Consider the following 112,261-nt stretch of genomic DNA (forward strand, 5'->3'; position numbering starts at 1 on the left):
CTACAGGTGCGGCTGGTAACGGCCCACGCTGCCCGCGTTTTCATGCTTGCCGATGGCAGCGGTAATGCCCCGGCGTTGAATAAAAAAAGCAACCGCGCTTGGGCGCGGTCGCACAATAGTCTACCAACGCCCTGGCCCTGGTAGGAGTTATCAGCAAATGCGGTTCAAGGGGAACTCCATCCCCTGAGTGATTTCTACATCTGCCGGGGCCGCAAGTAAACCCGTTTTCGCCGCCAGGGCACCGCATTCACTGCCATGTCAGCCCTGCTTTTTATCCCGGCTGCACAGGCGGTAGTAAAACAGCAGCACATACAGGGGGGCCAGATAGGCGGCGGCCATGATCGCCTCTGTTGCGCTGAAAAATTCCATGCACACGATCATGACCAGCACATTGTTGATAACGCCAAATGAAATCTGAAAGGCCATGCCCACCTGCCTGCTCATGCGGCGGGCCAGGGGGATGGCGGCAAGTGTCATGACGAGGCAGAGCAGGGAGGCCGCGCCCAACGATTTGAGCAGCAAATCGGGTGATTGGCGCAGCAGGTCGCCGTAGTGGCTGAAAATGGCGATGTTGGAAACCACGATGGACACGGTTATGAGCGGGAACTGCCAGCGCAAAAGCAGGTTGCGCAGCCCGTCAAGGTGGATGCGCGTAAGGTGCGCGGCGGCAAAGGGCACAAGAATGGTCACGCAGAGCGACAGGCTCATGTGCCCCAGTTCCAGATGCGCGGGCATGTTGAGCGGCTCAAGCCCCAGCAGGCGCAGCCCGGCATCGGTAGCAGAAAGCACAGCGGGCAGACTTGCGGGCAGCAGCAGGGACGTGGCGATGTTGGCCACAAGAATGAGCGCCGTATTGGCCCCCACCATAAGCGAAAAAACAGCGGCCATGACCCCCACGGGCGCAGCCCCCAGCAGAAAGGCCCCCAACGCAAACTGGGGCATGAGCAGGCGGAAGACCGCAAGGCACAGCAGCGGCAGCACCGCAAGCCGCAAGGCTACCAGAAAGCAGAGCGTGCCCTTCATGTGGCGTATTTCGCGCATCAGGGCTTCCATGCCCACAGCCAGAAAACTCATATAAAGCATGAAAATGAGAATAAGGCGCGGCATTGCGGCAAGCGGTTCTGCCGCCTGGGGCAGAAAAACGCCCGCCGCCATGGAAAGCAGCGAAGAAAGGACCATGATAAGGTCGCGGGAATTCATAAGGCCTCAACTTTTTCGCCACACTGCCCAACATGCCCGCCATTGGCAAGTCCCAAGGGCGGGCATGTTCCGGCATGTTCAGACTCTCTCGGGCATGGTCAGGTTGCAGCGGGCCGGGAGCCGCGCGGCGGTTCAGCCTGCATGCAGCAATCAGTTGGTCTGGCGGATCAGGCGGTCAGGCGGCAAGGCCGTCAGCGGGCTGAATTTTTTGATGTATGCCGCCAGCACGTCCACATCCACCGGGTCAGGGGCTTCCACGGGCGATCCCTTGGCAAGCATGGCGTAGCCATCGCCCCGGCGTTCCAGATAATCTACAAGAACCACCCGGTAGCGGGCGGCAGGGTCAAGGGGGCGCGCGGTTCCGCCTGTGTCCAGCAGTTCTGCGCGTACAATGCGTTTGCCGGAGGGCAGGGCGGGATTATACACGTAGCGCAGGCCCGCCGTGTGCAAGACGGGGGAGCCAACGCCCTTGTTGTCGGCCACGCCGTGTTCCAGGGCGGCCAGCAGTTGTTCTCCTGTGAAATCGCGGATGATGACCTTGTTGCCAAAGGGCAGCACGGCCAGCATGTCGCCAAGGTTCAGCGCGCCTTGCCGCAGGGGGGCGCGTAGGCCTCCGCCGTTGATAATGGCGGCCTGCGCTCCATAGGCGCGGCCATAATCCAGCATGGAGTCTGTGGCGATCAGGCCGGAAAGGCATTCACCTATGCGGCACTGGTGCAGGCCGTCAGGCGCATTCAGGTTGTTTTGCCCCACGGTGACAGAGGTGAAGGCTTCCAGCTTTTGGGCATACTGGGCGATTTTGGCTTCCACAGCCGGGTCGGGCGGAATGGAGGCATCCAGCGGCAGGGCCTCGCCCTGCCAGCGCACCGGGACGCCCTGTGCATCAAAGGTCACGTCAAGCTGGCCCAGATACTTGGCAAGCGCCCCGGCAGTGACCACCAGAACAGGTTTGCCCGAGGGCGAGTGCTCCACAATAGGGTACGGGCCTTTGGATGATTTGGGGCCAAGGTAGTCGTGGGTGTGACCGCCCACAATGACGTCCACGCCGTCCACCTTGCGGGCCAGTTCCAGATCTTTTTGCAGGCCAAGATGCGTCACGGCTATGATGTGCCGCACTCCCTGCTTTTCCAGCTCCGCCACGGCATTTTTCAGCGCGGTTTCGCTCTTGTAGAACCACGTTTCGGGGCAGGCCGCAGAAAGCGTGCGCACGCTGGGGTTGGCAAGCCCCACAATGCCCACCTTGACCCCGCGTACCTCCTTGATGATCCAGGGGCGGAACGGCGTTCCGCGCAGGGGGCAGCCGGGGCGGGCATCCAGATTGGCGGCCAGCACGGGATAAGGCTGCGCCCGCACAAATCCGGCTGTGGCCTCGCAGCCATCGTCAAATTCGTGGTTGCCCAGCGTCATGGCGTCATAGGGCATCAGGCTGTTGATGTCGGCCAGCATGGGCCACTTGTTGGCGGTAAAAAACAGGGTGCCCTGAAACTGGTCGCCCGCGTCCACGGCCAGCACGTTGTCGTGTTCCGCTCGGGCGCGCTTCATGGCTGTGGCAAGGCGGGCAAAGCCGCCCGTGCAGCCCTCGGATTTCAGGCAGGCGTTGCCGTGGGCATCCCTGCCCGCAAGGTAGGAGTGCAGGTCGTTGGTGTGCAGCAAGAGCAGCTCCAGGCCTGCCTTTTCCTGCGCTTGGCAGGGCAGGGAAACCAGCGAAAAAACTGTAAACAGGCTGGTCCACAAAAACAGAGCCAGTGCGGAAAAACGGAATCGCAACAGGAATGACGCCATGATTTGTCCCCCGATGGAGTGTACAGCGCGCAACGGCGTTGATTGGCAGTGTAAATGGAGTACTGCCCGGCTTAGAGTAGTTTATGGATGCAATGACCTAACTGCTCTAGCTGATGGCCGCGCAAAGTTCCTGCGTGCTGCGCACCTGGGCGAAGACCTGTCCAAGGGCAGCCATGTAGGCTGTTTGCACTTGGGCGGCGCATACGGTTTTGCCATCGTGCTCAAGATCGCGGGTGGCGCAGGCATCGTGGGCAAGATGACAGGTGAAGCCAAGGTCAAAGGCGGCGCGGGTGGTGGTGTCCACGCACATGTGGGTCATCATACCCGCTATGGCGATGTCCGTGATGTTCTGCGCCTGGAGCAGGCCGAGCAGGGTAGTGTCGCGGAAGGAATTGGGAAAGTGCTTTTCCACCACTGCTTCGCCCGCAAGCGGGGCAACGCTGCCATGAATGAGCGCCCCTGTGGTGCCGGGCAGAAAAAACGTGGCCGCAGGCGCAAGAGAAATATGTTGCACATGAAAAACGGGTTTTCCTGCCTTGCGAAAGGCCTTGAGCAGCAGTGCGGCATTACTGGCCGCTGCCTCGCTGCCGCAAAGCTCCATCTTGCCGCCGGGGAAGTAATCGTTCTGAATATCTATGATTATAAGAGCCTGCATGTGAGGTGCCTCATGCGGTTATGCCGCCCGAAAGGTTAGCGCGGAATGCTGATGCATGAATCTGACCGTGCTCAACCGATAGCAGTCCGCGCTCTGCCGGGTCAAGCACAGCTGCCGCGCGCACTTGACGCTGGGCGGCAAATGATGCCAAGTGACGGAAGGCATTTTGCCCCTCGGCGCGGTCCCCCTGCCTGCGCATCCCACCTTACCTTCCGCACACGGCGGACAGCACGACGGAATATTCATGAATATCGGCGCGTATACGTTTTCGCAATTCCACGGGATTGCAGAAGAGTTTCACGGTTGCGCGGCTCCCGGCCTGCTTATCGGCGGCTATATGGTCGAGCTTGCCAAGGGTATGCTGCCCGAAGGAACCCTTTTTGAAGCACTGGCGGAAACCAGCAAATGCCTGCCGGACGCGGTGCAGCTGCTCAGCCTTTGCAGCACGGGCAACAAGCGGCTGCATGTGCGCGACCTGGGGCTTTACGCGGTTTCGCTGTACGACAAAAAAACAGGCCGGGGCGTGCGCGTGAGCATAGACCCGGCCAAGTTGTACGCCTATCCTGAAATCCAGGGCTGGTTCATGAAGGAAAAGCCCAAGCATGCGCAGGATATTGTGGAGCTAGAGCGGCAAATTGAAGAAGCCGGACACAGCATCTGCAAGGTGCAGCGTGTGCAGGTGGACAAGATTTTTCTGGGGCATGGTCATATGGGCACCATCGGCATTTGCCCCCGCTGCGGCGAGGCCTATCCGCTGGATCATGGCCCGCAGTGCCTTGGCTGCCAGGGGCAGGCCCCCTACACAACGCTTGACCCTGAAAGTTGAGGCAAAAAGCCGTGTCTGATGCAGTAAACAGGGGGAAATCCCCAGATATTTCTGGCTGTTTCGACAGCAATGCTTTTGGGGTTACCGCGCGCAAGTGCGGCACCGCGCTTTGTCTGCTTGCGCTGGCGCTGATTTTTTGTTTTTCGCCCCTGCTGCGATCCGGGGCCTCGGCTGCGCAGGCCGCGTCCGCCAAGCCTGCCGCGAATGGCGTTCCTGCCAGAACGAGCGCGGGCAGTGCCGCGCCATCACTGGACGTCATGATCGGCTCCATGCTCATGCTGGGCTTTCGCGGGGCGGATCTGCCCCAGGGCGATGCCTTTCTTGCGCAGGTGCGCGTCGGGCATGTGGGGCATATTATCCTGTTTGACCGGGATGTTACCACAGGCGGCGAACGCAATATCATTTCGCCCCAGCAGGTACGGCGGCTCACGGCCACGCTGCGGGCGGCATCCCCCTGCCCCCTGCTCATAGCGGTTGACCAGGAGGGTGGACGAGTGCGGCGGCTCAAGCCGCAACGCGGTTTTGCCGATCTGCCTTCTGCCCAGAGCATGGGCGCGGCCAGCCCGGAGAAAACCCGCGCCATTGCCCGGCAACTGGGCGTGGAACTTGCTTCGCTGGGAATTTCTGTTGATCTGGCCCCGGTGGCGGATGTGAACAGCAACCCCGCCAACCCGGCCATTGGCGCGCTGGAGCGCAGCTTCAGCCCCAATCCGACGCTTGTGGCCGCGCACGCACTGGCCTTTGGGCAGGGGCTGGCGCAAAGCGGCATCATCCCCGCGCTCAAGCATTTTCCCGGTCAGGGCGGCGCGCAGAAGGATTCGCATCTGGGGCTGACGGACATCACCCGCAGCTGGAATGCCAAGGCCGACCTTGCGCCTTACGTGCAGGCCTTTGCACAGGGTTGGCCCGGCATGGTGATGCTTGGGCACCTGTACCACAAGGGGCTTGACCCCCAGTATCCTGCCACGCTTTCCCACGCTGTTGTTGGCGATCTGTTGCGCGGGCGCATGGGCTGGCAGGGCGTGATCATCAGCGACGACATGCAGATGAAGGCCATCACCGACCATTACGGCATGGAGCAGGCAATGCTGCTGGCTGTCAACGCCGGGGTGGACATTCTGCTGTTCGGCAATAACTTGTATTGGGACGAAACCCTGCCCCGCAAGACTTTTGAGACCTTGCGAGGGCTTGTGGAAAGCGGGCGCATTTCGCGCCAGCGGATCATGGAATCATGGCTGCGCATCACTAACCTGTACGCAAGCCGCGCCACTGCCGCCAGGGCGGCCGCCGATGGGTCATCGGCGCTCTACCCCTGGACCAGATAAAGCGGCGGAGGTTTTATGGATACATTGATTCTTCTGCTGGTGTTTGGCGGCATTGCCGCCATATACCTGCTTGCCCTCAAAAAAGGCTGGCTGCCCACAGACCGCCTGAACTGCGGTTGAATACCCTTTGACAAGCAGCGTGCCCTGCTTGATGACGAAGAACGGCGTTTGCGCAGCAAGGCCAGAAAAGCCGCCCGCAAACAGTGCAAGTAACTGATTGAAATCAAAGCCCCCGCTCCTTCATGGAACGGGGGCTTTGTTATGGGATTCTCAGAACCTGGTCAGGCAATTCTGTATGGCAGCAACGAGGCCGGGGCCCAGCCCGCGCCAAGGCTATTTTTCGTTCTTGTTATGCGCGGCGCGGAAGCTGTTGCAGATGATGGCGAGGTCTTCGCGCACAGTCTGAGGCTGGTTCCGGTAGCCGGGCATGCCTGTTCCGGGATAGCCCTCGGTAATGATTTTCAGGGCCTGCTCGTGGGTCAGGCTGCTGCGCGTAAAATCGGGCGGCGGGGGCTGCATGGCCCGTCCTGTGGGGCTGACGCTGCCGTTGGCCGCGTGGCATTTGGCGCAGGTGCCTATCCATACTTCAAGCGAAAGAGGGCTGATATCACGCGGGGGCGGCGGCGTGGCCGCATACATGCCAAAGCGCTTGCCCATGGCGTCCAGCAGGCTCTCCAGCTTTTCGCGGTCGAACATGCGAAAATAGGGCATGCCTGTGCCGGGGATGCCGTCGCGCACCATTTCATACACATAATCCCGGTCGGTACGCATGGTGGTCAGGTCTGTAGCGGGGATGCGCAGGCGTGGGGCTTCCGGCCCGTCTCCGCGCCCGGTGAGGCCGTGGCACGGCTCGCAAGCGCCGTCATAGATGGTGTCGCCATTGTCGTACACGGTACGCAGCTTGACGGCAAAGGCGTCCAGAGCCTTCTGGCTGAAGGGAGCCAGTTCCTGAACGCGCTGTTCGCGCTGAGCCGTAGCCTCGGCCTGCCCGGGGGCCAGCGCCTCGTTCTGCATAAGCTGGCGGGCCAACAGCATGGAGACGAAGATAAGGGGCAGCAGGGCCAGCAAACGGTAATCGGCGGTTGACGATTCCGGCCTCAGAATCCAGACCACCGCGCCAAGGGCCAAGGCCCCCAGGCTTATGAGCGACAGCACCGGGACGGACAGTTGCGGCAGTATGGTTATCAGCAGGGCCAGCCCTATGACGGCCTGAGCCGCCAAAGCGCCAAGCAGCCACTTGCGCAGCAGAGGGGCCTTCTGCTTTTCATTTCTGGCAGAGAAAAACAGGTGAAAGGCCGCGCCAAAGGCCACAGCCGCCCCCAGCACATGCAGGTAACGCAGCACCCAGTGAGGCATCCACTGCGCGTCAAAGCGGAAGCCGTGGGCGGCAAAGTCGGCCCAATCCGCAGGGCGTTCCATGAGGGTCAGCGCCCCGGTAAAGATGGCGGGCACGGTCATGAGGGCCGCAACGCCCACAAGCCCGCAGATGAGGGCCAGCCACGCGCTGGTGGCCAGCTTGTGCGCAAAACCGTCAAATAGCAGAAAGGCAGCGATCAGCAGCGGAATAATCGCAAGCCACGTATACGAAAAAAGCCCCGTAACCGTAAAAAAGGCATGCGGATGGCTTATCTGCATGAGCAGCAGCGGGCCAACGCCCAGAACCACGGCCAGACTTTTGAGACCCATGTGCGAATGGGCCACGTGTTCGTTCCAGTGTTGATCGGGCGTGGGCTGCCGCAACAGATCACGCAGAAAGAACAGCAGGCTCAGAATGGCCGTGCCAAGCATGAGCAGCACAAAGAGCAGATGCAGGCCAAAAGTGATGAAGAGCAGCCCCTGCATCCAGCCTTCGGGCAAGGGTTTGTTGAGAAACAGGTCTGTCCACTGCTGCATGGCTACTTCTCCCTGGCGGCTTGTTGGGCGCGGCGGGAATAGTTGGAGGAAAGCTGGAACAAATATTCCGTGAGCAGTGCGCGTTCCTGCTCCGAACCCACAAAGGGCGTCATGTAGGGGGCCAGCCTCTGCGTGATACCCAGCATGGCGTTGATGCCGTCTGCCGAGCGCCCCGCAAGGCGTTGATCAATGCCGTTGATGCCGCTTTCCGCGTGGCATACGCCGCAGTTGGCCGCAAAAAGCGTTCTGGCGGCCTGGGTTGCCGGGGGCAGATTGCCGCTCGTGTTGACCCAGCGCAGCCGGGGCAACAGGGGGGCATTCTGGGCAGCCAGAGCTTCGCTTTCCACAAGGGTTATCTGGCTGGCATGCATATAGCCCGGCATCAGGTATGGGCCGCGAATAAATTCGCGCACACGCTCAAATTCCATGACAAAGCACAGGCTCATGATCAGGGCCGGAATGCACAGCAACCGGCATGCAAGCCGTGAGCGCCCAAGCGCCGCCAGGGCCGTCAGCAGGAGCACAAGCGCGGCAACCGCGTTGGCCGTTGGCAGAAAGTCCGGCATTTGCGAAAGGTAGGATGTGGCGACCGAGAACTTCCAGTGCGTGAGGTAGGTTTGCGGCACCCGCATAAAATATACGTAGGTGGCCGCTGCCGTCACAGCCAGAGAGAGCAGCAGGGCCGTTCCGCAGACGCGTAAGGCTCTGCCTCGTTCTTCTGCCGTGCCCTTGAAGCGCCAGGCAATCCAGCTCATGAGCAGCAGTATGCCCAGCGCCATGCCGCCGCCGACACGCAAAAAGCACTGCGGCACAAAGGTTGGGTTGAAATAGGCCTCGGTAAAGCTTCTGGCCCACGGCCAGCCCTGCGGGGTAAGCATAAAGCCCAGAATGCCGGTGATAAGAACCGCAGAGATAAAGGACGCCACCACATAACCCCAGCCAATGGCGGCCAGTGTGCCGGGCTTGCGCGTTATCAGCCGATCCCACAGGTAGTAGTAGCAGAGCAGCAAAATCACTTCGGCAGTGAAGGCGAACCATTCAATAAACCAGGGCCAGAAAAACAGGTGGATGAGCGCGCCGATGCCTTCCGGCGCAAGGCTCCCTGTCAGAATCCATATGCCCACGCCCGTGACCGCGCCCACAGAGGTGGTAACAACCACCAGAGGCCCCAGCAACCGGCGGGCAATGTCGGCCCAGAATGCGCCCTTGCCCTTCCATGTGAGGGTTTGAAAGATCACAAGCATGGTCATGAGGCCGATGGCCAGCCCGTGGCTGATGCAGACGTGCAGTACCGCATTGAGGGCAATGGTCATGCCATCGCCCACTACAGGAATATGCAGGATGGGAAAGTTCATGGCCTACTTCCCCTGCGTCGCTTTGGGTGCGCCGGTTGCCGTTGCGGGCTTTGCGGGCGCGTAATGGGGGCGAGGCTGGCCGTCCACATAGGCCGCCACGTCAAGGGCCTGTTCCGGCGTAAGGTTGGCTGCCTCTGGGGGCATGAAGCGATGGGTGAACACGGCAAAGATGTTTATGTCGTGCATGGTGGAGCCGTCAGTGTATGCGCCCTTGCCCCAGAGCGGGGGGGAACCGTCGCCCGCATCGCCGTGGCAGGAGGCGCAATTGTCTGCATATACGTTGGCTCCCTTGGCGGCATCGGGCTTGTGGCTGCTGTCGAGTTTTGCGGGCAGGGCCCACGGCAGCTTGGCGTAGACGGGAATATCTTTTGAAATCCAATGCAGATAGGCGAGCACGGCCTGCATGGTGCGGCTATCGAGGGCCGGGGGCGCGGCATTGAGGTTGCGCGCAAAACAATCCTGCACTTTTTGGGCAAGATCGGCGTTGTAACCGTGGCTGGGCAGAAAGCGAGGATAGGTTGCCGCTACGCCCACAAGGGTGATGCTCGCCTTGCTGGTGCCGCCTTCAAGATGGCAGGTGGCACAGGCGAGTTCGTTGCCCACATGCTCGGGGGCGTACTGCGCCGTATCGTTGATAATATTGTAGCCGAGTATGACGGCTTCGCGGATGTCTTCCGGCGCATCCTGCGGTTTGGGCGGATTGAACTGCGGTTCGGCTGCCGGGCCTGCCTGTAATGTTGCCAGCGCCTGCGGCGCAGGGCTTTGCCGCACGGCTGCCCCGTAATGGAAAAAGGCCAGCGTCCACGCGCCAAATATCAGCAGAATACAGGTGAGCGTCAGGGCGTAAAGCAGAGTGCGGTTGTTCATGGCGGCTCCGGTTAGAGCATTTTCACGTTGAAATGTTTGCGTGACGGTGTGTTACCTTCGCCATGCAAGCACCTCGCAGTGCGGATTTTTACAAAAATCCATGCAGAACAGACAAACATGTTCAATGTTGGCCTGCTCCAGCGGTGACCGTGAGAAACAGGCCAGCTTGAAGCCAAAAAAGGCAGACCGGCCACAGGCTGAGGCCGCGAATTTTCAAGATATATTGTAATGGGTATCAGAACTTCCCGCTATGTCAACAAGGCGGGACAAGCGTTTTTTTTATATCCGACTGAAATCTGAGGCCAAATTGGCAAGGGGCAGCGGATTGGAGGAGGGTAGGGGCTGACTGGCGGGAACCCCCGCCATGGAATAATTGTGGAATTTTGGCTGGCAGGGATTGACCGCGTGTTTCCAGCACGTCCTTGATGTCTATGCCCATGCGCTGCATGCGCGACAGCAGGGTTGTGCGCTTGAGGCCCAGCATGGCGGCCACCCCGCGTGAGCCAGCCATCACGCCATTACAGGCCAGAATGGCGGCCACAATGCGGTCGCGTTCGCTGAGGGTTTCGCCGGGCTGGTGGTGGGCATCCGTTTCCTGCAAGTTGCGGTTGGTGGCGGCCACAAGGCGCACATCCACGGAAATGACCTTGTGCCCGCCCAGGCGTTCATTCTCGCGCGATTGCAGTACGCGCAGCAGTTTAGGCTGCAATTCAAGCGGGATGTCGCCAACTTCGTCCAGCATCAGGGTGCTGCCGTGGGCCAGCTCAAAGCGTCCCTTGCGTTGCGCGCCAGCCCCGGTAAAGGCCCCTTTTTCGTGCCCGAAACGTTCGCTTTCCATAAGCCGCGCTGGCACTGCGGCGCATTGAATACTGAATGGCATATTCAGCTTTCGACAGACAGGTAAGGTAAAGAACTCGATACAGATATCAGGGCATCAGCGAAACAGCTCCGGCGCCCTGTAGAAGGCAATAAAAAAGGCGGAACCCTAAGGTTCCGCCTCAAAAGCACGGTATAAACCGAACTTACTTCACTTCGACGGTGGCGCCGGCTTCGGTCAGCTGCTTCTTGGCGTCTTCAGCTTCTTCCTTGGACACGCCTTCCTTCAGGGTAGCAGGGGCGCCGTCAACCTTTTCTTTGGCTTCTTTGAGGCCCAGGCTGGTCAGAGCGCGCACAACCTTGATGACGCCGATCTTGTTGGCGCCAGCTTCCTTCAGGATAACGTCGAACTCGGTCTTTTCTTCAGCGGCTTCAGCAGCGGCAGCGGGGGCAGCCATCATCATGGCGGCGGCAGGCGCAGCGGCGGAAACGCCGAACTTTTCTTCGAGTTCCTTGATGAACTCAGAAAGTTCGAGAACGGTCATATTGGAGATAAATTCAACAACTTCTTCTTTGGTAACGGCCATGATAAGTCTCCTGATCTTTGGCTTTAGTGCAAATAATTCGATGGTTGCTTGCTATGCGGCGTTGGATTTCTGATCTTCAATGCCCTTGAGGGCATAAAGCAGACCACGCACCACGTTGGCGAACAGCGAAACAAAGTTGGTGGGCACGGCGTTCATGGTGCCGAGCAACTGACCGAGGAGCTGTTCCCTTCCGGGCAGCTTGGCCAGTGCGTCAATCTGGGCGGCATCCATAGCCTTGCCGTCCAGGCTGGCGCAGCGAAGCTCAAAGAGCTTGCTTTGCTTGGCAAAATCGCTGAGCGCCTTGGCCACCGCCACGGGGTCATCGAACCCAAAGGCTACGCCGCAGTTATCATGGAAATTATCCTTGATAGCGTTGTGCGTACCGTCGGTCAGAGCAATACGGGCAAGCGTGTTTTTAACGACGAGATATTCGCCGCCTGCATTACGCAGAGAAACGCGCAGGTTCGTCAGCTCTTCCACCGTCATGCCCTTGAAGTCCGTGATAACCGCAAAAGAAGCCTTGTCGGCGCGGGCCTTAACGGCTTCAATAATTACGGCTTTTCCAGACCTGTTCACGTGATACCTCTCACGTTCGGGGTTGCCAGGTGGAATGCCGAGCCAAAGAAGAAGTGTCTGGACAGGGTATTAAGAGCTTGCGCCCACCTGTCGTCTTCGACTCGAATTCCGTATCCTTAGACAGATTGTGGGCGCACTGACATACAGCGCGCCCACAGCCTTGAGAGCTTAGCCCTCAAGAAATTTTTTAACCTGAGTCATGTCAACCTTGAAGCCAGGGCCCATGGTGGTGGACACTGCCATGGAGAGCATGTAGCTGCCCTTGGCGGCGGAAGGCTTAAGGCGGTTCACAGCGTCAAGCAGGGCCTTGAGGTTGCCCAGAATCTTTTCGGGGCCAAAGGAGACCTTGCCAAGGGGGGCATGCAGCACGCCAGCCTTGTCAACCTTGAAGTCCACGCGACCGGCCTTAAGTTCGGTAACGGCCTTGGTCACATCAAAGGTGACGGAGCCGGTCTTGGCGTTGGGCATAAGACCACGGGGGCCAAGCACGCGACCGATCTGGCCCACAAGAGCCATAACGTCGGGGGTAGCCACGGCGGCGTCAAATTCGAGCCAGCCTTCCTTGACCTTGGCGACCAGGTCTTCGGCACCCACAACATCTGCACCGGCTTCGCGGGCTTCTGCCTGCTTTTCGCCCTTACAGAACACGGCCACGCGAACGGTCTTGCCAAGCCCATGGGGCAGGGTCACAGCGCCGCGAACCATCTGGTCAGAATATTTGGGGTCAACGCCAAGGCGTACGGCCACGTCAACAGTTTCGTCAAATTTGGCAAAGGAAGCGCCAAGCGATTTGCTGATGGCGTCTTCAATGCTGAAGCGGTCCTGAAGGTTGCTACCTTCAAGCGCCTTGCGGAAATTCTTGCCATGTCTGGGCATGAGATAATCCTTTCGTTTTGCATCTCCTGCCGTACTTTGTCTTGCGCAAAGGCGGCAGTACAATTGATTTCAACGATGGCTGCCAAGTATATTTAAGCTTTTGCAGCCGTAAGACCAATGTGCCGTATATGCAACGAGCGCCCTTGGGCGCTCACGGCTTTAAAATGGGCCTTACTTTACGTCAATGCCCATGCTGCGAGCGGTACCAGCGATGGACTTCACCGCAGACTCAATGCTTGCAGCATTCAGATCGGGCAGCTTCAGCTTGGCGATTTCTTCAATCTGCGCCATGCTCAGGCTACCAACCTTGTTACGGTTGGGTTCGCCGGAACCCTTTTCGATCTTGGCGGCTTTCATGATCAGCACCGAGGCCGGGGGGGTCTTGGTAATGAAGGTGAAAGAGCGGTCGGCGTACACGGTGATGACCACAGGAATGATCGTGCCCTTCTGTTCCATGGTGCGGGCATTGAATTCCTTGCAGAAACCCATGATGTTCAGGCCGTGCTGACCGAGGGCAGGACCAACCGGCGGCGAGGGGTTAGCCGCGCCAGCGGGGATCTGCAGTTTAATTTTGGCAACTTCTTTCTTGGCCATTTGAGTTATCCTTCATCGCTGCTCGCGCAGTTCAAGGCAAAGCCCTGTCGCGCGGGGGGCAAGTCATTAACCTTTGGATACCTGCACGAAATCCAGTTCCACAGGGGTCTGACGACCAAAAATGGAAACGGAAACGCGCAGTTTCCCCTTGTCGTAGTTGACGTCTTCCACAACGCCATTGAAGCCGCCAAACGGCCCTTCAATAACGCGTACTTCGTCGCCGCGGTCAAAGTTAAACTTGGGCCTTGGCGTTTCCTGGCGAGACTCCATCAGGGTGAGAATGCGCTGTGCTTCACTCTCACGCATTGGGGTAGGACGGTTTTTGCCGCCCACAAAGCCGGTGACCTTGGGGATGGACTGTACCAGATGCCAGGAAAGATCCGTCATGGTCATACGCACCATGACATACCCGGGATAGAACTTGCGCGTAGAGGTGCGCTGCTGTCCACCCTTGGTAGGTTCAATAACCTTTTCAGTGGGAACAACAACTTCCTCAATAAGCCCTTCATCCTGCCCGGTGCGGCGCAACTCGTTAATGGTCTTCTGCACACGCTGCTCGAAACCCGAGTAGGTGTGCACGATGTACCAGCGAGCCTTTTTGCAGAGCTCGGAAGTTTCGTCGATAACAGGGTCTTTCATATCGGCCTTCAGGACAATAGGGTCTTGATCAGGGAAGACAGACCAAAGTCCACCAGCCCCAGGATGACAGCCATCACGGCTACAAAGCCCAAAACGGCCAAGGTGGCTTTGCGCGTTTCCTGCAACGTAGGCCAGGTGACCTTGCGCAATTCGGCCTTGGCGTCCTCAACGTAGCGAGTAAACCGTACGACTGGATTCGGGCCTTTGTCCGCCTTAAGGTCGGCAGCTTGAGCTTGTTTTTTTGCCATGGTGTAATCCGGAGATAAAAAATGGCAGGGCAGGAGGGATTCGAACCCCCAACATGCGGTTTTGGAGACCGCCGCTCTAGCCGTTAGAGCTACTGCCCTGCACACCGTCCGGGGGGCTTATCGCCCCCCGGCGGAAGTTTATTTACCTGGTTTCGCGATGCAGTGTGTGCTTCTTATCCCAGGGACAATACTTTTTCATTTCCAGCCGACCGGTAGTGTTTTTCTTGTTCTTCCGGGTGCTGTAGTTGCGGCGCTTGCACTCGGTGCAGGCCAGTATGATATTAATTCGCATATGCTACTCGATGATTTCAGTCACCACGCCGGAGCCAACGGTGCGGCCGCCTTCACGAATGGCGAAGCGCAAACCGGATTCCATGGCGATGGGGGCGATGAGTTCAACGATAAACTGGGAGTTATCGCCAGGCATAACCATTTCCACGCCTTCGGGCAGGTTGATGATGCCGGTGATGTCAGTGGTACGGAAGTAGAACTGAGGACGATAGCCAGAGAAGAACGGGGTATGACGGCCACCTTCTTCCTTGGAGAGAACGTACACTTCAGCCTTGAACTTCTTGTGGGGCGTGATGCTCTTGGGAGCGGCAAGAACCTGGCCGCGTTCCACATCGTCACGCTTGGTGCCGCGAAGCAGGGCGCCGATGTTGTCGCCAGCCTGACCCTGGTCAAGCAGCTTGCGGAACATTTCCACGCCGGTGCAGATGGTCTTCTGGGTGGGCTTGATACCCACGATTTCCACTTCGTCGCTGACCTTCAGAATACCGCGTTCCACACGACCGGTAACAACAGTACCACGGCCAGAGATGGAGAACACGTCTTCGATGGGCATCAGGAAGGGCTTGTCGATGTCGCGCTGCGGTTCGGGGATGAAATCGTCGCAAGCCTGCAGAAGGTCAAGAATGCACTTGGCTTCGGGCGCGTCGGGGTTATCGCATTCCAGAGCCTTGAGGGCGGAACCGCGGATAACCGGAACGTCATCGCCGGGGAAGTCGTAGCTGGAGAGCAGTTCGCGAACTTCAAGTTCCACGAGTTCCAGCAGTTCTTCATCGTCAACCAGGTCGCACTTGTTAAGGAACACCACGAGCTGGGGCACGCCGACCTGACGGGCAAGCAGGATGTGCTCACGGGTCTGGGGCATGGGACCGTCGGTGGCGGCCACAACGATGATACCGCCGTCCATCTGAGCAGCGCCGGTGATCATGTTCTTGATGTAGTCGGCGTGGCCGGGGCAGTCAACGTGGGCGTAGTGGCGGTTGGGCGTTTCGTATTCCACGTGGGCGGTCGAAATGGTGATGCCGCGTTCCTTTTCTTCGGGGGCCTTGTCGATTTCGTCATACGAAATGAACTTGCCCGAACCCTTCAGGCCGGCGATCTTGGTGATGGCGGCGGTAAGGGTGGTCTTGCCATGGTCGATGTGGCCGATAGTGCCAATGTTTACATGGGGCTTTTTGCGTTCAAATTTTTCCTTGCCCATTGTACGTCTCCCTGGAGAAAAAAATGTTTGCGTTTTACCTGCGTTACTAAATTCTATTGAATTCGTAGAGCTGTAACGCCTGCTCCTCGCGTAACGGCTGCGGCAGTGGGAAGTTCCGTTGGGCGGCCCGCTATCCGCATTCAGTCCCTGGACACCAGGGAACGTGCATTGGCGGACAAGATGACTGAGGGGAGGCGGATTCAGGCAGGATTTTGGAGCGGGAAACGGGATTCGAACCCGCAACCCTCAGCTTGGAAGGCTGATGCTCTAGCCGTTGAGCTATTCCCGCACGCTACCGTAGTTCCCCGACAGGCTTCCTGTCTCCTACAGCCAAGGCAGTTTATTCAAGCCAGCCACCAACCGTCCAGTATTTGGCGACGGAAAAGTGGTGGTGGAGGGGGGTGGATTTGAACCACCGAAGTCTTACGACGACAGATTTACAGTCTGTTCCCTTTGGCCACTCGGGAACCCCTCCAGACTTGCCGAAAAGTCGGAAAGTCCGACCTTCGTTCAGCTTCTTGTGGAGCTGGCGATGGGACTCGAACCCGCAACCTGCTGATTACAAATCAGCTGCTCTGCCAGTTGAGCTACGCCAGCGGCAACACAGCTTATTAGCGATTTTCACTCTGCTTGGCAAGCAAAAAATTCGCTTTGGCTCAAATTTTTTCAAATTACAGTGAGCCGTGTTGCTTTTTACCGTTTTTTGCGCTTTTGCGCGGAAACGATTTGGCCTTATAGCCCTTTCCTCGCCAATGTGCAACGGTTAAGTTGGGCAATATCCCGTTTATTTTCAATTTTTTTGAAAATTCCTGTGCCAGTCAGTAGATCGCGCACGGCATCCGCCTGATTTGCGCCGTGTTCCAGCAAAACCCAACCGCCATTTTGCAATGCAATTGCGGCTGCATCCACTGCAGCTTTCAGATGGAGCAGGCCGTTGTTTTCAGAAAACAGGGCACTGTGCGGTTCGTTGTGCAGCACCTCATCCATAACCATATGCCGCTCTGCATCAGCTATATATGGCGGATTGCTCACAAGCAGACGCAGCGATTCCGGCTTGAGCGGCGGGGTACGCATGTCTGCCCGCAACGCCGTAATGCGGCTGTCCACACTGTGCCGCTCCGCATTTTGCGCGGCAACGGCAATGGCATTGGGGCAGATATCCAGCAGAATACCACGCCAGCCGGGGCGCTCCGCCGCCAGAGTGATGCCGATGCAGCCCGTGCCAGTGCCCAGATCAGCAAAGCTGAGGCGCTCTTCCGGCAGCAGCTCCAGAGCATTGTCCACAATGAGTTCCGTTTCTGGTCTAGGGATGAGAGTGTGTGGCGTAACCGCAAAGTCGCGGCCATAAAATTCCTTGCGCCCGATGATTTGGGCCAGGGGTTGCCCCGTGGCCCGGCAGGCAACCAGCGCCAGAAATGCATTCTCTTCACTGGCAGTCAGCTCCCGCCCGGCCTCAAGAATGCAAAACAGGCGGGCGGAGCCGGAAGGATCGCCCTTGAACGTTTCGCGCGCCAGCACTTCTGCGCAAAGGCGGGGGCTGTCCACCCCCGCCTTTGTCAGTTGCTCTGTTGCGTTATCTATACATTGCTTGAGGCGCACGAATGTCAGGCTCCGGCTTCTGCGGGGCGCTTGGGCTTTCTGGCGCCAGCGGTTTTGCCTGTTTCCGTGCCCTTGGCAGCTACGCCTGTTGATTCTTCCACCTTGCTTTTGCCGCCCTTGCCCGTTGTGGAACTGCCGCGTCCGCCCTTGGTTTCAAACACTATGGGCAGCAGCTCGTCATAATGGTGCACAGGGTGCACGGTGATGCGCTTGAGCAGCTCCTTGGGCACATCCTCAAGGTCTTTTACGTTCTGGTGCGGTATGACCACATGCTTGAGGCCGCGCGTCACGCCCGCAAGGATTTTTTCCTTGATGCCGCCCACAGGCAGCACCCGGCCTTGCAGGGTGATCTCGCCGGTCATGCACAGGTCTGCGCGCACACGCCGCCCGCTCAGGGCGGAGATGAGGGCTGTGGTCAGCGTAACGCCAGCCGAAGGCCCGTCCTTGGGCGTCGCGCCCGCAGGCACGTGTACGTGCAGGTCGTATTGCGACACGAAGCCGGGGTCAACGCCAAGCTCTTCTGCGCGGCTGCGGATGTAGCTCAAGGCCGCCTGGGCGCTTTCCTTCATCACATCGCCAAGCTGCCCGGTGAGGGTAAGGCCGCCCTTGCCCTTCATGACCGTGGCTTCAACCGTCAGCACTTCACCGCCAGCAGGCGTCCAGGCCAGGCCCAGAGCCATGCCGGGCATGAGCTTCTTTTCCTTTTCGTCTTCAATAAAGCGTGGCGCACCCAGCAGTTTTTCCACGTCGGGCACATCAACCATAAAGGGCGGTTTTTTGCCCTCGGCCTTGCGGCGGGCCAGTTTGCGGCAGATGGAGGAAAGCTCGCGTTCAAGGTTGCGCAACCCGGCTTCGCGTGTGTATTCGCGGATGATCTTTTCCAGGGCTTCTTCCGTCAGTTCCACATCCTTGGGTGCGAGGCCGTTGTCTTCCACCTTCTTGGGCAGCAGATGTTTGCGGGCGATCTGGGCCTTTTCCTGCAAGGTGTAACCGGGCAGAGAAATGACTTCCATACGGTCGCGCAGGGCCGCCGGGATAGTTTCCAGATGGTTGGCCGTGCAGAGGAACATAACCTTTGAAAGATCAAAGGGCACGTTCAGGTAGTGGTCGCTGAAAGTGTAGTTCTGTTCCGGATCAAGCACTTCCAGCAGGGCGGATGAGGGATCGCCCCTGAAATCCGCGCCCAGCTTGTCCACTTCGTCCAGCACGATAACGGGGTTGCGCGTACCGGCCTGCTTGAGAGCCTGAATGATGCGCCCCGGCATGGCACCGATGTAGGTGCGCCGATGCCCGCGTATTTCCGCCTCATCGTGCATGCCGCCCAGCGAAAGCCGCTGGAATTTGCGGCCCAGCGCCCGCGCAATAGAGCGCCCAAGCGATGTTTTGCCCACGCCGGGAGGGCCCGCAAAGCAGAGGATCGGTCCCTTGGACTGCGGATTGAGTTTGCGCACGCTCAAAAATTCAAGGATGCGGTCCTTGATTTTGTCGAGCCCGCAGTGGTCGTCGTCAAGAATTTCCTTGGCGTGGACAATATCCAGCCTGTCGCGCGAGAGTTTTTTCCACGGTAGTTCCACCAGCCAGTCAAGGTAGGTGCGCACCACGTTGGCCTCGGAAGAATCGGCGTGCATGCCCGAAAGGCGGCGCAGCTGCTTGTCGGCTTCCTTGCGCACGTCCTTGGGCAGGCCTGCTTTTTCAAGGGCCTGCTTGAGGTTTTCAAGGTCTTCCTCGCCGTCTTCGCCTTTGTCGCCAAGTTCAGTGCGGATAGCCTTGAGCTGCTCGCGCAAAAAGTAATCCTTCTGCGCCTTGTCCATGCCCTCGCGGGCCGAACTCTGGATGCGAGCCTGCACGGTGGCGACTTCCACCTCGCGCTGCAACTGGGTGTTGACCAGCATGAGGCGGTCAATGGGATTCTCCGCCTCGAGAATGCGCTGTGCATCGGCGGTTTTCATACGCATATTTGCGGCGATAAGGTCGGCCAGGCGGCCCGGATCGTCCACGCCCTGCAAGACAGCAAGCACGTCTGGCGAGGAAAGACCGCGCAATGTCAGCACCTTTTCGCTCTGCTCGCGCACGGAGCGCAACAGGGCCTCCACCGTGGCGTCCACCACTGGGATTTTCTCGGGCAGGGTTTCGATGCGCGCTTCAAGATAGGGCTCCACCTGACGGTAGCCCGTAACCCGTGCTCGGCTGACGCCCTGCACAAGAATTTTCACCCGCGAATCGGGCATCTTGAGCATGCGCATGACCTGCACCACGGTGCCAACCTCGTAGAGGTCTTCCGGCTTGGGATCTTCGGTGGCTTCTTCTTTCTGCGCGCACACAAGCAGATGCCGCCCGTTCTTCAGGGCTGCGTCCACGGCCTGCACGGATTTGTCGCGCCCGATAAAGAGCGGCAGGATCATATAGTTGAAGATAACCACATCGCGCACTGGCAACACGGGCAGCGTGTCGGGAATGCTCTGCGCCGCCGTATTGAGGCTGCCCTCGTGATCCAGTGTTTCGGGCGCGTTCATTTCCGCCTTGTCCGTTTCGCTGTCGATGGCAGGTTCTGCCTCAGCGGGCCCTTCCTGATGCAGCAAAATGTCTTTTTCATTGATGTCAGCCATATATATTCTCCCCGACTGCTTTCGATTCAAATGCGTTGCGATTGCGTTATGCTGTAGCAGTCTCCATCAGTAACGATGACGTGATCCAGAAAGCGCAGCCCCATGCGGGGCGCCAGTCTTTGCAGTTCTTCTGTCAGCAGGCGGTCTTCCTGCGAAGGCCCCGGGTTGCCGCCGGGGTGGTTGTGCACCAGAATTATGCCGCTTGCCTTTCGGAACAGGGCCGCTTCAAGAACGTCCCTTGGGTAGATTGAAACTTCTGCAATGCCGCCCCTTCGCAGACGCTCCCAGGCCATAAGGCGGTTGCGTCTGTCTACCAGCGCCAGCCAGCATTCCTCGTGGGGGCTTGTGCCAAGCCGGGCCTGCGCCATGCGGGCCACGGCCTCCGGGGTTGCCAGAACTTCCTTTTGCAGCAGATCTGCTGCGGCGTAGCGCGCCCGCGTTTCGCTCAAAACCCGCCATAAGGCCAGCAAGCCCGGCCCGAAACCAGGCACCTGCAAGAGTTCTTCGGGCCTTGCGTCCAGCGCCCCGCGAATGCTGCCAAACTTCTGTATCAGTTCCTTGGCGAGGGGCTTTGTGTCCTTGCGGGTCAAACCATAGCCCATCAGCAGCTCCAGCACTTCATAATCCGCCACTGCTGTGGGTTCCAGTTCCAGTCTTTGCCGCAGCCGTTCGCGATGCCCGAGGCTTGTGGGCGGGGTGGATGTTGGCTTTGCTGTCATAAAATAAGCAGTCTTGGAGGTTGCGCAAGGGGGCGGGCGGATAAAGGCGCATGCATCCCGCAAATCCTTTGCCGTTTTTTACGTGAGCGAAAATGATAAATGCAGGCCGCAATGAAATATGGGCAGCAATAAACGCACTTGCGCCGCTCGCGGCTGGCGCGGGAATGTTCTGCCCGGCGGATTGCGTCAGGCGCGGGTGCGGCCTGCGGCAAACAGGTCTGTCATGCGGGCCGCTAGATAGTCCAGGCTCTGGCTTGGCGATCGGCGGCCGCTCTTTACCTGCAACTCCGCATCCATAACAGTGGACATGCACTCCGCAAGCACTGCGGGGCCGAGCCGGGTTGCCAACTGCTTTTTAAAGGATGCCTCGTTGGGATGCACGCGCACCTTTTCCCCTGCCCACAGTTGCCAGAGCAGGCGCAACTCGCGCGCCAGCAGGGCCAGCAAAGAAAACAGCAGGCTGTCGCCGTCCTGACTGCGCGAAAGTTCTTTCCACACGGCGGTGAGGTTGCCCGCCTCCATGTGCCGGATGCAGTCAAAGACGTTGCACTCTGGATTCCACGAAGCCGTGGCGGTCATGGCCAGGGTAATGGTGCCCTGGTCGGGAACCTGATCCGCCCCGTGAGAATCTGCCTGTGATTTCTCCCGGGCAGCATCCTGCGCGGTATTGCGCAGCAGTTGCAGCTTGATCAGCTCATTTTCAATGGCCATGGCATCGGGCGGCACAGAGGCGCAGAACTGCTCCAGGGCGTCCTGTTCAAAGCGCAGTCCCATCTCGTGCGAACGTTGCAGCACGTGCTTTTTGACCGCTCGTTCGTTGAGGCCGTCCTGCCGCCATATCCAGCCCTGCTGATCGGCAAAGGCCATGCAGCGCAACTTGGCAATATGCGCGGGAATTTTGGGCTGACCTTTGTCCCAGGCCACTTCCATACAAAAAAAGGGCCAGCACTGTTCTGAGGGCCGGGCCAGCGCATGCGAAACCTTTTTCCACACCGCTGCGGGCCACAGGTTGGCCTGCCGCACCACCAGCACACGCGGCGCGCCGAACAGGCCTTGCAGCGTAAGCTGCTCCCAGAAGCGCGGCGAGGGTTCCTCGTCGCCCCAGTAGACGTGCCGTTCCCACTGCCCGCTGGCGGGCGGAAAGGAAGAAAGCAGCTGCTCCATGCGCGCGCGCAGCAACTGCCCGTCAGGGCATACAAGAAAACTGAATCCGGGATGTGCCGCGCTCATGATATTCCGTAGTTCTGAAAATTGATAAAAAAAAGACTGCCGTAGCAGCCTTGGGATAAATCCCGCCCGGAATAAAACCCGCCTCGGAATAAATTCCGTAAATTCAGGTTTGTCATCTGGTGAAACTGCCAACGCAGTCAGTATAGGTACAAAAGGGGGAACGGGGAAGGGGTATACAGGCGGAAGGGGCGTTTTTCATCTGCGAAAAACAGCCCCTTCCACCATGATAATCAATTAGTTGGCAACGATGTTGACCAGTTTGCCGGGAACCACCACCACCTTGCGCACGGTCAGGCCGTCAATGTGGCGCTGCACGGAGGAATCAGCCAGTGCGGCCTGTTCCATGGCGGCTTTGTCCGCGGCTGCGGGAATCTGCACCGTGCCGCGCAGCTTGCCGTTGACCTGAAGGGCCACGGTGAGCATGTCCTGAACGGTAGCGGCATCGTCCCACTTGGGCAGAAGCTCGCTGGCAAGCTGGGTGCCGTGCCCCAGGTGCTGCCAGAGTTCTTCGCAAACATGGGGCGTGATGGGCGAAAGCAACGTAAGCACGGAGGCCATGGCCGAAGAGAACACGCGGCGATCGCCTTCTGTGACGCCGAGCTTTTCGCGCGAAAGGTACATGGCGTTGACCAGCTCCATAACGGCGGCAATGGCCGTGTTGAACTGGAAGCGGTCGCCCATGTCTTCGCTGCATTTCTTGACCGTAAGGTGTTCGCGGCGGCGCAGGTCGCGGGCTTCCTCGCTCTGAGCGTCCTCAGCCGTGGACTGGCAGGCCTTGAGGGGCAGCAGACGGTCTTTTTCTTCATCAAAAAGACGCCACACGCGGCCAATAAAGCGCGACGCGCCTTCGATGCCAGAATCCGACCAGTCAAAGTCGCGTTCGGCCGGCGCGGCAAAGAGGCAGAACAAGCGCACCGTATCCGCGCCGTACTTGGCGATCATGTCGGAAGGCGCGACCACGTTGCCCTTGGATTTGGACATTTTGCTGCCGTCTTTCAGCACCATGCCCTGAGTGAGCAGGTTGGCGAAAGGTTCGTTGAGCTCGGCAGGGAAAAAGCCGAGATCGCGCAGCACCTTGGTGAAAAAGCGCGAGTAGAGCAGATGCAGAATGGCGTGCTCCACGCCGCCGATGTACTGGTCAACGGGCAGCCAGTACTTGAGGGCCTCCGCGTCAAAGGGGCCGTCTTCCTTGCGGGCGCTGGTGTAGCGGGCGAAATACCACGAGGACTCCACAAAGGTATCCATGGTATCTGTTTCGCGTCGGGCCGTACCACCGCACTTGGGGCAGGTGCACGAGGCGAATTCCGGCGTTTCCGGCAGGGGAGAGCGCCCGTCTTCGCGGATTTTCACGTCCATGGGCAGCAGCACGGGCAATTTCTCTTCCTTTTCAGGCACCACGCCGCACTTGTCGCAGTAAATGACGGGGATGGGCGCGCCCCAGTAGCGCTGGCGCGAAATATTCCAGTCGCGCAGGCGGAACTGCGTGGTGGCCTTGCCCTTGCATTCCTTTTCCAGCGCCTGCGCCACGGCTTTTTTACCGTCTTCGTTGGCGGTGCCGTCAAAGGGGCCGGAATTAACCATGAAACCTTCAGCGGTGTACGCTTCGGCCATGGTTTCAGGAGCAATCTGCTCATCCTTGGGGCTGATGACCACGCGCACGGGCAGATTGTATTTACGGGCAAATTCAAAATCGCGCTGGTCGTGGGCGGGAACGCCCATAACCGCGCCAGTGCCGTAATCGGCCAGAACAAAATTGCCCAGCCACAGCGGCACACGCTGCCCGGTAAAGGGATGCACGGCGTAGGCACCGGTGAAGATGCCTTCTTTTTCCAGCGAATCAGACTGGCGGTCGATGCGGTCCATATTACGGATGCGCTCAACAAAGGCGCGCACTTCATCGGCTTTTTCGTAGCCTTCAATGAGCTTTTCCACCAGCGGATGCTCGGGGGCCAGCGTCATGAAGGTCACGCCAAAGAGCGTGTCGGGCCGCGTGGTGAACACGTCTATGCCCGTGACGCCTTCTGCCTTGAGGGCCGCGTTTTCCAGACCAAAAGTGATGGCCGCGCCCGTGGATTTGCCAATCCAGTTGCGCTGCATGGCGATAACGCGGTCGGGCCAGTCGCCTTCAAGGCTTTGCAGGTCTTGCAGCAGTTCATCACCGTAAGCCGTGATCTTGAGGAACCACTGGGTCAGATCCTTCTGCTCCACGCGGCTGTCGCAACGCCAGCAAAGGCCATCGACAACCTGTTCGTTGGCGAGAACCGTGTGGCACGAGGGGCACCAGTTCTGCGCCGCCTTTTTGCGGTACACGAGCCCTTTTTCCAGCAGGCGCAAAAAGAACATCTGCTCCCAGCGGTAGTACTCGGGGCGGCAGGTGGCGATTTCGCGATCCCAGTCGTAGGAATAGCCAAGGCGTTTCAACTGCGCCCGCATGTTGTCTATGTTGGCGTATGTCCACTTGGCGGGGTGGGTATTGTTTTTGATGGCCGCGTTTTCCGCAGGCAGACCAAAGGCGTCCCACCCCATGGGATGCAAGACGTTGAAGCCCAGCATGCGCTTGCTGCGCGCCACCACATCGCCGATGGCGTAGTTGCGCACATGGCCCATGTGGATATTGCCCGAAGGATAGGGGAACATTTCAAGCACATAATACTTGGGCTTGTTGCTCTTGTGGGTGCAGGCAAAAGCGTTTTCGGCCTGCCAGCGAGACTGCCACTTTTCTTCGATAGCTTGCGGATTATAGCGTTCGTGCGTCATGGGGCTTTACCGGATTACTCGGATATGGTTGAAGGATCGGCAGCGGGCCGGGAGAGTCCGCCGGTTTCCAGAGCCTTGGCCACGGCATCAAGAATGCCGTTGATAAAGCTTTTGGCGTTGCCTTCGCCAAACTGGCGGCTGAGTTCCAGCGCCTCGTTGATGGCAACCTTGGGCGGCACATCACTACGGTACATGATTTCAAAAACGGCAAGGCGCAGCAGGGTCAGTTCTACACGACCCATGCGGTCAACGCGCCAGTTGCGAGAAAAATTGGTGATGGCTGCGTCCAGCTCGTCGCTCTTGCTCCACACGCCTGCCACCAGTTCCCAGGCAAAGCCAGAGGGATGGCTGGGCGGTTCCTGACCTTCCCAACGGGCAAGATAGTCAGGAGAAATGCGAAAAAAGCGCCGCAGATCGTCAATATCACGGGCCGGGGTGAAGGAAAGGCCGTACAGAACCTGAAAGGCCAGTTCGCGTTCGCCGCGGCGTGTAGCTGATTTGGCTTTTGCCATGGGTTACAACTGCTCCATAACGCGGATGGTTTCCAGCATGGCTGCCGCTGCTTCCACGCCCTTGTTGCCGCCCTTGGAACCTGCGCGTTCAATGGCCTGTTCAATGGTGTCGCAGGTCAGCAGGCCAAAGCCGATGGGAACGCCGGAATGCATCATGGCCTGGGCAATGCCCTTGCTGGCCTCGGCGCACACGTAGTCAAAGTGGGGGGTGCCGCCGCGAATAACCGCGCCAAGCGCCAACACGCCGTCATACTTGCCGGAATTGACCAGCTTTTGGCAGACCAGCGGCATTTCAAATGCGCCGGGAATGCGCACAATGGTGATGTTGGCGGTATCAAGTCCGTGACGTTCCAGATAGTCCTGCGCGCCGCCCACAAGGCGATCTACGATAAAATCGTTGAAACGGGTGGCCACAATGGCGATTTTGAGGCCCTTGGCGTCCAACTGTCCGGCGATGGTGGTAACAGTGCTCATGGCAACTCCTTGGCGCGTTTGCGCAAGTGCCCGCGCGCTAACGCGTTTTTTGTAATATTTCTGTAAGCGGAAATGTTCAGATAAAGCCGTTGCGCAAGAGCATCTCGCGGCTCAACCCGCTGGTCTGGGCGGCGGCAGTATGCTCTGCCGCGCTCTTGCCGCCGGGAGCCCAGGCCCCCAAAAGGCTGCGTACATATTTGCCGATGAGGTCGGTTTCCATATTCACCAGAGTTCCCGGCCGCCAGTTGCGCATGGTGGTGCGCTTCTGCGTATCGGGAATGATGTTGACCTCAAGAAAATCAGGCCCGCAATCATTGATGGTAAGGCTGATGCCGTCAAGGGCCACGGAGCCCTTGGCAATGACCTCCACCCCATATTCCTTGGGAAAGGCAAGGCGGCAGCACAGCGACTGGCCCGCGCCCGTAACGCTGCGTACCGTGGCAAGGCAATCCACATGCCCGCTCACCAGATGCCCGCCAAGCCGGTCGCCCAGGGCCAGCGCCCGCTCCATGTTCACGCTGTCGCCGGTTTTGAGCCTGCCCAGCGTGGTGCGCGAGAGGGTTTCTGTGGAGGCATAGGCTGTGAACACGCCTTCGCCGTGGCTTTCCACCGAAAGGCATGCGCCGTTGACAGCAATGGATTCGCCATCGACTATGGAATGCAGACTGAACAGGGGGCGCAGGGTGAACCTGCGTTCCGTGCCGGTGTCGCGCAGGGCGAGAACTTCGCCCTGGCCCTGAATAATGCCGGTGAACATGCCGCCCGCCTATGCCCTGACGGCTTCAAGAGGCCGCAGATGAATATGGATGTCGCTGCCGCACAGGTGCGTATTGCTCACGCGCATTCGCAGGGCGTCTTCCAGGCTCAGGGGCGCACGGCCGGAAAAGAGCGGCAGGGCGTCTTCGTCGCCCAGGATCATGGGCGCAAGGTGCAGGCGGAAATCGTCCACAAGGCCCGCTTCCAGCAGGCTCAGGGCCAGATGACCGCCGCCCTCGCAAAGCATGTAGGGGCAGTTCAGTTCTTCCCACACTGCGCGCAGCAGATTGGGAAAGTCCGGCCCACCGTGCATGCCGGGGCCAAGCGCCAGAACTCTCACGCCGATGTCGCGCAGGGCCTTGGCAGTGGTGGAGGCCGCTGCAGCGGGCGAAACCATAAAAACGGTCTGTTCCGGGCGGTCTTTCAGCAGGTGAAAATCCGCATCTGGCTGGGGCAGGCGAGAGGTAAGCACACAGGCCAGGGGTTGCGGCCCAGCATTTTCGCCCCGCACGGTCAGCTGTGGGTTATCGGTGCGAAAGGTGCCGCCGCCCACAAGAATTGCGCCGCCGCACAGGCCAATGCCCGCGCGCAGCTCCTGCACTTCTTCTCTGGATTTATCGCAGCTTATCCATTTGGACTGGCCCTTGCGGGTGGCGATGCGTCCGTCAAGGGTGGCGGCCATTTTCAGCATTACATAGGGGCGCTTGTGCTGCTGCCAGATCAGAAAATCGGCCACAAGGTCGCGGCATTCCTGCTCGCAGACGCCTTCAATCACTTCAACGCCGCTTTCGCGCAGTTGGCAAGCGCCGCCGCAGGCAACAGGATTGGGATCAGCAAGGCCCACGACCACCTTTTTGATGCCCGCAGCCTTGATGGCCTCGGTGCAGGGGGGTGTTTTGCCCTGATGGCAGCACGGTTCAAGTGTGACAACCAGGGTGCATTCCGCAGGATTTATGCCGCGCGAGGCCGCATCCTTGATGCAGTCCACTTCTGCATGATCCTCTCCGGCGGCGTGGTGCCAGCCCCGAGCCACAATCTGCCCATCGCGCACCAGCACCGCCCCCACCGTGGGGTTGGGGCAGGCATGCCATCGACCTTTTTCTGCAAGATCAATGGCTTCACGCATAAAGGGAACAAAATCCAGTTCAGACATGGTAGTCTACTCCGGCTTGGGCGCTGATAACAGGCGGTGCAAAATCCAGCTTTTCCGCAATGACCCCGGCTTCCTTGAGCATTTGCTCTGCAAGCTCGTCAGGGTAATATTCCGCATAATAAATGTGGCGTATGCCGCAATTTATCAACATCTTGCTGCACAACACGCAAGGATGCGTCGTGCAATAAATCTCTGCGCCACTGATATTGATGCCGTGCACGGCAGCCTGAATAATGACATTCTGCTCCGCATGCAGCCCCCGGCATATCTCGTGCCTCTGCCCCGAAGGAATGCCCAGTTGCTCGCGCAGGCACCCCACCTCAAGACAGTGCGGAACCCCCGCCGGAGCCCCGTTGTATCCCGTGGCTAAAATGCGCTTGTCCTTAACCGCCACCGCACCCACCTTGCGCCGCGTACACGTGGAACGCCCGCTCACCAGGTACGTGATGTTCATAAAATATTCCGGCCACGGCATTCGCTGCATAACACACCCGTATGTTGATTGGTGGTAGTGTACAGGCGGCTGGTGAAAATGCCAAGTTGCCTGTCGGGCTATTTTGCCGTGATGCTGCGTCAGGCAGCACTTGCGGTTCCGGTCGCGTACCAGAAGAGCAATTTCGTCCTGAAATTGCTCTGACGGCTGCGCCAGCAGACGTCCGCCACGGAAGCGTCAGCGCGGTTTACCCGCGCGGTTAAGCGCCGAAGTGGGCGTCTTGACCGCAAAAAAAGTGCATACGCTCCCATCACCGCGCCCTTGCCTTCCTTGCCTGACGTCAAAATATCCGCGACAGGCTGTGTGGGGCTATTTTGCCGTGATGCCGCGTCAGGCAGCACTTGCGGTTCCGGTCGCCAGCGGCATCGCCGGTGCATTCCTGCTGTGAAACAGCTGTTTTTATCTGCCTGTCTGCGCAAGGCAAAGCCCCTGTTTTTCTCAAAACCGGGGCTTTGTCAAAGGGGGCGCAGCCCCTCGATGATTATATCTGGCGGTTTTTCCGGAACCAGCCCCAAAGTTGCCAGCGGGGCCGAGGCGTCAGAAAAACCGCCCGAAAATCAGCCCGTTACCAGGCGAATAGCGGGAACTGACGCGCAAATTCTTCAACGTTTTTGCTGATCTTTTCAAGAGCGGCAGCGTCCTCGCGCTTTTCAATGGCATCCACGATGAACGCGCCCACGGTGCGCATGTCGTCTTCCTTCATGCCGCGCGTGGTCAGGGCAGCAGTGCCAAGGCGCACACCCGAGGTCACAAAGGGCGAACGGGTTTCAAAGGGCACCGTGTTCTTGTTGACGGTGATGCCCGCCTGATCAAGAGCGTGTTCCGCGTCCTTGCCCGTAACGTCCTTGCTGGTCAGGTCAACCAGCATCAGGTGGTTGTCCGTACCGCCGGAAACAAGATCGTACCCTGCATCCATAAGGTACTTGGCAAGCACGGCGGCATTGGTCACCACACGCTGCTGGTACGTTTTGAAGGCAGGGCGCAGGGCTTCGCCAAAAGCTACAGCCTTGGCCGCAATCACATGCATGAGGGGGCCGCCCTGAATGCCGGGAAAAATTTGGCTATTCAGGGTTTTGCCCATGTCTTCGGTAGAAAGAATCATGCCACCACGGGGGCCGCGCAGTGTTTTGTGCGTGGTCGTGGTGGTGATGTGGGCGTAAGAAAGCGGACTCTGGTGCAGACCGGCGGCCACAAGGCCAGCGATGTGCGCCATATCCACCACCAGCTTGGCGCCGACTTCGTCAGCGATCTCGCGGAAGCGGGCAAAGTCGATGGCGCGGGGGTAGGCGCTTGCACCGGCAACAATGGCGTTGGGCTTGTGCTCGCGCGCCAGGGCGGCGACTTCGTCATAGTCGATGCGGCCCGTTTCGCGTTGCACGCCGTAGGAGACAATGTTGAACAGCCGGCCAGAAAAGTTCACCGGGCTGCCGTGGGTAAGGTGCCCGCCGTGCGAAAGGTTCATGCCAAGAATGGTGTCGCCGGGCTTCATAAAAGCAAGGTAGGCAGCCATGTTGGCCTGCGAGCCGGAGTGCGGCTGCACGTTCACGTATTCGCAATTGAAAAGCTGCTTGGCGCGATCCTGAGCCAGGGTCTCGGCGATATCCACATATTCGCAGCCGCCGTAGTAGCGCTTACCGGGATAGCCTTCGGCGTACTTGTGGGTCAGCACGCTGCCCTGAGCTTCGCGCACGGCGCGGGAAACAAAGTTTTCAGAAGCGATGAGCTCAAGTTTGCTCATCTGACGGTTGGATTCAAGCGTGATGGCTCGCGCCAGTTCCGGGTCTTGCAGCAGGATTTCGTCCATGACGTCGCATCCTTTTGAAATGTTCTGCCCGCCACAACGGCGGGCAGATGATTATCAAACGGGGAGGGCAGAGGCCGAGTAAAAACTGTCGGCTACTGTTGCCACTTCTTGAAGATCACGCTGGCGTTGGTGCCGCCAAAGCCGAAGGAGTTGCACATGGCGTATTCGCAGGCGATGCGCTCGGAACCATCGGCCATGTAATCGAGATCACATGCGGGATCGGGGTTTTCAAGGTTAATGGTGCCAGGCAGTATTTCGTCATGCAGGGCAAGGGCCGTGAAGACGGATTCAATACCGCCAGCCGCGCCGAGCAGATGCCCGGTCATGGATTTGGTGGCCGAAATTTTGACCTTCTTGGCATGCGTGCCAAAAACGATCTTGATAGCCTTGGTTTCCGTGCTGTCGTTCAGCATGGTGGACGTGGCGTGGGCATTGATGTGGCCAATGGCCGAAGCATCAATGCCAGCTTCGCGCAGGGCGTTCTGCATGGCGCGGGCCATGCCTTCGCCATCGTCTCGGGGCGCGGTCATGTGGTAGGCATCGCCAGACGCGCCGTAACCCACCATTTCCGCATAAATTTTGGCACCGCGCGCCTGCGCGGATTCCAGCGTTTCCAGCAGCAGCAGGCCAGCGCCTTCGCCGATGACAAAGCCATCGCGGTTGGCGGCAAAAGGCCGGGATGCGCGGGAAGGCTCATCGTTGAACTGGGTCGAGAGGGCCTTGAGAGCCGTAAATCCGGCCACTCCAAGAGGTGTAACCGTGGCCTCAACACCGCCGGAAATAACAGCGGTCGCGCGGCCCAGAACCATTTCGCTGTAGGCGGTGCCTAGAGCGTGAATGGCAGAGGCGCAGGCCGTTGTGGTGACGATGTTCGAACCCTTGGCGCCGGTGAAGATGGAAATCTGTCCCGGCCCCATGTTGGAAATCAGCATGGGGATCATGAAGGGCGAAATTTTGTGGGGGCCGGATTCCAGCAGCTTGGCGTGGTAGGTTTCGATGGTGTGCAGACCGCCCAGGCCGATACCGAGGATCACGCCCGTATCGTAGGCGTTGGCATCGGTGATCTCGTACTTGGCGTCTTCAAGCAGCATCTTGGCAGAGGCCACAGCAAACTGGGTGAAGCGATCCATACGCCGGGCCTGCTTCATCGGCATATAGTCTTCGGCGACAAAGTTTTTCACTTCACCGGCAATGCGGGAATCGTAGGCGGAGGCGTCAAAAAGCGTGATGGGCGCGATGCCCGACTCGCCTGCGAGCAGTTTTTTCCAGGTGCTCTCAATATCATTGGCGAGGGGCGTAACGCCGCCTATGCCGGTGATTACTACGCGGGGACGGGTCATGCATGCTCCTTTGAGGCGGGGGGGCAGACCCCCCCCGCGCTGCATATACTATAACAAGCTCTGTTACTGCTTGTTTTCGATGTAGCTGATGGCATCCTGAACTTTCAGGATCTTTTGGGCGTCGTCGTCGGCGATTTCGATGTCGAATTCTTCTTCCATGGCCATGATCAGTTCGGTCAGGTCAAGGGAGTCGGCACCGAGGTCTTCCACAAAGGAAGCCGCGGGCTTCACTTCTTCAGCGGTCACGCCGAGCTGGTCAATGATGATTTTTGTAACTTTTTCAGTAACGTCAGACATGGTATCCTCCAGATAAATTAGTGGTCTGCTTAACCCCGGCCCTGGCCGGGTGTCTTCCGTAGTAAATGCCTAGCAGTACATGCCGCCGTTCACCCCCAGCACCTGCCCGGTGATGTAGGCCGCCTTGTCCGAAGCAAGAAAAGCCACGGCCTCTGCCACATCTTCGGCGCTGCCCATGCGTCTGAGCGGGATGCTGTCTGTGTAGCTCGCCCGCACGTCGTCATTGAGTGTTGCGGTCATGTCCGTTTCGATAAAACCCGGCGTTACGGCGTTAACCGTAATCTGGCGGGCGGCCAGTTCTTTGGCGCAGGACTTGGTAAGCCCCAGCAGAGCGGCTTTGGCCGAAGCGTAGTTGGCCTGCCCCGCGTTGCCCATCTGCCCCACCACGGAAGAAATATTAACAATGCGCCCCTTGCGGGACTTGCTCATGATTTTTGCGGCTTCGCGCGTGCAGACGAACGCGCCGCGAAGGTTGACGGCAATTACGCGGTCGAAGTCTTCGTCCTTCATGCGTATAAGAACGCCGTCCTTGGTGATGCCAGCATTATTGACCAGCACCGCCAGATCAACGTTGTCTTTGATCTGGGTTGCGAAAAAGTCGGTCACAGCCTCGCTGTTGCTGACATCAAGTGCAAAGGCCTTGGCCTTGCCGCCAGCGGCGCAGATGTCGGCAGCGACTTTTTCCGCTTCTTCGGGTTTGCTGACGTAGGTGAGAAATACCTGAAAGCCGTCACGGGCAAGGGTCTGGGCAATGGCCCGGCCAATGCCGCGCGAACCGCCGGTAACCAGGGCTGTCGGCAGTCCGGCTGCAGGGGAGGATTGCGCTGTGCTCATGCTTATATCGCCTTTGTCTGAGTCCTGTAAAAAAAAGGAGACCGTATCCCTTGGATCGCCTTTTTGCGTTATTTGGGCAGCGCCGCTGCCCGGCTTACGGCCTGGCCTGACTGAAATTCAGTATACATGACGCTGTGCTGCGGGGCAATCCCGCAGGCGCATTGCCTCAAAAGCGTAACAATGCGGCGCCCCAGGTAAGGCCTGCTCCAAAAGCCGTCATAAGAACGCGGCTGCCGGGGCGAATGCGGCCTTGGGCACGAGCTTCGCTCAGTGCCAGGGGAATGGAGGCGGAAGATGTGTTGCCGTATTTTTCTACATTGGTGAACACGCGATCGCCCGTCAATTCAAGGCGGCTGCCCACGGCTTCAATGATGCGCATGTTTGCCTGATGTGGCACCAGCAGGTCCACATCTGCGCCCGAAAGGCCGTTGCGCGCGAGTACTTCCTCGCACACGTGCACCATGTTGCGCACAGCATGCTTGTATGTTTCGCGGCCCTGCATGGTGATGAAAAAGTCTTCACCAACAGGTTCGCCAAGGCCGTACTGGCAGCGGGTGCCGCCGCCGACCACAATAAGGTCGCGCTGCACGCCGTCGCTGTGGCAAACCACGTCTTCAACACAAGACATGGCATTGTTGGAAGCGCTGCTCACAATGCAGGCCGTGGCCGCATCGCCAAAAAGCACGCACGTGGAGCGGTCTGCCCAGTTTACGCGGCGGGTAAGCGCCTCTGTGCAGACAAAAAGAATTTTGGCGTCAGGATCCTGCGCCAGCAGGGCACGGCAGATGGAAAGCCCGTACAGAAAGCCGGAGCAAGCCGCGCTGATGTCAAAGGCCATGACCTTGCCCGCGCCCAGCTGCCCGGCAATGATGCAGGCCACGGAAGGAGAGAGCACGTCAGGGGTGCAGGTTGCGCCAACTATATGGGTGAGTTCCCCTGCGTCCATTCCGGCTTCCACAAGCGCCTTGCGGGCGGCCTTAAGGCCGAGATCCGAGGCGTTTTGCGCATCGTCCAGCCTGTGGCGCTGCTTGATGCCGGTACGGGAAACAATCCATTCGTCATTGGTGTCCACCACCTTGGCGAGATCGCTATTGGTCAGCACCGTATCCGGCACATAGGCGCTCAAGGCGAGCAGATGACAAAGTGGATTCATAGAAATACCGTATAGTTATATAGCGCGGGAGAAACGTGTGAGTTCCTCGTTGGCAAGAATGGTTTCACCGAGGCGACTGTTGGTTCCCTTGCGCACAAAGGTCCCGCTCATCTTGATGGCGTTTGTCATGGCCTTGGCGCTGGAGCGCCCGTGGCAGACAATGGCCAGGCCCTGAAGGCCCAGCAGGGGAGCGCCGCCGTATTCTGCATAGTCAATGGTGCGGGCAAAGCGTTTGAAAGCACCTTTGGCCAGCATGCCGCCAATAGCGGGCAACACGCCGGACGTAAACACCTTCTTGAGCATGCGCACCAGAGAGGTAGCCAGCCCCTCGCTCATCTTAACGACCACGTTACCGACAAAACCATCGCAGACAACTACGTCGATATTGCCGATAAAGATGTCGCGCCCTTCTGCATTGCCCGCAAAGTTGAGGTTCTGGGCCATTTTAAGCAGGTCGTAGGCTTCCTTGACCTGACTGTTGCCCTTGCCCTCTTCTTCGCCAATGCTGAGGATGCTCACACGCGGGGAGGCATAGCCCAGCAGGTCCCGGGCAAACGCATCGCCCATGAGGCCAAACTGGAACAGATGATAGGGGCGGCAATCCACATTTGCTCCCACATCAAGCACGACCACGGGATTTTTTTCCGTGGGCAGCAAGGTGGCAAGAGCTGGCCGCTCCACCCCAGGCAAACGCCCCATGATGAACATGCCGCAAGCCACCGTAGCGCCGGAATGCCCGGCGCTGACAACAGCATCCGCCGCGCCATCCTTGACCTGACGGCAGGCCACCTGGATGGACGCGTTTTTCTTGCGGCGCAGAATGTCCGAAGGCTTTTCATTCATATGCACCACATCATCGGCCTGAACTATGTCGAAATGCACATTGGTAAGATCGAGCTTTTCGAGCTCGACCTCCAGCTTGGGGGTGTCGCCCACAAGCTGGACATGCAGATCATAAAGCCTTGCAGCTTCTATAGCTCCCGGCACAACCACAGAGGGGCCAAAGTCCCCGCCCATGGCGTCCACGGCAATGATGGGGCGCTCGTTCATTATTCGTTTTCGCTTTTGGCGATCACCTGGCGGCCTTTGTAGGTACCGCAGTTGGGGCACACGCTGTGCGGAACGGTGGGTTCGCCGCAGGAGCAGTAGATAACGGCAGGCACGGCCACACGATCATGGGAGCGGCGCATGCCCTTGCGGGAACGGGATTTCTTGTTTTGCTGAACGGCCATGGTAGTCTCCTTTTCCTGTCTTGCGGAATGTTTGTGCGGGGTTGGGCGGCTTGGCGCACATGCCCGCCCGCAAGACACAGCAGATTAGTAAAAAAAATTGTGATTGTCTAGTTTTTGTGCAGAGCAAGGCCGCGCAATGCCGCCATGCGGGGGTCGCCTTCTTCTTCTGTGCAGGCGCACATGCCTTCATTAAGATTAACCCCGCATCCGGCGCACATGCCCTTGCAATTTTCCCGGCAAAGGGGTGTCGGGGGCAAGGCCAGCATGAATTCTTCCCAGCAAATGGCGGCAAGATCCAGCATGGGAGAGTTGCGTTCAAACACGATGCGGCCTTCGGTCACGCCATCCATATCGGGTATGGGGGCGTAATTTTTTTCTTCGTCTTCATCATCGCTGCCGCCAGGAAGACTCTCAAAATCTTCAAAGCGCGCGGCAATGGTCTCGGTGGAATCTTCCGCGCAACGGCTGCAAGGCAGAACAACTTCTCCCTCAAGCGTGCCGCGCACTAGCCAACCGCCGTCCGTGGGCAAAACCATAATGCGCGCGCACAGTGGTTTGCTCACGTGGCACTCCAGGTGGAATTCCTCCATGGGCTCCTGCCAGATGGCGGGGTCGTCCAGAGTAAATTCCTTGCCCTCGGGGGAAAGGTCATTGAGAGAAATACGATAGTTCTGCATGTGATACCTCGAAAGTCGGACTTCATACCTTTGCTGGTCAATCATGTCAATACATATTGTCAAGCGGCGTCGCAAGCCCTTCTGCGGCGCAGACCAAGCGAGTTGCCTGGGCAAGGATTTTGTCGTTTCCCGGTCCGGTCAGGCGCGATCCCGTGAGGTAGAGGGCCACGGTCAGCGGTTTGTTTTTGCCATTGCGGGACTTGGCTGCTTGCTCGGGATTGCTCGGCGGCAACAGTAAGCCCACATCGTTGGCGGTGCCGTTTTCTCCGCTGCCGCTTTTGTGCGCCGAGCGCCAGCCCTGGGGCGCTCCAGCGGGGATGCGCCCGGCCCCTGTTGCGCAGCCCAGCATCCAGTCTGTCAGCTGTTTTTTGGCTGGCGCTTTCAGCAGATTGCCGCAGAGCAGGCCGTTCAGGGTGCGGCACATGGCAAGGGGCGTTGTGGTGTCGCGCGCATCGCCGGGAATGGCCGTGTTCAGCTCTACTTCCCAGCGGTCAAGGCGAAAAGTAGTGTCGCCAAAACTGCGGGCAATGGAGGTCAGGCCCTCAGGGCCGCCCAACTGGGCAAGCACAATGTTGGCAGCCGTATTGTCGCTGTGTTGGAGCATGGCCGCGCACAGCTCTGTTACAGTCATGCCGTCTTCAAGGTGCTTTTCCGAAACGGGCGACCAGGGCTGGATGTCGCTTTTGGCAAAATGGATTCTCTGTTCAAGAATCCCCGGTTTGTCCCGCAGAACGGCTGCAGCCGCCAGCACTTTGAATGTGCTGCACATGGGGAAGCGTTCGTTCCCACGGTACGACAAAACTTTGCCCCCATCGCTGACGCTGGCTGCCACGCCGAGCCTGCCGCCGCTTGACGCCTCAAGCTCGGCCAGCATTTTTTGCAGGTCTTTTGCGCTGATTTCGGGGCTGGCAGCGGCCAGCGCGCAATTGATGACAGGCGCGCCCATCACGGCCCCAAACATGGCAACCGGCAGGGCGCAAAGACCGGCCAGAACAGCGCGGCGAGAGTAGCGGGAGCGTGAATTCATCAGCGTACCTGTAAAGTTATAAACGAGCGGCCCGCGTTACGCATCAGCGCCCGCTGAGCAGCAGGGCAGAAGCCAGCCCCACAAACACGCAGCCCGCCACGCGCTGCATCATGATCTGCCCGCGCTTTGAACGGTTGAACCATACGGCCAGACGGCCCCCAAGGGCGGCCACAGTCCAGAAAACCACGATGGTAGCCAGCATGAAGAGCCCGGCGAGGCTCAACACCTGCAAGGCCACGCTGCCGCGAGCGGGGTCGCAAAACTGCGGCAAAAAGGCCAGAAAAAAAAGTGAAACCTTGGGGTTGGTGACGTTCATCACTATTCCCCGGCGATAGAGCGTCATGTAGCCGGGGAAGTTGCTGCCAGTGCTGCTGGCGGCTCCATCTGCCACATCGGTTGTGGATGCCCCGGCGCGAAACGAGAGCCAGGCAAGCCACAGCAGATAGCCCGCGCCCGCTACTTTGAGCAGGGTAAAGGCCAGAGCCGAGGTCTGAAAAATGGCGGCAACGCCCAGCGCAACTGCCGTAGTGTGAACACACAGGCCCGTAACAAGCCCTAACGTGGTGATTATGCCAGCGCCAACACCAAAAAGAGCAGACTGGGTGAGCACAAAGATATTGTCCGGCCCAGGCGCAATGCCAAGCAGCAGGGCGGCGGCAAAAAAGGCCATCATTGCATCCGGTGTCAGCATGAAACACTCTCTCCAGCAAGCAGAAATTGTAGTTTTTGGGCGCGCGGGCGTGATTTGACGGCCAGCTCAAGCCGTAACGCATCGCCTTTGCAGCCGCAGGCCCGGCTGGCAATGAGCCGCACGGGCCGCCGCCCCTGCGTGTAGCGCGCCCCGCCTGGAACCTGCCCATTGTGCTGGCCCATGCGGCGCTCCATATTTGTGGTGATGCCGCAATACAGCGTGCCGTCAGCGCACTCCAGCAGGTAGACGAGCCAAGGGCTGTCAGTCATTGCGCGTAACCTCGGCGCGGCTCAGTCAAAGGCTCCGGCAAACCAAGCCGTCAGCAGGAAGGAAACAGCCCAGTTGCCGATGCGCCATGTCCACGGATTGGGCAGGCGGCCCGTGCTGAACTGCCGCAGATCGCGCATAACGCCCATGACCGTGCCTATTATATGGAAGAAGACAAAGCCGATGCCCGCAAGAAAACCAAACTGGGCAAGGCAGACCATAAAAAGGGCAAAGGTCACGCTGGCTGCAAGGCAACCTGTCTGGTCGTTGCCGCCCATCCACACGCGGCCAAGGTTCATGCCGCCTAGGCCTCCGGACTGACCGAAGGTTCCACGGTAGAAAAATCTGCTGCGGTACTCTTGACGCCCCGACTCTGACTGGCCTGAACCTGTGTCTACACCATCCCCATAGGGGCCGAAGCCGGAGGCACTATTCCACCCGTTGCCCTGCGCTCTGGCATTGCCTTGCCCAGTAGCGTTCTGGCTGGCATTGCGGGGGTCTTCGTGATCGTGCAGAATTTCCACATCAACCACACGCGGCGCACCCGCCTTGTCCGCATCGCCCTGGGGCAGGGCAGCCTGTTCAGAGGTGTCGGGTTGGTCGTGCCGCGGGCCGTTTGGGGGAACAGTCATGCAAAATCTCCTCGGAGCGCAACAAAAGGTTGGGCAAGCCCTGCGCCTGCTGTGTTTGTGCCTTCTGCCAGCTACGGCGTCAAGGGGCGGCCTTGTCATCCTCCCTTGCCAGTACTATTATATAGATTGCACCTCCGGCAACATGCTCGGGCGCAAAGGAGACGTTTATGAAAAATTTAGGTTCTGCAATCCTTTTGGCCGCAATGCTGACTGTGGGATATGGAATGATCAGCACGGTTCAGGCGAATCCAGCCAAAAACACCGAACAGACGCTGGATGAAGCATGGACTGCGTATAATATCGGACAATATAATAAAGTTGTGAAGATGGTGCAGCCTCTGGCCAGCGATGGCAATCCCCGCGCTCAGGTACTGATGGGACGCTGTTATGAAAATGGCCTTGGCGTACCTCAGGATATGGAAACCGCCGCCAAGTGGTTCCGTTTGGCTGCGGAGCAGAATTACGCCGAAGCGCAGGTGCAGTTGGGCTATCTGTACGAACTTGGCGCCGGGGTTCCCAAAAACGATACTGCCGTGGTCGATCTTATGAGCCGCGCCGCCAATGCTGGCAATGCGGAAGCCCAGTTCAACCTTGCGCTTTATCGCAGCCAGGGGCGGTATGGCTTTGCCAAGGATCCGGATCAGGCATTTGTCTGGGCCAAGCGTTCTGCCGATCAGGGCTTTGCGCAGGCGCAGCGCTATGTGGGCGCATGCTATGAATTTGGCGTAGGTGTGCCTGTAAATCCCTCAGAAGCCGCTGCGTGGTACAGCAAGGCCGCAGCCCAGGGACTTGAAAAGGAAGGCAATATCTTTAACTCGGAACGCGTGTACACCATGCCGTAACCGGTAACGCTTCTTTATTGCAAGACGATGCCCCCGTGTTATTCTGACCGGGGGCATCTTGTTTTTGTAAGCAATCACTGAACTATTTCTGCCCATTGCCATAAAGGTCAGAATCGTTCATGTTGAGGTATCCGTTAGTCTTGGCTCGTGCAGGCATGAGTGCGTTTTGGCCTATTGCATATCCGAAATATGACGATAAAACTGAAAATTGTTCCTTTTTTCAGAACGGGCGTCAGGTACCGGGAGGCACTATGAAGCTGGGTCTTTTGACGAAGATGTCGCTGTACATCCTTATTCCATCCATGCTTGGCCTGGCCCTTGTGGCTGGCATAAGTCATCGTATGTCTGAAGACGCATTGCGAAAGCAGACCCGCCAGGATATTGCGGCCATTCTGAAAGGGCAGGAAGTAGGCCTGAACGCAGTCTTTGTATCCATGAAGGAAGCGCTTGCCCAGATTGCCGAAAATCGCCGCCTTCGCCTCTTTCTTGAAGCTTATGCCAATGGCGCTCCCATTGACCACAACGATGAGCTTTTTCTCCACGCCCATGACGCCCTCAAAAACTTTACCGATGTGAACAGCAATATTGCCACATGCGGCCTTATTGCTCCTGACGGCAAAGTCATCATGCACAGCAAAAAGGGCGATACGCAGAAGTTCAGCAGCACCATTGGCGAAGATTTTTCAAAGCGCAGCTATTTTATCAACGGCATGAAGGGCGTGGTCAGCTCTGTCGGGTTGGTCAGCGTGGCCACCAAAAAAATGACCACCATCATCGGCATGCCCGTTAAGGACAAAGGCAAGATCGTAGGCGTTATTTACGGGGGCACAGACAACGACAAGCTGGCCAACGCCACCACAAACAAGATTGATCTTGGTGATGTGGGCCTGGCCTTTGTTATCAATACGGAAGGCGTGATTGTACAGCACCCCGACCTGATGCGCATCGGGCAGAAAGAAACAGGCTCGGCCTGGGTCGCGGAAGTTCTTAAAAACAAAAAGGGCCGCCTTGAATTTGTGAATGCCGAAGGGCTTGAAAAGATTCTGTATTATACAGATATGCTCGATGAAGGCTGGATATTGTGTCTGGAACTGGACAAAACCCTTCTTTACGAGCCCATCAGCGACATGCTGGTCAATAATGTGCTGACGGCGGTGGCTTGCGCCCTTGTGGTAGGCATCGTCATCTTTTTGAGTGTGCGCAGCATTGTACACCTGCTGGGCGGGCTTTCCGGCATTGCCGAGGCCATTGCTGGCGGCAGGCTCGAGTGCTCCACGGCGGAGGAGCGGCTGCTGCGAACCTCTGAAAAAAGAGGCGACGAGTTCAGCGTACTTTCATTTGGCATGGAACGCATGATGGCCAACATCAAGCGCCTGCTGGGCGAGAGCGAGGAAAAAACCGCTGCGGCGCATAAGGCCACAGAACAGGCCCGTCAGGCAACGGAGCGCGCAGAGCAGGCTGCCATCGAGGCGGAAAATGCGCGCAAGGAGGGCATGCTTGCTGCTGCGGGGCAGCTTGAAGGCGTGGCGGATATTCTTGCTTCGGCTTCGGCGCGGCTTTCCGAGCAGATAGGGCAGTCAGAGAAGGCTGCCTCCGAATCCGCGCAACGCCTTACCGAAGCGGCCACAGCCATGAATCAGATGAACGCCACGGTGCAGGAAGTGGCACGCAATGCTTCGGCTGCTTCGTCCACCTCCGAGGAGACGCGCAGCAGCGCTGAAAATGGTTCAAGCATTGTGCAGCAGTCCTTGCAAAGCATCGGACAGGTGCGCGAGATTTCGCACGGGCTCAAGAGCGACATGGCGGAACTGAATGACCACGCTCAGGCCATTAACCGCATTATGAACGTGATCTCTGATATTGCCGACCAGACCAACCTTCTGGCCCTCAACGCCGCCATAGAGGCCGCGCGTGCGGGCGATGCCGGGCGTGGTTTTGCCGTGGTGGCAGACGAAGTGCGTAAGCTGGCAGAAAAAACCATGGCCTCGACGCACGATGTGGGCAATGCCATCAAGGCCATCCAGACCAGCACGGCCAAGAGCGTGGATGTTATGGAAGTTGCCCTGCGACAGGTGGAGGTTGCCTCCGATTTCGCCGGGCAGTCTGGCGAAGCGCTCACCCACATTGTCGACAGTGTGGAGCTTGCGGCAGATCAGGTACGCGCCATTGCCACCGCCAGCGAACAGCAGTCTGCCACCAGCGAAGAAATCAACCAGACCATTGTGAAGATCAACGATATCTCCATGCAGACCGCCAGAGCCATGGACGAAGCCGCTCAGGCCGTGACGGATCTTACGCGTCAGGCCAAGGCTCTGAGCGATTTGATTGCAGAAATGAAGCGGGGATAGCGCGCCCGGCATATTGTGAGAAGGGGCAGCCCGGCGGAGTGTTGCCGGGCTGCCCCTTTATGCGTTTATCACAAGAAGGCTGGACGATCAGGCTGGCCGCCAGTCCTTGATGGCGATATCCACCGAAGCGATGCCGTTGTAGGTGTCGATACGCGGGGTGTAGGCCACAAGAATGTGCTTGTTGATGAGGGAGGCGGGCAGTTCGCCAGCCATGCGCCAGGCTTTTGCAGAAAGGGTAATGCCGCTGGCGCTGTCCGTCAGCCGCAAAAGTACGTGTTCCCTGCTGCGCCCAAGAAAAGAGCGTTCCTTGACCAGCAGCGGGGGCGACTGGAATACCGGCTCGGGATTGCCGGGCCCAAAAGGTTGCAACAGTTCAAGTTCCTTGAGAAAGTTGTGATCACCTGCCAGCTTGAAGCCCAGCTCGCATTCCAGCGTGATGCTGGGAAGCAGCGGGTTGGGGCCAAGCACTTCTTCCGCCACAGCATCGAATCGGGCGCGAAATTCCTCCAGCCTTTCCGGCGCAAGGCGCACCCCTGCCGCCTGACGGTGCCCGCCAAAGTTCAGCAGGCAGTCTGCCGTGCGGGTCAGACCGCCGTGCAGATCAAATTCGCGCACGGAGCGGCCCGAGCCTTTGAGGCTGCCCTGATCGTCGCATACGATGATGGTGGGCCGGTAGTAATCTTCCACAATGCGCGAGGCCACAATGCCCACGATGCCGGGGTGCCAGTCCTTGCCGTAGAGCACAAGGCCTGCGCGCGGCCCGCGCGACAGTATGTCTGATGCCTGCGCCTTGGCTTCTGCGTAGATGCGTTCTTCTTCCTGACGGCGGGCCAGATTGAGTTCATCGAGCTCCTGCGCCATGCCTGCGGCGGCAACGTGATCTTTTTCGCGCAGCAGGCGCAGGGCCAGCTCGCCCTTGCCCATGCGCCCAGCGGCGTTGATGCGCGGCGCAAGGCGAAAAACAGCCTGTCCGGCGCTTAACGCCGCCGCGGCGTTCATTCCGCTGGCAACTTTCAAGGCCGCCATGCCGGGCCGTTCCGCCCGCGCAATGCGGGCAAGCCCGCCGCGCACGAGCACGCGGTTTTCTCCGGTGAGGGGCATGACGTCCGCAAGGGTGCCCAGCGCCACCAAATCAAGGCAATCGCCCATGTTGTGCTTTTTGCCCGTATGCGGGGCAAGGGCGGCGTTGACGCCCCCCATAAGGTAAAAGGCCACGCCCACGCCAGCAAGGTGCGGGTAGGGCAGATCTTCTGCGGCGAGGATGCGGGGGTTGCAGATGGCGTGGGCAGGGGGGAGCTCTTCGGGCGGCAGGTGGTGGTCGGAAACCACCACAGTCATGCCAAGCTCCCGAGCGCGCTGCACTGCCTGCACGTCTGAAATGCCGCAGTCCACCGTGAGCAGCACGCCGCAGCCCTGGGCGGCCAGCGCCTCAATATGCGGCACGTTAAGGCCGTAGCCCTCGCTGCGCCTGTCGGGGATATGCCAGTCCGCGTGGATGCCGTGGCTTTCAAGCACATCCAGCACCAAGGTGGCGGCTGTCACGCCGTCCACGTCATAATCGCCCCAGACTGCCAGTTTTTTTCCGGCCAGCAGTTCAGATGCCAGCAGACTGGATGCTTCGGGCAATTGGGGCCAGCGGTCAGGGGGCGTGAGCGTATCAAGCCGGGCGGACAAAAAGGCGTCCATGGCATCCCTTTCGGAAAGGCCACGCCGCCAGAGAATCTCAAGAAGAAGGGGCGAGATGGAGAGAGCATCTGCCCATTGCCGGGGCGGCGTGGGGCAGATGTTTTGCACAGGCTCGCGGATCAGCCAGTTTTTCAAAGCGTTAGCCCGCCGTTTTGGGTTTCTGCGCGGCCCCGTTTTGTGCGGCCTGAAGTGCGGCGCGTACTCCTTCTAAGCGGTCGGCGGGTACGAGCTGTTTCTGAATAAGCCATGCCAGGAATTTGAGCGAGGTTTCGTGCCGTGGGGCCAGCTCAAGCGCTTTCAGCAGATAATCAACGCACTGGCCGATATCCTTGAGTTCAAGCAGCACGCGGGCCATGTTCATGTACAGGTTTTCGTCAGTGGGCGAAAGTTCAAGAGCGCGCTGGTAGTATTCAAACGATTCCTGCAACATCTTGCTTTTGCGAAGATTGATGCCAAATTCATTGAACAGGTGCTTGTGCTCTGGCTCGAATGCGGCTTCGAGTTTTACCAGGCGCTGAAAAATGTCCTGCGCCTTGGCGTTGTCGCCCCGCTCAAGATAGGTCAGCCCAATACCAAAGTTGGCCCGCACGTTTTCTTCATCCACCTTGAGGGCGCGCGTGTATTCAAATTCGGCGGCAAAGTTTTCGCCATTTTCACGATGTTCGTCGCCGTTATCAATGCTGCGCTGGATCTCCTGCATTTTGGGGAAAACGGAATTGAGGTAAAATTCCGGCTCGGGCGAGAATTTGGAAATAAGCTCGTCCAGGGTGATTTTGCGCTTGGGGCCGCTGGGCACATAGTTGGTATTGAGCGGTTGGCAGTCAATTTCCTTGCCGTGCTGCTCTATGAACCAGAAGGTTTTTTGCACGGTCTTGCGCGTGGTCGTGCCAGTACCCACCCTGCGGACTTCCTGAGTGGAGAAGACCCCGCGAACATCGGTTTTGCCGCTGTTGTGGGAATCGCCTTGCGCGCTTTTGGGCGTTTGACCGGCCATGCTCATCCTCAATACTTCTTTATGTGTGCGCGGAGGCCATTTCCTCCGTAATCTGCCGGGCCATTGCCAGCGGGTCCGGCGCAGCCGTGATGGGCCTGCCCACAACCAGATAGTCAGCTCCTGCCGCAATGGCCAGAGCGGGCGTCATAACGCGGCGCTGGTCGCCAGCGGCGGAACCCGCAGGGCGGATCCCGGGGCAAAGGCAGCGCAGGCCGGGGCAACTGGCCTTGATGGCTGTAGCCTCATGCCCTGAGCAGACCACGCCGTCAAGCCCCCACGGCCCCGCCTGACGGGCCAGAGCCAGAGCAAAATCGGCGGGCGAGGCCTCGATGCCGGGCATTTCGCCGGGCGCAAAACTTGTAAGCACTGTCACGCCAAAGAGCAGGGGGCGCGGCCCGGAAACCCCGGCTGCCGCCTCAGCCGCTGCACGGCACATGCGTTCACCGCCCTGGCAGTGCAGGGTCAGCATGTTCACCCCAGCCGCCGCCGCAGCTTTGACAGCCTGCGCCACGGTGTTGGGGATATCGTAGAACTTCAGGTCAAGAAAAACGCTGAAGCCCATTGCGGACAGTTCTTCCAGCAGGCCGGGGCCTGCATGGGTGAACAGCTCCATGCCCACCTTGCACCAGGGAACCGTGCCGCGCAGTTTGCGCGCCAGCGCGAGTGCAATCTGTTTTTCGGGCAAATCCAGAGCTACCGCCAGTTGTGGCCGATGCTGCGGCCTGTGCTGCTGCGTGGGCATGTTGCTTCCTGTGCTGCTGCTCGCGGCCAGAAATCCGGCTGTACGAACAAAATATGCGGTTTCAGGTCTTTTGCCCCAACACGCATGCCGTGCTGCGGCGGGGGCGGATCATTCTTGCTGGCGGTCTGCGGAGCAGCCCACAGCAGAATCTGTCAGTACCGGTCAGCGCGCATCAGCGGTTGAGAATCTCATCCAGCAGGTGCGGATTGCGCGCAGGTGCAAGCCCCGCAGCCACATACACCGCCCGCAGGGTATCGTAGGCCTGATCCAGATTGTCGTTTACAATGACAGAATCATACCATCGGGCCTGAAGAATCTCTGACCTCGCGTTGACAAGGCGGCGCGCAATAGTTGGCTCGTCATCCAGCCCGCGCCCGCGCAAACGGTTTTCAAGCTCGTGCAGGCTGGGGGGCAGGATAAAGGCAAACGTGGCTTCCGAAAGGGAAAGCTTGAGCTGCGCCGCGCCCTGCACGTCAATGTCAAAAAGCACGTCCTGGCCCTGATGCAGCTTTTCCTTCACAGGAGCCAGCGGCGTACCATAAAAATTGCCGTGAACCTCGGCCCATTCTGCAAAATATCCCTGTGCACGCCGCCGCTCGAATTCCTCGTGGCTCAGAAAAATGTAGTCCTTGCCGTCCACTTCGCCCTGACGCGGTTGCCGCGTCGTGCACGAAACCGAGTAGCCAATATGCGGAAATTCCGCCAACAGGCGTTTGACCAGTGTGGTCTTGCCTGCGCCAGACGGTGCGCTCAGCACCAGTGCTATGCCTTCGCGGGGCATCAGTCCCCTTCCTCTTGCGCAAAGCGCTGACTGATTGTTTCCGGCTGGATGGAGGAAAGTATGACGTGGTTTGAATCCGTCACCAGAATGGAGCGCGTTTTGCGCCCCTGGGTGGCGTCAATGAGTCTTCCCTCAGCCCGCGCGTCTTCGCGAAGGCGTTTCATGGGCAAAGATGCAGGGCTGACAATGCCCACAACCCGGCCCGCCAGCACATAGTTGCCAAAACCAATATTGATAAGACGTTCGCGAGGCATGTTTATTCCAGATTCTGAACCTGCTCGCGGCATTTTTCCAGTTCGTTTTTAAAATCAACCACCATGCGCGAAAGCTGCACATCAGGCAGCTTGTTGCCGCATGTATTGATCTCGCGGAAGCACTCCTGCAAGGTAAAGTCGAGCCGCCGTCCGGCATCGCCGCCGGTTTGCAGCAGGTCGTGCAGGCGCGCCAGATGCGTGTTGAGGCGCGTGAGTTCTTCGCTCACATCCAGGCGGTCTGCCAGAATGACGGATTCCTGCAAAAAGCGGCCTTCTTCCAGCTCCTGCCCGTTCTGGGACAGGGCCTCGCTCAGGCGCTCACGCAGGGCATTGGCGCGTTCTTCCTTGATATTGGGAGCGCGGTCGGCAATAAGGCCTGTCCATTCTTCCATGCGCAGTATGCGGGAGTGCATGTCGGTGGCAAGGGAGCGGCCTTCGGCGGAGCGGGCCTCGTTCCAGTCTTCCAGCGCAAGGGCCAGGCCTTCTTCAAGGCAGCGGGCGGTGTCTTCGTCCAGCTCCTCGCCGCTGTCGCCCCAAAGGGAAGGGATCTGCAACAGCGCGTTGAAGTCGGGAACATAGGCCTCGCCGCGAGCATCAGCCAGTGCCTGCAAATTATCAAGCATGGCTGCTGCCTGCACCATGTCAAACCGCATGGCAGGGGTGTTGCCCGGCGCATACTGCAAGACCAGGCTCACATCCACGCGCCCGCGCGAGGCATAGCGCCGCACCACTTTTTCAAGGCGCGGTTCAAGGCTGCGTATAGAGAGAGGCAAACGCCACTTGAGGTCAAGATGGCGACTGTTGACGCTTTTAACCTCCCACTGCTGGGTGGTGTAGTCGTTTTCCACCAGGCAGCGGCCAAAGCCGGTCATGCTGCGGAGCATAGCTTCCTTCCTGCTAAAGATATGCGTCAGTGTAGAGCAAGGGGCTTGCGAATGCAACAAATGCCCTTGGCCCGGCGCTGCGGGTATGCATTTTTTATTTTTAAAATCAGCGTATTATGCCTGCGATCCGCCGGAATTTCCGCTGCAGCCGCCGCAGCCGCCGCCAGCCGCGCAGGAGGGGGGCATGCCTTTGCCCATGGGGCGCACCGGGCCGGGCTTGTAGGGGAAAGCCCCGGTTTTCAGCGGGCTGGGTACGCACATCTGCTTTTCTGTGGCGGGGGAGCTGCACTTGGGGCAGGCGGGAACTTCGTCGCCAAAAACGAGATCTTCAAATTTATTGCCGCAGGCCGTGCAGACAAAATCGTACATGGGCATGATTATTCTCCTGATTCGTTGCCGAAATGAAACCCTTGCGGCGGCATACCGCAACATGGGGGCGCCAGAATAATTACTGTTGAAAATGTTCTGAAGCTTGCGCAGGCCGCTGCGGTCAGAAATCGACCAGCCTCCCAGGCGCGCAATTGTGCGGGCCGGGTGGCGTCAGGGGCTTGCCCACATGCTTTGTGTGCATATATAAGTATATATACGGTCAAGGCAAGGGCGGTGTTTTGCCGCCCGGCCGCCGCGCAACAACCGGTCTTGGCGACCGCGTTAACGGGCCGCTCCCCGTTTGGAGGATCATATGAAAAAAATTCTGGTGCTGGCTGGCGACTATGTTGAGGATTATGAAATCATGGTGCCTTTCCAGATGTTGCAGATGCTGGGCTATGAAGTGCATGCCGTCTGCCCCGGGAAAAAGGCCGGAGAAAGTGTGCGTACGGCCATCCATGACTTTGAGGGCGACCAGACCTATTCTGAAAAACGCGGACACAACTTCGGTATCAACTACGATTTCGACAAGGTAAACACCGCTGACTACGCAGGTCTTGTTATTCCCGGTGGCCGCGCCCCGGAATATCTGCGTCTGAACCCCCGCATTCTGGAAATCGTGCGCGAATTCAACGACGCCAAAAAGCCCATTGCCGCCGTGTGCCACGGCCCGCAGATTCTTGTGACGGCTGGGGTGCTGAAAAACCGCAGTTGCACTGCCTACCCGGCGGTCAAACCCGATGTGGTGGACGCCGGGGCCACCTGGTGCGATTTTAACGAAACACTCACCAGCGCCACTGTGGACGGCAACCTTGTTTCTGCCCCCGCGTGGCCTGCCCATCCCGCCCTGATCGCCGAATTTGTTAAGCTGCTGGGCGCGAAGATCAGCATCTAGCCTGCTTGCGGGGGGCCTGTAAGGGGTTCACCGAAAGAGCAGCACAGGTTTATACAGATAAAAGAAAAGGAGAGCCATGCTCTCCTTTTCTTTTATGAAGTGCACAGCGACACAGCGGCACTGCATTTATTTTTGCTCTATCAGCTCCACCACAAGACCTTTTTCGGTAAGGGCCACGGGCCGTGCGGGCAACAGCCCCGTATCAGCGCCGGGTCTTTTGACTTGTGCGGGCAGGCGTATGGAGCAGGCGGCGTAGTATTCGTTAACGCCTTTCACTGAGTTCTTCTTGTTCTTGCCCGCAGATTCCGGCGTGGGTGCCGCTGGTGCGCCAGTGGATTCCTCTGCGGGTGCCGCATCCGTTGGGGAGTCCGCAAATGCCTGCGGATTGTCCGCAGCCACCAGCATGCGGGGCAGTTTGAGCTGCTCTGCCAGAAATGCCTGATGCTTGCGGGCCACGGCTTCGCGCAGGCGAGCCGCGCGTTCAAGCTTGACGCTGTGGGGAATCTGCCCGTCAAAGCGGTCTGCCGCCGTGCCCGGCCGTCGCGAATAGGGGAACACGTGGGCGTAGCTCATGGGCAGGCGGTCGATCAGCTCCAGCAACTGGCGCATGTCGTCTTCCGTTTCGCCGGGAAAGCCTGCGATAATATCCGCGCCCAGGCCCATGATGGGCCAGTGCGAGGCCAGCGCGCTCACGGCATGCTCCAGCATGGCCGGGGTGTAGTGCCCGCGCCCCATGCGTTTGAGCACCGCCTGACTGCCGTGCTGCAAAGAAATATGCAGGTGGGGGCAGAGCATGCGGCAGGCAAGCAGGGCGTCCAGCCCCTGCTGATCGAGCTGGCCGGGTTCCAGCGAACTGATGCGCAGCCTGGCCTGCCCGGCAAATTCCGGCGCAAGGGCAGCGTCAAGCGTGCGCAGCAGATTCCAGAAGTCGCCCGTATCCGTGCCGCGTCCATACTGGCCCAGATTGATACCTGAGACCATGATTTCCGCATGGCCTGCCTGCAACAGGCGGCGCGCCTCGGAAACGATTTCATCCACCGGGCGGCTGCGCGGTTTGCCGCGCGTAGAGGGAACAATGCAATAGGTGCAGCGGTGGGCGCAGCCATCCTGCACTTTCAGTACCGGGCGGGCGCGCTTGAAGGCGGAAATCTGAAACGGCGGAAAGGCCTGCGGACTTGTCTGTGCAGCGGTCTGCGCAGGGCTTGCTACGGCAACTGTGGCCGCAGGTGCGGTAGCCTCCAGCATCCCTGCGGATTGGATGACTCCCTCGCCGTCAATGTCGGCCCAGGGGCCATGCAGCAGACGGCTTTTTTCTTCCTGCGGCACAAGCAGATCAGGGACGGCCCAAATGGCGCCGGGGCGCGGTTTGTAATCGGCAAACAGACGCGCCGCGCAACCGGTGAGAATCAGGCGCGAGGACGGAGCCTCCCTGCGCAGGCGGAACACGGCATTGCGCGCGTCCCTTTCGCCCTTGGAGGTGATGGCGCAACTGTTGACGCACACCACATCCGCCTCGGCAGGGGCGCTGCATTCCACGCCGCCCTGGACAAGCCAGGCTTCGCGCAGTGATTGGGTTTCGTACTGATTGACCTTGCAGCCGAACGTGACCAGATAAAATTTCCAGGCAGACATGGCGCAGATGTACGCAAAAGCGCTTGCCTTGACAAGCCAGGGGCGGCTAGGGTGCCTTCATGCCAATATTGCTGCTTTTTATTTTTTTGTGCTGTGCCCATGTCGTACATGCCGAGACGGCTACGTCATCCAGTGCGCCCTCCAACGCGCCCGCAACTGCGTCTGCCAATGCAGCCCCTGCAAGCGGAGCCACCGGGGCGGCAGCTGCCAACGGCCTGATTGACGCCGCAGATCTGCCCGCAGGGCTTGATGATGCCGCGCAGGTGGATTTTTATTGTCTGCGGCGGGCCTATCCGCAGATTACAGGCATGACGACGGACGCGCAGGGCCAGTGGCTGGTATTTAACGATGGCCGCCGCGTGCTGTATGACGCTGCGCCGGGTGCGGCCCCCTTGGCTGGTTCGCAGGAATCCGAGTGGGTGGTGAGTGTGCGGGCGAGCATGGCCGAGCCCTATCCACTGGAGCCGCAGCGGCCCGATACTCCACAGGGCGTTTCGCCGGGGCGGCGGCGCTCTTATGATCTGCTGCAAGCCCTCTACGGATCTACGCCCAAGGCTGTTGGGGGGCATCTGGTCCAGGCCCGCCTGCTGGGGCAGCATCTGCATCTTTCATCCGCAGCGGCGCAAGCCATGAACAGGGCAAACGCCAATCTTGCCCCGCAAGCCGCTCAGGAACCTCGTCTGAAAACCCTGCTGAAAATGGACGGCGGGTTCGCCTGGCGGCGTATTGCGGGCGAGAACCGCCTGAGCCCTCACGCGTTTGGCATTGCCTTTGACATCAGCCCCGGCATTGCCACCTATTGGCGCTGGAGCAAACTGCGCCCGCACCCCTTGCAGCAAAGCTATCCCTCCGCCATTGTGGCAGCCTTTGAAAACGAGGGCTTTATCTGGGGCGGTAAATGGCACGAATATGATCTGATGCACTTTGAATACAGGCCGGAAGTCATCTGCAAGGCCCGCGTGTGGCAGGGGCTGGAGCCTTTGCCCAAACAGGATATCCAGCAGGAATCCGTACAGGAGGCAGCCCCGGATATCGCGCGGAAGCCCGCGCACAAGACAGTACGGAAGCCCGTGCAGAAGCCGGAAAAGGCCGAAACGCCGCCTTCAGAGCAGCAATCCGCCAGCCCTGCTGTGGAGGCAAAGCCTGCTGGCGACGATGCTGCCATCGCTCCGTAAAACAGGCAGAAAGAAAATTTTTCCGCTCATACAGCTTGCAGGCTGATAATAAAAAGCTCCTTGAAAAAGGAGCTTTTGCGTTTTTAGTATTGCCGCATTTTATGGAAGGCGCAGGAGCCTGCATCTGCTTGCCGGGGGGATCAAATCAAAACCACCCGATGGCGGGTGGCTTTGATTGAGATATCCGTGAATGGGGTGGCTTACACGCCTCGGGCGGCGGCTTCGTCCACAACCCAGATCAGTTCGCCAAATCCGGGGCGCACCTTTTGTGCGGGCAGGGTGGGTTCGGCCAGCAGGTTGAGCGCGCGCGAAAGCACATCGTGCTTTTCCTTGCCGGTCACGAGGAACATGCAGCAGCGGGCGTTGTTGATGACGGGCAGGGTGAGCGTGAGGCGGTCGGCCTTGCGTTCGGGCACGTACTGGTCAATGACAAGGCGCTTGCGTTCGGCAAGGGCGGGCGAATTGGGGAAAATGGAACCCGTGTGGCCGTCTTCGCCCATGCCCAGCAGCATAAAGTCAAAGCGGGGCAGTTCCTGCGGGCCGAGATTGAATTCGGCGCGGATCTGCTGCTCGTATTTGACGGCGGCTTCAACGGGATCTTCCTCGCCGCGCATGCGGAAAAAGTGCATGGCAGGAACCATGCTCAGCAGTTCGCGGCGCGCAAGCCCGTAGTTGCTGTCAGGATGATCAGGGCCAACGCAGCGTTCATCCACCCAGTAAAAGGTCATTTTGTCCCAGGGAAGACGGTCGGCCCAGTCTTTGCCCGCCAGCAGGCGGAAAAGTGGCGTGGGGGTCTGCCCGCCGGAGAGCGCGATTCTGAAAACACCCCTGTCGGCGATGGCTTCTTCGCAGGCTGCCGCCAGAATGTGGGCGGCGCGTTCGGCCATAGCGGCAGGATCTTTATGGATATGCACCGTAAGGTGTATGGAACGGCTGAGGCCCGACATTTTGCGGCTCCTTGAGTTTATGTAGGCTGGCACGGGCATTGTGCGGCCCGCCAACCGCAACACTATGACACATTCACCTGCGCGAGAAAAGGGCATAGTGGACAGGTGACTGTGAAAACTACTGAAATTCTTCCAGCAGATCAGGCGCTATGGCAAAGTGCAGCATCTCTCCATTGGCGAGGCCCAGAGTTTTCCACGAAGCTTCGCAGGTGAGTTTGCGTGCTGCCACAATGGATTTGCCAAGCGGGCTTGTGCCGTCAACTTCAATTGTCCATCTGCGTTCAAACGTATCACCCGGGAATGTGGGCTGCACGGCATTAAGAAAACGCTGCATCAGCTCCTTGCCGTCCGGCGCAAAAATTTTGACCGAAAGATCCACGTTGTTGACGGGGATAGTGCTGATATTCTTACTTTGCACGTCCACCACAACAAGAAGCGTCTTTCCGTCTGAAATCAAACCTGCGCTGGCTGTGCAGGCTTTGAGAGGAAGTGTCTCTTCCATGCGTTTTTTTATCTTGGCATTTTTGTCAAGAAGCAGTTGCCGTTGCGCGACCATGCGCTCCATCTGGAACTCGCGGTACTGGCGAACCAGCTCCTCGGCATTGACCATGTCGTCCAGCTTCCAGCCTTCTGGGGTTTTGTCCATGCGCAGCAGCACTGAAAACTGTTTGTTCAGCACGGGGTGGCGAATCTGCGCGGCTATCAGCGCTGTATTCTCCGTGGGGTTCTGCAAGGTCATGGTTGTAAAAAACTGGGTAAAAAAGTTTGGCGGCAAAACATACAGGGGGCTTCTAAGGCGCACCAGTTCGTCAGTTTCTTCCTTGACGGGTTCTTCCTTGACGCGTGCCTGCTTGAGCAGACCAACCTGAATCATGTCGCTCAGATCACGCAACTGGTTTGGCCCTTTTTTTAAAAAAGGGTAATGCTCTGCAATGGCTTTGGCCAGGGGCAGGGAAATGGCGTCAAAGTTTATGCGTTGCGCCAGTTCTGTGGGTTTGGCCGGGTGCAGGGCGTCCTTTATCTGCGCAAAGGCAAATTCGGCAGTCTGCCTGTACTGGTAGTACCGCCAGCCGCTGAATCCGCCCACCGCCGCCAGAATCACAAGCAGCACTGCGGCCAGCGCCAGCAAGTGTTGGCGTATGAATGCCACAAAGGGCGCAATAAAGGGCAGGTTCATGGCGCTTTCCTCTCTGTGTCGGCAGCCTTGGCCTGAGATTTGTGGCCGCATTCCAGAACAGGCTCTGCGCGGCGCATGCGCCTGCGTCCGAGCCGTAAAGGCAGCGGCGTGACCGGGCGGGATTTTGCCATGTCGATACGGATAATGCCCCATGCTCCCATGGGCAGCCAGGGCAAGACCCTGTTGCAGCCGGAAAGGGCGCACGATGCATTCCATGTGCCCTGCGGCCCGGCAAGCACGCTTGCCCCGCTGATGCGGCCAGCCGAAATGCTCCTGAGCGTCCGCCATATCTGCCACCAGCAGAATGTCGGGCCGGGCCATGCGGTTTTGCGGCCGCCAAGCAGGTGGAGCATAAAGGGAAGCGAAGCCGAGTTCCAGAATGTGAGGGCAAGGCCTGCGGAGGCCACGCGCAGAGATTCGGCTATGGCCTTGCGCGTGCTTTCGGCGCTGGGTGAAACAAGGTGCAGTACAACCCAGTCAAATTCGTCATCATCAAAGGGCAGGTGATCGTCAGCGGCGGCCAGCACCTCGGCGCGGTCAGCCATACGGCTTGCCTCGGCCCGCAACTCGGGATTGTGCTCCGTGGCGGTCATGTCAAAGCCGTATTCCCACAGCAGGGGCAACAGTTCGCCGCGTCCGCAGTTCACTTCAAGCAGGGTGCGGCCACGGCGAGGCCAGGGGGCAAGGCAGTGCTGCACAAGCTGCTTCTGCATATGCAGGGCATACTGCCCTGTGATATCCGACTGTCGGTCATCCATACCGCGCCTCGCATTTGCCGTTAATCCTCTGCATATTCCACTATTTTACAGCATCTGTAAATCGGCAAAGCGCCCTGATGCGGTGGTGTTGCCGCGTCGCCAGGGCACAAACAAACCGCAACGCGGCTGCTTGCAAACAAGAGCCGCGTTGCGGTTGAAGACCGGGCCGTGCCGACCGTATTGGCGTTAAAAATTACAGCGCGGCAATGGCCTCAATTTCAACCTGCGCGCCAAGCGGCAGCTTGCTGACCTCAACGCAGGAACGCGCGGGGCAGGGGGCCGTGAAATATTTTTTGTACACTTCGTTAACAACCGCAAAGTTGCCCATATCGGTGATGAACACGGTGGTTTTGACCACATTGGCGGCGGTCAGACCCTGTGATTCCAGCAATGCCATAACGTTTTTGCAAGCCTGTTCCGCCTGAGCGCTCACATCACCTTCCACCAGCTTGCCGATGGCGGGGTCAATGGGAATCTGGCCGGAAAAGAAGAACATGTTGCCGGTCTTGATGCCCTGGCTGTAAGGGCCGACTGCCCCGGGGGCCTTGCTCGTGCTGATGACTTCCTTGCTCATGGCGCTTCCTTCTTCAAGATTGCTGATAAGGGTTGAAGGTACTAGGCCGTCGGCCTGCTGCAAGGATAGCCAATGGCATAACCTGCCAGCGGCGGGCGGCTGCGGACAGCTTGGCACAGCCCCGCGCCGGAGTCAAAGCCCGGCGGTTCGTGTGAGGGGCGTTCTGGCTTGGTGAGGCGGTTCTGCTTCGGGATTCGGTTACGGGTTCGGTTTCAGTTTTTTGCCGTGAAAATAGTTTGAAACCAGCGCGCCAGAAATATTCTGCCATACGCTGAACAGTGCGCCAGCAATGGCTGAAACCGGAGAAAAATGCGCCAGCGCGAGGGCCGTAGCCAGGCCGGAGTTTTGTGTGCCGACCTCAAAGCAGAGGGCGCGGCAGCGGGGCTCATCAAATTTCCAGATGCGGCCCACGGCATAGCCAAAGGCCAAACCCAGCAGGTTGTGGCACACGACTACCAGAAATATGTCGGCGCTGGCCTCAAGGATGCTCCGGGCATTGATGGCCATGATGCCAGCCACCACCAGAGTGATGGTAAGCGCCGAGGCCGGGGGCAAAAAGGGGATGGCCCGCTCGGTAAGCCTGCCGCAGTAACGGTGCGCCGTAATGCCCAGAATAACCGGGATCACCACGATCTTGAGAATGGAAACGAACAGGCCTCCCATGTCTACAGGAACCCACACGCCGCCAAGCAACCATGTGAGCACCGGCATGAGCGCCAGTGCAACAACGGTTGTCAGCGAGGTGAGCGCCACGGAATACGGCACGTCACCTCTGGCAATAAAGGTCAGCACATTGGAGGCGGTGCCGCCGGGGGCCGTGCCCACAAGGATGACCCCCATTGCCAGATCAGGCGACAGGGCGAACAGATGGCACAACGCAAAGGCCAGCAGCGGCATGCAGCCGAACTGGGCAAGCAGGCCCAGCAGCAGGGCGCGCGGCTGGGAAAACACCATGCTGAAATCCTTGAGCCTCAGGGTCATGCCCATGCCAAACATGATGCATCCCAGAAGCGGCGTAACATGCGGGGCCACCCAGCGGAACAGCTCCGGCTTCCACAAAGCCAAAGCCGAGCATGCCAGAATAAGCGCTCCCATGTAACGGGTAAGTGCATTGCCAGCGCGTTGTAAGATACTCAACCTTTGTCTCCTGTTGCGCGGTTTTCTGCCGCAATGGTGTGAGGCGCATACTGGCAGAGAGAGTACCCGGTTGCAAGCAAGGGCACTTGCACTTGGCTTGGGCAAAAGGTATCGCTCAGGTACTTTCAGGTGCTGATTCGTCGTGGCGCGCCATGCGTTCTGCATCTTCCGGACAGTTTCATACCCAAGAGCAGCAAGAATGGCAGAACTTTCCAGCCTTATGCAAATTCAGCCTTTTGTGCAGGCCTATGTGCTTGCGGTTGCTTCCATTCTGGACGCGCCCGTTACCGTGGTTGACTGCAATCTGGTGCGCGTGGGCGGCACGGCGGAATATGAGTCGCTTATCAGCCGGAAGATCGCGCACAGTGCTTTTTTCGACAAAGTATTCAAGACCGGCAAGCCAGCCTTTGTCAAAAACGTTCAGAAGGATCAGGCATGCAGCGTGTGCGCCAACCGCGAGAACTGCAATGAACTCGCCGACATGGCCTACCCCATCTTTTTGAACAACAAGGTGGCTGGCGTTATTGGCATTGTTGCGTTTAACGAGGACGAGCGTGGGCGGCTGCTGGGGAATCAGGAAAAGCTTCAGGAATTCCTCAAATATATGAGCATGCTGATTGAAAGCAAACTTGTCACGCAGCAGCATTCGCGCATTCTTGAGCACCAGCTTGATGCGGTCGTAAGCGGTGAACGCAAACAGCTGGAAGAAACCCCCCTGCTGGGCAACAGCGCTGCCATTCGCGATATTCTGGCCCTGGTGCAGAAGATCGCCGCATCGGATTCCACCGTGCTTATCAGCGGGGAAAGCGGCACCGGCAAGGAGGTGCTGGCCCGCACAATCCACAGTATGAGCGGGCGCGGCAAGCGCCTGATGACGGCTGTAAACTGCGGGGCCATCCCTGAAAATCTGGTTGAGAGCGAACTGTTTGGCTACGAAGAGGGCGCATTTACTGGCGCCAGAAAAGGCGGAAGCATGGGCAAGTTTGAACTGTCCCATGAAAGTACCCTGTTTCTGGACGAAGTGGGCGAGATGCCCTTGCCCGTGCAGGCCAAACTGCTGCGCGTGCTTCAGGATAAATGCGTGCAGCGGGTGGGCGGTTCTGCGTCCATCCCGGTGAATGTGCGCATTGTGTGCGCCAGCAACCGCAATTTACAGGAAATGGTCGCCCAGGGGACCTTTCGCAACGATCTGTACTATCGTCTGAATGTCATCCCCATCCATATACCGCCCTTGCGTCAGCGGCGTGAGGATATTCCCGTTTTTATCGAGAGTTTTCTTGCCCGCTACCGGCGTGAGCTGCGCCGCGACATACGCGGGCTTGACCCAGTGGCTTTTGACGCATTCATGGGCCATGACTGGCCGGGGAATGTACGTGAATTGCGCAATATCATTGAGTATCTTGTTAACGTTGTTGAAGGCCCACTGATACGGGCCAATGATTTGCCGCAGCATTTTTTTGCCAGGCGGTCAGGAACATCGTCTGCAACAACGCTCAAGGAAATGCTCGCAACGCACGAAAAACAGCTTTTGGAGCGCCTGATCGGCGTAGCTGCCAGCACTGAGCAGAAAAAACTTCTGGCGCAGCGTCTGGGCATCAGCAGCGCCACATTGTACCGTAAACTGCAGGAATATAATCTGCTGCATTAGTTCCGCGAAATAATACAACAGCCAGCCTCGTCTTTTCAGACCGTTTCTATACGGCTGCGGCAAGTGCTTTCTCGAATTTGAGAAATCTATTCTCATATTTGAGAACACAATAATGCCTTGAAATGCTGACTAATTTAACTATATTTGTTCTAAGTGTTTTCAATTTTGCATCGGGGCAGCTCTCTGCCCCGATGTAGGTGAGGGCATTACATGCTAGAGCCGCAAGGTCTGGGAGTGGGTATATGATTTTGGTATAAAATTTGATAGGGTGCTAACGGTTATGCCCCCCCCCAGAGAATTGCCGAGACCAGCGACGCTGCCGTGCCTGACTAAGGGCCGGAATAAACCGTATACAGGAGTATGCTATGAAAAAGGGTTTGATTTCGCTGTTGGTTGCCGTAGTCATGCTGGCGGCTGGGCTGGCCCAGATGCCCCAGGCGGCGGAGCTGAAAACGTTTACCATTACCTCCGGCCCGCTTGGTGGCGATTTTTACGCCCTTGGCGGTGTTATCGGCGAGGCTGCACGCGGGGTCATGCCCGGCACTACCGTGAGCGTCAACACTGGCGGCTCGGTGGAAAATCTGCTGAAGATTGATGCGGGCAAGGCTGATCTTGGCACAAGCATGATCAAGCTCTATCAGGAAAGCCTCAAGGCCGAAGGCGTGTTTGCCAACCGCAAGCCCGTGCAGAATGTAAAAATCATGATGTATGTGGCGCCCATGCCCATGAGCTTTTTCCTTGTGCGTGAGGATTCCTCCTACACCTCCATTGCGGATATTGCCCGCACCAAGCCCAAAATCCGTCTGCTGACCTCCAAAAAAGGTTCCTCCCCTGCTGTTGCCTCTGAGAACATGCTCAAGCAGTACGGTTTTACGTTTGAAGACATCAAGGAATGGGGCGGCTCTGTGAGCTACGTTTCCTATGCGGAAGCCTCCTCCCTTATTCAGGACGGCCACGCGGACGCCTATGTAGGCCCCATCGTTTCGTCCATCAACGAGCTGATCACCACCGTCAAGATGAAGCTGCTGCCCATTGATCAGGCGGTTCTCGACAAGCTGAGCAGCGATGGCTACATGACCTACACCATCAAGGCCGGGCAGTATTACTTTATCACAAAGGATACGCCGCACATGGCCGAAACCGTGGTTTTGCCCGTAGGTGCGAACCTGCCGGACGATGCCGTGTACGCCCTGACCAAGGTGCTTTGTGAAAAGCCCGAGATGATCCGCAATGTGCACCAGACCTATTCGGTCTTTGACCCCAGCAAAAGCGCTGATCATATTGCCGTGCAATACATTCACCCCGGCGCCCTGCGTTATTACAAGGAAAAGGGCTGGGTGAAGTAATGACTTCTTCCGAGCAAAAGGACGCCACAGGCGCGTCAACCAAGGTCAATCTGGCCCGCAGCGCTGTGGAAAAAGAACTTGCTGGCGAAGCCAGCAATGACTTTGGCGAAGTTGCAGGCCTGCAGGGTTTTGCCAGGCTTGTGCAATACTTCATATTCTTTGGCTGCCTGCTGTTTGCGGGCTACCATTGCGTCACCACCATTTTTGGAATGCCGGTGGCCTATGTGCATCGGCCCATCCACGTTATGTTTGCAGCATCACTGGCCTTTCTGGTGTACCCATCCAGCAAGAAGCGCGGGCCTGCGCCCCTTGATCTCGTGCTGGCGCTGGTGGCTCTGGCGGCTTTTGCGCTGCCAGCCATTCAGGCTGACCAGATTGCGGAACGTCTGGTCATGGTTGACGACCTGACCCTTGGCCAGACCATCAGCGGCATCACTGCCCTGGTGCTGGTTCTGGTGCTTATTCAGCGCGTTGTGGGCATGTCGTTGCTGGTGGTCTGCCTGCTGTTCCTGGCCTATGCGTTGTGGGGGAACCATATCCCCGGCATGCTCGCGCACAAGGGGTTTTCGTGGAACGAAGTGGTGGATTATCTGGGGTTCGGGCTTGAGGGCCTGTATTCTTCAGCCATTGGTGTTTCGGCGACCTATATTGCCGCCTTCATTGTTTTTGGCACCTTTCTTGAGCGCTGCGGCGCGGGCGATGTGCTCATGGATCTTGGCCGCGCGCTGACGGGGCACTATCGCGGCGGCCCTGCAAAAATTGCTGTTATTACAAGCGCCTTTTTTGGCACCATTTCTGGTTCGGCAGCTGCCAATGTTTACGCAACGGGCGCGTTCACCATCCCCATGATGAAGAAGGCCGGGTACAAACCTGTGTTTGCCGGCGCTGTGGAGGCTGCGGCCTCCACTGGCGGGCAGATCATGCCCCCGGTCATGGGCGCAGCCGCATTCCTGATGGCGGATACGCTGGGCATACCCTATCTTGAGGTGTGCAAGGCGGCGGTGATCCCGGCTTTTCTGTATTTTTTCTCCATCCTCATGATGGTGGACTTTGAGGCTGCCAAGCTGGGCCTTTTGGGGGTTCCCAAGGAGGAACTGCCCCGCATGAAAGATGTTGTCAAAAGACTCTATCTTCTTCTGCCCATTGTGGTGCTGCTTGTGATCATGATGATCGGCTACACGCCCTTCAGGGCGGCGATGGCAGCCGCTGCATCTGCCGTGCTGGTTTCGTGGGGCGATAAAAAGTTTGCCATCGGGCCGCGCCGTTTTGTTGAGATACTTTCCACCGCTGGTCGTCGCATGATCCTGATTGCGGTTGCCTGCCTTGGCGCGGGTATTGTTATCGGCGTTGTGTCGCTTACAGGCGTGGGGCTTAACCTCGCCTCGGTGGTTATTTCCATATCCGGCGGCAGCACCATAGTCGCACTGATTCTGATCATGCTTGCCTCGCTCCTTATGGGCATGGGCACGCCCACCACCGTGGCCTATGTGCTTGTGGCGACTCTGGGGGTTCCCGCCCTGCGCGAACTTGGTTTCAGCGTGCTTTCCTCGCATTTCTTCGTATTTTATTTCGGGGTGATCTCAATGGTTACTCCTCCGGTGGCCGTTGCCGCTTACGCTGGCGCGGAAGTGGCGGGCGCCTCCATGATGCGCACGGGCCTGATCGCCTCACGTTTGTGCAGCGTGGCCTTTATTGTGCCGTTCTTCTTCATGTATGACCCGGCTCTGCTCATGCAGGGCGAGTGGCCGAACATCCTCCAGGTTTTTGTTACCGCCACCATTGGCACCATTGCCCTGGCTGGCGGCATGGAACGCTGGTTTTTCCGCCCCATACCGCTGCCGGTGGCCCTGCTGTTGATTGTGGGCGCGTGTCTGCTGATTATCCCCGGTACCATTACAGACATGATTGGCCTTGGCATTGTGTTTGTTACCGGCGCATATTGTAAAATGAGCAGCAAGGCCGTGCAGGCCCGTGCTGTTGCCTGAGGCAGAGCATTAAAGGAGATTGAAGATGGGAAAGTTGATTTATCCTGAAGGTTCCTGGGTAGCGATTGTTACCCCATTTACAGAAAACAACACCATTGACCTTGGTGTAATGCATGATCTTGTGGATTTTCACGCCGCCAACGGCACCAGCACCTTGCTGGTGCTGGGTTCCACCGGTGAACCCACGACCCTGACCATTGAAGAAAAAAAGACCGTCATCAAGGACATGGCCAGCTACTGCAAGGGCAAGATCCATGCGTTTTTTGGCGTGACCCACGGCGACACCGAAAAAACCATCGAGCTTGCGCGCTACGCGCAGGAGCAGGACGCGGACGGCATCGTTGTTGTGGTGCCGCCCTATCTGTGCCCGGATCAGGCATCCGTGCTGGAATACCTCATTGATGTCTGCCTTTCTGTTGATATCAGCGTGGGCCTGTACAACAACCCCGCCAGAGTCGTGGCCAACGTCAATGCGGAAACAGTTATCACCCTGTTCAATTCCGTGCCCAACCTGGTGGCCGACAAGGAAGCCATGCCCAACGTCGGCCAGATTGCCACCATTCAGGAAGGCACCCATGGCGAGCTGCCCATCCTATGCTGCGATTCGCCCGCCTATGCCCTGACCCTGCCCGTGTTGGCCTTTGGCGGCGCGGGAACAGCCAACGTGACGGGCAATATTCACCCCCGCGCCATGGCTGAAATGTCCCGCCCCTGGAAGAACTTTGAAGACGTGCAGCGCACCCGCAGGATTTACAACGAGCTGCTGCCCATCATGGAGGCCTGCTACGCAGCCACCAACCCTGTGGCGGTGAAGACCTTTGTGCGCCTGCTGGGCTTCCCTGTCGGCCACTGCAAGCGCCCCATGCGCGATGTAAGCCCCGAAATTCAGGAAGGCATGAAGTGGCTGATTGAAGAATTTGAGCTCAAAAAAATTTACAACCTCAAGTGATGCCTGGTAGTTGCGGTTTATAACTATCGTGGCAAACATCGAGGATTTCATGCAAGTAACCGAACTGACCCAGCCGAAATGGTACAAATTGCGCCTTGGCCCAGGCTCTGACCTGTTTCAGGGACTGCGGGATTTTTTTGAGCAGCAGAAGCTTGAACGGGCCTTTATTCTTTCAAGCATTGGCTCCCTTGAAAAAATTATCTGCAACTACCCGGTAACCTGCACAACCATGCCGCCGCCGGTGAAATCCAAAACCATTGAAAAGTTTCTGGAAGTCAACGGCATCACGGGCGAAATGTGGCGCGAGAACAATGAGGTGCGCGTTCACCTGCACGGCTCTGTAACCCACGAGGGCGAAACGCTTTTTGGGGGCGGCATGGCCGATGGCGCCAAGGTGCTGGTTCAGGTTGAGATGGTGGTCATGGGACTGCTGGAACAATAAATTTCTGGAGAAAGATCATGCCTTTTCTTACCTTTACCTGCGAACACTGCAACAAGGTATCCCACCGTTTTCTGCGCCCCTCGCAGGTGCGCGGCACGGTTCTTTGCCCCTATTGCAAAAAGCCCATCACTTCGGGCGGCAAATCTGCATCCGGTTCGCCAGCGCCCGCCAGCGGCCAGCAGGTAACCTGCGCCAAACTGTAGGCGCATACACTCTTCATTCAATCTGGGCGCACCCCTTCCGGCGCAATGGATTTGCCGGATATCCGCTGCGGGAAACCGCAGCGGCAGGGGGAGCGCGCCCTGAAAAAACAAAATTTGGCGGATACCATGCAGGAGCATGAACTTGTCATTATAGGTGCTGGCCCTGCCGGAGCCAGCGCAGGCATATATGCCCGCAGGGCGGGCCTCAACGTGCTGCTGCTGGAAAGCGGTAATGGCGGCAGCCAGATATGCAATACGCTTGATGTGGAAAACTGGCCCGGTCTGCCCAATGTGAGCGGGCCGGAACTGGACAAATCCTTTCGCGAGCATGCCGGGCATCTGGGCTGCACCTTTGCCAGGGGCGATGTGCTCGGGCTGGAAGCGCAGGGCGACCGCCAGATTATCCACACCACCAAGGGCGACTATGCGGCGCAAGCCGTCATCATCGCCAGCGGCGCTACCCATCGGCGGCTTGGCTGCCCCGGTGAAGACACGCTGACCGGGGCAGGAGTGAGCTACTGCGCTGTTTGCGATGCGCCCTTTTATGAAGGCGAGGCCGTGGCCGTTGTGGGCGGCGGCAATACAGCCGTGGAAGAAGCCCTCTATCTGACACGCTTTGCCAGCAAGGTGTATATTGTTCACCGGCGGGATGCCTTCAGGGCGGACAGCGTACTGGCAGGCCGCGCCCTCGCCAATGACAGGATCATCCCTGTCTGGAACAGCGCAGTGGCAAGCATCAACGGCAGCGAGATGGTCGCGGGCATGACCGTGCGCAATACGTCCAGCGGTGAATGCACCGAGCTTGAAGTGGCGGGCGTGTTTGTATGCGTGGGCATTGAACCCAATACGGCATTTCTTGATGAGCGATTTCAGCGCGCGGATGGCGGCTGGCTGGCTACGGATGCCCACCTGCGCACATCTGTTCCGGGTGTTTTTGCAGCGGGCGATGTCCGCGACACCCCTTTGCGCCAGATTGTCACGGCGGCGGCAGACGGTGCGTTGGCTGCCATTTCCGCCTATCACTGGCTGCAATCCCGCTAGCGAATTTCCAGCCTTGCGGCCCGCGTGGCCTTGGGCTGTGCAGTAAAAATAATCACCGTCTGCGGTACGGCAGATCGGCAAGGAGATTCCCATGCTTGCAATAGACAGAGACAGTTTTGAACAGGAAGTGCTGCAAAGCAGCGAGCCGGTAGTTGTGGAGTTTTGGGGAGAGCAGTGCTCTGTTTGCGTGGCCATGATGCCGGAAGTGGAAGAACTGGCAAAAAGTTTTGAGGGCCGGGTCAAGTTCTGCAAGATACCCATTGCCGGAAGTCGCAGGCTCTGCATTGAACTCAAAATCATGACCGTGCCTGTGTTCCTGTTCTACAAAAAAGGCGAACTGGTAGACCGCATCGCCAATCAGGATCTGAGCGTGGAAAACATCCGGGCCAAGGCGGAATCCCTGCTGAAATAGCCTTAAAGGGCGGCGCAACGGTACTGGCTGAGTTTTCTCCCTGACCGCAGGCAGACCAAGGACAATACAAACTGACATGGGGCATAGTTGCGTTCGCTTACTGGGCGCATATGACCATGATGGATACTATGGATACCTACGCAAAATATCTCGAAATCCTGCGCGAAGAGCTGATCCCGGCCCAGGGCTGCACCGAACCCATTGCCATTGCCTTTGCCGGAGCGCTGGCGACAAAGGTTCTCGGAACTTTTCCCGACCGCCTGACAGTGGCTTGCAGCGGGAACATGATCAAGAACGCCAAGAGCGTTGTTGTGCCCAATTCCGGCGGGCAAAAGGGTATTGCCGTTGCTGCCGCGCTCGGCGCGGTGGGGGGCAACCCCGACTTGCAGTTGCAGGTGCTCACCCCGGTCACCCCGGCGGATGCGGAGCGCGCCCGTCAGCTTGTGGCGGCGGGATTCTGCACTGTGGAGCTGCTCAAGAGCATTGTTAACCTGCACATTCAGGTGACGGCGGCGGCGGGCGAAAGCAGCGCCGTGGTGGAAATTGCCGAAGAACACACCAACGTGGTGCGCATTGAAAAGAACGGCAAGATTCTTGAGGGCGGGGAATACAAGCCTGATGTGCAGAGTCATGAAGAAAGCCGTGCTTTCATGAGTATCGCCGGAATTCTTGATTTTGCCGAGAACTGCAATATCGACGATGTGCGCGATATTCTGGACAAGCAGATTCTGTGCAACAGCAATATTGCCGTTGAAGGCCTGAGCCACCATTACTCCATGGGTGTTGGCCGCTCCCTGCTTGATTCGCGCGGCAGCGATGTGCGCACCCGGGCCACGGCGGTGGCAGCCGCTGGCTCCGATGCCCGCATGGGCGGCAGCGATCTGCCGGTCATCATCAATTCCGGCAGCGGCAATCAGGGCATTACGGTTTCGCTGCCGGTCATTGAATACGCCCGCGAACTTGGCTTGCCGGACGAAAAGCTTTACCGGGCGCTGCTCATCAGCAATCTTGTGGCCATACACAACAAGTCGGGCATTGGCAGGCTTTCGGCCTACTGCGGGGCGGTCAGTGCAGCCTGCGGCAGCGGGGCGGCCATTACCTGGATGCACGGCGGCAGCTATCAGCAGATCGCCGACACCATCATCAATACGCTGGTCAATGTGTCGGGCATTGTGTGCGATGGTGCCAAAAGCTCGTGCGCTGCCAAAATATCCTCGGCAGTGGATGCCGCCATCACCGCGCACGATCTCTCCATGCAGGGCAAGGTTTTTCCTGCGGGCGAGGGCATTGTGAAAGGCGATGTGGAAGAAACCATCCGCAGTGTCTCCCGTCTGGCCCGCGAGGGTATGCGCGAAACGGATATTGAAGTGCTGCATATCATGATTGATTAGGCGGCGGGCCTGGGCTTGGTCCTGCGCCTGGTACTCATATCTACAGCCATGCTGTGTTTACCTGCGCCATTTTGCCGCGCCTGCCGGGTTTGAGCCTGACAGGCGCGCTTGCTTTTGTGGTGGGGGGCCGCAGATCGCAGTTCTGCACAGGGAGCGTCTTTGCTGGAGCGCAAGGCCACTTGAAAAAGAATCCGCTAACGGATAGGCTCATATATTACACGAGCGCCCAGTGCATTGGCGAGTCTGGCGGGCCTGAGGGCCTCTCTGTTTGACCAAAGGCTTCCTCTGCACGCCGTGCGCGGCAACCCGCATATGTCTGCGGCCTGCCAGCACAGGGCACCCGTTTTATCCGCCTGACGGAGCTGCCGTTTTGGCGGCGCAAACCCTTGGCCTGCATGGCCGGGTTTGTCATCAATCCAGCGCGCCCATTTGGCGCGCGCTTCGCCCCGCGTTATCTCAAACGCCGCAGGGCCGGAAGCGTCACCAAATTTTGAGGAGCATCATGAGTAACGAACCGGACAAGATTATTTATTCCATGATCCGCGTCACCAAGCGCCATGGCCAGAAGGAAGTGCTGAAAGACATTTCTCTTTCGTACTTTTACGGGGCCAAAATCGGCGTGCTTGGTCTGAACGGCGCGGGTAAATCCAGCCTGTTGCGCATTCTGGCGGGCGTGGATCAGGCCTTTGACGGCAAGACCGTGCTGGCCCCGGGCTACACCATCGGCTATCTGGAACAGGAGCCGCTCAAGGGTGAAACCCGCACCGTGCGCGAAGTGGTTGAAGACGGCGTGAGCGACCTCACCGCCATTGCCCGCGAATTTGAAGAAATCAACGCCAAGTTCGCCGAGCCCATGGAAGCGGACGAGATGGACGCCCTTATCGCCCGCCAGGCCGAAGTGCAGGAACTCATGGACGCCAAGAACGTCTGGGATCTGGATTCGCGCCTTGAAATGGCCATGGACGCCCTGCGCTGCCCCCCCGGCGACATGCCCGTTGCCCAGATTTCGGGTGGTGAGCGCCGCCGCGTGGCCCTGTGCCGCCTGTTGCTGGAATCGCCCGACATTCTGCTGCTTGACGAACCCACCAACCACCTTGACGCCGAATCGGTGGCATGGCTGGAACGCTTCCTTTCCACCTTCCCCGGTACTGTCATTGCCGTTACCCATGACCGCTACTTCCTCGACAATGTGGCGGGCTGGATTCTGGAACTGGACCGTGGCCGGGGCATTCCGTGGAAGGGCAACTATTCTTCCTGGCTGGAGCAAAAGCAGAAACGCCTCGCCAACGAAGAAAGAACCGAAGCCGACCGTCAGAAGACCCTGCAACGCGAACTGGAATGGGTGCGTATGTCGGCCAAGGGCCGCCACGCCAAGGGCAAGGCACGTCTTAACGCCTACGAGGCCATGCTCTCGCACGAGAGTGAAAAGCGCGCGCCCGATCTGGAAATCTACATTCCGCCGGGGCAGCGCCTTGGCAAGGTTGTCTTTGAGCTTGAAGGCGTCAGCAAGGGCATGGGCGAAAGGGAACTGATGGAAAACGTCAACGCCATCATCCCCCCCGGCGCTATTGTGGGCATTATCGGCCCCAACGGCGCGGGCAAGACCACCCTGTTCAAGATGCTTGTGGGGCAGGAAAAGCCCGACACCGGCACGCTCAAGGTGGGCGAAACCGTGCAGTTTGCCTATGTGGATCAGGGCCGTGAATCGCTCACGCCCGGCAAGACGGTGTATGAGGTCATCAGCGACGGCGCTGAAGTCATCAAGCTGGGCGGGCGCGAAGTCAACGCACGCGCCTACTGCACGCGCTTCAACTTCCACGGCGCTGACCAGCAGAAGAAGGTGGACGTGCTTTCGGGCGGTGAACGCAACCGTGTACACCTGGCCTGCATGCTCAAGTCCGGCGCAAACGTGCTGCTGCTTGACGAACCCACCAACGATATTGACGTAAACACCATGCGCGCCCTTGAAGACGCACTGGACAACTTTGCCGGTTGCGTGCTGGTCATCAGCCATGACCGCTGGTTCCTCGACCGCGTAGCCACGCACATCATGGCCTTTGAAGGCGATTCCAGCGTGGTGTTTTATGAAGGCAACTATACGGACTACGAAGAAGACCGTAAAAAGCGGCTCGGCAAGGATGCCGACACGCCGCACCGCATCAAGTACCGCAAACTGACGCGTTAGCCGCCCGCCGCCGCGCTGCATCTTGCGGCGCGGCGGCTTTGTATGCGGCGGTTTTCGCCGGAGGGCCAATGTCGTACACCGTCCTTTCTCCCCTGCGTTTTTTTCTTTCCGATCTTGGCATTTGCCGCAAATCTGCCAGCTGGCAGCATGCGCTGCCTGCTCTGGCGCTGTGTTTATTGAGCAGTTTGTTCCCGTTGAGCACGCAGGCCGCAGCCTTGCCCAACACGCCAGCAGCGCCGCAGGCCGCGCGCCTCACGCCTTCCGGCGGGTTGCTTGAGGTGGAGCAGCAGGCACCTGTGGTTTCCGCCGATGGCGCAAGTCAGGTGCGCGTGGTGCTGCCCGCCGGGGCCGAGAATTTTCAGGTCTCCATACCGGGCCATACCATCGTACGCTGGGCATTTTTGCCCCAAACACTCGATCAGGGCGGCAATCTTGCCAAACTGCGCGAAGAGTGCCAGCACGCGTTGATGACCCTTGCGGGCAAGCTTGAGGCCGTAAAGGCCCAGCTGGCATTGTGGGAAGGCGCGCCCGCCGAGGGCAGCTTTCAGGATATGACCCAGCGCGAAAAGCGCATGGCCGAGGTAGTGCCAGCCCTCAGCTACGAAAAAGCTGATCTGGAGCGCCGTCTGGCCCTGCTGAAGCAGGAGTTGCAGCAGTTGCCGCCAAGCCCCGAGCTTGGGCAGACCGTGCTGATCGCCCTGCAAAAGCAGGTATCCGCAGCAACGCTGCCGGTGCGTTACAGTTATACGCTGCGCAATTGCGGCTGGCGGCCCGCCTATGTTTTTGACGTGCAGCCCGACAAGGGCAAGGGCGATGCCGTGGGCGTGCGCTTTATGGCCGAGGTGTGGCAGTTTTCCGGCATGGACTGGACAGATACGCGCCTGACGCTTGTTTCCCGTGGGCAAGGCCCGCGTGAACCCATGCCCCTGCCGCACTGGGTGATTGATTCACAGCCTCAGCCCGTGGCCCAACCCCTTGCCAAGGCGGCCCCGCGCATGCTGATGGCAGCCGATGCCGCCATGCCCGAAGCTGCCCCCGCTCCTGTTGCGCCAGTGGAAGCCGATACCAGCGGTATGTACGCCGCCTGGACGCCTGGAGAAAAGGGCTTGCCCGAAGGCCGCTCGCGCCTGCTGGTGCTGGCGGACGAATGGAAGGCTCCTTTGCAGTGGCTGGCGCGTCCCTCCGTGGGCGACAGCCGCGTGTGGCTCATGGCGCGTCACACCCTGCCCGAGGGGCAGGCCTGGCCTGACGGGCAGGCCGAATTCAGCGTGGACGGGCAGAGCGTGGGCATGGGGCAGTTCCGCCCCAAGGGCAACGAGGTTACGCTCTACTTTGGCGCGGATCCGCGCGTGCAGGTCAATGCCGTTGCCGATCTGCGCCAGCGTGGCGAAAAGGGCTTTATCGGCAAGAGCCGTACCTGGACATGGGGCTGGACGTATACCGTGCGCAATACCCGCGACAGGGGCGTGACGGTGCGCCTTGAGCGGCCCATGCCCATGCTGGTGGATCAGGGAGTTACCGTGACCTACCGCGACAAGCCGCAGGCCCAGCAGGATGCCAAGGAACATCTGCTGTTCTGGAATGTGGATGCGCCAGCGGGCGGCAAGGCCGAGGTCAAGCATGAGCTGACCATCACCTCGCCTGTGGAGATTGAGTTGAATCCCGATGCGCCCTAGTTTTCGGAGGCGGTAAGGTGCGTTACGGGGGCGGATTCCTTCCCCGCAAGCCCGAGTTCGTCGAACCATTATCCTGAGATATATCTGCTGATACAATGAAAGCCCGCGTTGCAATGACGCGGGCTTTCTGCCTTTGTTACGGCATGCTCAGGCAAACAGGGGCCGTAGCGTCAGCCAGAGGGCAATACTGGCAAGCGTCAGCCCTGCCAGCCCTTCAATAAGCGGAATACGTTTTTCCAGCGCCCGCTGCGCGCCGGGCAGCGATATGGCGGCGGCAAGGGCGGCATCCCAGGCAAAGACCAGCAGGGTCATCCACACTCCGGCAAAGGCCTGCTGCGGCAGGGTGGCGGAGGGGCCGAGGATGACAGTCATAAGCGTGAGGTAAAAAACCGCGTTTTTGGGATTGAGCAGGGCAGAGCCAAGCCCCGTGAGCAATTGTCTGCCGGGAGAGAGGGGGCTTGCATGGCCTGTGGCGAGGCTACCTGTCTGGTTATGTGAAGGTTGGCTTGGCGCGTGCTGGTCTAGTGTGGGCTGGTCTGGCGAGGGCTTGCTGTTGGCGGCCTCCCGGCTGGCCCGCAGCAGCAAAAAGCCCAGCCATGCCAGATAGGCCGCGCCCGCAAGCTCCAGCACCCGGTACAGGGCGGGCATCTGCCGCATGACCGACCAGCCGGAAACCGCCAGGCAGATATACAGGGCATTGCCCAGGGCGATGCCAAGGCAGATAAGCAGCGAGCCGCGAAGCCGATGTCGCACGGCATGCCCAATAATAAGGAAAAAATCCGGGCCGGGGCTGAGCAGGGCAAGAAAGTGCGCCAGCGCCAGCGCGGGAAAAGCAGCGGGAATCAGTGTGGAAACAGACATGGGTGGCCTCCTTGCGGACAGCACACCCTATTTTTGTTTGCGCGTATTGTACGAATGTGACCGTCCCCGTTGATAACAGCCGGGCGTGACAGAATAAAACTTAACAAACATGCGGTGAAAGTGGCTTTGATCGGCATAGCCTGCCGCAAGGGCCGCATCGGCAATGCTCTTGCCCTGCCGCAGCATGGCGCGGGCTTTTTCCAGCCGCAGGCAGTGCAGCCACGCCTTGGGCGGCAAGCCCGCGGTGCGGCGGAACGCGCGCGAAAAGCTCTCGCGCCGCAGGCCAGCCCTGCGGGCCAAAGATGTAACGGGCGCATGATCTGTTTCATGCGGGCCGTTTTCATCTGCCACGGGCGCGCTGTCGGCGGCCAGCAGAATGTTTGTGGCGGCAAGGGGATAGTCCATCTTTTTGCCAGCATGTTCAGCGCTGTTGGCGAGGCAGCCGTATCCCCATTGAAGCTGCCTGAAAAGCGTCACAAAACGTATTTCCGCATCGTCCGCACCGTTGCAAAAAGCTTCCATGGCGGCAATTCCCTGCTGAAAAAGCGCAGGGTCGCGCACAACGGGCAGGGTTACTTCATACGCTTCGGCAATGCCCAGGGGGCGGCAGATGCTGCGCGCAAACCATGCCGCGTCAAAATAGGCCATAAGGTAGCTGCGCGCCTTGCCGTGCAGAGGATTGCAACTGTGCGGCAGGCCGGGGGCAATCAGGGCGATGTCGCCCTTGAGCGCTTCATGCGCTTGCCCCATGAGCGTAAAGCAGGTGCCGCCCTCAAGAATCAGGCCAAAAGAAAAAGTTGAATGGAAGTGCTCGGCGTAGGGCTGGGTGCTTTGCAGCGTGGTGCGCACTTCAAGATACGGATACTTGTCCGGAGAAATGAAGGTTTGCTGTGGGGCAGAAGGGCGGGGGGGCATGGCTTTTCACCGTTTGCAGTTGATGTGCCTGCAAGTGTAGCCACAGCCATACGGCATGGCAAGTTGGTGGCGTGCTGGGCAGACGGACGGTGGGTCAGGCAAAGAGGCGCACACGCACGGCTGCGCCACGGCGTAAACCGCCTCTGGACATATCATTGCTGCCGGGCATGGTTATCCAGCCATCCATGTCGCGCAGCACGGCGGTTTTGCCAGTGCCAGCGGCAACGGGCCAGGCCGTCACGCGCCCATGCTCACGCCGCAACATCACGGGGTAGTGGGTTGGAGCGTTTCCCTCCACAGGCAGGGCAAGGCCAAGACGCGCCAGTACGGAGGGTTGCCGGTTCATATGCTGCGGCGAGGCCTGCTGCCCGGCGAGCTTTTGCAGCAGGGGCGCCAGAAAAACCTGCGCAGCCAGTGCAAGGCTGAGTGAATGCCCCGGCAAACCCCATATAGTTGTCTGCCCCATGCGGGCAAGGGTGAGAGGACGGCCACTGCTTACCCGCTGGTCATGCCCGCATATCTCGCAGCCCGGCAGGCCTGCTATGGCCTGGGCGCTGAAATCGCGTTTGCCGCCGGAGGAACCGCCGATAACCACAATAACGTCGCAAGGCGTGGGGCCGCCGGGCAAGGCCGCGTGCAGATGCTGACCCAGAGCCTGCGCATTGTCCGGCGCAATTCCGAGGTGCAGGCAGCCTGCTCCAAGAGAGGTGGCCAGTCCCTCCAGAAGCAGGGCATTGGTATTGCTCTGGCAGGCGGCAAAGCCGTTCTGCGGGTCAGAATCGCAAAACTCGTCACCAGTGGAAAGAACTCCCAGCACCGGCTTGCGGTGCAGCGGCACCTCTTTGAAAAATTGCGCAAGCAGGGCCATATGGTGCGCCCCAAGCCTCGTTCCCGCCTGTGCCAGCAACGCGCCCTGAGGCATGTCCGCACCGGGCGCAAGGATATTTTCCCCCACTGCGCTGGGGGCGGAAACTGCCACCATTGGCGGAGCATCCTTTGAGTCTGCCGGCTGATCCCCCAGCGTTGCAAATTCCTGCATAAGCACGGCGTCAGCGCCTTTGGGCAAGGTACTACCAGTGTAGACGCGCCATGCCTCGCCTTTTTGCAGCGTGCCGCCGCAGGGCCTGCCCATGCGGCTTTCTCCTGTCATGTGGAGCAGCACCGGGGCTGCGGGGCTTGCCCCGGCAATGTCTGCGGCGCACACCGCATAGCCATCGCGTGTGGAGCGGTGCGTGGAAGGGCAGGGAACAGGCGCATGCATATCTGCGGCAAGCACCCTGCCAAGGGCAGCGTTTACGGGTACAGGTTCAGGCTGCAATGGGTTTGCTCCTGCAATAAAGGCGGTAATATCCGCAGTTTCCCGCAGGCAAAAATACAGGGACACGCCGTGACCTTCCTTGTGGATTGCACTCCACTGGCTGAATTTTTATTTTTGTAACTATAGTAATTTACAATGAAATTGTAAATATTGTTATATTTTAGTATGTTAAGAAATATTTAATGTGGTGAAAAATAACACATGAGCTTGACTGCACAAAGCGATTTACCTAAGCTTTGTTCACGCAAACAATAAAAACCATGAAGGTTGTCAGGTAATTGTTGCGCAGAGCCAACCAGTTGCGCGAGTTAATACGTTTTCCCCGCGGTATCCCCCCCCACCGTTTACGGGCAACATTTGGCTCAGGGTTATCCTCTCCACCTGTTACCAGCATACAAAATATCAGCCAGAATTGAAAAGAGCACATTGTTCATTGCGGGAATGATGTGAAAAAAAGAACAAATCTGTATCAGACCACAATCTGATGCCTCGGGCCGACCAGGGCGCAGGTTGCCATGAACTTTGGCACACTCTGGCAGGCGTTGTGGATTGCCGGGAATTGCCGCCTCCGTAAAGACAGCGGCTCTGCATAGTAAAGGAAGGGGTGTTATGGCTTTGCTCAAAAACTTAACCGCAGGCGATGTTCTGCCGCTGGCTTCTCCCCCGGCCACGGTGCGCAGTTACGATATCCTGACCTACAGCAACGGCAAGGTTGCGCCGTCCGTATTCTTGTCGTGCCGTGAGCAGACGCTGACCATGCATGTCAACGGCGTGCCCTTTGTGCGCGTGGCCTGTTCGGGGCAGCATTTGCGCTACCTTGTGCCGGGGTTTCTCTATTCCTGCGGTGTTATTGAAAGTCTGCATGATCTCGCCGGGGTGGACGTAACGCCCCTGCCTGCCGCCGCCTCCGGGGCAACGCCTCCAGATGGGGCGGAAGAAGTACGGGTGGACGTGCTGTTGCGCGGGGCCTGCTGTAGCAAGGCGGCTGGTTCTACGGAGCAGGCCGCCCCCAGGCTCACCATCACTTCGGCCATGGGCTGGAACATTCCCCTGGCTGCCCGAAAACTGCGCTGCATGCCGCGCGCGGAAGTTCCCAGCTGGGAGCCGCGCGTCATTCTGCGGGCCGCGCAAGAGCTGGAAGAACGCTCCGAAGTATTCCACCAGACAGGCGGCTGCCACAACGCAGCTCTGCTCAACAGGCAGGGCATGGTTTTTTATTGCCTTGATATTGGCCGCCATAACGCCATTGATACCCTTGTGGGCTACATGCTTGTGGAAGGGCTGAACCCCGCTGATCATATGATAATCAGCAGTGGGCGCATTGCCTCTGAAATCGCGCAAAAGGCGGTGCGCATCGGCGTGCCTGTTTTTGCCTCTCTTTCTCGTGCCATGTCGCGTGCTGTGGACATGGCGCGCGCAACCGGGTTGACTCTGCTGGGCAATGTAAAGTCCGGCAGCATGCACATATATCATGAAAACGGGCAGCTGGTGCTGCCGTGATGCCGTTGTCGATCATGACAAGGAGCGCTGTATGGCTGATATGCTGAGCAAACTGAAACGTGCCGATGAAGATATGCTGCTCGAAAACCTTTCGCGCCGTGGATTCATCAAGGTAACTTCCTGCGCGGCCCTTGGGCTGGCCACGCTGCAAGCTTCCGAGGCCCTGGCCACCATGAAGGCCTCGCCGCTGGTGATTATGGAAAAAGCAGCCGGCATGATCGTGGGCGACCCCACCCTCTGCGTGTGCTGTCAGCGGTGCGAGCTTGCCTGTACGGAGTTCAACGACGGCAAGGCCGACCCCAAACTTGCGCGCATCAAAATAAGCCGCAATGCCATGTTTGGGCCGGAGGGCGGGCTGGAAAACACCACCAAGGGCATCTACGGCTCAGGTTCGCTGGTGATCCAGGATACCTGCAAGCAGTGTCCGCACCCGGTGCCCTGCGCCACTGCCTGCCCGCAAAATGCCATCATCGCTCAAAAGGGCACGGGCACGCGCATGGTGCTCAAAGACCGCTGCGTGGGCTGCCGCCTGTGCCAGAAGGCCTGCCCCTGGGGCGTGATGACCTTTGATGAAGAGCAGGGCAAGGCCGACAAGTGCTTTTTGTGCAATGGCGCGCCCAAGTGCGTGGATGCCTGCCCGGCAGCCGCACTGCGCTATGTGCCGTGGAGCGACCGCACCCGCGAGGCCACCACGCGCGGTTCGTTCTCGCTTATGGTGCCCGACGACCGCCGCGCCGCCTGCAACGCCTGCCATGTGGAATCGCCCGGCGGGCCGCGTAACCTCAAATACGAGCAGTAGCGCGCACCCCTTGCACCTTGCAGAACGAGGCGCAGCGGGCATTCACAGGAAGTACGCTCCATCAGCGAGCCGGAGGAATTTATGGCAAGGAAATTTGGCGGTTATCAGGGTAAGGGCCTGCGGGTCAATCTGAGTACGGGCCGCATCACTGTTGAAGACACCTATCAGTATCTTGACCTTATTGGCGGCACGGGCCTTGGCTACAAGGTTTTTTGGGACGAAGTCGCGCCCAAGACCAGGGCTTATGACGAAGCCAACAAGATAGTTTTTGCCGTGGGGCCGCTGGCCGGTACGGGCGCTTTGTGCAGCGGACGCACGGCGGTTACAACCATCATGCCTGTTTCGTGGCCGCAGCACCTCATCGGTTCCGGTCACATGGGCGGCAACTTTGCCGAGCACCTGAAATACGCGGGTTACGACTTCCTCATCATTGAGGGTAAGGCCGAGCGCCCCGTGTGGTTGCATGTGCGCGATGGCAAGGCGTGGCTCAAGGATGCCAGCCATGTGTGGGGCCAGGGCACCCGCCGCACCACCCGCGTTATCAGCGAAGAAGTGGGGGCCGACGGTACCGTTGCCGCCATCGGGCCTGCCGGTGAAAATCTGGTTCCGTATTCCGTGGTGGTCAACAGCCGCGCCCACACCGCAGGCTGCGGCATCGGGGCCGTCATGGGCTCCAAGATGCTCAAGGCCATTGCCCTTCAGGGCAGCCAGCCCGTGCATATCGCGGGCGACAAGGCCGACTGGGAAAAGCTCATCAACTACCACCGCACAATCATTGGCGCCAACAACCAGCACGTGGTTCCCAACTTCCCCAGCCCGCTTTTTGAGTACTGGGATGCCGGTTCCCGCTGGGTGGGCGCGCCGGGCAAGCGCTGGGGCGCATCTGAAGCCCCCGTTACCCTTACAAACGATGTGCGCTCGCTCAACCGCATTTCGTACCGCACCAACAATGCCGCCTATTTTCTGGGCGACAACGTGTGGCAGTACACCGTGCGCAACAACGGCTGTTTTTCCTGCCCCATCCGCTGCTATACAGTGATGAAGGACGAAGACACGGCGGCCAAGTTCGGCGTCAGCCCCATTCAGTTCAATACCTGCGTGGGCATGTTTGGCGGGCGCGAGTGGTTCCCCAAGCTTTCGCGCAAAAAGAGCGATCTTGCGCGGCAGGCCGGTTTTGTGGGCATTGAACTCATGGACGATCTTGGCGTGTGGGAAAACTACGGCCAGCTGTTCCGCGATTTCAGCAATATGTACGAAGACGGCATCTGGAAGCAGAAGCTCGGCGCGGACGAATACAAGTCCATTCCCTGGGAAATGGTGGACGCCTGCAATCCCGAATTCATCAAGACAGCCGTGCATCGCATTGCCTACAAGGAAGGCGAGTTCGGCCAGCTTCTGGGCATGGGCACTGGCTACATGCTTGAAAAAATGGGCATCCCCGAAGAAAAGTGGAAGGACGATCACCGCACAGTCTACTGGAAGATGGGGCACCCCAAGCATCACGCCAACGAGGACGACGGCCAGACCGGGTGCGTCATCAACACCCAGTACAACCGCGACCCCATGTGCCACTCCAACTGCAACTTTGTGCGCAGCGGCCTGCCCATTGATGTGCAAAAGCGCCTTGCCGAACACTTCTGGGGTTCTGCCGATGCGGTGGACGCCATCGGCGACTACAAGCCCACCAACAAGTACAAGATGATCCGCGCCAAGTGGTCCATCGAGCGCAAGGAACTGCACGACATGCTTTCGTTCTGCAACTGGATGGGGCCGTGGATTTCCACACCCAACAAGCAGGATGGCTACATGGGCGACAACAGCCTTGAGAGCAAATATTACCGCGTCCTCACCGGGCACAACCTGGACGTCAAGGAACTGGACCGCTGCGCAGAGCGCGCCTTTAACCTGCACCGCGCCTATACCGCGCGCCAGATGCAGACCACGGACATGCGTAAAAAGCACGACCAGTACCCCAACTGGCTGTTTGAAGACAAAAAGAACAAGGCTCCCTTCACCAAGGGCACCATCCGCATGGACAAGGCCGATATCGAAAAGAGCCTCGACCTGTTCTACGAAGTGCAGGGCTGGGATGTGAAATCCGGCCTGCCCAGCGCGAACCACTACCGTTCGCTGGGCCTCAATGACGTGGCCGATACCATGACCAAGGAAAAGCTGGTCCCCGGCGCGTAACCTTGGAGAGCCTATGAACGATCAGAATCAGGCCCAGAATCAGGCCCAGAATCAGGCGCAGGCGGCCGCCCCCCTTGACGGGGGCGGCGGAGCCGCTCCGGAAACGGGGCCAATCGGCACCACCCATCAGGTAGAAGAGGCCGAAGGCCGTCGACTGGTGGATCAGCGCAAGGCCGACAAGGTGCTGCTGGTGGAAACACTGGCCGATTTCAGCAGTGATGAACGCCTTGTGACCGCCGATGAACTGCTGGCCGCTTTTATGGAACGCGCGGCGCTTGCGCCGCCCGTTACCGTTGCCCAGGTGCGTCAGGAGCTGGAAGCTTTGCCCGACCCGCGTTTTGAAGGGCCGGATTCCCAGACCGTGACCGCAGATATGGCCCGCATCAAGGCCATGGAAAAGGCCCAGCCCGGCTCTGCCCCTGACCCGGAAGTGCCGGGCCTGCGCAAAACCCGCCGTCTGCTGAGCCGCAGGCAGTTGCTGAGTTCGCTGTTGCATCCCGCAGAGGCGCTGGCGGAGCCAGGATCTGACCCGGCGCAGGCACAGGAATCTGCACCCGTAGCGGAACCCGCAGAGGCCGCTGCTGCTCCCCGCGTGGTGGAGCGCGAATACGCGGTGGCCCTGCTGGCCGAACTGTTGGCCGAAAGTGAAGACGTGGCGGCTTTTACCGCCTGGGACAGCAAGGAATACTATCATTACAAGCCGCAGATGAGCAGCCTGTATGCGGGTATTCTTTCCACTGCCAACAACCGGATGGTGCAGGTCGCCAGCGTGGTGCGCGACAGCTCGCGCGACTACCCCCGGCCTGTGCCCCTTGAGATATTTGAATACCCGCCTTTTCTTTTTGAGGCCGAAGCCTTGCAGCAGTGCCTGCGCGATATGGCGGAAACTGAGGAATACGCGGACATCAGGTTTACGGAAAGCTCCGTGGGCACGGTGTATCTGTATTCCACCCGCTACCTCGATGAGGATTACGCCGCCTTTCTGGCGGAAAAAGAGGACGTGGGGGCCATTGCCAGCCCATAGGCCGCAGGGGCGTGTTTACGGCGCCGCCTTGGCGGCTTGCCCCACGGCAGACATGGGGCATGAAATGATGCAATGCGCAAGCAGGGGAGGATCGCCATGCGGCGCAGACAGTTTTTGAAAATATTGGGCCTCGGCGGCGTGGCCGGAGCAGCGCTTCCCGGTGCTGCCGGGGCAGCCCCCTTTGTCTATGACGGCAGCCCCGATGCCGTGGGCGTGCTGCATGATTCAGTGCGCTGCATCGGCTGCCGCAAGTGCGAGGAAGGCTGCCAGAAGGTCAATGCTGACGTGCTGCCGCCTCTGGAAAAGCCTGTTGACGACAGCTCGGTATTTGAGCAGACCCGCAGGCCGACCTTCAAGGCCTACACGGTGGTCAACAAATATCAGCCGGAAGGGCATGCCCCCGTGTTCCGCAAGTTGCAGTGCAATCATTGTCAGGAACCGGCCTGCGCTTCGGCCTGTTTTGTCAAAGCCTTTGTAAAAACAGAGGAAGGCCCGGTAGTGTACAACCCCAAGCTCTGCGTGGGGTGCCGCTACTGCATGATGGCCTGTCCTTTCTACGTGCCTGCCTACGACTACAACAACGCCTGGAATCCGCTGGTGTACAAATGCACCATGTGCGCCCCGCGCCTCAAGCAGGGCCTGTTGCCCGGCTGCGTGGAGGCCTGCCCCAAGGAGGCTCTGGTCTTTGGGCGGCGCAGCGACCTTGTCAAACTGGCCCGCCGCCGCATCATGGACAATCCCGGCATGTACGAAGACCACATCTATGGCGAGCACGAGATGGGCGGCACCAACTGGCTGTACCTTTCGCCCGTGCCGCATGCCGATCTGGGGCAGCCGGATGTGCCCGCTGTTTCCGCGCCGGAACTTACGCGCGGCATGCTTGGCTCCATTGCCGTTATTGCCGGTATATGGCCGGTGATCCTGGGCGGTGCGTATTCCATGAGCAAGCATTACAAAAAAATGGTGGAGCAGGCCCGCAGCGAGGGAGCCCAGCAGGCAAAAGGCCAGAGCTGCGCTGACGCCCATGCAGAAAACGATTCACAAGCCTGCGGCTGCAAGCCCGCTGACCATAATCCTGAAAAGGGCCAGGGAGGCGGACAATGCTGAAGCCTTCGGAATTGCTGAAAAATACGCTTGGCCTGCTCAACACGCCGGGCAACATCATCACCGCCGTCATATTGTTCTGCGGAGCTGTAGCCACGGTCATGCGCTTTGGCTGGGGCATCGGCGCAGTCACAAATCTTGATGATTACTACCCTTGGGGCCTGTGGATAGGCTTTGACCTCCTGTGCGGCGTGGCCCTTGCTGCTGGCGGCTTTACGCTGGCGGCGGGCTATTACATCTTCGGCTTCAACAATCTGCGTTCCATGTGGCGGCCCGCACTGACCACGGCTTTTTTCGGCTACGCCTTTGTCATCGCCGACCTGCTGTACGATGTGGGCCAGCCCTGGCGGCTGCCGTATCCCGTCTTTGTTTCGCAGGGCACCACATCGCTCCTGTTTACCGTGGGCGTGTGCGAGTTCTTTTACCTCTGCGTCATGGCTGTGCTGTGGTTTGTGATCCCCTGCGAGTGGCTGGGGTGGAACAAGCTGCGCGCCATGCTCATGAAGCTGATCATGCCGCTGGTGGCGCTGGGCATCATCCTTTCCACCCTGCACCAGTCTTCGCTGGGCGGGCTGTATGTGATGGTTCCCTCCAAGATGCACCCCCTGTGGTACTCGTCATGGCTGCCCGTGTATTTCTTTGTGTCGAGCCTCTACGCCGGGCTTTCCATGGTGATCTTTGAAGGCACGCTGGCCCACGCGGGCATGCACAAGTACATGGACGAAAACCACGCCAAGAGCTTTGACGGCGTGAGCCTGAGCCTTGCGCGGGGCGCTTCGCTGGTGATGATGGGCTATTTTGTCATCAAGATCGGCGGCCTCACGCTCGACAATGGCTGGAAGTACGTGTTCAGCGGTTACGGCCTCTTGTGGTTGCTGGAGATGGCCCTGGTCATCGTGCCTGCCTTCATGCTTGCCGTAGGCGTGCGCGAGCGGCGTTACGGCATGATCCGCCTTGCGGCGGGGCTGGCTGTGTTTGGGGTCATGCTCAACCGCATGGACGTGAGCCTTGTGGCCTACAACTACAATCTGCCCACGCACCTCAAGTATTTTCCCTCGCTGGGCGAGATCACGCTTTCGCTGTTCATGCTGGTGGGGCTTGTGACGGTGTACCGCTTTGTGTGCGCCAAGATGCCCGTATTGCGCGATCACCCTGACTACAAACCCGAAGCCTGACAGGGAGGACGCCATGCAAACGGTATTTTATTCGCTTTACGCATCCCTGATGTCCGGCACGGGCTGGATGTTTATTTTCATCTGCTTTGCCCTGTTCGGCCTGCTGGGCTTTTACCTCTTTCTGAACGGCAAGGATTAGGCTGGAGCACGTTATGACAACGCTGATATCCTTTCTCACTGGCTGGGGGCTGCTCATATCCCTGCTGGGATGTCTGGCCGGGTGCGTGCTGCGCCTGCGCCAGTGCAAGGCCAGCGGCTGCAATCCCGCGGATTTCGCGGTCCGCTGGCGCGCGCGCCTTGTGCCGCTTGATCTGCTGCGCGGGCAGTGGCCTGTGCGCGTGCTGGTCAACGACGCCATTTTCTGGCTGCTGTTCATGGCCTTGGTGGTGCTGCTGTTTGCCCCCGGCCATGCGGTGCTCATCGGGCGCGGCCTGGGCTTTGACTGGCCGGGCATGGCCTTTCGCTGGGCGGACGGCCTTGCTGTGCTGTTGACGCTTGGGGCGCTGGCCCTGCCGTTGCGTCATCTGCTGCTGGCCGATCTGCGCGCTGCCGCCACAAAGGCGGACTGGCGGCTTATGGCCCTGCTGGTGCTGCTGCCGTTTACGGGCCTGCTTGCCCGCTCGGGCATACCGGGGTATGGACTCTGGCTCTTGCTGCACCTTGTTGCCGGGCATGTTTTTTTGTGGTGTGCGCCCCGTTGCCAGTTTGCACGGTTGCTGCGCTGATGGTTTTTCTGATCAAAGTCCCCAAGGGGGAGTTAATGCGAACCATATGTAGTACAGCCCTCGTTTCTGCTTGCGCCATGCGGTTTGTGGCCGCCAGTGCAGTGTTTGCCGTGGCGCTGTGTTTTTCTGCTGTTGGTGTCCAGGCAGCTTCCGCGCCTCTGGCGGGCAACACCATCTACCTTGGCGGTCAGCGCGCCAAGGAGCTTAAAATGCCTGTTGTGGCCTTTGACCATGCGGCCCATGCCAAGGCCAACGCCTGTGCGAGCTGCCACGCGGCTGGCCCCGGCGTGGAGAAGAACAGCGCGGGCCTGCCGGTCAATATTATGCAAACGCCGGTGTTCAGCGCCTTTGCGGGCATGAATTCCAGCGATCCTGCCGCGCGCAAGGAGGCCTTTCATGCGGCCTGCGCCACGTGCCATGCGCAAAAGGGCGCTGGGCCGTCCTTGGCGCAGTGTCGCGATTGTCACACCATCGCCGATGCCGCAGAGCTGCCCGCGCAAAAGCCTTACAAGCCGCAGATGGACGCCTCCCTGCACCAGCGGCATCTGACCTCCGGCGCGTTCCCTGTAAAGGCGCAGCCCGGTCTGGCCCCCGGTGCAATACTGGCAGAGAATGATCCCCAGCGTTGCGTGACCTGTCACCATGCCAAGGATTTTTCACCCACCTTGCCGCCAAATATCGATTCGTGCCGCACCTGTCACGAAAGCGGCCCCGGTTCGGCACTTGCCACCAAAGATGCCGCCTATACGCCGCCGCCCCTGCGCGCCGCCGCGCATGAAGTGTGCATGAAGTGTCACGCTTCGCTGGCGGAGCAGAAGCTGCCGCACGGCCCTGTGGACTGCGCCACCTGTCATGACAAGGCGCGCTTTGAGGCCTTGCCCCGCTTTGAGGCGAGCCCCTCCATCATGACCATGAACAGGCCCACGGGCGTGGTGCTGACCGACAAGGTCACGCCGCCCCAGGTGCCGCTTTCGCCTCTGTATCCGCAGGGGCCCAAATGGCCTACGGTCATGCCTGCCGTGCCTTTTGACCACGGCCTGCACGAAAGGGCGCTCAACTGCGTGGATTGCCACCACACCAGCGTCAAGCAGTCGTGCATCACCTGCCACACGCCCAGCGGCGACCCCAAGGGCAAGAATATTCCGCTGGCGCAGGCCATGCACTCTGTTACGTCCAAAAATTCCTGCGTGAACTGCCACACCAGCCTGACCACCTCCGCGCCGGAATGCGCGGGTTGCCATACGCCAAGGCCCGTGAGCAAGAGCGGCAGCAACTGCGCCTTCTGCCACCGCGCCGCCCCCGGCGTGAAGGGCACTGTGGGGCTGATGCTGCCCAGCAATCTGCCTTCGTCCCAGGCCGCTGAGAAGGCAAACGGAACTGTTGGGCTGGAAGCCCCGGCCCTGCCGCAAAGCCTGCCCGCCCAGAATGCCCAGCAGAACGCCAAGCTTGCGCCCACGGCTATCCTGCTGCCCGTGGAGGCCGCAGTGAAGGCTGCGCAGCAGTCTGCCGATGCCTCGGAAGCAGCGCTTGCGTCTTCTGCCATCCTGTTGCCGCCGCCGGACAAAAATCAGACTGCAAAGCCCGACCCGGCAGCCAACGCTGCTGCGGCCAAGGTGCTGCAACCTGCGGTAACGCCGCCTCCTGCTCAAGGCTCTCAGCTAGCCGCGGAGGTGACTGACGCGCCCAAGCTTGGGCCTGTTTCTGACGGCCTGCCCGAAAAAGTGCGCATAGAGCTCATGAGCAAGGAATTCCGCCCGGTGGACTTTGCCCATGCGCAGCATCTGCAAAAGCTGCGGGCTGGCATTGGCCGCAAGGCCGCAGGCCTGCAAGGCATGCATGCCAAGGATGGTCTGGAGTGCGCCGCCTGCCATCACAACAGCCCGCGCCTTAAAGAGGGCATGACGCCGCCGCGTTGCGTTTCGTGCCATCCCGCAAACTTGCCCGCTGGCGTAACTACCATGCCGGACGGCAGGCCCCTGCTCAAGGCTGCCTATCACCAGCGCTGCATGGACTGCCACACGCGTATGAAGCTTGAAAAGCCCCGTGCAACGGATTGTCAGGCCTGCCACATCAAGCGCGACCCGGCAGAAGCGCCGGTTTGGTAAAAAGGCTACGGCCCAATCATAAATGACAGCATGGCGGCAAAGGAAAAACCTTTGCCGCCATGCTGTTTTTATAAACCCCTGAGGCGAATGACCGTCTATCCGCCAAACTGGATCATGTGGAAGCGCCGCAGCATGGCCGGGGGAATTTCTGAAACCCAGTGCCCGGTGCCCACGGCCCAGAGGTACGCGGCAAAAAGCACCACAAGGCAGCCAACGGCAACTGTCCAGAAGGGCACCCGGCTGCGGGCCGCAGAAAGATGGAGGCAGTCTTTTTGCGGGCAGGCTTCAATACAGGCGGTGCAGCCAAGGCATTCCGGAGAATTGACGCGCGTTTTTTCGTGCACGGCGATGGCCGAAGGGCAGGCGCGCTGGCAGCGGCGGCAGCTTGTACAGGTGGCCGCATTGCGGCGCACCGCCACAGGGCTTGCCAATGCCAGAATTCCCAGAAACGCGCCGTAAGGGCAGAGAAAACGACACCACGCATTGCGCGCCACCAGCGAGGCCGCCACAATCACGCCAACCACAATCAAGGTGGTGGTTGAAGCCCGCAAAAAGAAAAACAGCATGCTTGAATCGGCCACCATATTGAAGGGCGCGCCCATGAAGGCATCAATTTCGTCTACGCTCATGGCAAAAAAACTGAAATAACAGAGCAATACCAGTGGAATATACTTGATGGCCTGGAGCGCCAGCTCCAGCTTGCGCGGCGGGTTGCGGTTCAGGCCCAGGCGCTTGCCAAGGCGGCCCAACAGGTTGGAGGCAAGGCCCACAGGGCAGATATAGCCGCAAAATCCCTTGCGGAACAGCAGGGCCATGAGGGCGATGGCCAAAAAGAGCGTCAGCCCGGCAGGGTGCACAACGTCCCACATGCCGGTTTCAAACAGGCGGCGCGCGGCCATGAGTTCACTGATGGGTAAAAAGCCTTCCACCGAGGGCGGTTTGGGCGTGAACGTCTGGCTTTTTCCCGTGGCCCACTGCACGTAGAGGTAAAAATTCCAGCCCACCCAAACAAGAAAAATGGCGAATGCGCCCTGTATGCAGCGTCGCAGCAGGGTGGGGGTGAGGCGGCGTTTGGGAGGATTGCTTGCGAGGGGGGTATACGCTGGCGCTGTGGGCTGTGCAGCCCTTTGCGCGGAATCGGCAGATTGGTTCATGGGCGGAATATCCTTTCAGACTGTTCAAGTAAACAATTGCGCCACTGGTTGTGTCACCATCTCGTATGGCTGTCCATGACCGGCATCACATGCTGGCTGCCTTCCCTCGGCGCAGGGGCGGCAATGGGGGCGGCAACAGAAATGCGCGGGAGAGAGCGGATACTGCCCGCACGAAGAAATGCATTACGGGCCTTGTTTGCCCCTGCGCGCCGCCGCAGGCGGGGCCTCCGCTGGCAGCTTGATTTTGAACGCCGCCTTGGGGTAGAATGCCGGGTTATTCATGCTGTGCCTGCGTGAATTCTTTACTTTCGCGGACAAATATCGCATTGTCTGGCGACACCGAAAACAGGCTCAGGAACCATCGCATGATTCAGGTAACCAATCTTGGCAAGCTCTACGGAAGTCACCTTGTGCTGCAAGAGATCAATATGCACGTGCACGAGGGGGAGATTTTCGGCATAGTGGGGCATTCCGGCGCGGGCAAGTCTACCTTGCTGCGCTGCCTTAACGGCCTGGAACCCTACCAGATGGGCAGTGTCAAAGTTATGGGCGTTGAAGTTGCCTCCCTTGAAGGCACGGCCCTGCGTATGCTGCAAAGCAAAATGGGCATGATTTTTCAGAATTTCAATCTCATGTCCCGCAAAAACGTGTTCGACAACGTGGCTTTTCCGCTTTCGCTGTGGGGCGTTGCCAAACGCGAAGAGCGCGTTATGGAACTGCTGGAGCTTGTGGGCCTTGCCGACAGGGCCAAACAGCGTGTGCAGAACCTGAGCGGCGGGCAAAAGCAGCGCGTGGGCATTGCCCGTGCGCTGGCGCTCAATCCCCGCGTGCTGCTGTGCGACGAGGCCACCTCCGCCCTTGATCCCAAGACCACTTCGTCCATTCTCGACCTGCTGGAAGACATCAACAGGCGGCTCAACCTCACCATCATCATGGTTACGCACCAGATGGAAGTGGTCAAACGCCTCTGCCACAGCCTGCTCATGCTCGACGGCGGCAAAACCGTGGCCATGGGCAAGACGGAAAATCTCTTTCTGTCGCCCACCAAGGAAATGCACGCCATGGTGGAGGATGAGTACACGCTCATTCCCGGCGGCACCAACATCCGCCTCATGTTCCCGCGCGAAATTTCGCAGCAGAGCGTCATCACGCAGATGGCACGCACCCTGGGCATTGATTTTTCCATCGTTGGCGGCAAGCTTGAACGCTACCTCGACGATGTTTTCGGCTTTCTTATCATCAACGTGCAGGACAAAGACCTGGACGCAGTGCTGCATTATCTGAAAACGCAGAACCTGTTCTGGGAGATTCTGGCCTATTCTGAAAACGCGGGTGAACAAGCATGATTGAGAACATGAGCGGCCTTGCGGCCTACTACCCGCTGTGGGAGCGGTTTCTGGACAAGCTGCCGGAAATTATCACGGCAACGTGGGAAACGCTGGACATGGTGCTGCTCTCCACGCTGTTTTCGCTCATTTCGGGCTTTTTGCTGGCTATCCTCATGATCGTGACCAATCCCATCGGCCTCAAGCCCAACCGTTCGGTGTATCAGGCCGTGGATTTTGTGGTCAATCTGCTGCGTTCCTTCCCCTTTATCATTCTGCTCATTGCGCTCATTCCCTTTACCCGTTTTGTGGTGGGCACCTCCATTGGCAGCGCGGCGGCCATAGTGCCGCTGACCATCGCGGCCGCCCCCTTTGTGGCGCGGCTTATCGAAACCTGCTTTCTTGAGGTGGACAGGGGCGTTATTGAAGCTGCGCGGTCTTTTGGGGCCAGCAACACGCAGATTATCTTTCGCGTGCTGATTCCTGAAGCATTGCCTTCCATTGTGCTGAACGTGGCTGTTATCGCCATTACGCTGCTGGGGTATTCGGCCATGGCCGGAACCGTGGGCGGCGGCGGGCTGGGCGATCTGGCCGTCAAATACGGCTACAACCGCTTTCAGGTCGACATCATGGTGTATTCGGTCATTATTCTCTGCCTTCTCGTGCTGCTCATTCAGGGCGTCTGCAATTTCCTGTACAAGATTTTGCGGTAGCCCTGCGGCGGCGTGTGAACTTTTTTACCCTTTACCCTTGCAGGAGCGCTTATGAAACGTCTGCTTTTGTCTCTGGCCATGGTTCTGGCGCTGGCCGCCCCCTCGTTCGCCGCTGAAGACATTGTTGTCGGCGTGACCCCCTTCCCGCATAAGGACATTATGCTGGCGGCCAAGCCCCTGCTTGCCAAGGAAGGCTACAACCTGGTCATCAAGGAATTTACCGACTACGTGCAGCCCAACATGGCGCTGGCCAGCAAGCAGCTGTTTGCCAACTTCTTTCAGCACGAACCCTACCTTGACAACATGAACAAGGAAAAGAAGCTTGACCTTGTTTCCATCGGCAAGGTGCATATCGAACCCCTGGGCGTGTATTCCAAGAAGATCAAAAAGCTTGCCGATCTCAAGAAGGGCAACAGCGTTTCCGTGCCCAACGACCCCACCAACGAAGCCCGCGCCCTGCGCCTGCTGGAAGCCAACGGCGTTATCACCATCAAGCCCGGCGCGCTCGTTACCGTGGCCGACATCACCAAGAACCCCCTTGGCCTCAAGTTCCACGAGCTTGACGCGGCCCAGCTGCCCCGCACCCTTGACGACGTGACCGCTTCGGTCATCAACACCAACTTTGCTGGCGAAGCCGGTCTGGTGCCCTCGCGTGACGCCCTTGTGATGGAAGGCAGCGAATCTCCCTACGCCAACATCATTGTTGTGCGCAATGAAGACAAGGACAGCCCCAAGGCCAAGGCCCTTATGAAGGCCGTGCAGTCCCCCGAAGTGAAGGAATACATCCAGAAGAATCTGGTTGAACGCGGCATCGTGCCCGTGTTCTAAAATTCATTTTACGGCATAAATTAAGGCAGCCGCCTTACGGTTCCAGATGGAGCTGTAAGGCGGCTGCTCTTTTGCACGCTTGCCGCGCTGGGCGGTCAGGCAAAAAAACGCTAGGGCAGGGGACGAACCTGCTTCAAGTCTTCGCGGGGGATGGTGTGGGTTTTGCCTGTGTCGTCCTCAAAGCTCACGGAATCGTTTTCGGGATTGATAACAGGCTTCTTGGTGCCGATGTAGATAGTGTAATCCTTGGTAACGGCGATGTACTTGGAGCCGCATGCCGTAAGCATGAAGGTGCTTACCAGCAGCAGGGCAAAGATCATGGCGCTCTTTCTCATGGCTAGGTATCCTTGACGGTTACAAAAAATTCGGGCCTGCGAACAGGCCCATACATGATGTGTTAAAGCGCATGCTCCCCTTCTGCCCTCTTGTCAATATGCAATCTGCAAGAGCATTGGGCGCAAGCGTGGTATCTGCAGATGTCACGCGCATCAGGGAACGCCGGATCAATGTTCGGAAAAATTTTATGCCATTTCTACCTGTTTTGCCCTCAACTGCCGCAGATAGGCCGGGTACCACTGGGTGAACACGGCCACACCTATGAGCAGGGTGTAGGAGATCAGCTCGTAGGTAAGTTCTGAAAAAAAGAACTCCTTCATTTTGAGCCACGCCAGCAGGGCATTGCAGGTGAATGCCCCACCCCAGACAGAAGTAATAATCATGTTTGTGCGCAGAAAGATAGGGGAATCCCAGAGCGCCGGATCGGTGTGATCCCTGGCGTAATCGAGGGTAAACGGCTTGCGCATGACGACTCCTGCCCATGTGCCAAGCGCCAACGCACCATTGGCAAGCACGCCCATGTACCGCACTGTCCAGATGTTCTGAAAGCCGATCACAAGTATGGATGCCGCGCTGAAAAAGGCCAGCCCCACCCACAGTATCACCCCACGATGCAGCTTGAGCACACCCATGAGGATGCTGAGGGCCAGAGCGATGCCAAGGCCAAGCTCCAGCCGAAACATGCTGCCGTGCGCGATGATCAGAAACGACAGCCAAGGGGCAAAGGCCAACACCAGCTTCAAGAACCCCATCATGGTATTTCCTCCAGAAAAATCTTGGCGCAGTGCCGCAATACATGCGCGTTAGGAATTATGCTCCTGCACAGGGGGAAACGCCTGATCCTGAATGCTGTTACAGTCTTATGCCCAACTTTTCTTCCAGCTTGCGGCTTGCGGCCACAAGGGCAGTCGTCACCGTTAGGGTAATGGCAATGTTCAGCAGCACAAAGGCAACGGGCGGCAGTTGCAAGGGCTTGTAAAGCCACATGAAGACTAGCAGGGGCGTGGGCAGATGAAAAAGATAAAAGCGAAAGCCGTTGCGCTCAAACCATGCAAAGGGAGCAAAAGACTGCAACAGCGGGTACAGCCCTGCTGTGAGCAAGAACATATGATACACCAGCAGGGCGCAGAGCAGAGACACGCCCCAGCCGCTCACAGGCGCGCCCGCATAGGGCCACAGCAGAACAATCAGCGCCGTGAGTCCAAGCCCAAGTGCCAGCGGGCGGGCGCGGCACAAGGCATTGAGGGCCTCGTGATTTCTGAACGCAACAATGCCCATGTAATAACAAAGAATGAACGAAGGCGCTTCCCACAGGCAATACCACTTGAGCCAGCCGCCATAGTTCTGCAGGCACAGTGCGGCCACCAGGGCCACCATGCCGCCGGTAAGTGCCGTGTCGTGCCCCAGCTTTTGCAGCACCCACAGGGCGATAATCCAGAACAGGGTGATCCAGAACAGCACCAGCAAGAACCACAGGTGGTCTGTAAACAGGCCGAGCGAAACGGATTTCCACGTTTCAAGCAGTGTTGCGTCCGCCGGATGTCCAAACGCGGGGATGGAAAAGAGCGTGTAGAGCGGGGCTACCCAGAGCATGCCCACGCCAAACCAGGGCAGCAGGAGTCTGCGCCCCCTGTGCAGCGCGTGTTGCAGGGGGGTGCGCTTGCCGGCATCCCACGAGGCGGCAAACAGAAAGCCCGATGCAAACATGAAGCACTGGATAAGGGTAGAGCCGGAGATGGCCGTGAACAAATCTGCCCAGGGCTGCGGGGTATCCGCATAGAGCTTCCAGAACGGAAAGGGCGTGGCGTAAAACATGACGCAGTGCATGACCACAACCAGAAAAAGGCACTTGGTTTTCAGCAGGGCAATGTGGGGATAGTGCATTGGGGTCGGCCTTGGTGGAAGTATGCGAAATAGCACTCGGAACAATGCCCGACAATAACGTGACCCGCCGCGCAGGGCAAGCGGGTTGCATCTGCGCGGCGGGCCGAAAACATCTGAGTATGTGTTGGCAATGGCAAGGGAGGGAGCCAGGGATTAAGCCTTGGCCTCCGCAATCCAGCTGGCGACCTCATCCACGGTGGGAACCCTGCCCGTGCATTTGATCTGGCTGTTGACCATTACCGCCGGGGTGGAAATGATGCGCGCCGCCATGATTTCTCTGAAATCAGATACCTTGAGTACCGAAATTTCACCGCCAGCCTGTTCCGCAGCCTGACGCACCACGTTTTCCGCCTCTACGCAACGCGCGCAGCCGGGGCCGAATACCTTGATTTCCATTAATTTTGCTCCTGAAAGTTACGCCAGAAATGATCCGGTCAGATTGAACAGCCAGCCCACCAGGGTGAACATAAGCAAAAGATAACCAACAAAAACAGCCAGCAGTTTGCCTGTCATGACCTGCCGCAGCATGAGCATTTCCGGCAGGCTGACCACAACCGTGCTCATGCAGAAGGCCAGAGTGGTGCCGATGGGCAAGCCCTTGGTCAACAGGCTTTCCATAACCGGGATGATGCCCGTCACGCTGGAATACAGGGGGATGCCCAGCAGGACGGAAAGCGGCACCGACCACCATTCCCCGGCGCCAAGATGCTCGGCAAACCAGTTTTCCGGCACAAAGCCGTGCAGGGCCGCGCCCAGCCCAACGCCGATGATCACCCACTTCCAAACGCGGCGAAAGATGGTGGATGTTTCAGACCAAGCAAAATCGTGCCGATGGCGCAGAGTGATCTGCGGGGAGCAAGCCTGGGCGGCATCCGTGCCGCTGGCTTCTTCCGCCTGCGCGGGCATGTTGGCCATGGCCTCAAGAATAAAGGGGTGCAGCCAGCGCTCGGCCTTGATGGCGTCCATGAGGCAGCCGCCAATGATGCCAGCGATCATGCCCACAACCACATAGGCCACGGTGATCTTCCAGCCCAGCAGGCCCCACAGTAAAACAACGGCCAGCTCGTTGATAAGCGGCGAGGTGATGAGAAAGGACATGGTGATGCCCAGGGGGATGCTGGCCGTGGTGAAGCCAAGAAACAGCGGTATGCTTGAGCAGGAGCAAAATGGCGTAATAGCGCCAAAGGCGGAGCCGAGAAAATAGCCTACACCCTTTGCCTTGCCGCTCAGATAATCGCGCACCCGCTCCACGTTGAGCCCGGCCCGCGTCCATGCAATGGCATAAATGAGCGCCACCAGCAGGAGCAGAATTTTTGCCGTGTCATAGAAGAAGAATTCCACGGATTCAGCAATGGGCGAGCCAGGGGCAAAACCCATGAGGCCCACAGCCAGCCAGTGCGCCGCAGGCTGGATGAAGGAATAGGTCAGCCACCACAGTGCGCCGAGGGCGGTAATAGCCCCAGCGTATCTGAGGTTCCAGGCGCGCGCTTCTGGCGCTTTGTGGGTCTGCACCGCATTGTTTTTGCAGCAGCATTTTTGTTGAAGAGGCGTGTTCATGGCGAATGCCTTTATTTTGATACTTGTTGGATAGTTGACTTGTTGAAGCGAAAAAAAGGGCAGTGCCCTTATATTCATAATTTCGGGAGGATGCCTGGCAATACGCCGCTTGCCGTCCGGAACTTCTGGCATTCGCCGGGGTTGGCGGAGCAGCATTCTGCCGTCAGATAGGCAATCACCTCAAGCATCAATGGGATGCTGGCCTTGTAGCGCATAAAACGCCCCTCCTTTTCAACCGTCACCAAGCCGCTATGCACCACGGCCTTGAGATGAAAGGAGAGGTTGGTGGAGGGAATATCCAGCTGGCGGGCGATTTCGCCCGCCACCAGCCCCTGCGGAGCGTTTTTGACCAGCAGCCTGAAAAGGTCGAGGCGTACCTCGGACGACAGGGCTTCGAAGATGCTGGCGGCAGTTTTGCTTTCCATAAAATGATATTTCAACATTAATTGACCAGTGTCAAGGGGACGAAAAAAGCTGCGGCAAACAAACGTTCGCCGCAGCTTTTAATGAATTGATGTATCTGAGCCTGTGGAGCGCCGATGCGCCACTGGCAGCGTTGTTATGCTCTGCTAGGAACTGCTGTGCCCGTTGCCGTTTCCGTTGCTCATGGAGGCAATGGTTTCGCGCAGATCGGCGGCCATCTGGGCCACCTCGCGGGCAGTGACGCCAAGCTCTGTCATGGCGTTGGAAATATCCAGCGCAATGGAATCAACGGTGCCGATGTTGCCGTTGATTTCTTCAGAAGCGGCAGACTGCTTTTCAGCCGTGTTGGCGATTATGCCGATCATGTCGGCGGTCTGCATGACCTGGGTGACGATTTCCTTCAAGGCTTCCCCGGCCTGCGTCACAAGCTCCACACCCTGCTGCACGCTGGCGTCAGTTTCGTCCATCAGCGCAATATTGCTGTGGGCGCTGTCCTGAATGCCCTTGACGGCGGAGGAGACTTCCATGGTGGCCTGCATGGTTTTTTCCGCCAGTTTGCGTACTTCATCGGCAACCACGGCAAATCCGCGCCCTGCCTCGCCAGCGCGGGCGGCCTCAATGGCAGCGTTGAGCGCCAGCAGGTTTGTCTGGTCGGCAATATCGCTGATGATGCCAAGGATTTTGCCCACGTCCTGCGCCTTGCTGCCAAGATCGTGCAGCCCCGTGCTCATGGTGGTGGTGTGCCTGCGCACATCGGCTATGGCCTCAATGGATTGGTCGGTGATCTTCTGGCCGCTCTGGGCGCGCTGCCGGGCCTGATCAGCGTTGCCGGAGGCATCGCCAGCATTGCGCGCCACATCCACTATGGAGGCGTTCATGGCCTCAATTGCGGTGGCGGTTTCGCGTATTCTGTTTTGCTGGTTGGCTGTACCTTCGCTGGTATGGCCGATGCGTTCCAGCAACTGGTCGGATATATGGGCCAGGTGGGTGGCAATTTCGCCAGCATTTTCCGCCACTCTGGCAACCATGGCGCCGTTCTTTTCAATCTGGCGCTGATTCTTTCTGATCTCGGTAATGTCGTTCCAGAATGTCACCGAACCCATAAGGGTATTATCCATGTCAAAAAAGGGCGTGGCAGTAACCGTAACGTGGCGCAGGTTGCCTTTCTCCGTAGGGAGCTCCCGCTCGGCCACAAACTTTTTGCGGTGCAGCACGGCGCGCACGGCTGTGGTTTCGCGATTTTCGTCATTCCACAAAAATTTGCCCGATGTCAGACCGAGAAAACTCTGCGGCTTTGCGGTTTTTTCCAGCAGATCGCACAGATGCTGGTTAAGCCAGAGAATTTTTTTGTCTGCGCCAATGATCAGGCAGGGGGCGGCAATGCCATTGAGCACGCCTTCTGAAAAGCCAAGCTTGTCTTTGAGCTGCGCCACCATCTTGCCAATGTCGGTGGAGAGCGTGGCAAGCTCGTCTTTGCCCTGCTGGTCAAATTCCACGGCAAGGTTGCCTGCGGCCACCTGCCCGGCATTGGCGACAAGCCGCGAAATCCGGCCAATGAGAAAATGGCGGATCGCCAGCACCGTAAAGGCAATCAGGGCCAGCAGGCCCACAGCCCCCATGATGGACGTGCGCAGCAACTGGTTTTCCATGGCAGTCCAGGCATTGGTGACGTCAAGTTTCATCACCAGCTGTCCAATGATTGGTTCTGATTCGCCGTGGCAGTGATGGCACCTGCGCTGGTTGGCGATGGAAAAAACGCTGCCGAGAATTTTTTTGCCGTTCTGGTCAATAAAAACGGCTTCTTCAATGGGCTGTTTGAGGCCGCGCACATGCAGGCCCGCCAGCTCCTTGTCCGCTTCTACGGTGGCAAAATCCTTGCGCAGGGTGGTGTCGTCCGTGCTGTAGGTGATATTGCCCGTGTATGAGGTCATGTAGGCGGTAATATGCCCGAATTTACTTTTGATCTTGCCGAACTCGTCGGCAGTTCCCTTGTTGTCGCCCACGATCATGGGCTTTTCAATGCCCATGTAGATCAGCCCTGATTCCATGTGCGCGCTGGAGCGGATTTCATCAGTCATAAGTTTTTTAACCCCGGCATATTCCAGGGACATTATGCAGCTTATGACGAGAAACGTAATGGTGACAATAGATACCGTAATTTTGAAATTAAGCGATCTGGATAAAAGCATTGCTACCCCCGAACTAGTGCGCGCCGGAAAAGATCAGTGGCTTGAATTTGAAATCCTGAATCCGCTCGGAATTATGGCATGCCGTGCAGGTTTCCACGGCAGGCTTTCTGCTGATGGATTGAGGGTCCTGATTTTCCGCATGTTCGCTGCCTGGGCCGTGGCATGTCTCGCAACCAACATCGGCCAGTTCAGGCGTTGTTTCTATGCTTTTGAATCCGCCCTTGTTGTAGCCTGTAGTGTGGCATTCGTAGCATTTTTGAAGCTCGTGCTCCTTGAGCTTTGGCTTCATGATGGCTACAGAACCCCAAGAGTGGGCTTTTTTGGAGTGTTTGATAAAAGAATTATACTGCTCTTCATGGCATGGAGCGCAGTTTTTAGAGCCTATGTAAGTTTTTGAGTTGTCGGCATTGCCTGCTTGAACAAAAAATAGCTGAACAAATGTGAAGAGTAGGGCTGAAAGAATACATTTTTTAGATAAATACAGCATCATCACGTTCTCTTTGATGGTTGTTTTTGTAGCCAGCCTGTAGCACCTGTGAGGAGCGGGACTTTGTCACTTCAAAAAACGTAAACCCATGAATCGTGAATCAGTGCGGAAACCCTATATTCTTCGAAGGGCAATGCCGCAGTAACGCAGAGCCTTTCGGCACGTTTTATTAAATGATTATGCCTTGTTTGGAATTTGTGCTGTTTTTCTCATTTCGCGGGTGAGGATCAGGCCAATGCCGCGCCAGTTATGGGATGCAGTACAGACTCTATAATGTTGTTGTCTGACGTTGTTATACGCAAAAAATTTGAAATTGCACTCACTGATCAAGCAATGAATAGATTAAAAAACGATAATAGTATTGTTTACAGGTGGAGCGCCCAAGATTAATTAACCATATCTTTTTAATAAGTATCGGCTGTTTTGCAAAAATTTCCCAAAAACAGGCACAGATTTAAATGGTTAGCACAAAAAAATTTTAAAGTGAATATGCTCACGAAAACAGGAAAGATCATCTCCTGTGCAACAGTATATAGTAGTTGCATTTGAATGGATTTTTTTACTTCAATACATGAGTTTTAGATGTGATTTTTATTGAACACGGATGCTTGTTGTTGATGAATAAGAAAATGATTATCAATTTTGTTCATCTTTTTATGTTGCAGGTATAAATCTCAAATCATGAGTGCAGGAGTGTGCGTGGTCGTGCCAAGCTAATGCTGGAGAAAACAATCTCCTCATGAATATTGACTGGATTAATGCATATCGCGGTGGTCAATAATGCAGGGGAATGGCAGATCGCGCGGGACTTGCGGCGGGCAGTATTTTAAAGGATTCAGGCTTTGAGCGGCAGGGCGGCGCGTAGTTCGTCCACGCCAGCGAGGGTGACGGAGCTCAGCGCAACAATTTGCGCTGTCCCCGCGCTGTGCAGAAAGCGTCGTGCGCGTTCCGTGTTGGCTGCGTCCATGTCTGTCTTGCTGATGACGCCAACGACGGTGCGATTGAATATGCGGGCAAAACCCGGCGGGAAGGCGGAGGTTGGGCGGGTGGCGTCCTGCACAAAAAGAATGGCCGCGCATTCGGTGGCCAGGGTGATGAGGGCGCAGTAAAAGCGGCGGTTTTCCAGAAATTCCGGCGGGGGAAAAACAAATTCTCCGGCGTATTCCACGGCCATGGTACGCCGCAGATCCGGTACGGTGCAGCCCAGCAGGCGGGCAACAGTGCGTCTGCCCACCCCCCGTTCGCCCATAAGCATAATGCGGCGCACGGCAGGCCTATGACCGGGTGCAATCGGTCAGGTCGTAGTGGAGCACATCGCCAAAATAGCGCAGCACTTCACGCAGCCCGGCTTCCACGCTGGCAACATCGCCGGTGAGCAGCAGGGAGCCGCCAAACCTGTCCAGAAAGCCGATCTGCACATCGGCGGCCTTGGTGGCTATATCTGCGGCAATGATCACGCCTTCGCTGGGCGTGATGGTGAGGATGCCGATGGCGTCTGTTGCGCTTTCGTCAAGGCCGAGCTTGAGGGGAATGTCGCGCTGGGGGCTGGCGATAAGGTGCGCCAGAGTGATCTGCCTGCCGGGCACATACTCCTGTATGACGCGCTGTTTCGCTTCTTCCATGGTGCGGCTGCCTGTTTGCTTGAAGGAATGTTGATGGGCGCGCGGGGAGTCTGGCTCCCCGCGCAAGGGGTTGCCCGAGAGTAAACTAGTTAGAGCATTTCAACTTTGAAATGCTTCACATTTCAAAGTTCATCTGCTTCTAGAGCAATTGCTTTTTGAGATCATCGCTGGGCGAGGGGATCACAATCTTGCTGACCACCGGGCCGCCGTCCGTCACGTTGGCAGCGCCAGCGTCCACGGATGACTGCACGGCGCTGACCTCGCCCGTCATGAGCACAAAGGCTTTGCCGCCCAGGCCCGCAGAAAGGCGCAGCTCCACAAGCTGCACATCGCCAGCCTTGGCTGCGGCATCTGCCGCCAGCACGCAGGAAGCTGCGGTGTATGTTTCAATAATGCCGAGAGCGTTGATCTTTTCCCTGATTGCGGTGCCGTTCATGGCAGGGATAACGCTTTCGTGCACGTTGGGGATGATAAAGGAATCCACCACCAGATCCGCGCCCAGGTGCAACCCGGTCTGCACGGAGCTGGTCACGGCTCCGGTATCGCCGGTGATGACCACAAGATAACGGCCAGGGCAGGTGGGGCGGGAGATAACCAGCTCCACATTGGCGGCTTTGACCATTTCGTCCGCCGTCTGAATGCCCACGCCGATGCTGTTCAGTTCCACACAGCCTATAGTGCGTAATTTCATGCCGCTCACCTGTTGCTTCACGCCTTGATGGTTATGATGCCGTTTTCAACGGCAGTGACCACGCCGTCAATGCTGGCGTGTACGCGCGCGCCCATGGCCCCTTCGGGGATTTCACCGATGAGGTCGCCTGTTTTGACGCTGTCGCCCGCATGCACCACGGCAAGGGCGGGCGCGCCTATGTGCTGGCGCAGGGGAATGCGCACTTCCGAAGGCGTATAGTCACCGGCAAAGTGCGGGTGCGCTTCATAACCCGCAAGCCCAAGCCTGCTTACAAGGCGGCTGGTGGGAATCCTGCGCTCGTCGCGGAAACGCGAGGCCACAAGGGGTTCGCCCCTGTTTTCCCACTTGACCCCGGCGGCCATGAGTTCCTTTTTGAGCTGCGCGTTCACTTCCCTGGGCGAAAGGCCCATGGGGCAGGCGAACTTTTCGCAGATGCCGCATTCGGAGCAGAGCAGGGCCTCGCGCGCGATGGGCGAATCCACGGCCTGCCCGTCGAGCACGCGCATAAGCCGGTGCGGGTGCAGGCTGTGACCAAGCAGTTGCCGGGGGCAAAGATCGGTACACTGCGAGCACTGACAGCAGATGGTGTTCGTAAGGCGTTTGACCGTGTGCGGGTCCATGACCTTGCGGCACACCACGTTGTGGTCGGGCGGCAGCACAAGCAGGCCGCTTGTGGTCTTGGTGACAGGCTGATCCGTATCGGGCAGCACGCGGCCCATCATGGGGCCGCCGTCCACCACGCGGTATTCGTCAATAGTCGGCCCGCCCGCAAATTGCAGCACCTCGGCAACCCTGGTACCCACGGGCACGCGCACCACCATGGGCTTGCGCACCTCGCATCCCACGGTGAGGTAGCGGTGGGTTACAGGTTTGCCGTCCAGCGCGTGGGCCACATTGCAGAGCGATTCCACATTGCTTACCACCGCGCCGATCTGCAAAGGAATGCCGCGCTCGGGCACAATGCCGCCCAGCACTTCATACACCATAACCTGCTCGTCGCCGGCGGGGTAGAAGTCGCCCAGTTCAAAGGCCTCGATGCGCCCCTTGCCAAGGCGGGCAACGCCTTCGCGCACACGCTGCATGGCATGGGCGTGTTTGCCCTTGAGGCAGATGACGCCGCGCCCGGCCCCTGTGCAATCCATCATGGCCTCGAGGCCGCGCACCAGAGTGTCCACCTGTGTTTCCATCAGATACGGATCGCTCATCAGCAGCGGTTCGCACGAAGCCCCGTTGACCAGCACCGTCTGCGCGGCGGCATCGGCCTTGACGTGTGTGGGCAGGCCTGCGCCCCCCGCACCTACCACGCCAGCCGCGCGAATGGCGTCAACAATTGGTTTTCCCATGATGTCCTCTCACTGGAATTATCGCAAAGCGGGCCGCCAGAGCACTTCACTCCTGAAATGTTCGCTTACGACAGGCCAAGCCTGCCTGCTCGCATTTCGTGGCAAGGATTTTCAGAAAAATCCCTGCAGAGCAGTTACCCCATTTCCTTCGTAAACTGCCCTAACCGCACCCGCCGCAATCACACTACCCGGCTTCAGGCTTTACTTGCACTTGGGCAGAATCATTTCCACTTCTTCATGGGGGCGGGGGATCACGTGCACGCTCACAAGTTCGCCCACGCGCGAGGCAGCGGCAGCGCCCGCATCGGTGGCAGCCTTAACAGCGCCCACATCGCCACGCACCATCACGGTCACCAGACCGGAACCCACCTGTTCGCGACCGATAAGGGTCACGTTGGCAGCCTTGACCATGGCATCGGCAGCTTCCACAGCGCCAACAAGACCACGGGTTTCAACCATACCGAGAGCGTCAGTCATTATAGCCATTGTAATCTCCTTTTATGTTTGCGTATGCGCGGCAGAGGCTTAAGCGTGAAGGCTCTTGCCGATCACTGCCACGGTTTCAAGCGTCACCTTCCGCAGTTCATCGGGGTCGGTGATGCCATAGTGCTGTTTGATGATGGCGGCCACGCCGATGAGCAGGTCATCGCAGTGTTCGTCATGCCCGTCATGCGCGTGCTGCGAGCATTCGCCATGTGCGCAGTGCGCGGCGGCCTCGTCGTAGCTTAGCTGGACGCCGCGTTTGCAAAGTTCATCGCGCGCTCCGGGGGTCAGAATCTTAGCAGAGTCCATCACAAGCTTGTTGCCGTGGATGAACTGATCAAGATTATCAATGGTTATCAGCGTTTTTCCCATATGTGCCTCGTTCGTTCCGCAGGCGCGGGTTATTGTTGGGCGTCATTGGCGCTGCGCCGCGCCGTGCCCGCCAGCGCGCTGACTACTTCCGGGTCGGGCTGGGGAATGACCACCATACGCATCAGGTTGTTGCCCAGCACTTCAGCGGCTGCGGCTGCGGCTTCACGCACGGCGGCCACATCGCCTGTCAGCACAAAGTATGATTTGCCGCCAATGCCCTGGCCAAGAACCATGCGCATCAGCGACACCGCCGCCTGTTTGACGGCCTTGTCTGCCGCTATGACGCTGTCCGCCGCGTTGCGGCATTCAACAACGCCCAGGGCCGCGCCGCCGATTTCAGCGGGCATGCGTCGCAGAACATTGAGCACCTGGCTGGACACATTGGAAACAACATAGCTGCCCGCAAGGCGCGCTTCCGTTGCTCTGGCGGCATGCACCGAGGCGTCAACCGCCTCTCTGTCTCCCCCCACAAGGATGAGAAAGCGCCCTGCGCACACAACGGAAGCGCGCACCAGCGTGACCGGAGCGGCCTTGAGCATGATATCGGCCAGCTCCGCCCCAGCGGCTATGCTGCGGCTGTCCACAATACCCAGCGTATCCATGAGCTATTCGCTCTCCGGGCTTTTGCCCATCATTTCTTCCTGATCCAGAATGCCCACAATGGCTGCATCAACAGGGGATTCCTGATTGTACAGAGCCTTGCGGGCCGGGCTGCCGGTGGTGATAAGCACGCGCTCGCCAATACCGGCTCCCACGCAGTCCACCGCCACAAAACTTTCGGCCAGCCTGTTGTGGGCGAGGTCAAGGCGCTGTACCACCATGAGCTTGAGCCCGTTGAGGGAATCTTCCTTTCGCGTGGCCCATACGTTACCGACGACAATGCCTATCAGCATGCGACACCTACAGATCTTTCAAAATGGTCATGTTGCGTTCCGCCGCCGCATCCTGCGCCAGCGGTGTTACAACGGCCCCTTGGGGAGCACGCAGGGTGCGCGCGCCCGTTGCGGCGGCCTCGGCCACATGGTTTGCGGTTATAAGACAATCGCGCGTGCGCGACGCTTCCGGCGCGACATCGGTGAGTTCCGTCAGGCCAAAAGCCGCAAGCCGCGCTTCATATTCTTCATACAGGCGCAAAAGCGCGTCCGGGGCAGTGGCGGCGTGTGCGCGGTAGGCAAAGCCAAGGGTGCGCACCTGCTTGCCCTGCAAGAGCAGGTCGAGCACTTCGCGCTGGGCAAGGCTTGAGCCGCGCCCCAGCGCCAGATCCGCCATGTCCGGGCAGGAAAGCTCCGGCAGGATGTAGAGGGCCGGTTCCTGCCCGGCGCTCTGCCCCTGAAAGCACACCTGCATGGCGCTGCCGAGGCGCTTTTCCACCTGACGGGCGAGGGCTTCGTCCCTGGGGGCCAGCACCTGAGCCACGGACGCGGGCCTGGTATCAAGCTGATCCAGCACGGCCCGCACTACGGCGGTAATGAGTGTGTTCAGTTCCACGGGCATAAGCCGCGCTCCTATAATCATTTAAGACTCTGAATTATATTCGTAAAAGCAAAACGTTCTAGTCAGTGCAGTTGAGGGCGATGCCCAGCGGCGTCACCAGAAAAGGATTGGCGGGCTTGAATGTGGGCACGCCGGTGTCCTTCTGGATGATGGATTCCATATCCGCGAGGCAGCAGGTGCCGCCCACAAGGTACAGGGCCGAAACCTTGCGCCCTTGAATGTGCTTCCTGATGATGGCCGCCATCTTTTCAATCACGGGGCGCACCACGGGCAAAAGTTCCTTGTGGCGGCTCGCGTCCTTTTTCAGGTCTTCAGCTTCGTCAAAGGGGATGTCGTAATTGCCCGCCAGCACGAGCGAAACGTGCGTTCCACCCGTGGGTTCGTCAGCCACGTACACAACCTTGCCGTCCTGCAACAGGGCAATGCCGGTGGTGCCGCCGCCGATATCCACGATGGCGCCGTCGCGCACCTGCAAAACACTGTTGGCCGCAGTGGGTTCGTCAAGCAGGGCGGTGACGCGATAGCCAGCGGCCTCCGCCACATGGCGGTGGGTTGCGCAGTCGCGCTCGCTGGTGCCGGGCGGAACGGCAATGGCGGCATTCTCAAGCTTGCGGCCAAGGCGTTCTTCCAGCTCTTCGGTCAGCTCGCGCACAATGCGCGCGCCGCCCGCGTAGTCCACCACCAGACCGTCACGCACCACCTGGGCAAAGCGCATGGCACAGGCCACGGGCTCGCGTTTGGCATTGACCACAACCACCACAATATACGCGGTGCCAAGGTCTACACCCACATAGAGGGGTTCCGTGGGGCTGACCTTGCGGGGATTTTCCCGGCACTGGTCAAGCGTGGCGATCAGTTTATCCGCTGCGGCAAAGTCCATATCAGCCCCTTGAGCGCCGCACGATGACGCCGGTGACGCCGGGCTTCCAGCCTGCGCTGTTGCCTTCGTCCGCATCAATGTGCATGGCAAGTTTAAAGGAGTCGCTCACGCGCACCAGCACGTCTTCAAGAATCATGGGCCGTTCCGTATCAAGACGCACGGCGACCTTGTCCTTGTCCTTGAGGCCGAAACGCTCGGCATCATCGGTGTGCATGTGGATGTGGCGGGCGGCAACAATCACGCCCGATTCCAGGCCCACAATGCCCGTGGTGGATGCAAGCACAATGCCAGGGGTGTCCTTGGTGTCGCCGCTCTGGCGCACCGGAGGATTGATGCCCAGAATGCGGGCATCGGTCTTGGAAAGTTCAATCTGCGAAACGCTGCGGGCGGGGCCGAGAACGGCCACCTTGTCCATGACGCCCTTGGGGCCGATCAGCCGCACACGTTCAACACACAAAAATTGTCCCGGCTGCGAGAGCGGCCTTTCGGGTCGCAGGGCCTCACCGTACAGCGACAGCGCATCTTCGACGCTCAGATGGACGTGACGGGCGGAAATCTCCACCGGGATAGGCCCGGCGTTCATGGTTTCTTCCCTGCCGCTGCTGGCGCACTGCTCTGTCAGCACCTTGCGCACAACATCTGTCACAATGTCCTTGATCGCTTGTTCGTTCATCTTGGCTCCAGCATGCAACGGCTGCGCATTGGGCAACCGCCTTGTAAATACGCGGGAATTGGGCCGCAGGCTCAAATTCCTTTGGCGGGCGTCTTTTCATGGGCAACGCCGCGCCGTTTCCGTAGAAGCGTTCTGCCTGTGGCTCCCCCGGCGCTGCTCACGCGCAGCGCGCTGCCCGTCAGTGTGCGCCGGGGGGCCAGATACGGCAAAGACTAGGCTTCGCGCTTGGGCAGAATCATTTCCACTTCGCTGTGGGGGCGGGGGATCACGTGCACGCTCACGAGTTCGCCCACCTTTTTGGCAGCGGCGGCACCGGCGTCAGTGGCGGCCTTAACAGCGCCCACATCGCCGCGCACCATCACGGTGACAAGGCCGGAACCCACCTGGCTGCGGCCAATAAGGGTTACGTTGGCGGCTTTCACCATGGCATCGGCGGCTTCAATGGCGCCCACAAGACCACGGGTTTCGATCATGCCCAGAGCGTTGGCGGAAGCGGTCATAGCTATTCTCCTTGCGTTATTTGCGTATGTTGTTGTGCCCCTGAGCGGGTCATGCCGTTGGGGGCATTCCGCAATAACGGGCTGTTACGGTTACATTGGGCTGGCGCAGGCCAGCCCGGTGTAGCTGCTGCTAAAGAACCTTCTTCAGCTCGGCCACAATCAGTTCGGTGACGGCGTTGATATCAATGTTGCCAGCGCCCGCAGCCGGAGCAGACGTGCCATGACCGCTGCTGGAGCAGCAGGAGGCGGTAGGGGCAGCATGGCTGGCCGCGCCGTGCCCGTTGCCGGAGCAGCAGCACTGGGAGTTGAGGTCATAGGCCACACGGCGAATGTTGATAAGGTTCATGGGCGTGACGTTGTCGGAAGTCGCGCTGCCGCCAACGGCGCCGCAGCCCAGGGTGAACGAGGGGAACAGCCCGGTGCTGAGGCCCACCGCGCCCTGTGTGGCGGGCGTGTTGACCATGATGCGCGAAACAGGCTTTTTGAGGCCGAATTCGCGGATGATTTCTTCGTTGTTGGAGTGGATGGCAAGGGTGTGCCCAGCGCCGCAGTTGTGCAGCAGGGCGGTGCACAGTTCGCAGGCTTCATGCCAGTCTTCCACCACGTAAAAGCCGAGCAGGGCCGTGAGCTTTTCCTTGGAGAAAGGATACTTGGGGCCAACGCCCTTTTCGTCCGAAACGAGCAGGCGCGTACCCTGGGGCACGTCGATGCCGGCGATGCGGGCGATGGTCTGGGCGTCGCGCCCCACAATGGCGGGGTTCATGCTGCCATTGCCGCGTTCCATGACGTTCTTGACCTTTTCCAGCTTTTCGCCCTGGAGGAAGTAGGCTCCCTGGGCTTCCAACGTGGCGCGCACCTTGGCGGCGATGCAGGATTCGGTGACGATGGACTGCTCGGAGGCGCAGATGGTGCCGTTGTCGAAAGTTTTGCTGCTCATGATCTTGGTCACGGCGCTTTCGATATCAGCGGTGCGTTCGATAAAGGCGGGCGTATTGCCAGCGCCCACGCCCAGAGCAGGCGTGCCGGAGCTGTACGCGGCCTTGACCATGCCGGGGCCGCCCGTGGCAAGGATGAGATCGCAGATCTTCATCAGTTCGTTGGTGCCTTCAATGGTGGGAATGGTGATGCAGCTCACCAGATCAGGCGACACGTTGCAGCTGCGCAGCGCGCCCTGAATGATTTCCACCGTCTTGGCAATGCACTTGCGGGCGCTGGGGTGCGGCGTAAACACAATGGCGTTGCCCGACTTGAGCGAGATGAGCGACTTGTAGATGGTGGTGGACGTGGGGTTGGTGGAGGGCACAATACCCGCAATCACACCCACGGGCACGGCCACTTCCACAACCTTGGTCTGGTTGTTGGTGGAAAGAATGCCCACGGTCTTCATGTCGCGAATGCAGGCATAGACCTTTTCGCTGGCAAGCAGGTTCTTGGTCTTTTTGTCCTGCGGTTTGCCAAAGCCGGTTTCTTCCGCAGCCATTGCGCCCAGCGTTTCAGCCTGGGCAGCTGTGGCTTCGGAAACGGCCTTGATCACGGCGTCCACACGCTCCTGGCTCATCTGTGCGAATTCCGGCTGCGCCTTGCGCGCAGCGCGAACCAGTGCGCGCACCTCCTGAATGGAGAGCAAATCCTTATCGACCATTTCTTACTCCTTTTCCTTCAGAGCCGCCCGGCAAATGGCGTCTATCAGCGTTTTCTTGTCGGAGGAGACAATCTGCCCGCTCGTGAGCGGAACCTGAAGGTCTCTGGCCAACTGCCGAAGTTTGTTTATGCTCATGCCCGAGAGCTTTTCCTTGCTCGGGGGCGCGGCCTGCGTGGCGGGCTTCGCCTTGTCGGCGGGGTCAGTCATGCTTGTCTGGCCTTCCTGTGCGGCCTCTGCCGGGGCCGCCGCCTCAATCTCAATGCTGCGCGGTTGCAACAGCAAAATATGTTCAAGCTCCGCATCGGGGCGGGGGATGACATGCCGCGAAACGCACTCCGCGCCTTCAATGCGCGCAATGGAGGCCGCTGCTGCGTCCACGGAGGACTGCACGGCAGCCACTTCGCCTGCAATGGTGATGGTCACAAGCCCGCCGGAAGCAAGGGACTTTTCGAGCAGGCGCACGTCTGCCGCCTTGAGCATGGCGTCGGCAGCCTCAATGGCTCCTATCAAGCCCCTCGTTTCCACAAGTCCTAATGCCAGCATGCTTTTTCTCCTTCACTGCGCAAGGGCGCGGCGCGGGTTTGTCTGTATCTGACTGCTTTAATGCCTGATAGTCTTCACATCGAGGTCATAGCCACGCAAAATGCTTTCCATTGTCGCCATATCCCGGTCATCAAGCACAGGGTTGTCCTTGATGGGATATTCCATGTCGAGCTGGGCGTACTTGCCGACGCCCATTTTGTGGTAGGGGAGCAGATCAACACCCTTTAAATTTTTCATACCTTTGTAATTATACAGAAATTTTCCTACGGCGTGCAGCTCTTCCGCATCGTTGTTGTATCCCTTCAGCAGGGGCATGCGGATACGCACGTTGCTGCCGTTTTCAAGCAGCCAGCTCAGGTTCGCCAGTATGGTCTCGTTGCGCACGCCTGTGAGGGCATAGTGCTTTTCCGGATTCATGTGCTTGATGTCGAAGAGGAAGAGATCAACCACTTCGGCAAGCTGGCGCACCACTTCAGGCCGGGCATAGCCGCACGTTTCCATGGCGGTGTTGATGCCTTTGTGCTTACAGGCCAGGAGCAGGTTTGCCACGGCTTCCGGCTGGAGCATGGGCTCGCCGCCGCCAACGGTAACGCCCCCGCCGGAGCTCTGGTAAAAGGGCCAGTCCTGTTCCACCACTTCCAGCAGTTCAGAAATGCCCTTGCATTCGCCCGCGATGGCCAGCGCCCCCTGAGGGCAGGCCTTGACGCAGCGCCCGCAGGCAATGCAGTCAAGCTCCCTGTTTACGGTATGCTGGCCTTGCTCTCCTGCGAGCGCGTGAATGCCTGAGGGGCAGACGGGCACGCACGCGCCGCAGGAGATGCAAAGGTCTTTTTTGTACAGCACATCACAGCGCCGACGTTGGCTTTCGGGGTTTGAGCACCATTTGCAGCGAAGGGCGCAGCCCTTGAAGAAAACGATGGTGCGTATGCCCGGACCGTCATACATATTGTATTTCTGTATGTTGAAAACTATGGCTTTTCTTTCGATCACGGTGCTTTTCCCCTGCCGTATGCCGTTACGCTTGTGTTGCCGTAAGTACCGGGCGGCCTAGAAGTGGCGCAGCACGGTTCTGCTGATGATTTCGTCCTGAACGTCCTTGCACAGCTCGATGAAGAAGGCGCTGTAGCCAGCCACGCGCACAACCAGATCGCGGAAGTCCTTGGGGTTCTTCTGCGCATCAAGCAGGGTCTGGTTATCCAGATAGTTGAACTGCATTTCGCCGTTGCCAAGGATGCTGGCCGTGCGGATGAGGGTGATGACGCCCTGTTCGCCTTCGGGGGTATCCAGCAGGCCGGACATGAGCTTGAAGTTGTGCACCATGCCGATGTTCATGTTGTCGTTGGACATCTTGGACACGCTCTTGATGATGGCGGTGGGGCCTTTGACGTCCGCGCCCTGGGTGGGGCTGATGCCGTCGGAAAGGGGCTGCCATGCGCTGCGGCCGTTGGCGGATGCGCCAAGCAGCTGACCGAAGGGCGTGTTGTTGGAGATGGACAGGGTGCCGTGGCTCAGAATGGAGTAGAGCGTGCGGTACTTGCGGTGCTCCTGCTCGGTGAACGACACGAGGTCGGCGGCGATGTCGTCGGCGTAGTCGTCGTCGTTGCCGTACTTGGGCGCGGCAAGGCAGTCGGCCAGCACGGCGTCGTAACCCTTGAAGTCGGCCTTGAGGGCTTCGTTCATGTATTCAAGCGTGTACTTCTTGTCTTCGTACACAAGCTTCTTGATGGCGGCCATGGAGTCCACGTAGGTGGCAAGACCGCTCCAGACCACGCCGGGGCCGAAGTTGTACATGGCGCCGCCAGCGGCCACGTCGCAGCCGTGTTCCATGCAGCCTTCGTACATGATGGACATGAGCGGCTTGGGCGCAAAGTCGCGGTGCACGCGCTGGGAAATGACCGTGGCAACGCTGGACCACTTGGTGATGTAGCAGATCTGCTCCTTCACCGCGGCCTCGAACTTTTCGTAGGTGTCAAACTGGCTCAGGTCGCCGGAGTCGGGGCAGACCTGCTTGCCGTACCACAGCGGCACGCCGTGGTTGAGCACCAGTTCGATGCAGATGGGCCACTGGGTGTAGGCAGTGGAGGTCCACTGGTAGAGGCGGCCCGCTTTCTGCGGTTCCACGCAACCCATGAGGCAGTAGTCGCGGGCGTCTTCAATGCTCACGCCCTTGGCCAGCATCATCTTGATGTGGGTGTCGTCAAAGTGCACGGCGGGGAAGCCCATGCCGGAACGGATGACTGCCACGATCTTTTTGAGGTATTCCTGCGGCGAGGAATTGTGCACGCGGGTTGCAAGCGAGGGCTGGTAAATACGCACGTGGCGCACGGCGTCCATGAGCAGGTAGGTCAGCTCGTTGGTGGCGTCGCGTCCTTCACGGGTAACGCCGCCCACGCACATGTTCACGAAGGGCTGGTATCCGGCAAAGAACTTGGAGCTGCCTTCGCTGGTGAGCCACATCATTTCAGACATCTTGATCAGCATGCAGCCAGCGAGGTCAAAAGCTTCGCAGGGGGTCATGCGGCCAGCTTCGATATCGGCCTTGTAGAGGGGGTACATGTACTGGTCAACGCGGCCAATGGACATGCCGGTCTGGTTTTCTTCAACCACCAGCAGGGATTCCACGGTCCACACAGCCTGAATGGCTTCCCAGAAGGTGGTGGGAGCATGGGCGGGAACGCGGGCGTTGACCTCGGAAATCTTGAGCAGTTCGGCCTTGCGCTTGGGGTCGTGTTCTTTTTCCGCAAGCTGGGCGGCGTATTCCGACATGCGCTTTGCATAGCACATGACGCCTTCGGTGGTTTCAATAACCGACTTGTAGAAGTAGATTTTGTCGATATCTTCGGGATTGGCGTAATCCAGGTGCGTCAGGTGTTCCTGCGCTTCATGCTGAATGTCCAGCATGCCTTTTTTCATCAGGATCACGTCATAGCCGGGGTTGGAGTCGCCGCCGCCGTTGAGGGCGTGGTACGAGCAGTCGGACACGTAGGATTCGCCCGAAAGTTCCCACAGACCGGCTTCGCGGTACTGGGCCTCGCAATATTCGTCAACGGACTTGCCTTCCCAGTAGGGGAAGATTTCTTCGCGCAGAACTTTCTTGTCTTCTTCAGCAAGATGGAAGGGGTCCTGCGGGCGGGAGCCGATGGTGTCCAGCTCGTCGCGCAGCCAGCGCCAGGAAATGTCGGGCGAGAACGCGCCAGCGCGCGGCGCGCCGTTGGGTGCGCCGACGATGAGTTCGTTATCCTGAATGACCAGGGGCGCTGTTTCGCAGCAGTAGCGGAAAGCCTTGGCGCGCAGCAGGATGCGCGGCATGCCGGGGTTTTCGCTGTCAATCTTGGTAATGGCGCGCGCACGGTGAATGGTGATGCGCGGCATCTGCAAAAGATAGTTGGTCTTGAGCTTGAGGTGGCGCTCTGTGGGGCCGTCAGGCACGTTGACGCCGTCAGACACGCCAGCCTTGGGGCCGGAATGCTGCGCGGGGGCAGTGGGCGTGAGGGTAACAGCCGAGCCGGAAGACGTGGCAAATATCTTGCGCAGCGTTTCGCGCTCTTCGGGCGTCAGGCTTTTGGTGACTTCTGCTATCTTTTGAGTAAAATCATGAAGATCCACGTTGATTCCTCCATGGTTTGCGATGGCGGCTCCGGCTGTTGCCGGGGCTTGTTCCGCATCACCTGTTCAATTCATTGAGAGCCTTGCGCAAAACGCGCCGCAGTGCGTCTGAAACGGGGTCGGTCTGGTCGTTCTGCTGTTCCCTGAACGAGAAGCCGCGAACGCCGTAACCCACCTTGCGCCGATAAATGAGATTCATTGGTGAAATGTTGTCGGAGCTGAATCCGTGCCCGGCCAGACCGCTGCCCTGCGTCATTGAAGGGAAAAGGTCGGTGGTGAGGCCCATGCCGCCAAAAGCGGCAGGCGTGTTGACCAGCATGCGGGCCACAGGCTTTTTGAGCGCGAACTGCTGGATGATCTCTTCATCCCGGCTGTGGATGGTCATGGTTTGGGCGTGACCCTCGCGCAGCAGAAGTTCGAGGCATTTTTCGCAGGCATGCCGCCAGTCCGGTTCAACATAATAGGCAAGCACAGGGGCCAGCAGTTCCCTGATAAAGGGGTCGGCGGGGTCCACGTAGCGGCGTTCAACCAGCAGCACACGCGTGCCCTGCGGCACGGCAATGCCCGCCTTTTCGGCCAGCACTGTTGCCGATTGCCCCAGCATGGCGCGGTTGCGGCGGCCATTGGGGTGAAACATGGTTTCGCTCAGGGCCTGGGCCTGCGCCTCGTTGATAAAACAGGCTCCGTTCGCCTCAAATGCCCGGCGCGCCAGCGGCTCGATCTTGCCGTCCACAATGACGCACTGCTCGGCAGATGGGGCCAGCCCGTTGTCAAAGCTCTTGCTGGCAAGAATGTCGTCCACGGCCTTGCAAATGTCGGCAGTGGCTTCAATAAAGGCCGGGCCGTTGCCCATGCCGCCGTAAATGAAGGGCTTGCCGCTGTGGCGCGCCGCCTCAAGCATGCTGTCCCTGCCGGTTACCAGAACCAGAGCCACAAGACGGTGGCGCATGAGTTCTTCAATGCCGCTGTCGGCGACCATGGTCAGGCAGGTCACGGAACCCTCGGGCAGGCCGTGGGCCTGACCGGCGGCAGACATGGCCGCCACCACGCGGCTGGTGCATTCCACGGCGTGCTGGTGGGGGCAAACCACAATGGAATTGCCCGCCTTAACCGCCGCAAGCACATTGCAGATGGTGGTGGAAACCGGGTTGGTGCAGGGGCTGAGGGCGGCTATAACGCCCACGGGCACACCCACTTCAAACACGTGTTGCGCAGCATCGGCGCTCTGGGGCAGTTTGCCCACGCAGCGCATGCCCCGCACGCTCTGGATGACGCGGCGGCAGGCAAAAAGGTTTTTGGCCATTTTGTCCTGCCACACGCCGCATCCGGTTTCTTCGTGGCTCATGACGGCAAGCGACTGGGCCTCAGCGGCAGCGGCTTCAGCCATGGCTTCCACCACCGTGTCCAGTGATTCCTGAGGCATGGCGGAAAGCCGCGTCTGAGCGTCAGCCGCGTTTTCAGCAAGGATGCGAGCCTGCTGGATGGAAATAAGATCCTTGTCGCCGATCATGTTTCCTCCGATGAACCCGGTCAGCTCAGGGCGTAGCGCCTTACAAGCCTGACAAGACGACGGTGGGGCGTGGGGATCACAGCGGAGCTGTAAACGGTAGCGCCCATATTGTTCACGGCCTTGATGCCAGCGGCCACTGCGGCTTGCACAGCGGCCACATCGCCCTGCACCAGGGCGGAGCAGTAACCGGAGGCCACGTTTTCGTAGCCGATCAGTTCCACGTCGGCGGCCTTGATCATGGCGTCCGCGCCTTCCATAAGAAAGACAATGCCGAAGGTTTCAATCATGCCCAGGGCGCGCAGACCGGGGTCGTCTTCTGCCACTTCGTCCAGCGTATGCGCACGGACAATGCCGCTCATGCCGCGCGCGGGGCGGGGCATGACGTTGGTGGCCGTAAGCTTGCCCACAGAGGCGGCAGCAGCGGCGCCAGCGTCAACAGAGGCCTTTACTGCGGCCACATCGCCCCGAACCATAATGGTAACGAGCGTTGAGCCAACGTTTTCGTAGCCGACAAGATCAACATCTGCGGCTTTGAGCATGCTGTCCGCGCCGTAAATGGACGGAACCATGCCAAGAGTTTCAATCAGGCCAAGGGCTTCTTCACCTGTATACTGCATACAACTCACCTCGTGGGGACCCGTGTTCGTGTCCGGGCATAGCCGGGCGGAGCAAATCTCCTAGTTCCTTTCTAGCCGTTCCCCTATAGGGAAAAGTCAAGCCATATCCCGATTTTTTTCGTCTTGTGTGTGAAATTTGTTGCAGCCCTTGCGGTGTGCGGGTTTTGGCCCCTTGCAGGGCTTTTTTTTGATTTTTCCGCCTGCTGTGCGGCAATGCGAGCGCGTGGCGGCTGCGGAGCGCGCAGAGGGGGCAGCGGCATTTTTGCGTTTAATTACGGGCCTGTCGCAAAAATGTCTGCTTTTTGCGGCAATGGGCGGCGACCTTCCCTAAAACTGGAACCTTGGGTCAGATTTGGGGAAGCAGGCGCACACAGATGGTTCAGATTGCATGAGCGCCTTGAGGGTGGGGGGCTGTGAGGGGAAGAGGCCGGAACGACTTTTGCACTATCCAAGGAGGGTACGCCCCAAGCCGGACACCGCACATTCAGGAGAGCTTCATGAATTCTCAGCGCTACACCATAAGCGAGATGAGCGAGACTTCGAATATTTCAAAAAAGGCCCTGCGTTTTTACGACAAACTGGGCCTCATCACGCCACGCTTGCGCGGGGCCAACAATTATCGCTATTACACGCATGAAGATGTGCTCTCCGTGCCGCCTCTCAAATATTACAAGCAGATGGGATTCCGGCTTGAAGAAATCCGCGCGGCCTTTGATGCGGACAGCAACGCCTCGCTGAGGGCACTGCGCGAGATGTTTACTACCAAGATGCAAGACCTGCGGCAGGAGGAAGACGTGCTGCGTTTGCGCTCGGCCTCCATCCATGACTGGCTTGAGCTGCTGCACGAGGCGGAAATGGTGCTGGATAACGATCTGCGGCAGGTATCGGTCAAATATGTTCCGCCGCAGAATCTGCTGTTCCATGACGAGGTGTTCTCTCTGGACATCAAGTCCACCATCATCAATATGGGATTCACCAATTATGTTGAATCACTGGATAATAACATCGCCGGGCCGGTCATTGTTCATTTTTCTTCGGTAGAAGAGAGGTTGAAAAAGGTGGAGCAGCCCATACAGGTTTTGCAGCGCCCCATGCGCCCATGTAAGCCGGAGCTGATGCAGACGCTTGGGGGCGTGCTCATGGCGAGCTGTTATCACATTGGCCCTTATGAAAACATCAACGACACCTACCGCAAGCTGCAACGCTGGTGTGCATCCAGCAGCTATGTGCATGCCCCTGATGCCTTTGAACGGTATGTCACCGATTACTGGACAACCAACAATGAAGCGCTTTTTGTGACCGAGGTCCTGGTGCGGGTGCGCCGCCCCAACGACACATTCGTTTAAGCGGCACGTTGCCGCCGGGCGGTGTTTGGCACAGCCCGGCAAAAGTGAAGGCCGTTGCCTGGAGAGTCCGGGCAACGGCCTTTTTGCGCACTATTTACAGCACTGGGCATAAAAATGGGCCTGCCGCCGACCAGTATGCGTGGTCGGCAGCAGGCCTGTACCGGAGGAAGGAACCGCCGGATCTTTAGAACTTGTACTGGAAGACCACCTGACCCTTCCAGGCGTCCTGCTTGGAGTAGGAGCCGAAGTTCTGGTAGCTCTTGTTCCAGGTGCTGCTGTCCATGTAGTTGGCCACGTAGCCCAGTTCAACGTTCATCTCAAGATTGTCGTAAATCTTGTAGGAAGAAATCACGTTGAATTCCAGCAGACCATCGTTGGTGGTCATGTAAGGGCCGTCAAACATGTTGGACGTGGAATCCCACGCATTGGCATGGTCCATGTACTTGACCATTGCGGGGCTGTTGGTGCCGCCCCAGTAGGCCACGCGGAAGGTGTGGGTGAGTTTGTCGAGGAAGCTGACGTCGCGGATCTGCGCGCCAAAGCCCCAGGTGCCCGCGTAGGACAGGGACTTGTCCATGAAGTTGACGTTGGGGCTCCAGCCGAGGTTGCCATCGCCCATGAAGGACGTGAAGTTGCCGTAAGCACATACGGAAGGCAGGCGCTCGGAACCGTTCTTGACGTTGCCGTCATCGCCGGAAGCGTACCAGCCGAACACGCCGGGCACGCCCCAGTCGAGCTTGTATTCCACAAGGGCCTTGGCCAGCCAGCCCTGGCGCTGGGTGCTGCCGTGCACCACATCATTGGCGTTGTTGCGGCGCATCACGTTGAAGCTGCCCATCTGTTCGACAAAGCCGTAGTTGGTGTCGAATTCAATGTTCCAGGGTTCCAGAGCCGTAATCTTAACAGGCAGGCCAGCCCAGAACACGGTGCCGTATTCCTTGGAGGCATTGGTCACGCCGGTCACGTTAAGGCCGTGGCCTGCGCCGATCTTGTTCAGATAGGGGTACAGGGTGGTGGCGGGGGAACCATCGCCCAGACCGTAGTTGGTGAACGCGCCAAACTTGCCAGTGTTGCGGCCCATCATGCCGGGCATGACCCAGGGGGTGATGCTGATGCCGTCAAAGGTCAGGGGCATGCTCAGGGCAAACAGGTCCATGTTATCAAGATAACTGGCCTTGTCGTTGCTGATCACGTTGTTGTAGGTGCCGCCCTGATAGTTGTCGTTGAAGGGGCGCATCCACAGGGCGGTGAGGCCCACGTTTTTGTTGAAGGCATAGTTGCCAACCACAGCGGCAGCCTGGGTGTCAAACACCGCAGAGCCGCCAGCGGCGTTGGGCAGGGCCAGATACTGCAAGCCCATCTTGAACTTCAGATCGGTCTGCGGAACCGACCACTGCATGTTGGCCTGGGTCACGCGCACCAGGGTGCCGTCCGCACCAAGGGCGGAACCCTGACCGGATCTGCCCCAATCCTGCGGGCCAAGCTTGAACTGCACGCTGCCCATCAGGTTTTCAGAAGCAATGGCGTCAAGGAAGAGCAGAACGCGCTGACGCGAAACAAACTGGTCAGAGTTGTTGGCTTTCTGTTTTGCCCCATTGGTCGTCACGTCCTTGGTCAGGCTGGAATCGCCCACGCCAAAGCCCATCGACCAGATGCCCCGTGCCTTGAAATCCACCGCTTCGGCAGACTGCCCAAACGCCAACCCCAATGTAAGCGCAAGAGCTGCTGCGGAAAGAATGGTTTTCCGTTTCAAAGACATAGTACCTCCCAAGTTAAACGTTATCCATTTGCTACAGCCTGATCCATAAGAGAGCGCGGGCGAAATTGTCCGCGCTCAAGGGAAGCGTATCCGATCCAGTCGGGCGAGGCCTGG

Annotated in this window: 111 protein-coding genes, 4 tRNA genes and 1 riboswitch; of the genes, 30 read left to right on the top strand and 85 right to left on the bottom strand. The window is 58.8% G+C overall.

All coding sequences use genetic code 11. From position 1 onward, the window contains the following. Positions 1–134: 134 nt before the first annotated feature. Positions 135–193, bottom strand: a riboswitch (Fluoride riboswitch). A 65-nt stretch (positions 194–258) separates the two neighbouring features. From ACUZ9P_RS09310 to ACUZ9P_RS09320, 3 genes are all read right to left on the bottom strand, one after another. Continuing rightward, the gene (locus tag ACUZ9P_RS09310; protein WP_449249495.1) at positions 259–1,200 is read right to left on the bottom strand and encodes a symporter; all 942 of its coding nucleotides are present in this window, start codon (positions 1,198–1,200) and stop codon (positions 259–261) included. 150 nt (positions 1,201–1,350) lie between these two features. Then, positions 1,351–2,982 carry a bifunctional metallophosphatase/5'-nucleotidase gene (locus tag ACUZ9P_RS09315; protein ID WP_449249496.1) on the bottom strand — a complete coding sequence of 544 codons (1,632 nt, stop codon included), beginning with the start codon at positions 2,980–2,982 and terminating at the stop codon, positions 1,351–1,353. A 106-nt stretch (positions 2,983–3,088) separates the two neighbouring features. Beyond that, positions 3,089–3,637 carry a cysteine hydrolase family protein gene (locus tag ACUZ9P_RS09320; protein WP_298992950.1) on the bottom strand — a complete coding sequence of 183 codons (549 nt, stop codon included), beginning with the start codon at positions 3,635–3,637 and terminating at the stop codon, positions 3,089–3,091. A 244-nt stretch (positions 3,638–3,881) separates the two neighbouring features. On the opposite strand from ACUZ9P_RS09320, the gene ACUZ9P_RS09325 reads away from it, so the two are divergent. Both ACUZ9P_RS09325 and ACUZ9P_RS09330 read left to right on the top strand, forming a co-directional pair. Continuing rightward, on the top strand, positions 3,882–4,463 hold the full coding sequence (locus ACUZ9P_RS09325) for an FmdE family protein (RefSeq protein ID WP_449249497.1): 582 nt from the start codon (positions 3,882–3,884) through the stop codon (positions 4,461–4,463). A gap of 11 nt (positions 4,464–4,474) precedes the next feature. Then, complete coding sequence (locus tag ACUZ9P_RS09330; RefSeq protein ID WP_449249498.1) at positions 4,475–5,788, top strand: glycoside hydrolase family 3 N-terminal domain-containing protein; 1,314 nt, start codon at positions 4,475–4,477, stop codon at positions 5,786–5,788. 333 nt (positions 5,789–6,121) lie between these two features. On the opposite strand, the gene ACUZ9P_RS09335 is transcribed toward ACUZ9P_RS09330, so the two are convergent. The 38 genes from ACUZ9P_RS09335 to ACUZ9P_RS09520 form a co-directional block, all read right to left on the bottom strand. Then, positions 6,122–7,681 carry a c-type cytochrome gene (locus ACUZ9P_RS09335; RefSeq protein WP_449249499.1) on the bottom strand — a complete coding sequence of 520 codons (1,560 nt, stop codon included), beginning with the start codon at positions 7,679–7,681 and terminating at the stop codon, positions 6,122–6,124. A 2-nt stretch (positions 7,682–7,683) separates the two neighbouring features. Then, positions 7,684–9,036 (bottom strand): cytochrome ubiquinol oxidase subunit I, encoded by a 1,353-nt coding sequence (locus tag ACUZ9P_RS09340; protein ID WP_449249500.1) that lies wholly within the window; start codon positions 9,034–9,036, stop codon positions 7,684–7,686. Positions 9,037–9,039: 3 nt separating this feature from the next. After that, positions 9,040–9,903: a c-type cytochrome gene (locus ACUZ9P_RS09345; protein ID WP_449249501.1), complete on the bottom strand. Its 864-nt coding sequence runs from the start codon at positions 9,901–9,903 to the stop codon at positions 9,040–9,042. A 253-nt stretch (positions 9,904–10,156) separates the two neighbouring features. After that, a complete protein-coding gene (locus tag ACUZ9P_RS09350) occupies positions 10,157–10,783 on the bottom strand; it encodes a sigma 54-interacting transcriptional regulator (RefSeq protein WP_449249502.1) in 627 nt (208 codons plus the stop codon). Between the two features lie 142 nt (positions 10,784–10,925). Continuing rightward, complete coding sequence (gene rplL / locus ACUZ9P_RS09355) at positions 10,926–11,306, bottom strand: 50S ribosomal protein L7/L12 (RefSeq protein WP_298992900.1); 381 nt, start codon at positions 11,304–11,306, stop codon at positions 10,926–10,928. A gap of 51 nt (positions 11,307–11,357) precedes the next feature. Beyond that, positions 11,358–11,882 carry a 50S ribosomal protein L10 gene (gene rplJ / locus ACUZ9P_RS09360; RefSeq protein ID WP_298992898.1) on the bottom strand — a complete coding sequence of 175 codons (525 nt, stop codon included), beginning with the start codon at positions 11,880–11,882 and terminating at the stop codon, positions 11,358–11,360. Between the two features lie 168 nt (positions 11,883–12,050). Further along, positions 12,051–12,758, bottom strand: coding sequence for a 50S ribosomal protein L1 (gene rplA, locus ACUZ9P_RS09365; protein ID WP_298992897.1), 708 nt, complete (start codon positions 12,756–12,758; stop codon positions 12,051–12,053). 171 nt (positions 12,759–12,929) lie between these two features. After that, positions 12,930–13,352 carry a 50S ribosomal protein L11 gene (gene rplK / locus ACUZ9P_RS09370; RefSeq protein WP_022658434.1) on the bottom strand — a complete coding sequence of 141 codons (423 nt, stop codon included), beginning with the start codon at positions 13,350–13,352 and terminating at the stop codon, positions 12,930–12,932. Positions 13,353–13,418: 66 nt separating this feature from the next. Next, positions 13,419–13,991: a transcription termination/antitermination protein NusG gene (gene nusG / locus ACUZ9P_RS09375; RefSeq protein WP_240824745.1), complete on the bottom strand. Its 573-nt coding sequence runs from the start codon at positions 13,989–13,991 to the stop codon at positions 13,419–13,421. 8 nt (positions 13,992–13,999) lie between these two features. Next, on the bottom strand, positions 14,000–14,239 hold the full coding sequence (secE, locus tag ACUZ9P_RS09380) for a preprotein translocase subunit SecE (protein WP_022658436.1): 240 nt from the start codon (positions 14,237–14,239) through the stop codon (positions 14,000–14,002). Positions 14,240–14,261: 22 nt separating this feature from the next. After that, positions 14,262–14,338, bottom strand: a tRNA-Trp gene (locus tag ACUZ9P_RS09385). 43 nt (positions 14,339–14,381) lie between these two features. Then, positions 14,382–14,531: a 50S ribosomal protein L33 gene (gene rpmG / locus ACUZ9P_RS09390; RefSeq protein WP_298992896.1), complete on the bottom strand. Its 150-nt coding sequence runs from the start codon at positions 14,529–14,531 to the stop codon at positions 14,382–14,384. Positions 14,532–14,534: 3 nt separating this feature from the next. Beyond that, positions 14,535–15,728 carry an elongation factor Tu gene (gene tuf, locus ACUZ9P_RS09395; protein WP_449249503.1) on the bottom strand — a complete coding sequence of 398 codons (1,194 nt, stop codon included), beginning with the start codon at positions 15,726–15,728 and terminating at the stop codon, positions 14,535–14,537. Between the two features lie 213 nt (positions 15,729–15,941). Further along, positions 15,942–16,017: transfer RNA gene (locus ACUZ9P_RS09400), tRNA-Gly, on the bottom strand. 100 nt (positions 16,018–16,117) lie between these two features. After that, positions 16,118–16,203: transfer RNA gene (locus ACUZ9P_RS09405), tRNA-Tyr, on the bottom strand. A gap of 46 nt (positions 16,204–16,249) precedes the next feature. Further along, positions 16,250–16,325: transfer RNA gene (locus ACUZ9P_RS09410), tRNA-Thr, on the bottom strand. A gap of 135 nt (positions 16,326–16,460) precedes the next feature. Continuing rightward, entirely contained in the window at positions 16,461–17,327 is an 867-nt protein-coding gene (gene prmC / locus ACUZ9P_RS09415) for a peptide chain release factor N(5)-glutamine methyltransferase (RefSeq protein WP_449249504.1), read from the bottom strand. A 5-nt stretch (positions 17,328–17,332) separates the two neighbouring features. Then, entirely contained in the window at positions 17,333–19,933 is a 2,601-nt protein-coding gene (lon, locus tag ACUZ9P_RS09420; protein ID WP_449249505.1) for an endopeptidase La, read from the bottom strand. Positions 19,934–19,959: 26 nt separating this feature from the next. After that, the gene (locus tag ACUZ9P_RS09425; RefSeq protein WP_449249506.1) at positions 19,960–20,652 is read right to left on the bottom strand and encodes a JAB domain-containing protein; all 693 of its coding nucleotides are present in this window, start codon (positions 20,650–20,652) and stop codon (positions 19,960–19,962) included. A gap of 186 nt (positions 20,653–20,838) precedes the next feature. Further along, positions 20,839–21,882 carry a DNA polymerase III subunit delta gene (locus ACUZ9P_RS09430; protein WP_449249507.1) on the bottom strand — a complete coding sequence of 348 codons (1,044 nt, stop codon included), beginning with the start codon at positions 21,880–21,882 and terminating at the stop codon, positions 20,839–20,841. A 234-nt stretch (positions 21,883–22,116) separates the two neighbouring features. Continuing rightward, on the bottom strand, positions 22,117–24,639 hold the full coding sequence (gene leuS / locus ACUZ9P_RS09435; RefSeq protein WP_449249508.1) for a leucine--tRNA ligase: 2,523 nt from the start codon (positions 24,637–24,639) through the stop codon (positions 22,117–22,119). 14 nt (positions 24,640–24,653) lie between these two features. Then, entirely contained in the window at positions 24,654–25,151 is a 498-nt protein-coding gene (nusB, locus tag ACUZ9P_RS09440) for a transcription antitermination factor NusB (RefSeq protein ID WP_449249509.1), read from the bottom strand. A 3-nt stretch (positions 25,152–25,154) separates the two neighbouring features. Next, a complete protein-coding gene (gene ribH / locus ACUZ9P_RS09445; protein ID WP_022658445.1) occupies positions 25,155–25,625 on the bottom strand; it encodes a 6,7-dimethyl-8-ribityllumazine synthase in 471 nt (156 codons plus the stop codon). Positions 25,626–25,701: 76 nt separating this feature from the next. Next, positions 25,702–26,382, bottom strand: coding sequence for a riboflavin synthase (locus tag ACUZ9P_RS09450; RefSeq protein WP_449249510.1), 681 nt, complete (start codon positions 26,380–26,382; stop codon positions 25,702–25,704). Positions 26,383–26,391: 9 nt separating this feature from the next. Further along, entirely contained in the window at positions 26,392–27,534 is a 1,143-nt protein-coding gene (gene ribD, locus ACUZ9P_RS09455; protein WP_209817720.1) for a bifunctional diaminohydroxyphosphoribosylaminopyrimidine deaminase/5-amino-6-(5-phosphoribosylamino)uracil reductase RibD, read from the bottom strand. Further along, a complete protein-coding gene (locus tag ACUZ9P_RS09460; RefSeq protein WP_022658448.1) occupies positions 27,527–28,018 on the bottom strand; it encodes a deoxycytidylate deaminase in 492 nt (163 codons plus the stop codon). Before ACUZ9P_RS09460 ends, ribD begins: the two co-directional genes overlap by 8 nt. A gap of 574 nt (positions 28,019–28,592) precedes the next feature. Then, positions 28,593–29,831: a serine hydroxymethyltransferase gene (gene glyA / locus ACUZ9P_RS09465; protein WP_449249511.1), complete on the bottom strand. Its 1,239-nt coding sequence runs from the start codon at positions 29,829–29,831 to the stop codon at positions 28,593–28,595. Positions 29,832–29,923: 92 nt separating this feature from the next. Continuing rightward, positions 29,924–31,171 (bottom strand): beta-ketoacyl-ACP synthase II, encoded by a 1,248-nt coding sequence (gene fabF / locus ACUZ9P_RS09470; RefSeq protein ID WP_298992881.1) that lies wholly within the window; start codon positions 31,169–31,171, stop codon positions 29,924–29,926. 63 nt (positions 31,172–31,234) lie between these two features. Then, entirely contained in the window at positions 31,235–31,468 is a 234-nt protein-coding gene (gene acpP / locus ACUZ9P_RS09475) for an acyl carrier protein (protein WP_022658452.1), read from the bottom strand. Positions 31,469–31,537: 69 nt separating this feature from the next. Beyond that, positions 31,538–32,302 carry a 3-oxoacyl-[acyl-carrier-protein] reductase gene (gene fabG, locus ACUZ9P_RS09480; protein WP_298992874.1) on the bottom strand — a complete coding sequence of 255 codons (765 nt, stop codon included), beginning with the start codon at positions 32,300–32,302 and terminating at the stop codon, positions 31,538–31,540. Between the two features lie 166 nt (positions 32,303–32,468). Then, a complete protein-coding gene (locus tag ACUZ9P_RS09485) occupies positions 32,469–33,455 on the bottom strand; it encodes a beta-ketoacyl-ACP synthase III (RefSeq protein WP_449249512.1) in 987 nt (328 codons plus the stop codon). A gap of 15 nt (positions 33,456–33,470) precedes the next feature. Then, positions 33,471–34,505: a phosphate acyltransferase PlsX gene (gene plsX, locus ACUZ9P_RS09490; RefSeq protein WP_449249513.1), complete on the bottom strand. Its 1,035-nt coding sequence runs from the start codon at positions 34,503–34,505 to the stop codon at positions 33,471–33,473. After that, entirely contained in the window at positions 34,505–34,687 is a 183-nt protein-coding gene (gene rpmF / locus ACUZ9P_RS09495; RefSeq protein WP_022658456.1) for a 50S ribosomal protein L32, read from the bottom strand. The genes plsX and rpmF overlap by 1 nt, the downstream gene beginning before the upstream one ends. Before the next feature lie 107 nt (positions 34,688–34,794). After that, entirely contained in the window at positions 34,795–35,364 is a 570-nt protein-coding gene (locus tag ACUZ9P_RS09500) for a YceD family protein (RefSeq protein ID WP_449249514.1), read from the bottom strand. A 46-nt stretch (positions 35,365–35,410) separates the two neighbouring features. Continuing rightward, positions 35,411–36,325 (bottom strand): class A beta-lactamase, encoded by a 915-nt coding sequence (bla, locus tag ACUZ9P_RS09505; protein WP_449250250.1) that lies wholly within the window; start codon positions 36,323–36,325, stop codon positions 35,411–35,413. Between the two features lie 109 nt (positions 36,326–36,434). Beyond that, positions 36,435–37,082 carry a LysE family translocator gene (locus ACUZ9P_RS09510; protein ID WP_449249515.1) on the bottom strand — a complete coding sequence of 216 codons (648 nt, stop codon included), beginning with the start codon at positions 37,080–37,082 and terminating at the stop codon, positions 36,435–36,437. Then, the gene (locus ACUZ9P_RS09515) at positions 37,076–37,351 is read right to left on the bottom strand and encodes a GIY-YIG nuclease family protein (RefSeq protein ID WP_449249516.1); all 276 of its coding nucleotides are present in this window, start codon (positions 37,349–37,351) and stop codon (positions 37,076–37,078) included. The genes ACUZ9P_RS09510 and ACUZ9P_RS09515 overlap by 7 nt, the downstream gene beginning before the upstream one ends. Before the next feature lie 21 nt (positions 37,352–37,372). Beyond that, positions 37,373–37,981: a hypothetical protein gene (locus tag ACUZ9P_RS09520; protein ID WP_449249517.1), complete on the bottom strand. Its 609-nt coding sequence runs from the start codon at positions 37,979–37,981 to the stop codon at positions 37,373–37,375. Between the two features lie 167 nt (positions 37,982–38,148). Between ACUZ9P_RS09520 and ACUZ9P_RS09525 the strand changes: the two genes are divergently transcribed. After that, complete coding sequence (locus ACUZ9P_RS09525; RefSeq protein WP_449249518.1) at positions 38,149–38,823, top strand: tetratricopeptide repeat protein; 675 nt, start codon at positions 38,149–38,151, stop codon at positions 38,821–38,823. Positions 38,824–39,074: 251 nt separating this feature from the next. Beyond that, positions 39,075–41,171: a methyl-accepting chemotaxis protein gene (locus tag ACUZ9P_RS09530; RefSeq protein WP_449249519.1), complete on the top strand. Its 2,097-nt coding sequence runs from the start codon at positions 39,075–39,077 to the stop codon at positions 41,169–41,171. Between the two features lie 87 nt (positions 41,172–41,258). On the opposite strand, the gene recJ is transcribed toward ACUZ9P_RS09530, so the two are convergent. The 7 genes from recJ to ACUZ9P_RS09565 form a co-directional block, all read right to left on the bottom strand. Continuing rightward, positions 41,259–42,992 carry a single-stranded-DNA-specific exonuclease RecJ gene (gene recJ / locus ACUZ9P_RS09535; RefSeq protein ID WP_449249520.1) on the bottom strand — a complete coding sequence of 578 codons (1,734 nt, stop codon included), beginning with the start codon at positions 42,990–42,992 and terminating at the stop codon, positions 41,259–41,261. 4 nt (positions 42,993–42,996) lie between these two features. Then, positions 42,997–43,851: a tetratricopeptide repeat protein gene (locus ACUZ9P_RS09540; protein WP_449249521.1), complete on the bottom strand. Its 855-nt coding sequence runs from the start codon at positions 43,849–43,851 to the stop codon at positions 42,997–42,999. A gap of 19 nt (positions 43,852–43,870) precedes the next feature. Further along, complete coding sequence (pyrF, locus tag ACUZ9P_RS09545) at positions 43,871–44,593, bottom strand: orotidine-5'-phosphate decarboxylase (RefSeq protein ID WP_022658466.1); 723 nt, start codon at positions 44,591–44,593, stop codon at positions 43,871–43,873. A gap of 172 nt (positions 44,594–44,765) precedes the next feature. Then, positions 44,766–45,374, bottom strand: a complete 609-nt coding sequence (gmk, locus tag ACUZ9P_RS09550; protein ID WP_449249522.1) for a guanylate kinase — start codon at positions 45,372–45,374, stop codon at positions 44,766–44,768. Continuing rightward, positions 45,374–45,628 (bottom strand): DUF370 domain-containing protein, encoded by a 255-nt coding sequence (locus ACUZ9P_RS09555; RefSeq protein WP_022658468.1) that lies wholly within the window; start codon positions 45,626–45,628, stop codon positions 45,374–45,376. Before ACUZ9P_RS09555 ends, gmk begins: the two co-directional genes overlap by 1 nt. Positions 45,629–45,630: 2 nt before the next feature. Then, the gene (locus ACUZ9P_RS09560) at positions 45,631–46,512 is read right to left on the bottom strand and encodes a YicC/YloC family endoribonuclease (protein ID WP_022658469.1); all 882 of its coding nucleotides are present in this window, start codon (positions 46,510–46,512) and stop codon (positions 45,631–45,633) included. 114 nt (positions 46,513–46,626) lie between these two features. Then, positions 46,627–46,887, bottom strand: coding sequence for an FmdB family zinc ribbon protein (locus tag ACUZ9P_RS09565; RefSeq protein ID WP_022658470.1), 261 nt, complete (start codon positions 46,885–46,887; stop codon positions 46,627–46,629). Between the two features lie 307 nt (positions 46,888–47,194). Between ACUZ9P_RS09565 and ACUZ9P_RS09570 the strand changes: the two genes are divergently transcribed. Next, on the top strand, positions 47,195–47,776 hold the full coding sequence (locus ACUZ9P_RS09570; RefSeq protein WP_192111406.1) for a DJ-1/PfpI family protein: 582 nt from the start codon (positions 47,195–47,197) through the stop codon (positions 47,774–47,776). A 126-nt stretch (positions 47,777–47,902) separates the two neighbouring features. Here the strand turns inward: ACUZ9P_RS09570 and ACUZ9P_RS09575 are convergent, their stop codons facing one another. Beyond that, positions 47,903–49,408: a MiaB/RimO family radical SAM methylthiotransferase gene (locus tag ACUZ9P_RS09575; protein WP_449249523.1), complete on the bottom strand. Its 1,506-nt coding sequence runs from the start codon at positions 49,406–49,408 to the stop codon at positions 47,903–47,905. A 59-nt stretch (positions 49,409–49,467) separates the two neighbouring features. Between ACUZ9P_RS09575 and ACUZ9P_RS09580 the strand changes: the two genes are divergently transcribed. Beyond that, on the top strand, positions 49,468–50,583 hold the full coding sequence (locus ACUZ9P_RS09580; protein WP_449249524.1) for a M15 family metallopeptidase: 1,116 nt from the start codon (positions 49,468–49,470) through the stop codon (positions 50,581–50,583). Positions 50,584–50,783: 200 nt separating this feature from the next. Here the strand turns inward: ACUZ9P_RS09580 and pgl are convergent, their stop codons facing one another. From pgl to ACUZ9P_RS09605, 5 genes are all read right to left on the bottom strand, one after another. Further along, positions 50,784–51,530 carry a 6-phosphogluconolactonase gene (pgl, locus tag ACUZ9P_RS09585; protein WP_022658474.1) on the bottom strand — a complete coding sequence of 249 codons (747 nt, stop codon included), beginning with the start codon at positions 51,528–51,530 and terminating at the stop codon, positions 50,784–50,786. A 118-nt stretch (positions 51,531–51,648) separates the two neighbouring features. Then, on the bottom strand, positions 51,649–52,707 hold the full coding sequence (locus ACUZ9P_RS09590) for a translation initiation factor IF-2 (protein ID WP_449249525.1): 1,059 nt from the start codon (positions 52,705–52,707) through the stop codon (positions 51,649–51,651). Then, positions 52,704–53,465: a class I SAM-dependent methyltransferase gene (locus ACUZ9P_RS09595; RefSeq protein ID WP_449249526.1), complete on the bottom strand. Its 762-nt coding sequence runs from the start codon at positions 53,463–53,465 to the stop codon at positions 52,704–52,706. Before ACUZ9P_RS09595 ends, ACUZ9P_RS09590 begins: the two co-directional genes overlap by 4 nt. 193 nt (positions 53,466–53,658) lie before the next feature. Continuing rightward, complete coding sequence (locus tag ACUZ9P_RS09600; RefSeq protein ID WP_449249527.1) at positions 53,659–54,039, bottom strand: RidA family protein; 381 nt, start codon at positions 54,037–54,039, stop codon at positions 53,659–53,661. 198 nt (positions 54,040–54,237) lie between these two features. Then, entirely contained in the window at positions 54,238–55,176 is a 939-nt protein-coding gene (locus tag ACUZ9P_RS09605) for a bile acid:sodium symporter family protein (RefSeq protein WP_449249528.1), read from the bottom strand. A 199-nt stretch (positions 55,177–55,375) separates the two neighbouring features. Between ACUZ9P_RS09605 and ACUZ9P_RS09610 the strand changes: the two genes are divergently transcribed. From ACUZ9P_RS09610 to ACUZ9P_RS09660, 11 genes are all read left to right on the top strand, one after another. Next, entirely contained in the window at positions 55,376–56,824 is a 1,449-nt protein-coding gene (locus ACUZ9P_RS09610) for a sigma-54 interaction domain-containing protein (RefSeq protein ID WP_449249529.1), read from the top strand. A gap of 365 nt (positions 56,825–57,189) precedes the next feature. Further along, positions 57,190–58,170 carry a TAXI family TRAP transporter solute-binding subunit gene (locus tag ACUZ9P_RS09615; RefSeq protein WP_449249530.1) on the top strand — a complete coding sequence of 327 codons (981 nt, stop codon included), beginning with the start codon at positions 57,190–57,192 and terminating at the stop codon, positions 58,168–58,170. After that, a complete protein-coding gene (locus ACUZ9P_RS09620; protein WP_449249531.1) occupies positions 58,170–60,155 on the top strand; it encodes a TRAP transporter permease in 1,986 nt (661 codons plus the stop codon). Before ACUZ9P_RS09615 ends, ACUZ9P_RS09620 begins: the two co-directional genes overlap by 1 nt. Positions 60,156–60,180: 25 nt before the next feature. Beyond that, complete coding sequence (locus ACUZ9P_RS09625; protein WP_240824707.1) at positions 60,181–61,104, top strand: dihydrodipicolinate synthase family protein; 924 nt, start codon at positions 60,181–60,183, stop codon at positions 61,102–61,104. Between the two features lie 49 nt (positions 61,105–61,153). Next, positions 61,154–61,546, top strand: a complete 393-nt coding sequence (locus ACUZ9P_RS09630) for a PPC domain-containing DNA-binding protein (protein WP_449249532.1) — start codon at positions 61,154–61,156, stop codon at positions 61,544–61,546. Positions 61,547–61,563: 17 nt separating this feature from the next. After that, the gene (locus ACUZ9P_RS09635; RefSeq protein WP_449249533.1) at positions 61,564–61,749 is read left to right on the top strand and encodes a hypothetical protein; all 186 of its coding nucleotides are present in this window, start codon (positions 61,564–61,566) and stop codon (positions 61,747–61,749) included. Positions 61,750–61,875: 126 nt separating this feature from the next. Next, entirely contained in the window at positions 61,876–62,790 is a 915-nt protein-coding gene (gene trxB, locus ACUZ9P_RS09640; protein ID WP_449249534.1) for a thioredoxin-disulfide reductase, read from the top strand. A 91-nt stretch (positions 62,791–62,881) separates the two neighbouring features. Then, positions 62,882–63,202: a thioredoxin family protein gene (locus ACUZ9P_RS09645; protein WP_449249535.1), complete on the top strand. Its 321-nt coding sequence runs from the start codon at positions 62,882–62,884 to the stop codon at positions 63,200–63,202. Between the two features lie 116 nt (positions 63,203–63,318). Further along, positions 63,319–64,593: an L-cysteine desulfidase family protein gene (locus tag ACUZ9P_RS09650; RefSeq protein WP_449249536.1), complete on the top strand. Its 1,275-nt coding sequence runs from the start codon at positions 63,319–63,321 to the stop codon at positions 64,591–64,593. A gap of 502 nt (positions 64,594–65,095) precedes the next feature. Continuing rightward, positions 65,096–66,778 (top strand): energy-dependent translational throttle protein EttA, encoded by a 1,683-nt coding sequence (ettA, locus tag ACUZ9P_RS09655; RefSeq protein ID WP_449249537.1) that lies wholly within the window; start codon positions 65,096–65,098, stop codon positions 66,776–66,778. Between the two features lie 68 nt (positions 66,779–66,846). Further along, positions 66,847–68,454, top strand: coding sequence for a DUF4139 domain-containing protein (locus tag ACUZ9P_RS09660; RefSeq protein ID WP_449249538.1), 1,608 nt, complete (start codon positions 66,847–66,849; stop codon positions 68,452–68,454). A gap of 147 nt (positions 68,455–68,601) precedes the next feature. On the opposite strand, the gene ACUZ9P_RS09665 is transcribed toward ACUZ9P_RS09660, so the two are convergent. The 3 genes from ACUZ9P_RS09665 to ACUZ9P_RS09675 all read right to left on the bottom strand — a co-directional run bounded on the left by ACUZ9P_RS09665 (position 68,602) and on the right by ACUZ9P_RS09675 (position 71,614). Further along, positions 68,602–69,315: a LysE family translocator gene (locus ACUZ9P_RS09665; RefSeq protein ID WP_449249539.1), complete on the bottom strand. Its 714-nt coding sequence runs from the start codon at positions 69,313–69,315 to the stop codon at positions 68,602–68,604. Positions 69,316–69,342: 27 nt separating this feature from the next. Further along, a complete protein-coding gene (locus tag ACUZ9P_RS09670; protein WP_449249540.1) occupies positions 69,343–70,230 on the bottom strand; it encodes an AraC family transcriptional regulator in 888 nt (295 codons plus the stop codon). A gap of 94 nt (positions 70,231–70,324) precedes the next feature. Continuing rightward, on the bottom strand, positions 70,325–71,614 hold the full coding sequence (locus ACUZ9P_RS09675; protein ID WP_449249541.1) for a molybdopterin molybdotransferase MoeA: 1,290 nt from the start codon (positions 71,612–71,614) through the stop codon (positions 70,325–70,327). A 543-nt stretch (positions 71,615–72,157) separates the two neighbouring features. Between ACUZ9P_RS09675 and ACUZ9P_RS09680 the strand changes: the two genes are divergently transcribed. From ACUZ9P_RS09680 to ACUZ9P_RS09720, 9 genes are all read left to right on the top strand, one after another. Next, a complete protein-coding gene (locus ACUZ9P_RS09680; protein ID WP_449249542.1) occupies positions 72,158–73,048 on the top strand; it encodes a formate dehydrogenase accessory sulfurtransferase FdhD in 891 nt (296 codons plus the stop codon). 31 nt (positions 73,049–73,079) lie between these two features. Then, positions 73,080–73,847, top strand: a complete 768-nt coding sequence (locus tag ACUZ9P_RS09685; RefSeq protein ID WP_240824696.1) for a 4Fe-4S dicluster domain-containing protein — start codon at positions 73,080–73,082, stop codon at positions 73,845–73,847. 81 nt (positions 73,848–73,928) lie between these two features. Further along, on the top strand, positions 73,929–76,037 hold the full coding sequence (locus ACUZ9P_RS09690; RefSeq protein ID WP_449249543.1) for an aldehyde ferredoxin oxidoreductase: 2,109 nt from the start codon (positions 73,929–73,931) through the stop codon (positions 76,035–76,037). Between the two features lie 13 nt (positions 76,038–76,050). After that, a complete protein-coding gene (locus ACUZ9P_RS09695; RefSeq protein WP_449249544.1) occupies positions 76,051–77,061 on the top strand; it encodes a hypothetical protein in 1,011 nt (336 codons plus the stop codon). Between the two features lie 96 nt (positions 77,062–77,157). Next, positions 77,158–78,168: a sulfate respiration complex iron-sulfur protein HmcB gene (gene hmcB, locus ACUZ9P_RS09700; RefSeq protein ID WP_298992732.1), complete on the top strand. Its 1,011-nt coding sequence runs from the start codon at positions 77,158–77,160 to the stop codon at positions 78,166–78,168. Beyond that, positions 78,162–79,340, top strand: a complete 1,179-nt coding sequence (nrfD, locus tag ACUZ9P_RS09705; protein WP_298992730.1) for an NrfD/PsrC family molybdoenzyme membrane anchor subunit — start codon at positions 78,162–78,164, stop codon at positions 79,338–79,340. Before hmcB ends, nrfD begins: the two co-directional genes overlap by 7 nt. 13 nt (positions 79,341–79,353) lie before the next feature. Beyond that, positions 79,354–79,479 (top strand): hypothetical protein, encoded by a 126-nt coding sequence (locus ACUZ9P_RS09710; protein ID WP_022658500.1) that lies wholly within the window; start codon positions 79,354–79,356, stop codon positions 79,477–79,479. A 13-nt stretch (positions 79,480–79,492) separates the two neighbouring features. Beyond that, positions 79,493–80,065, top strand: a complete 573-nt coding sequence (locus ACUZ9P_RS09715; RefSeq protein ID WP_449249545.1) for a hypothetical protein — start codon at positions 79,493–79,495, stop codon at positions 80,063–80,065. Between the two features lie 35 nt (positions 80,066–80,100). Next, positions 80,101–82,170: a cytochrome c3 family protein gene (locus ACUZ9P_RS09720; protein WP_449249546.1), complete on the top strand. Its 2,070-nt coding sequence runs from the start codon at positions 80,101–80,103 to the stop codon at positions 82,168–82,170. Between the two features lie 95 nt (positions 82,171–82,265). On the opposite strand, the gene ACUZ9P_RS09725 is transcribed toward ACUZ9P_RS09720, so the two are convergent. After that, positions 82,266–83,324 (bottom strand): 4Fe-4S binding protein, encoded by a 1,059-nt coding sequence (locus ACUZ9P_RS09725; RefSeq protein ID WP_449249547.1) that lies wholly within the window; start codon positions 83,322–83,324, stop codon positions 82,266–82,268. A gap of 365 nt (positions 83,325–83,689) precedes the next feature. Between ACUZ9P_RS09725 and ACUZ9P_RS09730 the strand changes: the two genes are divergently transcribed. The 3 genes from ACUZ9P_RS09730 to ACUZ9P_RS09740 are packed head-to-tail and all read left to right on the top strand — an operon-like array spanning position 83,690 to position 86,190. Beyond that, positions 83,690–84,670, top strand: coding sequence for a methionine ABC transporter ATP-binding protein (locus tag ACUZ9P_RS09730; RefSeq protein WP_449249548.1), 981 nt, complete (start codon positions 83,690–83,692; stop codon positions 84,668–84,670). Further along, positions 84,667–85,362, top strand: a complete 696-nt coding sequence (locus ACUZ9P_RS09735; protein ID WP_022658505.1) for a methionine ABC transporter permease — start codon at positions 84,667–84,669, stop codon at positions 85,360–85,362. Before ACUZ9P_RS09730 ends, ACUZ9P_RS09735 begins: the two co-directional genes overlap by 4 nt. 51 nt (positions 85,363–85,413) lie before the next feature. Further along, positions 85,414–86,190, top strand: coding sequence for a MetQ/NlpA family ABC transporter substrate-binding protein (locus ACUZ9P_RS09740; protein WP_240824687.1), 777 nt, complete (start codon positions 85,414–85,416; stop codon positions 86,188–86,190). Positions 86,191–86,300: 110 nt separating this feature from the next. Here the strand turns inward: ACUZ9P_RS09740 and ACUZ9P_RS09745 are convergent, their stop codons facing one another. The 26 genes from ACUZ9P_RS09745 to ACUZ9P_RS09870 form a co-directional block, all read right to left on the bottom strand. Continuing rightward, the gene (locus tag ACUZ9P_RS09745; protein WP_298992721.1) at positions 86,301–86,525 is read right to left on the bottom strand and encodes a YgdI/YgdR family lipoprotein; all 225 of its coding nucleotides are present in this window, start codon (positions 86,523–86,525) and stop codon (positions 86,301–86,303) included. A gap of 186 nt (positions 86,526–86,711) precedes the next feature. Beyond that, entirely contained in the window at positions 86,712–87,281 is a 570-nt protein-coding gene (locus ACUZ9P_RS09750) for a hypothetical protein (RefSeq protein ID WP_449249549.1), read from the bottom strand. A gap of 97 nt (positions 87,282–87,378) precedes the next feature. After that, a complete protein-coding gene (locus ACUZ9P_RS09755; RefSeq protein WP_449249550.1) occupies positions 87,379–88,410 on the bottom strand; it encodes an acyltransferase family protein in 1,032 nt (343 codons plus the stop codon). Between the two features lie 153 nt (positions 88,411–88,563). After that, a complete protein-coding gene (locus ACUZ9P_RS09760) occupies positions 88,564–88,806 on the bottom strand; it encodes a thioredoxin family protein (RefSeq protein WP_449249551.1) in 243 nt (80 codons plus the stop codon). Between the two features lie 18 nt (positions 88,807–88,824). Then, the gene (locus tag ACUZ9P_RS09765) at positions 88,825–89,967 is read right to left on the bottom strand and encodes a permease (RefSeq protein WP_449249552.1); all 1,143 of its coding nucleotides are present in this window, start codon (positions 89,965–89,967) and stop codon (positions 88,825–88,827) included. Between the two features lie 74 nt (positions 89,968–90,041). Continuing rightward, entirely contained in the window at positions 90,042–90,392 is a 351-nt protein-coding gene (locus tag ACUZ9P_RS09770; protein ID WP_298992716.1) for an ArsR/SmtB family transcription factor, read from the bottom strand. 144 nt (positions 90,393–90,536) lie between these two features. Beyond that, entirely contained in the window at positions 90,537–92,501 is a 1,965-nt protein-coding gene (locus tag ACUZ9P_RS09775) for a methyl-accepting chemotaxis protein (RefSeq protein ID WP_449249553.1), read from the bottom strand. Positions 92,502–92,592: 91 nt separating this feature from the next. Continuing rightward, a complete protein-coding gene (locus tag ACUZ9P_RS09780; protein ID WP_449249554.1) occupies positions 92,593–93,069 on the bottom strand; it encodes a multiheme c-type cytochrome in 477 nt (158 codons plus the stop codon). Positions 93,070–93,901: 832 nt separating this feature from the next. Further along, positions 93,902–94,333 (bottom strand): EutP/PduV family microcompartment system protein, encoded by a 432-nt coding sequence (locus tag ACUZ9P_RS09785; RefSeq protein ID WP_022658517.1) that lies wholly within the window; start codon positions 94,331–94,333, stop codon positions 93,902–93,904. 7 nt (positions 94,334–94,340) lie between these two features. Continuing rightward, on the bottom strand, positions 94,341–94,688 hold the full coding sequence (locus ACUZ9P_RS09790; RefSeq protein WP_022658518.1) for a BMC domain-containing protein: 348 nt from the start codon (positions 94,686–94,688) through the stop codon (positions 94,341–94,343). 139 nt (positions 94,689–94,827) lie between these two features. Continuing rightward, the gene (locus ACUZ9P_RS09795) at positions 94,828–95,379 is read right to left on the bottom strand and encodes a BMC domain-containing protein (protein WP_298992712.1); all 552 of its coding nucleotides are present in this window, start codon (positions 95,377–95,379) and stop codon (positions 94,828–94,830) included. Positions 95,380–95,396: 17 nt separating this feature from the next. Then, positions 95,397–96,722, bottom strand: coding sequence for a 4Fe-4S dicluster domain-containing protein (locus ACUZ9P_RS09800; RefSeq protein ID WP_449249555.1), 1,326 nt, complete (start codon positions 96,720–96,722; stop codon positions 95,397–95,399). Between the two features lie 201 nt (positions 96,723–96,923). After that, positions 96,924–97,202, bottom strand: a complete 279-nt coding sequence (locus tag ACUZ9P_RS09805) for a BMC domain-containing protein (RefSeq protein ID WP_108702565.1) — start codon at positions 97,200–97,202, stop codon at positions 96,924–96,926. Positions 97,203–97,247: 45 nt separating this feature from the next. After that, positions 97,248–97,577 carry a hypothetical protein gene (locus ACUZ9P_RS09810; protein ID WP_022658522.1) on the bottom strand — a complete coding sequence of 110 codons (330 nt, stop codon included), beginning with the start codon at positions 97,575–97,577 and terminating at the stop codon, positions 97,248–97,250. 29 nt (positions 97,578–97,606) lie between these two features. Beyond that, positions 97,607–98,179, bottom strand: coding sequence for a BMC domain-containing protein (locus ACUZ9P_RS09815; protein ID WP_449249556.1), 573 nt, complete (start codon positions 98,177–98,179; stop codon positions 97,607–97,609). A gap of 3 nt (positions 98,180–98,182) precedes the next feature. Continuing rightward, on the bottom strand, positions 98,183–98,470 hold the full coding sequence (locus ACUZ9P_RS09820) for a EutN/CcmL family microcompartment protein (protein WP_022658524.1): 288 nt from the start codon (positions 98,468–98,470) through the stop codon (positions 98,183–98,185). Positions 98,471–98,477: 7 nt separating this feature from the next. Beyond that, a complete protein-coding gene (locus ACUZ9P_RS09825) occupies positions 98,478–99,071 on the bottom strand; it encodes a hypothetical protein (protein ID WP_449249557.1) in 594 nt (197 codons plus the stop codon). Between the two features lie 58 nt (positions 99,072–99,129). Beyond that, on the bottom strand, positions 99,130–99,951 hold the full coding sequence (gene eutJ, locus ACUZ9P_RS09830; RefSeq protein ID WP_298992697.1) for an ethanolamine utilization protein EutJ: 822 nt from the start codon (positions 99,949–99,951) through the stop codon (positions 99,130–99,132). A gap of 1 nt (position 99,952) precedes the next feature. Continuing rightward, positions 99,953–100,624: a phosphate propanoyltransferase gene (locus tag ACUZ9P_RS09835; RefSeq protein WP_022658527.1), complete on the bottom strand. Its 672-nt coding sequence runs from the start codon at positions 100,622–100,624 to the stop codon at positions 99,953–99,955. Between the two features lie 212 nt (positions 100,625–100,836). Continuing rightward, the gene (locus ACUZ9P_RS09840; RefSeq protein WP_022658528.1) at positions 100,837–101,124 is read right to left on the bottom strand and encodes a BMC domain-containing protein; all 288 of its coding nucleotides are present in this window, start codon (positions 101,122–101,124) and stop codon (positions 100,837–100,839) included. Between the two features lie 130 nt (positions 101,125–101,254). After that, positions 101,255–102,766 carry an acetaldehyde dehydrogenase (acetylating) gene (locus ACUZ9P_RS09845; protein WP_449249558.1) on the bottom strand — a complete coding sequence of 504 codons (1,512 nt, stop codon included), beginning with the start codon at positions 102,764–102,766 and terminating at the stop codon, positions 101,255–101,257. 3 nt (positions 102,767–102,769) lie between these two features. Next, complete coding sequence (locus ACUZ9P_RS09850; protein ID WP_449249559.1) at positions 102,770–103,309, bottom strand: BMC domain-containing protein; 540 nt, start codon at positions 103,307–103,309, stop codon at positions 102,770–102,772. Between the two features lie 57 nt (positions 103,310–103,366). Beyond that, complete coding sequence (gene cutD / locus ACUZ9P_RS09855; protein WP_449249560.1) at positions 103,367–104,299, bottom strand: choline TMA-lyase-activating enzyme; 933 nt, start codon at positions 104,297–104,299, stop codon at positions 103,367–103,369. Positions 104,300–104,356: 57 nt separating this feature from the next. Next, positions 104,357–106,915: a choline trimethylamine-lyase gene (gene cutC / locus ACUZ9P_RS09860; protein ID WP_449249562.1), complete on the bottom strand. Its 2,559-nt coding sequence runs from the start codon at positions 106,913–106,915 to the stop codon at positions 104,357–104,359. A gap of 58 nt (positions 106,916–106,973) precedes the next feature. Then, a complete protein-coding gene (locus ACUZ9P_RS09865; RefSeq protein ID WP_449249563.1) occupies positions 106,974–108,425 on the bottom strand; it encodes an aldehyde dehydrogenase family protein in 1,452 nt (483 codons plus the stop codon). A 20-nt stretch (positions 108,426–108,445) separates the two neighbouring features. Next, complete coding sequence (locus ACUZ9P_RS09870) at positions 108,446–109,042, bottom strand: BMC domain-containing protein (protein ID WP_192111456.1); 597 nt, start codon at positions 109,040–109,042, stop codon at positions 108,446–108,448. A gap of 497 nt (positions 109,043–109,539) precedes the next feature. Between ACUZ9P_RS09870 and ACUZ9P_RS09875 the strand changes: the two genes are divergently transcribed. After that, complete coding sequence (locus ACUZ9P_RS09875) at positions 109,540–110,388, top strand: MerR family transcriptional regulator (RefSeq protein WP_298992667.1); 849 nt, start codon at positions 109,540–109,542, stop codon at positions 110,386–110,388. Positions 110,389–110,572: 184 nt separating this feature from the next. Here ACUZ9P_RS09875 and ACUZ9P_RS09880 read toward each other — a convergent pair whose 3' ends face one another. Further along, entirely contained in the window at positions 110,573–112,147 is a 1,575-nt protein-coding gene (locus tag ACUZ9P_RS09880) for an outer membrane homotrimeric porin (protein WP_449249564.1), read from the bottom strand. Positions 112,148–112,261 lie beyond the last annotated feature (114 nt).

It is taken from the genome of Desulfovibrio intestinivivus, assembly GCF_053570665.1.

Excerpts from the sequence above, each read along its gene's own strand:
- ACUZ9P_RS09310 (WP_449249495.1), bottom strand. The coding sequence starts at position 1,200 with ATGAATTCCCGCGACCTTATCATGGTCCTTTCTTCGCTGCTTTCCATG.
- ACUZ9P_RS09315 (WP_449249496.1), bottom strand. The coding sequence starts at position 2,982 with ATGGCGTCATTCCTGTTGCGATTCCGTTTTTCCGCACTGGCTCTGTTT.
- ACUZ9P_RS09320 (WP_298992950.1), bottom strand. The coding sequence starts at position 3,637 with ATGCAGGCTCTTATAATCATAGATATTCAGAACGATTACTTCCCCGGC.
- ACUZ9P_RS09325 (WP_449249497.1), top strand. The coding sequence starts at position 3,882 with ATGAATATCGGCGCGTATACGTTTTCGCAATTCCACGGGATTGCAGAA.
- ACUZ9P_RS09335 (WP_449249499.1), bottom strand. The coding sequence starts at position 7,681 with ATGCAGCAGTGGACAGACCTGTTTCTCAACAAACCCTTGCCCGAAGGC.
- ACUZ9P_RS09340 (WP_449249500.1), bottom strand. The coding sequence starts at position 9,036 with ATGAACTTTCCCATCCTGCATATTCCTGTAGTGGGCGATGGCATGACC.
- ACUZ9P_RS09345 (WP_449249501.1), bottom strand. The coding sequence starts at position 9,903 with ATGAACAACCGCACTCTGCTTTACGCCCTGACGCTCACCTGTATTCTG.
- ACUZ9P_RS09350 (WP_449249502.1), bottom strand. The coding sequence starts at position 10,783 with ATGCCATTCAGTATTCAATGCGCCGCAGTGCCAGCGCGGCTTATGGAA.
- rplL (WP_298992900.1), bottom strand. The coding sequence starts at position 11,306 with ATGGCCGTTACCAAAGAAGAAGTTGTTGAATTTATCTCCAATATGACC.
- rplA (WP_298992897.1), bottom strand. The coding sequence starts at position 12,758 with ATGCCCAGACATGGCAAGAATTTCCGCAAGGCGCTTGAAGGTAGCAAC.
- rplK (WP_022658434.1), bottom strand. The coding sequence starts at position 13,352 with ATGGCCAAGAAAGAAGTTGCCAAAATTAAACTGCAGATCCCCGCTGGC.
- nusG (WP_240824745.1), bottom strand. The coding sequence starts at position 13,991 with ATGAAAGACCCTGTTATCGACGAAACTTCCGAGCTCTGCAAAAAGGCT.
- secE (WP_022658436.1), bottom strand. The coding sequence starts at position 14,239 with ATGGCAAAAAAACAAGCTCAAGCTGCCGACCTTAAGGCGGACAAAGGC.
- rpmG (WP_298992896.1), bottom strand. The coding sequence starts at position 14,531 with ATGCGAATTAATATCATACTGGCCTGCACCGAGTGCAAGCGCCGCAAC.
- tuf (WP_449249503.1), bottom strand. The coding sequence starts at position 15,728 with ATGGGCAAGGAAAAATTTGAACGCAAAAAGCCCCATGTAAACATTGGC.
- lon (WP_449249505.1), bottom strand. The coding sequence starts at position 19,933 with ATGGCTGACATCAATGAAAAAGACATTTTGCTGCATCAGGAAGGGCCC.
- ACUZ9P_RS09425 (WP_449249506.1), bottom strand. The coding sequence starts at position 20,652 with ATGACAGCAAAGCCAACATCCACCCCGCCCACAAGCCTCGGGCATCGC.
- ACUZ9P_RS09430 (WP_449249507.1), bottom strand. The coding sequence starts at position 21,882 with ATGAGCGCGGCACATCCCGGATTCAGTTTTCTTGTATGCCCTGACGGG.
- leuS (WP_449249508.1), bottom strand. The coding sequence starts at position 24,639 with ATGACGCACGAACGCTATAATCCGCAAGCTATCGAAGAAAAGTGGCAG.
- nusB (WP_449249509.1), bottom strand. The coding sequence starts at position 25,151 with ATGGCAAAAGCCAAATCAGCTACACGCCGCGGCGAACGCGAACTGGCC.
- ribH (WP_022658445.1), bottom strand. The coding sequence starts at position 25,625 with ATGAGCACTGTTACCACCATCGCCGGACAGTTGGACGCCAAGGGCCTC.
- ACUZ9P_RS09450 (WP_449249510.1), bottom strand. The coding sequence starts at position 26,382 with ATGTTCACCGGCATTATTCAGGGCCAGGGCGAAGTTCTCGCCCTGCGC.
- ribD (WP_209817720.1), bottom strand. The coding sequence starts at position 27,534 with ATGTCTGAACTGGATTTTGTTCCCTTTATGCGTGAAGCCATTGATCTT.
- ACUZ9P_RS09460 (WP_022658448.1), bottom strand. The coding sequence starts at position 28,018 with ATGCAGCGAATGCCGTGGCCGGAATATTTTATGAACATCACGTACCTG.
- glyA (WP_449249511.1), bottom strand. The coding sequence starts at position 29,831 with ATGGACGAAATCCTGCTGCAAGACCCGGAACTGGCGCGAGCCATCACG.
- fabF (WP_298992881.1), bottom strand. The coding sequence starts at position 31,171 with ATGACCCGTCCCCGCGTAGTAATCACCGGCATAGGCGGCGTTACGCCC.
- acpP (WP_022658452.1), bottom strand. The coding sequence starts at position 31,468 with ATGTCTGACGTTACTGAAAAAGTTACAAAAATCATCATTGACCAGCTC.
- fabG (WP_298992874.1), bottom strand. The coding sequence starts at position 32,302 with ATGAGCACAGCGCAATCCTCCCCTGCAGCCGGACTGCCGACAGCCCTG.
- ACUZ9P_RS09485 (WP_449249512.1), bottom strand. The coding sequence starts at position 33,455 with ATGAATCCACTTTGTCATCTGCTCGCCTTGAGCGCCTATGTGCCGGAT.
- plsX (WP_449249513.1), bottom strand. The coding sequence starts at position 34,505 with ATGAACGAGCGCCCCATCATTGCCGTGGACGCCATGGGCGGGGACTTT.
- rpmF (WP_022658456.1), bottom strand. The coding sequence starts at position 34,687 with ATGGCCGTTCAGCAAAACAAGAAATCCCGTTCCCGCAAGGGCATGCGC.
- ACUZ9P_RS09500 (WP_449249514.1), bottom strand. The coding sequence starts at position 35,364 with ATGCAGAACTATCGTATTTCTCTCAATGACCTTTCCCCCGAGGGCAAG.
- bla (WP_449250250.1), bottom strand. The coding sequence starts at position 36,325 with ATGTTTGGGGCCGTGATGGGCGCGCCTGTCATCAATTGCGCGCTGGCC.
- ACUZ9P_RS09510 (WP_449249515.1), bottom strand. The coding sequence starts at position 37,082 with ATGCTGACACCGGATGCAATGATGGCCTTTTTTGCCGCCGCCCTGCTG.
- ACUZ9P_RS09515 (WP_449249516.1), bottom strand. The coding sequence starts at position 37,351 with ATGACTGACAGCCCTTGGCTCGTCTACCTGCTGGAGTGCGCTGACGGC.
- ACUZ9P_RS09520 (WP_449249517.1), bottom strand. The coding sequence starts at position 37,981 with ATGACTGTTCCCCCAAACGGCCCGCGGCACGACCAACCCGACACCTCT.
- ACUZ9P_RS09525 (WP_449249518.1), top strand. The coding sequence starts at position 38,149 with ATGAAAAATTTAGGTTCTGCAATCCTTTTGGCCGCAATGCTGACTGTG.
- ACUZ9P_RS09530 (WP_449249519.1), top strand. The coding sequence starts at position 39,075 with ATGAAGCTGGGTCTTTTGACGAAGATGTCGCTGTACATCCTTATTCCA.
- ACUZ9P_RS09540 (WP_449249521.1), bottom strand. The coding sequence starts at position 43,851 with ATGGCCGGTCAAACGCCCAAAAGCGCGCAAGGCGATTCCCACAACAGC.
- pyrF (WP_022658466.1), bottom strand. The coding sequence starts at position 44,593 with ATGCCCACGCAGCAGCACAGGCCGCAGCATCGGCCACAACTGGCGGTA.
- gmk (WP_449249522.1), bottom strand. The coding sequence starts at position 45,374 with ATGCCCCGCGAAGGCATAGCACTGGTGCTGAGCGCACCGTCTGGCGCA.
- ACUZ9P_RS09555 (WP_022658468.1), bottom strand. The coding sequence starts at position 45,628 with ATGCCTCGCGAACGTCTTATCAATATTGGTTTTGGCAACTATGTGCTG.
- ACUZ9P_RS09560 (WP_022658469.1), bottom strand. The coding sequence starts at position 46,512 with ATGCTCCGCAGCATGACCGGCTTTGGCCGCTGCCTGGTGGAAAACGAC.
- ACUZ9P_RS09565 (WP_022658470.1), bottom strand. The coding sequence starts at position 46,887 with ATGCCCATGTACGATTTTGTCTGCACGGCCTGCGGCAATAAATTTGAA.
- ACUZ9P_RS09570 (WP_192111406.1), top strand. The coding sequence starts at position 47,195 with ATGAAAAAAATTCTGGTGCTGGCTGGCGACTATGTTGAGGATTATGAA.
- ACUZ9P_RS09575 (WP_449249523.1), bottom strand. The coding sequence starts at position 49,408 with ATGTCTGCCTGGAAATTTTATCTGGTCACGTTCGGCTGCAAGGTCAAT.
- ACUZ9P_RS09580 (WP_449249524.1), top strand. The coding sequence starts at position 49,468 with ATGCCAATATTGCTGCTTTTTATTTTTTTGTGCTGTGCCCATGTCGTA.
- pgl (WP_022658474.1), bottom strand. The coding sequence starts at position 51,530 with ATGTCGGGCCTCAGCCGTTCCATACACCTTACGGTGCATATCCATAAA.
- ACUZ9P_RS09590 (WP_449249525.1), bottom strand. The coding sequence starts at position 52,707 with ATGAACCTGCCCTTTATTGCGCCCTTTGTGGCATTCATACGCCAACAC.
- ACUZ9P_RS09595 (WP_449249526.1), bottom strand. The coding sequence starts at position 53,465 with ATGGATGACCGACAGTCGGATATCACAGGGCAGTATGCCCTGCATATG.
- ACUZ9P_RS09600 (WP_449249527.1), bottom strand. The coding sequence starts at position 54,039 with ATGAGCAAGGAAGTCATCAGCACGAGCAAGGCCCCCGGGGCAGTCGGC.
- ACUZ9P_RS09610 (WP_449249529.1), top strand. The coding sequence starts at position 55,376 with ATGGCAGAACTTTCCAGCCTTATGCAAATTCAGCCTTTTGTGCAGGCC.
- ACUZ9P_RS09615 (WP_449249530.1), top strand. The coding sequence starts at position 57,190 with ATGAAAAAGGGTTTGATTTCGCTGTTGGTTGCCGTAGTCATGCTGGCG.
- ACUZ9P_RS09620 (WP_449249531.1), top strand. The coding sequence starts at position 58,170 with ATGACTTCTTCCGAGCAAAAGGACGCCACAGGCGCGTCAACCAAGGTC.
- ACUZ9P_RS09625 (WP_240824707.1), top strand. The coding sequence starts at position 60,181 with ATGGGAAAGTTGATTTATCCTGAAGGTTCCTGGGTAGCGATTGTTACC.
- ACUZ9P_RS09630 (WP_449249532.1), top strand. The coding sequence starts at position 61,154 with ATGCAAGTAACCGAACTGACCCAGCCGAAATGGTACAAATTGCGCCTT.
- ACUZ9P_RS09635 (WP_449249533.1), top strand. The coding sequence starts at position 61,564 with ATGCCTTTTCTTACCTTTACCTGCGAACACTGCAACAAGGTATCCCAC.
- trxB (WP_449249534.1), top strand. The coding sequence starts at position 61,876 with ATGCAGGAGCATGAACTTGTCATTATAGGTGCTGGCCCTGCCGGAGCC.
- ACUZ9P_RS09645 (WP_449249535.1), top strand. The coding sequence starts at position 62,882 with ATGCTTGCAATAGACAGAGACAGTTTTGAACAGGAAGTGCTGCAAAGC.
- ACUZ9P_RS09650 (WP_449249536.1), top strand. The coding sequence starts at position 63,319 with ATGATGGATACTATGGATACCTACGCAAAATATCTCGAAATCCTGCGC.
- ettA (WP_449249537.1), top strand. The coding sequence starts at position 65,096 with ATGAGTAACGAACCGGACAAGATTATTTATTCCATGATCCGCGTCACC.
- ACUZ9P_RS09660 (WP_449249538.1), top strand. The coding sequence starts at position 66,847 with ATGTCGTACACCGTCCTTTCTCCCCTGCGTTTTTTTCTTTCCGATCTT.
- ACUZ9P_RS09665 (WP_449249539.1), bottom strand. The coding sequence starts at position 69,315 with ATGTCTGTTTCCACACTGATTCCCGCTGCTTTTCCCGCGCTGGCGCTG.
- ACUZ9P_RS09670 (WP_449249540.1), bottom strand. The coding sequence starts at position 70,230 with ATGCCCCCCCGCCCTTCTGCCCCACAGCAAACCTTCATTTCTCCGGAC.
- ACUZ9P_RS09680 (WP_449249542.1), top strand. The coding sequence starts at position 72,158 with ATGGCTTTGCTCAAAAACTTAACCGCAGGCGATGTTCTGCCGCTGGCT.
- ACUZ9P_RS09685 (WP_240824696.1), top strand. The coding sequence starts at position 73,080 with ATGGCTGATATGCTGAGCAAACTGAAACGTGCCGATGAAGATATGCTG.
- ACUZ9P_RS09690 (WP_449249543.1), top strand. The coding sequence starts at position 73,929 with ATGGCAAGGAAATTTGGCGGTTATCAGGGTAAGGGCCTGCGGGTCAAT.
- ACUZ9P_RS09695 (WP_449249544.1), top strand. The coding sequence starts at position 76,051 with ATGAACGATCAGAATCAGGCCCAGAATCAGGCCCAGAATCAGGCGCAG.
- hmcB (WP_298992732.1), top strand. The coding sequence starts at position 77,158 with ATGCGGCGCAGACAGTTTTTGAAAATATTGGGCCTCGGCGGCGTGGCC.
- nrfD (WP_298992730.1), top strand. The coding sequence starts at position 78,162 with ATGCTGAAGCCTTCGGAATTGCTGAAAAATACGCTTGGCCTGCTCAAC.
- ACUZ9P_RS09710 (WP_022658500.1), top strand. The coding sequence starts at position 79,354 with ATGCAAACGGTATTTTATTCGCTTTACGCATCCCTGATGTCCGGCACG.
- ACUZ9P_RS09715 (WP_449249545.1), top strand. The coding sequence starts at position 79,493 with ATGACAACGCTGATATCCTTTCTCACTGGCTGGGGGCTGCTCATATCC.
- ACUZ9P_RS09720 (WP_449249546.1), top strand. The coding sequence starts at position 80,101 with ATGCGAACCATATGTAGTACAGCCCTCGTTTCTGCTTGCGCCATGCGG.
- ACUZ9P_RS09725 (WP_449249547.1), bottom strand. The coding sequence starts at position 83,324 with ATGAACCAATCTGCCGATTCCGCGCAAAGGGCTGCACAGCCCACAGCG.
- ACUZ9P_RS09730 (WP_449249548.1), top strand. The coding sequence starts at position 83,690 with ATGATTCAGGTAACCAATCTTGGCAAGCTCTACGGAAGTCACCTTGTG.
- ACUZ9P_RS09735 (WP_022658505.1), top strand. The coding sequence starts at position 84,667 with ATGATTGAGAACATGAGCGGCCTTGCGGCCTACTACCCGCTGTGGGAG.
- ACUZ9P_RS09740 (WP_240824687.1), top strand. The coding sequence starts at position 85,414 with ATGAAACGTCTGCTTTTGTCTCTGGCCATGGTTCTGGCGCTGGCCGCC.
- ACUZ9P_RS09745 (WP_298992721.1), bottom strand. The coding sequence starts at position 86,525 with ATGAGAAAGAGCGCCATGATCTTTGCCCTGCTGCTGGTAAGCACCTTC.
- ACUZ9P_RS09750 (WP_449249549.1), bottom strand. The coding sequence starts at position 87,281 with ATGATGGGGTTCTTGAAGCTGGTGTTGGCCTTTGCCCCTTGGCTGTCG.
- ACUZ9P_RS09755 (WP_449249550.1), bottom strand. The coding sequence starts at position 88,410 with ATGCACTATCCCCACATTGCCCTGCTGAAAACCAAGTGCCTTTTTCTG.
- ACUZ9P_RS09760 (WP_449249551.1), bottom strand. The coding sequence starts at position 88,806 with ATGGAAATCAAGGTATTCGGCCCCGGCTGCGCGCGTTGCGTAGAGGCG.
- ACUZ9P_RS09765 (WP_449249552.1), bottom strand. The coding sequence starts at position 89,967 with ATGAACACGCCTCTTCAACAAAAATGCTGCTGCAAAAACAATGCGGTG.
- ACUZ9P_RS09770 (WP_298992716.1), bottom strand. The coding sequence starts at position 90,392 with ATGGAAAGCAAAACTGCCGCCAGCATCTTCGAAGCCCTGTCGTCCGAG.
- ACUZ9P_RS09775 (WP_449249553.1), bottom strand. The coding sequence starts at position 92,501 with ATGTCCCTGGAATATGCCGGGGTTAAAAAACTTATGACTGATGAAATC.
- ACUZ9P_RS09780 (WP_449249554.1), bottom strand. The coding sequence starts at position 93,069 with ATGATGCTGTATTTATCTAAAAAATGTATTCTTTCAGCCCTACTCTTC.
- ACUZ9P_RS09790 (WP_022658518.1), bottom strand. The coding sequence starts at position 94,688 with ATGGAAGAAGCGAAACAGCGCGTCATACAGGAGTATGTGCCCGGCAGG.
- ACUZ9P_RS09795 (WP_298992712.1), bottom strand. The coding sequence starts at position 95,379 with ATGAAATTACGCACTATAGGCTGTGTGGAACTGAACAGCATCGGCGTG.
- ACUZ9P_RS09800 (WP_449249555.1), bottom strand. The coding sequence starts at position 96,722 with ATGGGAAAACCAATTGTTGACGCCATTCGCGCGGCTGGCGTGGTAGGT.
- ACUZ9P_RS09810 (WP_022658522.1), bottom strand. The coding sequence starts at position 97,577 with ATGGGAAAAACGCTGATAACCATTGATAATCTTGATCAGTTCATCCAC.
- ACUZ9P_RS09815 (WP_449249556.1), bottom strand. The coding sequence starts at position 98,179 with ATGGATACGCTGGGTATTGTGGACAGCCGCAGCATAGCCGCTGGGGCG.
- ACUZ9P_RS09820 (WP_022658524.1), bottom strand. The coding sequence starts at position 98,470 with ATGCTGATAGGCATTGTCGTCGGTAACGTATGGGCCACGCGAAAGGAA.
- ACUZ9P_RS09825 (WP_449249557.1), bottom strand. The coding sequence starts at position 99,071 with ATGCCCGTGGAACTGAACACACTCATTACCGCCGTAGTGCGGGCCGTG.
- eutJ (WP_298992697.1), bottom strand. The coding sequence starts at position 99,951 with ATGGACTTTGCCGCAGCGGATAAACTGATCGCCACGCTTGACCAGTGC.
- ACUZ9P_RS09835 (WP_022658527.1), bottom strand. The coding sequence starts at position 100,624 with ATGAACGAACAAGCGATCAAGGACATTGTGACAGATGTTGTGCGCAAG.
- ACUZ9P_RS09840 (WP_022658528.1), bottom strand. The coding sequence starts at position 101,124 with ATGACCGCTTCCGCCAACGCTCTGGGCATGATCGAAACCCGTGGTCTT.
- ACUZ9P_RS09845 (WP_449249558.1), bottom strand. The coding sequence starts at position 102,766 with ATGGTCGATAAGGATTTGCTCTCCATTCAGGAGGTGCGCGCACTGGTT.
- ACUZ9P_RS09850 (WP_449249559.1), bottom strand. The coding sequence starts at position 103,309 with ATGCTGGCATTAGGACTTGTGGAAACGAGGGGCTTGATAGGAGCCATT.
- ACUZ9P_RS09865 (WP_449249563.1), bottom strand. The coding sequence starts at position 108,425 with ATGATCGGCGACAAGGATCTTATTTCCATCCAGCAGGCTCGCATCCTT.
- ACUZ9P_RS09870 (WP_192111456.1), bottom strand. The coding sequence starts at position 109,042 with ATGCAGTATACAGGTGAAGAAGCCCTTGGCCTGATTGAAACTCTTGGC.
- ACUZ9P_RS09875 (WP_298992667.1), top strand. The coding sequence starts at position 109,540 with ATGAATTCTCAGCGCTACACCATAAGCGAGATGAGCGAGACTTCGAAT.
- ACUZ9P_RS09880 (WP_449249564.1), bottom strand. The coding sequence starts at position 112,147 with ATGTCTTTGAAACGGAAAACCATTCTTTCCGCAGCAGCTCTTGCGCTT.